The 115,343-nt window shown below is 63.9% G+C and carries 97 protein-coding genes, 5 tRNA genes, 1 pseudogene and 2 riboswitches (2 of these 105 running past the window's edge); of the genes and pseudogenes, 50 read left to right on the top strand and 53 right to left on the bottom strand.

Annotated features, from left to right (window positions below):
* A protein-coding gene (locus LRQ04_RS10555; protein WP_308194915.1) for an alpha-1,4-glucan--maltose-1-phosphate maltosyltransferase crosses the window boundary here: on the bottom strand, positions 1-1,695 show its 5' portion. The gene continues 390 nt to the left of window position 1, outside the view; only the first 1,695 of its 2,085 coding nucleotides appear in the window; the start codon lies at positions 1,693-1,695; its stop codon lies beyond the left edge, outside the window.
* A gap of 125 nt (positions 1,696-1,820) precedes the next feature.
* On the opposite strand from LRQ04_RS10555, the gene glgP reads away from it, so the two are divergent.
* Positions 1,821-4,445: an alpha-glucan family phosphorylase gene (gene glgP, locus LRQ04_RS10550; RefSeq protein ID WP_235520101.1), complete on the top strand. Its 2,625-nt coding sequence runs from the start codon at positions 1,821-1,823 to the stop codon at positions 4,443-4,445.
* A 124-nt stretch (positions 4,446-4,569) separates the two neighbouring features.
* Here the strand turns inward: glgP and LRQ04_RS10545 are convergent, their stop codons facing one another.
* Genes LRQ04_RS10545 through glgX form a run of 3 tightly spaced genes read right to left on the bottom strand, consistent with a single transcriptional unit; the run spans position 4,570 to position 7,554 of the window.
* Entirely contained in the window at positions 4,570-4,929 is a 360-nt protein-coding gene (locus LRQ04_RS10545) for a barstar family protein (RefSeq protein WP_235520100.1), read from the bottom strand.
* A 6-nt stretch (positions 4,930-4,935) separates the two neighbouring features.
* The gene (locus LRQ04_RS10540) at positions 4,936-5,415 is read right to left on the bottom strand and encodes a ribonuclease domain-containing protein (protein WP_235520099.1); all 480 of its coding nucleotides are present in this window, start codon (positions 5,413-5,415) and stop codon (positions 4,936-4,938) included.
* Between the two features lie 24 nt (positions 5,416-5,439).
* Positions 5,440-7,554, bottom strand: coding sequence for a glycogen debranching protein GlgX (gene glgX / locus LRQ04_RS10535; RefSeq protein WP_235520098.1), 2,115 nt, complete (start codon positions 7,552-7,554; stop codon positions 5,440-5,442).
* 118 nt (positions 7,555-7,672) lie between these two features.
* On the opposite strand from glgX, the gene LRQ04_RS10530 reads away from it, so the two are divergent.
* On the top strand, positions 7,673-8,482 hold the full coding sequence (locus LRQ04_RS10530) for a carbon-nitrogen hydrolase family protein (protein WP_235520119.1): 810 nt from the start codon (positions 7,673-7,675) through the stop codon (positions 8,480-8,482).
* 263 nt (positions 8,483-8,745) lie between these two features.
* Here the strand turns inward: LRQ04_RS10530 and rlmB are convergent, their stop codons facing one another.
* The 6 genes from rlmB to LRQ04_RS10500 all read right to left on the bottom strand — a co-directional run bounded on the left by rlmB (position 8,746) and on the right by LRQ04_RS10500 (position 13,580).
* Positions 8,746-9,732 (bottom strand): 23S rRNA (guanosine(2251)-2'-O)-methyltransferase RlmB, encoded by a 987-nt coding sequence (rlmB, locus tag LRQ04_RS10525; RefSeq protein WP_235520097.1) that lies wholly within the window; start codon positions 9,730-9,732, stop codon positions 8,746-8,748.
* Positions 9,733-9,812: 80 nt separating this feature from the next.
* Positions 9,813-11,267 (bottom strand): cysteine--tRNA ligase, encoded by a 1,455-nt coding sequence (cysS, locus tag LRQ04_RS10520; protein ID WP_235520096.1) that lies wholly within the window; start codon positions 11,265-11,267, stop codon positions 9,813-9,815.
* A 35-nt stretch (positions 11,268-11,302) separates the two neighbouring features.
* On the bottom strand, positions 11,303-11,659 hold the full coding sequence (locus LRQ04_RS10515; RefSeq protein WP_235520095.1) for a hypothetical protein: 357 nt from the start codon (positions 11,657-11,659) through the stop codon (positions 11,303-11,305).
* Positions 11,652-12,176 (bottom strand): 2-C-methyl-D-erythritol 2,4-cyclodiphosphate synthase, encoded by a 525-nt coding sequence (ispF, locus tag LRQ04_RS10510; protein WP_235520118.1) that lies wholly within the window; start codon positions 12,174-12,176, stop codon positions 11,652-11,654. Before ispF ends, LRQ04_RS10515 begins: the two co-directional genes overlap by 8 nt.
* Before the next feature lie 14 nt (positions 12,177-12,190).
* Entirely contained in the window at positions 12,191-12,973 is a 783-nt protein-coding gene (gene ispD, locus LRQ04_RS10505) for a 2-C-methyl-D-erythritol 4-phosphate cytidylyltransferase (RefSeq protein WP_235520094.1), read from the bottom strand.
* Between the two features lie 124 nt (positions 12,974-13,097).
* Positions 13,098-13,580, bottom strand: a complete 483-nt coding sequence (locus tag LRQ04_RS10500) for a CarD family transcriptional regulator (protein ID WP_011690592.1) — start codon at positions 13,578-13,580, stop codon at positions 13,098-13,100.
* 293 nt (positions 13,581-13,873) lie between these two features.
* On the opposite strand from LRQ04_RS10500, the gene LRQ04_RS10495 reads away from it, so the two are divergent.
* The gene (locus tag LRQ04_RS10495; protein WP_235520117.1) at positions 13,874-14,425 is read left to right on the top strand and encodes a hypothetical protein; all 552 of its coding nucleotides are present in this window, start codon (positions 13,874-13,876) and stop codon (positions 14,423-14,425) included.
* A gap of 93 nt (positions 14,426-14,518) precedes the next feature.
* Here LRQ04_RS10495 and LRQ04_RS10490 read toward each other — a convergent pair whose 3' ends face one another.
* Both LRQ04_RS10490 and LRQ04_RS10485 read right to left on the bottom strand, forming a co-directional pair.
* On the bottom strand, positions 14,519-15,199 hold the full coding sequence (locus LRQ04_RS10490) for a response regulator transcription factor (protein ID WP_211711390.1): 681 nt from the start codon (positions 15,197-15,199) through the stop codon (positions 14,519-14,521).
* The gene (locus LRQ04_RS10485) at positions 15,196-16,452 is read right to left on the bottom strand and encodes a cell wall metabolism sensor histidine kinase WalK (protein ID WP_235520116.1); all 1,257 of its coding nucleotides are present in this window, start codon (positions 16,450-16,452) and stop codon (positions 15,196-15,198) included. Before LRQ04_RS10485 ends, LRQ04_RS10490 begins: the two co-directional genes overlap by 4 nt.
* Positions 16,453-16,651: 199 nt before the next feature.
* On the opposite strand from LRQ04_RS10485, the gene phoU reads away from it, so the two are divergent.
* The gene (gene phoU / locus LRQ04_RS10480; protein ID WP_235520093.1) at positions 16,652-17,305 is read left to right on the top strand and encodes a phosphate signaling complex protein PhoU; all 654 of its coding nucleotides are present in this window, start codon (positions 16,652-16,654) and stop codon (positions 17,303-17,305) included.
* Positions 17,306-17,397: 92 nt separating this feature from the next.
* Here the strand turns inward: phoU and LRQ04_RS10475 are convergent, their stop codons facing one another.
* Complete coding sequence (locus tag LRQ04_RS10475) at positions 17,398-18,144, bottom strand: phosphoglyceromutase (protein WP_235520092.1); 747 nt, start codon at positions 18,142-18,144, stop codon at positions 17,398-17,400.
* 102 nt (positions 18,145-18,246) lie between these two features.
* Here LRQ04_RS10475 and LRQ04_RS10470 point away from each other — a divergent pair, with 102 nt between their 5' ends.
* Entirely contained in the window at positions 18,247-19,068 is an 822-nt protein-coding gene (locus LRQ04_RS10470) for a class I SAM-dependent methyltransferase (RefSeq protein WP_235520091.1), read from the top strand.
* A 6-nt stretch (positions 19,069-19,074) separates the two neighbouring features.
* On the opposite strand, the gene LRQ04_RS10465 is transcribed toward LRQ04_RS10470, so the two are convergent.
* Entirely contained in the window at positions 19,075-19,416 is a 342-nt protein-coding gene (locus LRQ04_RS10465; RefSeq protein ID WP_235520090.1) for a DUF2516 family protein, read from the bottom strand.
* A gap of 10 nt (positions 19,417-19,426) precedes the next feature.
* Positions 19,427-20,611, bottom strand: coding sequence for a PLP-dependent aspartate aminotransferase family protein (locus LRQ04_RS10460; RefSeq protein WP_235520089.1), 1,185 nt, complete (start codon positions 20,609-20,611; stop codon positions 19,427-19,429).
* Positions 20,612-20,693: 82 nt separating this feature from the next.
* Between LRQ04_RS10460 and tmk the strand changes: the two genes are divergently transcribed.
* From tmk to LRQ04_RS10445, 3 genes are read left to right on the top strand one after another with little or no spacing between them, the layout of a single operon-like run.
* A complete protein-coding gene (gene tmk / locus LRQ04_RS10455; RefSeq protein WP_235520088.1) occupies positions 20,694-21,383 on the top strand; it encodes a dTMP kinase in 690 nt (229 codons plus the stop codon).
* A complete protein-coding gene (locus LRQ04_RS10450; RefSeq protein ID WP_235520087.1) occupies positions 21,380-22,531 on the top strand; it encodes a DNA polymerase III subunit delta' in 1,152 nt (383 codons plus the stop codon). The genes tmk and LRQ04_RS10450 overlap by 4 nt, the downstream gene beginning before the upstream one ends.
* A gap of 8 nt (positions 22,532-22,539) precedes the next feature.
* Positions 22,540-24,081 carry an alpha/beta hydrolase gene (locus LRQ04_RS10445; RefSeq protein WP_235520086.1) on the top strand — a complete coding sequence of 514 codons (1,542 nt, stop codon included), beginning with the start codon at positions 22,540-22,542 and terminating at the stop codon, positions 24,079-24,081.
* Here the strand turns inward: LRQ04_RS10445 and LRQ04_RS10440 are convergent.
* Positions 24,078-24,809 carry an HAD family hydrolase gene (locus LRQ04_RS10440; protein WP_235520085.1) on the bottom strand — a complete coding sequence of 244 codons (732 nt, stop codon included), beginning with the start codon at positions 24,807-24,809 and terminating at the stop codon, positions 24,078-24,080. The two genes, LRQ04_RS10445 and LRQ04_RS10440, sit on opposite strands and share 4 nt — an antisense overlap.
* 202 nt (positions 24,810-25,011) lie before the next feature.
* On the opposite strand from LRQ04_RS10440, the gene LRQ04_RS10435 reads away from it, so the two are divergent.
* From LRQ04_RS10435 to LRQ04_RS10425, 3 genes are all read left to right on the top strand, one after another.
* Positions 25,012-25,084 (top strand) — tRNA-Thr (locus tag LRQ04_RS10435).
* 191 nt (positions 25,085-25,275) lie between these two features.
* Positions 25,276-25,536: a helix-turn-helix transcriptional regulator gene (locus LRQ04_RS10430; protein WP_235520084.1), complete on the top strand. Its 261-nt coding sequence runs from the start codon at positions 25,276-25,278 to the stop codon at positions 25,534-25,536.
* Positions 25,533-26,792 carry a type II toxin-antitoxin system HipA family toxin gene (locus tag LRQ04_RS10425; RefSeq protein ID WP_235520083.1) on the top strand — a complete coding sequence of 420 codons (1,260 nt, stop codon included), beginning with the start codon at positions 25,533-25,535 and terminating at the stop codon, positions 26,790-26,792. Before LRQ04_RS10430 ends, LRQ04_RS10425 begins: the two co-directional genes overlap by 4 nt.
* Before the next feature lie 60 nt (positions 26,793-26,852).
* Here LRQ04_RS10425 and LRQ04_RS10420 read toward each other — a convergent pair whose 3' ends face one another.
* From LRQ04_RS10420 to LRQ04_RS10410, 3 genes are all read right to left on the bottom strand, one after another.
* Entirely contained in the window at positions 26,853-28,076 is a 1,224-nt protein-coding gene (locus tag LRQ04_RS10420; protein WP_235520082.1) for an amidohydrolase, read from the bottom strand.
* Positions 28,077-28,124: 48 nt separating this feature from the next.
* Positions 28,125-28,862 (bottom strand): hypothetical protein, encoded by a 738-nt coding sequence (locus tag LRQ04_RS10415; protein WP_235520081.1) that lies wholly within the window; start codon positions 28,860-28,862, stop codon positions 28,125-28,127.
* A 61-nt stretch (positions 28,863-28,923) separates the two neighbouring features.
* Positions 28,924-29,673, bottom strand: coding sequence for a DUF5058 family protein (locus tag LRQ04_RS10410; protein WP_235520080.1), 750 nt, complete (start codon positions 29,671-29,673; stop codon positions 28,924-28,926).
* A 273-nt stretch (positions 29,674-29,946) separates the two neighbouring features.
* Between LRQ04_RS10410 and LRQ04_RS10405 the strand changes: the two genes are divergently transcribed.
* On the top strand, positions 29,947-31,389 hold the full coding sequence (locus LRQ04_RS10405; protein WP_235520079.1) for an amidase family protein: 1,443 nt from the start codon (positions 29,947-29,949) through the stop codon (positions 31,387-31,389).
* On the opposite strand, the gene LRQ04_RS10400 is transcribed toward LRQ04_RS10405, so the two are convergent.
* Positions 31,370-32,326 carry an Lrp/AsnC family transcriptional regulator gene (locus tag LRQ04_RS10400; RefSeq protein ID WP_235520078.1) on the bottom strand — a complete coding sequence of 319 codons (957 nt, stop codon included), beginning with the start codon at positions 32,324-32,326 and terminating at the stop codon, positions 31,370-31,372. The two genes, LRQ04_RS10405 and LRQ04_RS10400, sit on opposite strands and share 20 nt — an antisense overlap.
* A 247-nt stretch (positions 32,327-32,573) precedes the next feature.
* On the opposite strand from LRQ04_RS10400, the gene LRQ04_RS10395 reads away from it, so the two are divergent.
* Complete coding sequence (locus tag LRQ04_RS10395) at positions 32,574-33,143, top strand: hypothetical protein (RefSeq protein ID WP_235520077.1); 570 nt, start codon at positions 32,574-32,576, stop codon at positions 33,141-33,143.
* Positions 33,144-33,165: 22 nt separating this feature from the next.
* Here the strand turns inward: LRQ04_RS10395 and LRQ04_RS10390 are convergent, their stop codons facing one another.
* Entirely contained in the window at positions 33,166-34,104 is a 939-nt protein-coding gene (locus LRQ04_RS10390) for a LysR family transcriptional regulator (protein ID WP_235520076.1), read from the bottom strand.
* A gap of 241 nt (positions 34,105-34,345) precedes the next feature.
* Between LRQ04_RS10390 and LRQ04_RS10385 the strand changes: the two genes are divergently transcribed.
* Together LRQ04_RS10385 and LRQ04_RS10380 are read left to right on the top strand one after the other, a co-directional pair.
* Entirely contained in the window at positions 34,346-35,464 is a 1,119-nt protein-coding gene (locus tag LRQ04_RS10385) for a PrpF domain-containing protein (RefSeq protein WP_235520072.1), read from the top strand.
* A 33-nt stretch (positions 35,465-35,497) separates the two neighbouring features.
* On the top strand, positions 35,498-36,928 hold the full coding sequence (locus LRQ04_RS10380; protein WP_308194912.1) for an SLC13 family permease: 1,431 nt from the start codon (positions 35,498-35,500) through the stop codon (positions 36,926-36,928).
* A 155-nt stretch (positions 36,929-37,083) separates the two neighbouring features.
* On the opposite strand, the gene LRQ04_RS10375 is transcribed toward LRQ04_RS10380, so the two are convergent.
* The 7 genes from LRQ04_RS10375 to LRQ04_RS10345 all read right to left on the bottom strand — a co-directional run bounded on the left by LRQ04_RS10375 (position 37,084) and on the right by LRQ04_RS10345 (position 43,476).
* On the bottom strand, positions 37,084-37,923 hold the full coding sequence (locus tag LRQ04_RS10375; protein ID WP_235520070.1) for an aldo/keto reductase: 840 nt from the start codon (positions 37,921-37,923) through the stop codon (positions 37,084-37,086).
* 121 nt (positions 37,924-38,044) lie between these two features.
* The gene (locus LRQ04_RS10370) at positions 38,045-38,491 is read right to left on the bottom strand and encodes a hypothetical protein (RefSeq protein ID WP_235520068.1); all 447 of its coding nucleotides are present in this window, start codon (positions 38,489-38,491) and stop codon (positions 38,045-38,047) included.
* Between the two features lie 8 nt (positions 38,492-38,499).
* Positions 38,500-39,141: a bacterial proteasome activator family protein gene (locus LRQ04_RS10365; protein ID WP_235520067.1), complete on the bottom strand. Its 642-nt coding sequence runs from the start codon at positions 39,139-39,141 to the stop codon at positions 38,500-38,502.
* A 96-nt stretch (positions 39,142-39,237) separates the two neighbouring features.
* Positions 39,238-39,429 (bottom strand): YbdD/YjiX family protein, encoded by a 192-nt coding sequence (locus tag LRQ04_RS10360; protein ID WP_235520060.1) that lies wholly within the window; start codon positions 39,427-39,429, stop codon positions 39,238-39,240.
* Positions 39,429-41,699, bottom strand: a complete 2,271-nt coding sequence (locus LRQ04_RS10355; RefSeq protein WP_235520059.1) for a carbon starvation CstA family protein — start codon at positions 41,697-41,699, stop codon at positions 39,429-39,431. Before LRQ04_RS10355 ends, LRQ04_RS10360 begins: the two co-directional genes overlap by 1 nt.
* A 222-nt stretch (positions 41,700-41,921) precedes the next feature.
* Positions 41,922-42,464: a PadR family transcriptional regulator gene (locus LRQ04_RS10350; protein ID WP_235520052.1), complete on the bottom strand. Its 543-nt coding sequence runs from the start codon at positions 42,462-42,464 to the stop codon at positions 41,922-41,924.
* A 28-nt stretch (positions 42,465-42,492) separates the two neighbouring features.
* Positions 42,493-43,476 (bottom strand): NAD(P)H-quinone oxidoreductase, encoded by a 984-nt coding sequence (locus LRQ04_RS10345; RefSeq protein WP_235520050.1) that lies wholly within the window; start codon positions 43,474-43,476, stop codon positions 42,493-42,495.
* A gap of 102 nt (positions 43,477-43,578) precedes the next feature.
* Here LRQ04_RS10345 and LRQ04_RS10340 point away from each other — a divergent pair.
* The 4 genes from LRQ04_RS10340 to LRQ04_RS10325 all read left to right on the top strand — a co-directional run bounded on the left by LRQ04_RS10340 (position 43,579) and on the right by LRQ04_RS10325 (position 50,028).
* Positions 43,579-43,669, top strand: a tRNA-Ser gene (locus LRQ04_RS10340).
* Positions 43,670-43,855: 186 nt separating this feature from the next.
* Positions 43,856-44,641 carry a VOC family protein gene (locus tag LRQ04_RS10335; RefSeq protein WP_235520048.1) on the top strand — a complete coding sequence of 262 codons (786 nt, stop codon included), beginning with the start codon at positions 43,856-43,858 and terminating at the stop codon, positions 44,639-44,641.
* Positions 44,642-44,819: 178 nt separating this feature from the next.
* Positions 44,820-45,311 (top strand): septum formation family protein, encoded by a 492-nt coding sequence (locus LRQ04_RS10330; protein ID WP_235520046.1) that lies wholly within the window; start codon positions 44,820-44,822, stop codon positions 45,309-45,311.
* A gap of 181 nt (positions 45,312-45,492) precedes the next feature.
* Entirely contained in the window at positions 45,493-50,028 is a 4,536-nt protein-coding gene (locus LRQ04_RS10325) for an ExeM/NucH family extracellular endonuclease (RefSeq protein ID WP_235520044.1), read from the top strand.
* 65 nt (positions 50,029-50,093) lie between these two features.
* Here the strand turns inward: LRQ04_RS10325 and cycA are convergent, their stop codons facing one another.
* Positions 50,094-51,560: a D-serine/D-alanine/glycine transporter gene (gene cycA, locus LRQ04_RS10320; protein ID WP_235520042.1), complete on the bottom strand. Its 1,467-nt coding sequence runs from the start codon at positions 51,558-51,560 to the stop codon at positions 50,094-50,096.
* 144 nt (positions 51,561-51,704) lie between these two features.
* Positions 51,705-51,803: riboswitch (glycine riboswitch) on the bottom strand.
* 74 nt (positions 51,804-51,877) lie between these two features.
* Positions 51,878-53,839 (bottom strand): FAD/NAD(P)-binding domain-containing protein, encoded by a 1,962-nt coding sequence (locus LRQ04_RS10315; protein WP_235520040.1) that lies wholly within the window; start codon positions 53,837-53,839, stop codon positions 51,878-51,880.
* A 60-nt stretch (positions 53,840-53,899) separates the two neighbouring features.
* Between LRQ04_RS10315 and LRQ04_RS10310 the strand changes: the two genes are divergently transcribed.
* A complete protein-coding gene (locus tag LRQ04_RS10310) occupies positions 53,900-56,131 on the top strand; it encodes a prolyl oligopeptidase family protein (RefSeq protein WP_235520038.1) in 2,232 nt (743 codons plus the stop codon).
* A gap of 65 nt (positions 56,132-56,196) precedes the next feature.
* A tRNA-Ser gene (locus tag LRQ04_RS10305) sits at positions 56,197-56,284 on the top strand.
* 38 nt (positions 56,285-56,322) lie between these two features.
* On the opposite strand, the gene LRQ04_RS10300 is transcribed toward LRQ04_RS10305, so the two are convergent.
* Both LRQ04_RS10300 and LRQ04_RS10295 read right to left on the bottom strand, forming a co-directional pair.
* Entirely contained in the window at positions 56,323-57,756 is a 1,434-nt protein-coding gene (locus tag LRQ04_RS10300; protein WP_235520036.1) for an MFS transporter, read from the bottom strand.
* A gap of 112 nt (positions 57,757-57,868) precedes the next feature.
* On the bottom strand, positions 57,869-60,034 hold the full coding sequence (locus LRQ04_RS10295; RefSeq protein ID WP_235520035.1) for an ATP-dependent DNA helicase RecQ: 2,166 nt from the start codon (positions 60,032-60,034) through the stop codon (positions 57,869-57,871).
* Positions 60,035-60,159: 125 nt separating this feature from the next.
* On the opposite strand from LRQ04_RS10295, the gene LRQ04_RS10290 reads away from it, so the two are divergent.
* From LRQ04_RS10290 to LRQ04_RS10280, 3 genes are read left to right on the top strand one after another with little or no spacing between them, the layout of a single operon-like run.
* Complete coding sequence (locus LRQ04_RS10290; protein ID WP_235520034.1) at positions 60,160-61,578, top strand: phosphomannomutase/phosphoglucomutase; 1,419 nt, start codon at positions 60,160-60,162, stop codon at positions 61,576-61,578.
* Between the two features lie 9 nt (positions 61,579-61,587).
* Positions 61,588-62,043 (top strand): hypothetical protein, encoded by a 456-nt coding sequence (locus LRQ04_RS10285; RefSeq protein ID WP_235520033.1) that lies wholly within the window; start codon positions 61,588-61,590, stop codon positions 62,041-62,043.
* Between the two features lie 24 nt (positions 62,044-62,067).
* On the top strand, positions 62,068-62,538 hold the full coding sequence (locus tag LRQ04_RS10280; RefSeq protein ID WP_235520032.1) for an Rrf2 family transcriptional regulator: 471 nt from the start codon (positions 62,068-62,070) through the stop codon (positions 62,536-62,538).
* A gap of 121 nt (positions 62,539-62,659) precedes the next feature.
* Here LRQ04_RS10280 and LRQ04_RS10275 read toward each other — a convergent pair whose 3' ends face one another.
* Complete coding sequence (locus LRQ04_RS10275; protein ID WP_235520030.1) at positions 62,660-64,486, bottom strand: phosphoenolpyruvate carboxykinase (GTP); 1,827 nt, start codon at positions 64,484-64,486, stop codon at positions 62,660-62,662.
* 284 nt (positions 64,487-64,770) lie between these two features.
* Between LRQ04_RS10275 and LRQ04_RS10270 the strand changes: the two genes are divergently transcribed.
* Positions 64,771-64,844, top strand: a tRNA-Arg gene (locus tag LRQ04_RS10270).
* Positions 64,845-65,009: 165 nt separating this feature from the next.
* Here the strand turns inward: LRQ04_RS10270 and LRQ04_RS10265 are convergent.
* A complete protein-coding gene (locus LRQ04_RS10265) occupies positions 65,010-65,738 on the bottom strand; it encodes a FadR/GntR family transcriptional regulator (protein ID WP_235520029.1) in 729 nt (242 codons plus the stop codon).
* A 320-nt stretch (positions 65,739-66,058) separates the two neighbouring features.
* Here LRQ04_RS10265 and LRQ04_RS10260 point away from each other — a divergent pair, with 320 nt between their 5' ends.
* The 12 genes from LRQ04_RS10260 (at position 66,059) to LRQ04_RS10205 (ending at position 80,204) form a co-directional block, all read left to right on the top strand.
* On the top strand, positions 66,059-67,681 hold the full coding sequence (locus LRQ04_RS10260; protein ID WP_235520027.1) for an ABC transporter substrate-binding protein: 1,623 nt from the start codon (positions 66,059-66,061) through the stop codon (positions 67,679-67,681).
* Positions 67,682-67,774: 93 nt separating this feature from the next.
* Complete coding sequence (locus LRQ04_RS10255) at positions 67,775-68,731, top strand: ABC transporter permease (RefSeq protein ID WP_255774092.1); 957 nt, start codon at positions 67,775-67,777, stop codon at positions 68,729-68,731.
* 3 nt (positions 68,732-68,734) lie between these two features.
* A complete protein-coding gene (locus tag LRQ04_RS10250) occupies positions 68,735-70,849 on the top strand; it encodes a dipeptide/oligopeptide/nickel ABC transporter permease/ATP-binding protein (RefSeq protein WP_235520026.1) in 2,115 nt (704 codons plus the stop codon).
* Positions 70,846-71,652 carry an ATP-binding cassette domain-containing protein gene (locus tag LRQ04_RS10245; RefSeq protein WP_235520021.1) on the top strand — a complete coding sequence of 269 codons (807 nt, stop codon included), beginning with the start codon at positions 70,846-70,848 and terminating at the stop codon, positions 71,650-71,652. Before LRQ04_RS10250 ends, LRQ04_RS10245 begins: the two co-directional genes overlap by 4 nt.
* Positions 71,653-71,688: 36 nt before the next feature.
* Positions 71,689-72,606, top strand: coding sequence for a dihydrodipicolinate synthase family protein (locus LRQ04_RS10240; protein ID WP_235520019.1), 918 nt, complete (start codon positions 71,689-71,691; stop codon positions 72,604-72,606).
* A gap of 5 nt (positions 72,607-72,611) precedes the next feature.
* Positions 72,612-73,577: an ROK family protein gene (locus LRQ04_RS10235; protein WP_235520017.1), complete on the top strand. Its 966-nt coding sequence runs from the start codon at positions 72,612-72,614 to the stop codon at positions 73,575-73,577.
* A gap of 11 nt (positions 73,578-73,588) precedes the next feature.
* Positions 73,589-74,275 carry an N-acetylmannosamine-6-phosphate 2-epimerase gene (locus LRQ04_RS10230; protein WP_235520015.1) on the top strand — a complete coding sequence of 229 codons (687 nt, stop codon included), beginning with the start codon at positions 73,589-73,591 and terminating at the stop codon, positions 74,273-74,275.
* A 232-nt stretch (positions 74,276-74,507) separates the two neighbouring features.
* Entirely contained in the window at positions 74,508-75,965 is a 1,458-nt protein-coding gene (locus LRQ04_RS10225; protein WP_235520010.1) for an NAD(P)/FAD-dependent oxidoreductase, read from the top strand.
* Positions 75,966-76,035: 70 nt separating this feature from the next.
* Positions 76,036-76,827 carry an ABC transporter ATP-binding protein gene (locus LRQ04_RS10220; RefSeq protein ID WP_235520009.1) on the top strand — a complete coding sequence of 264 codons (792 nt, stop codon included), beginning with the start codon at positions 76,036-76,038 and terminating at the stop codon, positions 76,825-76,827.
* Positions 76,824-78,860 carry a YhgE/Pip domain-containing protein gene (locus tag LRQ04_RS10215; RefSeq protein WP_235520008.1) on the top strand — a complete coding sequence of 679 codons (2,037 nt, stop codon included), beginning with the start codon at positions 76,824-76,826 and terminating at the stop codon, positions 78,858-78,860. Before LRQ04_RS10220 ends, LRQ04_RS10215 begins: the two co-directional genes overlap by 4 nt.
* Positions 78,857-79,498, top strand: a complete 642-nt coding sequence (locus LRQ04_RS10210) for a TetR/AcrR family transcriptional regulator (protein ID WP_235520003.1) — start codon at positions 78,857-78,859, stop codon at positions 79,496-79,498. The genes LRQ04_RS10215 and LRQ04_RS10210 overlap by 4 nt, the downstream gene beginning before the upstream one ends.
* A gap of 73 nt (positions 79,499-79,571) precedes the next feature.
* Positions 79,572-80,204 carry a hypothetical protein gene (locus LRQ04_RS10205; protein ID WP_235520001.1) on the top strand — a complete coding sequence of 211 codons (633 nt, stop codon included), beginning with the start codon at positions 79,572-79,574 and terminating at the stop codon, positions 80,202-80,204.
* 151 nt (positions 80,205-80,355) lie between these two features.
* Here LRQ04_RS10205 and LRQ04_RS10200 read toward each other — a convergent pair.
* A pseudogene (locus LRQ04_RS10200) lies at positions 80,356-80,709 on the bottom strand (FAD-dependent oxidoreductase); the annotation flags it as partial.
* On the opposite strand from LRQ04_RS10200, the gene LRQ04_RS20610 reads away from it, so the two are divergent.
* Positions 80,666-80,791, top strand: a complete 126-nt coding sequence (locus LRQ04_RS20610; protein WP_255774124.1) for a hypothetical protein — start codon at positions 80,666-80,668, stop codon at positions 80,789-80,791. The pseudogene LRQ04_RS10200 and the gene LRQ04_RS20610 overlap by 44 nt on opposite strands.
* A 43-nt stretch (positions 80,792-80,834) precedes the next feature.
* Here the strand turns inward: LRQ04_RS20610 and LRQ04_RS10195 are convergent, their stop codons facing one another.
* On the bottom strand, positions 80,835-81,746 hold the full coding sequence (locus LRQ04_RS10195; protein WP_235519996.1) for an EamA family transporter: 912 nt from the start codon (positions 81,744-81,746) through the stop codon (positions 80,835-80,837).
* Between the two features lie 72 nt (positions 81,747-81,818).
* Here LRQ04_RS10195 and LRQ04_RS10190 point away from each other — a divergent pair, with 72 nt between their 5' ends.
* Positions 81,819-82,742, top strand: coding sequence for a LysR family transcriptional regulator (locus LRQ04_RS10190; RefSeq protein ID WP_235519995.1), 924 nt, complete (start codon positions 81,819-81,821; stop codon positions 82,740-82,742).
* Here the strand turns inward: LRQ04_RS10190 and LRQ04_RS10185 are convergent.
* From LRQ04_RS10185 to LRQ04_RS10175, 3 genes are all read right to left on the bottom strand, one after another.
* Positions 82,723-83,247 carry a histidine phosphatase family protein gene (locus tag LRQ04_RS10185; RefSeq protein WP_235519994.1) on the bottom strand — a complete coding sequence of 175 codons (525 nt, stop codon included), beginning with the start codon at positions 83,245-83,247 and terminating at the stop codon, positions 82,723-82,725. The genes LRQ04_RS10190 and LRQ04_RS10185 overlap by 20 nt on opposite strands.
* 66 nt (positions 83,248-83,313) lie before the next feature.
* Positions 83,314-84,180 carry a winged helix-turn-helix domain-containing protein gene (locus tag LRQ04_RS10180; RefSeq protein WP_235519993.1) on the bottom strand — a complete coding sequence of 289 codons (867 nt, stop codon included), beginning with the start codon at positions 84,178-84,180 and terminating at the stop codon, positions 83,314-83,316.
* A 564-nt stretch (positions 84,181-84,744) separates the two neighbouring features.
* Positions 84,745-85,662: a hypothetical protein gene (locus tag LRQ04_RS10175; RefSeq protein ID WP_235519988.1), complete on the bottom strand. Its 918-nt coding sequence runs from the start codon at positions 85,660-85,662 to the stop codon at positions 84,745-84,747.
* Between the two features lie 201 nt (positions 85,663-85,863).
* Here LRQ04_RS10175 and LRQ04_RS10170 point away from each other — a divergent pair, with 201 nt between their 5' ends.
* The 6 genes from LRQ04_RS10170 to LRQ04_RS10145 all read left to right on the top strand — a co-directional run bounded on the left by LRQ04_RS10170 (position 85,864) and on the right by LRQ04_RS10145 (position 94,804).
* A complete protein-coding gene (locus LRQ04_RS10170) occupies positions 85,864-86,604 on the top strand; it encodes a response regulator transcription factor (protein WP_235519987.1) in 741 nt (246 codons plus the stop codon).
* 3 nt (positions 86,605-86,607) lie between these two features.
* Positions 86,608-88,107 (top strand): HAMP domain-containing sensor histidine kinase, encoded by a 1,500-nt coding sequence (locus tag LRQ04_RS10165; protein ID WP_235519986.1) that lies wholly within the window; start codon positions 86,608-86,610, stop codon positions 88,105-88,107.
* Positions 88,108-88,216: 109 nt separating this feature from the next.
* Positions 88,217-88,402, top strand: a riboswitch (cyclic di-AMP (ydaO/yuaA leader).
* A gap of 3 nt (positions 88,403-88,405) precedes the next feature.
* Positions 88,406-89,260: a hypothetical protein gene (locus LRQ04_RS10160; RefSeq protein WP_235519984.1), complete on the top strand. Its 855-nt coding sequence runs from the start codon at positions 88,406-88,408 to the stop codon at positions 89,258-89,260.
* A gap of 131 nt (positions 89,261-89,391) precedes the next feature.
* Positions 89,392-90,747 carry a glycosyltransferase gene (locus LRQ04_RS10155; protein ID WP_235519983.1) on the top strand — a complete coding sequence of 452 codons (1,356 nt, stop codon included), beginning with the start codon at positions 89,392-89,394 and terminating at the stop codon, positions 90,745-90,747.
* Positions 90,744-92,774, top strand: coding sequence for a glycosyltransferase family 39 protein (locus LRQ04_RS10150; protein WP_235519978.1), 2,031 nt, complete (start codon positions 90,744-90,746; stop codon positions 92,772-92,774). The genes LRQ04_RS10155 and LRQ04_RS10150 overlap by 4 nt, the downstream gene beginning before the upstream one ends.
* Before the next feature lie 2 nt (positions 92,775-92,776).
* Positions 92,777-94,804, top strand: a complete 2,028-nt coding sequence (locus tag LRQ04_RS10145) for a glycosyltransferase family 39 protein (protein ID WP_235519977.1) — start codon at positions 92,777-92,779, stop codon at positions 94,802-94,804.
* Positions 94,805-94,868: 64 nt separating this feature from the next.
* Here LRQ04_RS10145 and LRQ04_RS10140 read toward each other — a convergent pair whose 3' ends face one another.
* From LRQ04_RS10140 to upp, 4 genes are read right to left on the bottom strand one after another with little or no spacing between them, the layout of a single operon-like run.
* A complete protein-coding gene (locus LRQ04_RS10140) occupies positions 94,869-96,260 on the bottom strand; it encodes an aminotransferase class V-fold PLP-dependent enzyme (protein WP_235519971.1) in 1,392 nt (463 codons plus the stop codon).
* Positions 96,261-96,298: 38 nt separating this feature from the next.
* The gene (locus LRQ04_RS10135; RefSeq protein ID WP_235519969.1) at positions 96,299-96,994 is read right to left on the bottom strand and encodes an HAD-IA family hydrolase; all 696 of its coding nucleotides are present in this window, start codon (positions 96,992-96,994) and stop codon (positions 96,299-96,301) included.
* 30 nt (positions 96,995-97,024) lie between these two features.
* On the bottom strand, positions 97,025-97,402 hold the full coding sequence (locus tag LRQ04_RS10130) for a VOC family protein (RefSeq protein WP_235519968.1): 378 nt from the start codon (positions 97,400-97,402) through the stop codon (positions 97,025-97,027).
* A gap of 60 nt (positions 97,403-97,462) precedes the next feature.
* The gene (upp, locus tag LRQ04_RS10125) at positions 97,463-98,098 is read right to left on the bottom strand and encodes a uracil phosphoribosyltransferase (protein ID WP_144661546.1); all 636 of its coding nucleotides are present in this window, start codon (positions 98,096-98,098) and stop codon (positions 97,463-97,465) included.
* A 22-nt stretch (positions 98,099-98,120) separates the two neighbouring features.
* Between upp and LRQ04_RS10120 the strand changes: the two genes are divergently transcribed.
* Together LRQ04_RS10120 and LRQ04_RS10115 are read left to right on the top strand one after the other, a co-directional pair.
* The gene (locus tag LRQ04_RS10120) at positions 98,121-98,654 is read left to right on the top strand and encodes a nucleoside deaminase (protein WP_235519967.1); all 534 of its coding nucleotides are present in this window, start codon (positions 98,121-98,123) and stop codon (positions 98,652-98,654) included.
* Between the two features lie 23 nt (positions 98,655-98,677).
* The gene (locus LRQ04_RS10115) at positions 98,678-99,058 is read left to right on the top strand and encodes a VOC family protein (RefSeq protein ID WP_235519966.1); all 381 of its coding nucleotides are present in this window, start codon (positions 98,678-98,680) and stop codon (positions 99,056-99,058) included.
* 18 nt (positions 99,059-99,076) lie between these two features.
* Here the strand turns inward: LRQ04_RS10115 and LRQ04_RS10110 are convergent, their stop codons facing one another.
* The 4 genes from LRQ04_RS10110 to LRQ04_RS10095 are packed head-to-tail and all read right to left on the bottom strand — an operon-like array spanning position 99,077 to position 102,723.
* A complete protein-coding gene (locus LRQ04_RS10110; protein ID WP_235519965.1) occupies positions 99,077-100,291 on the bottom strand; it encodes a DNA glycosylase AlkZ-like family protein in 1,215 nt (404 codons plus the stop codon).
* 26 nt (positions 100,292-100,317) lie between these two features.
* Positions 100,318-101,307, bottom strand: a complete 990-nt coding sequence (locus LRQ04_RS10105) for a glycosyltransferase family 4 protein (protein ID WP_235519964.1) — start codon at positions 101,305-101,307, stop codon at positions 100,318-100,320.
* On the bottom strand, positions 101,308-101,706 hold the full coding sequence (locus LRQ04_RS10100) for a 6-carboxytetrahydropterin synthase (RefSeq protein ID WP_235519963.1): 399 nt from the start codon (positions 101,704-101,706) through the stop codon (positions 101,308-101,310).
* A gap of 3 nt (positions 101,707-101,709) precedes the next feature.
* Positions 101,710-102,723 (bottom strand): zinc-binding alcohol dehydrogenase, encoded by a 1,014-nt coding sequence (locus LRQ04_RS10095; RefSeq protein ID WP_235519962.1) that lies wholly within the window; start codon positions 102,721-102,723, stop codon positions 101,710-101,712.
* 114 nt (positions 102,724-102,837) lie between these two features.
* Here LRQ04_RS10095 and LRQ04_RS10090 point away from each other — a divergent pair.
* Positions 102,838-102,927 (top strand) — tRNA-Ser (locus tag LRQ04_RS10090).
* A gap of 1,342 nt (positions 102,928-104,269) precedes the next feature.
* Here the strand turns inward: LRQ04_RS10090 and LRQ04_RS10085 are convergent.
* From LRQ04_RS10085 to LRQ04_RS10065, 5 genes are all read right to left on the bottom strand, one after another.
* Positions 104,270-104,830, bottom strand: a complete 561-nt coding sequence (locus tag LRQ04_RS10085; RefSeq protein ID WP_235519961.1) for a DUF805 domain-containing protein — start codon at positions 104,828-104,830, stop codon at positions 104,270-104,272.
* A 273-nt stretch (positions 104,831-105,103) separates the two neighbouring features.
* Entirely contained in the window at positions 105,104-105,454 is a 351-nt protein-coding gene (locus LRQ04_RS10080) for a hypothetical protein (protein WP_235519960.1), read from the bottom strand.
* A 79-nt stretch (positions 105,455-105,533) separates the two neighbouring features.
* Entirely contained in the window at positions 105,534-105,911 is a 378-nt protein-coding gene (locus LRQ04_RS10075; protein ID WP_235519959.1) for a hypothetical protein, read from the bottom strand.
* Between the two features lie 889 nt (positions 105,912-106,800).
* Positions 106,801-107,535, bottom strand: a complete 735-nt coding sequence (locus LRQ04_RS10070) for a hypothetical protein (protein WP_235519958.1) — start codon at positions 107,533-107,535, stop codon at positions 106,801-106,803.
* A 76-nt stretch (positions 107,536-107,611) separates the two neighbouring features.
* Positions 107,612-112,360 carry a DUF6531 domain-containing protein gene (locus LRQ04_RS10065; protein ID WP_235519956.1) on the bottom strand — a complete coding sequence of 1,583 codons (4,749 nt, stop codon included), beginning with the start codon at positions 112,358-112,360 and terminating at the stop codon, positions 107,612-107,614.
* Between LRQ04_RS10065 and LRQ04_RS10060 the strand changes: the two genes are divergently transcribed.
* Entirely contained in the window at positions 112,347-113,201 is an 855-nt protein-coding gene (locus tag LRQ04_RS10060) for a hypothetical protein (RefSeq protein WP_235519955.1), read from the top strand. The two genes, LRQ04_RS10065 and LRQ04_RS10060, sit on opposite strands and share 14 nt — an antisense overlap.
* A gap of 197 nt (positions 113,202-113,398) precedes the next feature.
* Here the strand turns inward: LRQ04_RS10060 and LRQ04_RS10055 are convergent, their stop codons facing one another.
* Entirely contained in the window at positions 113,399-113,680 is a 282-nt protein-coding gene (locus tag LRQ04_RS10055; protein ID WP_026547649.1) for a hypothetical protein, read from the bottom strand.
* 232 nt (positions 113,681-113,912) lie between these two features.
* Between LRQ04_RS10055 and LRQ04_RS10050 the strand changes: the two genes are divergently transcribed.
* Positions 113,913-115,343, top strand: partial view of a hypothetical protein gene (locus tag LRQ04_RS10050; protein WP_235519954.1) — the 5' portion only. 1,431 nt of this gene lie beyond the right edge of the window; only the first 1,431 of its 2,862 coding nucleotides appear in the window; it begins with the start codon at positions 113,913-113,915; its stop codon lies off the right edge, out of view.

Raw genomic sequence — 115,343 nt, 5'->3', positions numbered from 1 at the left:
GGCGGCACCCTCCCAGTCCCGGGCCTTGATCTCGAACTTTTCGTTGTCGATGTACTCCTCAGCACCAGGGCGGGCAACGTGCTCATACAGCTCGTAGCCGGCGTACACGCCCCACAACGGGCTGGCTGTGGAAGCCAGGGCCGCGCGGATCTTGAAGGCCGCCGGACCGCCGTACTGCAAGTACTCGGTCAGGATGTCAGGGGTGTTGACGAAGAAGTTGGGCCGGAAGTAGGCCGGGGTAACGTGGCTGACCTCGTAGAAGTACTCTTCCAGTTCCGTCTTGGTGTTGCGCCACGTGAAATACGTGTAGGACTGCTGGAAACCGGCGCGGCCCAAGGCATGCATCATGGGTGGCCGGGTAAAAGCTTCGGCGAGGAAAACGACGTCGGGGTGCTTCTTGTTGACCTTCCCGATCAGCCACTCCCAGAACCAGACCGGTTTGGTGTGCGGGTTGTCCACGCGGAAGACCTTCACACCGTGGCTGATCCACAAGAGCACGATCCGCAGGATTTCCTTCGACAGGCCCGCGGGATCATTATCAAAGTTCAGCGGGTAGATGTCCTGGTACTTTTTGGGCGGGTTCTCCGCATATGCAATGGACCCGTCCACCCGCGTCGTGAACCATTCGGGGTTCGACGTCACCCAGGGGTGGTCCGGGGCGGCCTGCAACGCGAGGTCCAGCGCTACCTCAAGCCCCAGCTCGTTGGCGCGGGCAACAAAAGCGTCAAAATCCTCAAACGTTCCCAGCTCCGGGTGGATGGCATCGTGGCCACCGTCCTTGGAACCAATTGCCCACGGCGAACCCGGATCGTTGGGCCCCGGAGTCAGGGTGTTGTTGCGTCCCTTCCGGTGCTGGAAGCCGATCGGATGGATGGGCGGCATGTAGATGACATCGAATCCCATCTCCGCCACGGCGTCGAGCCGCTTCGCCGCCGTACGGAAGTTGCCGGACGTCCACACCCCGGTGTTGTGGTCGAAAACCGCGCCCTCGGAACGGGGGAAGAACTCGTACCAGGCGGCCCGGCCGGCGAGGTCGCGCTCCACCTGCAGGGGAAAGCGTTCGGAAACGGTCACCAATTCGCGGATCGGAAGGCGCTCGACGGCGGCCAGCACCTGGGCGCTGAACCCGGCAGCAAGGCGCTCCTCGGCAGACTTGGAGGTGTCGGCCAGCACGACGGAAGCGGCACGCAAGGTGCGCTTGTCTGCCCCGCTGCGCCCGGCGTCGTCGGCTGCTTCAGCCAGGAGGGCTGCGCCCTCGGCGAGCATCAACTCGACGTCGATGCCGGCGGCGATCTTGACCTCTGCGTTGTGGTGCCAGGTTCCGTAGCGGTCGTGCCACGCCTCGATGACGAATGACCAAGCGCCAGTGCCACCGGGGGTGATGAGGCCCTCCCACCGGTCAAGGCCCTTCCACTGTTCGCCCTGGGCGGGATTCAGGCGCACACGCTGGCGCTCCCGGCCCCTCGGGTCGAGCAGCACAGCGGACACACCAAGCTGGTCGTGGCCTTCACGGAAGACCGTGGCACCCACCACGAGGTCCTCCCCCGGCAGGGCCTTCGCCGGGAAACGGCCACCCTCCACCACCGGCTGAACAGCCGTGATGGGGAACCGGCCGAAACGAAGTCCGTCGGTGATGTCCGTTTTCGTCTTGGTTTTCAGGGCGGTGATGTTTCGCACGGTATTCGTCACAAGCACGACGTTAGCGACAAAAATCCGGAAATGCTAAGCAAACGACCTTTCTCCTCTGCGCAAGATGACTTTTACCTAAAAGAAACCCAATCCGGTTCCGACTGCCATGCCAGTCCGTTAGTGTGGCGCTCGTGAAGGCAATTCGAAGGTTTACAGTCCGCACCGTCCTCCCTGAGCCCATCAGGCCCCTGGCCCGCTTGGCGACCAACTTGCGCTGGTCCTGGCACAGGCCCACCAGGGAACTTTTTGCGAGCCTTAACCCGGCTCTCTGGGAGGCCTCGCAACACGACCCCATAGCCCTTCTGGGGTCGATCAGCCGTGAACAGCTTCAGGACCTCGCCAACAACGGCGACGTAGTGTCCCGTGTGCAGGACGCGGCAGCGGACCTGGACCGGTACCTCAGCGAACCGCGCTGGTACCAGGGTCTCGGAGAGGACGCTCCCGCCTGCATCGCCTACTTCTCCCCGGAGTTCGGCATCACCGAGGTCCTGCCGCAGTACTCCGGTGGCCTCGGCATCCTGGCAGGCGACCACCTCAAAGCCGCGTCCGACCTCGGCGTGCCGCTGATCGGCGTCGGCCTCCTCTACCAGGCCGGCTACTTCAAGCAGTCCCTGTCGCGCGACGCCTGGCAGCAGGAAACGTACCCCGTCCTGGACCCGGACGGCCTGCCGCTGACCCTGCTCCGCCACCCCGGCAAGGACGGCGTCCCCGGCAAGCCAGTCCACATTTCCCTGCCGCTGCCCAACGGCCGTGAACTCCATGCGCACGTGTGGCGTGCCGACGTCGGCCGCGTTCCACTGCTGTTGCTGGACTCAAACGTTCCGTCCAACGACGAAGCTGCTCGTGGCATCACCGACCGCCTCTACGGCGGCGGAGGCGATCACCGCCTCCAGCAGGAACTGCTGCTGGGCATGGGCGGCGTCAAGGCCCTCCGCGTCTACCAGGAGCTCACCGGCACGCCGGCGCCCGAGGTTTTCCACACCAATGAAGGCCACGCAGGTTTCCTGGGCATCGAACGCATTCAGGAAGCCATGTCCAACGCCACCGATCCCCTCAGCTGGGACGAAGCCCTGGCCGCGGGACGCGCCTCCACCGTTTTCACCACGCACACCCCCGTGCCCGCAGGCATCGACCGCTTCGAGACCGTGCAGATCAAGCACTTCTTCGACGCCGGACTGGCGCCTGCCGTTCCCACCGACCGGATCCTGGAACTCGGCCGGGAAAACTACGAAGGCGGCAACCCCTCCGTCTTCAACATGGCCGTCATGGGCCTGCGCCTCGCGCAGCGGGCCAACGGCGTCGCCAAACTGCACGGCGTGGTTTCGCGCGAAATGTTCGCCGGGCTGTGGCCGGGATTCGACCACTCGGAAATTCCCATCACATCCGTCACCAACGGCGTCCACGTCCCCACCTGGGTGGACCCGCGCATCTCTTCCCTGGCCCGGCACCAGTTCGGCGCCGAAGCTGAAGCGCTGGGACGCTGGGACCTGGCCTACAACGTCAGCGACGAGGACGTGTGGGCGCTCCGCCGCGACCTGCGCGCCCAGCTCATCGACGACGTTCGACGCCGTCTCCGGGCGTCGTGGAAGAAGCGCGGGGCCGCGGACGCCGAACTCGGGTGGACCGACTCGGTGCTGGACCCCGACGTCCTCACCATCGGCTTCGCCCGGCGCGTCCCCACTTACAAGCGGCTCACCCTGATGCTCCGCGACCCAGCGCGCCTGAAGGCCCTGCTCCTGGACCCCAAGCACCCCATCCAGTTGGTCATCGCCGGAAAATCCCACCCCGCGGATGACGCCGGTAAGAAGATGATCCAGGATCTGGTCCGCTTCACCGACGACCCCGCAGTCCGGCACAGGATCGTGTTCCTGCCCAACTACGACATCGCCATGGCGCGGACCCTCTTCCCTGGCTGCGACGTCTGGCTCAACAACCCGCTCCGCCCGCTCGAAGCCTGCGGTACCTCCGGCATGAAGGCCGCCATCAACGGCTCGCTCAACCTGTCCGTCCTCGACGGCTGGTGGGACGAAATGTACGACGGCGAAAACGGCTGGGCCATCCCCACGGCCAACAACAACGCCTCCGCCGACGAGCGCGACGACATCGAAGCATCCGCACTGTACGAGCTGCTGGAAACCCAGGTGGCGCCGCGCTTCTACGGCACCACCGTGGCCCAGGGTGCCGGTGCGGCAGGTCCGTCCGAGTCCAGCACCGAGACGGTGCCCACCCACTGGGTATCCATGATCAAGCACACCCTGGCCAACCTCGGCCCGGCGGTTTCGGCAGAACGCATGCTGCACGACTACGTGAACAACCTCTACTGCCCGGCCGCTGTTTCGGGGCGCCGCGCTGTAGCTGAATCGTTCAAGGAAGCGAAGGAACTCGCTGCCTGGATATCCAAGGTGCGGAGCGCGTGGCCCGAGGTCGTGGTGGAGCATGTGGACTCCGTCGGCGTGTCCGAGGAACCCCAGGTGGGCGACACCCTGCAGGTCAACGCCTACGTGGCCCTCAACAACCTGACACCTGACGATGTCTCCGTGGAGGTCGCCTTCGGTCGCGCCGAAGAGACCGATGAGCTGGAGGACGTGGTGGTGGCGGAACTGGCTTCCGTGGAAGACCTCGGGAACGGACGCCACCTCTTCAACGGCTCCCTGGTCATCAACCGCTCCGGCTCCTTCGGCTACACCGTCCGCGTGTTCCCGAAGCACTCGGCGTTGGCTTCCAAGGCTGAACTGGGGTTGATCGCGAACGCGTAAGCCTGTGTCCGCCCGCTGGGCAACACTGATCCTCCGCGTGCTGGCTCGTTCCTTGCCTTTGACGCACGCTTCCGGACCACTGTTGCCCAGTAGGGCGTGAGGCAGTTAGGCCGGTTCGGCGATTTTAGTTCTCGAAAACCGCGATGACTGCCAGGTCGCGGCCGGCGTAGCGCTCTGCGTCCTGCAGGATCTCGCAGACCACGCCGAAGGAGCGGTCCGTTCGGTAGGCCGCCGGGACCTGCCAGATCATGGTGACCGGGCCGCCGTCGTCCTCTGACAAGGCGTCCGCGTAGTCGTGCAGGGAGTCGTTCAAGGCGTCCAGGTTCACGCCGTAGAACTCGGGGAAGTCCAGGACCTGGCCGAAAACTTCCAGCACCGCCTGCTTAGTGTTGGCGGGAGGGACCAGAAGGGTGCGGCGACCGGCGTCGGAAACCTGTTCCTGGAGTTCTTCAAGGGTCCAGGTATCTGCTGAATAGATTTTCATGGGCTCCTACTTGCCTTCGACAATGAACTTGAACGACACGTAATGGTCGGCGGTGTAGTACTTGGCGGTGTCCTTGCCCACGATGATCCGGCGTGCGCCGCGGTCCGATTCTCCCGGCGTAACAACGGTGTACTCCTTATAGAAGCCGCTGGTCTTCTTGGGGAGCAATCCTTCAAAGTTGCCGAAGTTCACGCCGTCACGGTCGTACGGGTATGGACCACCCTTCGCGATCAGGGCCAGTGTCTGCCGGGCTTCCTTGGGGAGCTGCGACGCGTTGATCGTGGGCAGGCTGGAAGGGTTCGCCACGCCGGCGGCCGCCGTGGAAACGGCGCCAGGTACCGGCGTCCCGGTTTGCGCGCTGGAAGGTGTCAGCGGCGCGGTGAAGGGGGCGGTCAGGGCGCCGCCGCCCACCATGGCGACGACAAGCACGACGACGGCGATCACCAGCCCCGCGAAAGCCACCAGTTTGCTGCGGCTGCGGTTCATGTGGGATTTCCTGTTCGGTTGGGGCTACGTGCGGTAGATGTTGATGGTGTTGGCTTGCAGGATATCCCGCTCGCCCGACGCCACCAACGCCCCCTTGCGACGCTCGTGCAGCACCGACGTGGTGAAGCGGAGTTCAAACATCCGCTTGCCGATGCCCGACTCGCTCAGGATCTCCGGCAAGATCATCTTCACGTCGTGGTTGCTGCCGTTTACGACGATCAGGCCCCTGATCTCGCTGTCTTCATGGCCCATCAGCAGTTGGACCGAGCGGACGTTGGGGTCGTTCCAGCGGGCCGGAGTCATCCGTTTGCCCTTGTCATCGAACCACTGCAGGCTCGTCTCATTCGCCTGGCCAGGGAAGCTGTCCGGCTGGTGCCGCAGGAACCACCTGCGAAGCCTGACCAGCTCCCGTGTGGTCCGGAACATGGCGTTGGCTTCCTGCGTGCGGCTCCAGTCCAGCCAGGCCGTGGGGTTGTCCTGGCAGTAAGCATTGTTGTTGCCCTGCTGTGTTCGGCCAAGCTCGTCACCGGCCGTGATCATGGGGACACCGAAGGACAGCAGCAACGTGGCCATCAGGTTGCGGATGGACAAGGAACGGGCGGCAACAATCGCCTCATTCTCGCTGCGGCCCTCCACGCCGTGGTTGTAGCTCCGGTTGTCGCCGTGCCCGTCGCGGTTCTGCTCACCGTTGGCCTCATTGTGCTTACGGTCGTAGCTGACCAGGTCCTTCAACGTGAAGCCATCGTGGGCCGTGATGAAGTTGACTGAGGCCAGGCGCGTCCGCCCGGACGAGGCAAAGAGATTGGCTGAACCGGCCATGAGCTCGGCTAACGACGCCACGGAACCACCCTGGCCACCGGCCTCAATGGCTGCGCGGTCGGACAGCCAGAAGCTGCGTACGCCGTCGCGGAAGTGGTCATTCCAGTCCGACCAGCCCTGCGGGAAGCGGCCTGTCTGCCAGCCGCCATAGCCTACATCCCACGGCTCGGCGATGAGCTTTACCTCAGACAACACCGGGTCCTCGGCAATGGCTTGCAGGAATGGGTGCTGCGGGTCGAATGTGTTCCCCGCGTCACGGCACAGGGTCACCGCAAGGTCGAAGCGGAAACCGTCCACGTGGAAGTCGTTCACCCAGTAACGCAAGGAATCCAGGGCAAGGTCCACTACCACCGGATCGCTGAAGTCCAACGTGTTTCCGCAGCCGGTGGTGTCCAGGTAGCGTCCGTGGGCGTCGTGCCGGTAGTAGCGCTTCTCAGCCAACCCCCGGAAGCTGATGGCGGGCCCGTCAGGTCCTGCCTCGGCTGTGTGGTTGTACACAACATCGAGGATCACCTCGATGCCGGCCGCATGCAGCAACTTGATCATGCCCTTGAGCTCATCCTGCACTGCGTGCGGGCCGGCGCTCCGGGCAGCCTCGGTGGCGTAGTCGGCATGCGGGGCAAAGAATGCCGCCGTGTTGTAGCCCCAGTAGTTGGTCATGCCAAGGTCCTGCAGGTGCGCCTCATCCAAGTGGAAGTGGATGGGCAACAACTGAACCGCGGTAATCCCCAGCTCCGTGAGGTGCTGGATCATGACAGGATGCGCCATTCCCGCGTACGTGCCGCGGAGGTGCTCCGGGATGTCCGGGTGAAGCATCGTCTGCCCGCGGACGTGGGCTTCATAAATCACGGACGTCCGCATGGGTGTCTTTGGCGGCTGGTCGTCGCCCCAATCAAAGCTGTTGTCCATGTAGACGCTCGTGAGGAACTCGCCCCGCTGGTCCACAGCGCGACCGTAGGGGTCGAGCAGCAGCCCGGTCCCGCCGTCGTCGTCCAGGTCCAAAGCAGGAACCGGCATGGGGAGGCCAGCCTCTGCGGGTGCCTCGCGGAAACCATAACGGGTGCCGGGCGGCATTCCGGCGATCAGCCCGAAATGCACGCCATCTTCCACGTTGGGAAGAACCTGCGCGCGCCATGGGGCACCCGGGGACTGGAAGGCAACCTCCACCCGCTCCAAGTCAGGCGCGAAGACGGCCACATTCACTTCATGGTCCTGCGCATCCGTCGCACCGGAAAGGCCGGGCTGGGGCGTGCTCAGTCCGAGGGGCCGGGGCCGCGACGCATCGACGGCAGCTTCTGTGTCAAAGATAGGCATAACCATTGATTGCAAGTTTAGTTCCACGCCCACTATGTGCCGCGTCCGGCGCTCATGTGACGACGTTCGGCCCAGTGAATTCATTACTTGGCATACTGGAACGGAGACAACTGGAGGTTCAATGGTGCGCGTTGCACTCGCCCAAGTCATCACCGGCCGGGATCTGACCGAAAATCTGCGGCTCCTGGAGGAGTACGCCCGCCGCGCCAAGGAGGGCGGAGCCGGGCTTGTGGTTTTCCCGGAGGCCATGATGCGCGCGTTCGGGAACTCGCTGTTGGACATCGCCGAACCCCTCGACGGACCGTGGGCCAGCCACGTGCGCGCCCTCGCTGAGGAGCTTGATGTGGTGATCGTCGCGGGTATGTTCACACCCGGCGCTCCCTCCGAGGCGGGTAATCCGCGGGTGCGGAACACGCTTCTGGTCACCGGGCCCGGCGTCGAGGCCAGTTACGACAAGATCCACCTCTTCGACGCGTTCGGCTTTGCGGAATCGGACACCGTTGAGGCCGGTACAGACCCGGTGACGTTCGACGCCGGCGGCGTCACCTTCGGTTTGGCCACCTGCTACGACATCCGGTTTCCTGCACTCTTCACGGCCAACGCCCAACGCGGCGCCGTGGTGAACATCGTGTCCGCGTCATGGGGATCAGGACCCGGCAAGGCCGAGCAATGGCAGCTTCTGGCCAGGGCCCGCGCCGTGGACACCACCACGTTCGTGCTCGCTTGTGGCCAGGGGGACCCCGCCACCCAAGGCATCGAAGCCAAAGGCACCGCGCCCACGGGAGTCGGGTACTCCGCCGTCGTATCCCCCTTTGGCCAGGTCCTGGAGGCGCTCGAAAGCGAGCCCGGCCTCATCTTCGCCGACCTCGACCCCGCCGACGTCGAAGAAGCCCGCCAAAAACTTCCCGTCCTGGCCAACCGCCGCGACTTCTAGCCCTCCCTCACATCCCTACCCCTCCCGGCCGTCCCTCTCTCACATCCCTACCCCTTGAGCCCAACGCTCCTCCACATCGCGGCGAGAACTGAGCGAGCGTCCACACCAAACAGGCGGAACGTGAGAGAGCGTCCACCCCAAACTGGCGGGACGTGAGAGAGCGTCCACCCCAAACAGGCGGGACGTGCGAGAGCGTCGGGTCGAGGCGCACGAAAGGCGCCACGAGAGCCATCACGAGGATGGCGCTTGCGGCGCCTTGGGGCCTACTTGGCGGAACGCTGCCTCGATACTTCGTACAGCGAGATTCCCACGGCCATGGATGCGTTGAGCGACTCCATGGACGAGTCAATCGGGATGGACACGATCTGGTCGCAGTTTTCGCGGACCAAACGGCTCAGGCCCTTGCCTTCGGAGCCAACCACGATGCACACCGGTTCGGTGGCTACGGTGAGGTCGGGCAACGAAACATCGCCGTCGCCGTCCAGGCCCAGGACGTAGATGCCCATGTTCTTGAACTGCTTGAGCGCGTTGTTGAGGTTCGACGCGCGGGCCACGGGCACGCGGACAGCGGCACCGGCGCTGGTCTTCCAAGCGGACGCTGTGACGCCGACGGAGCGACGCTCGGGGACGATCACGCCGTGGCCGCTGAACGCGGAGACGGAGCGGATGATCGCGCCGAGGTTGCGGGGGTCGGTGATGCCGTCGAGGGCCACGAAGATGGGGGCGTTGGAGATGTGCCCCTTCTTCCATTTGGCGATGGTTTCGTCGGCGAGGTCGTACGCGTCCTGGTATTCGTAGGGCGGGATCTGCAGTACGAGCCCCTGGTGGACGGCGTCCTCGGTCAGGCGGTCGAGCTCGGGCTTGCCGGTTTCGAGCAGCGGGATACCGCGCTCGGCTGCGAGCTTCAGGGATTCCTTGACGCGGTCGTCCATCTCAATGCGGATGGCTACGTGCAGCGCCTTGGCCGGGATACCCGCGCGGAGGGCTTCGACCACGGAGTTGCGTCCAGTAACCAGTTCTTCCGTCGCGCGGCCCTTGGGACCTGAGCGTGCGCCTGAGCCCGGACGTGCCGGCCCGCGCTTGGCGGCCGAGCGCTCCGCGAGCTGCTTGTTCTTGAATGCCTTGTGGTAGGTGCGGTCCTCCGCCTTGGGCGTAGGACCCTTGCCTTCCAGGGCCTTGCGGCCGTGGCCACCGGTTCCGGTGGTGGGGCCCTTCTTCTGCTTGACCGACCGGCGACCATTATTGGCCATGAGATTCCATCCTTGATTTCGTGAGTAAGTCTGGAATCAAGTCTACTGACCCAATGCAATTCGGCCGTCGAGGCCCCTTGTCAGTCGCGCTTCAGGCTCCAGGTAGCGCCGTCCGCACCATCTTCGACGACGACGCCGGCGGCAGCGAGCGTGTCACGGATGGCATCGGATGCTGCCCAGTCCTTGCTGGCCCTCGCTGCTGCGCGCGCCTGGAGTTGGGCTTCCACCAGGACTTCCAGCGCGGCGTGCTCCCGGCCCCGGGTAGCTTCGGGCTGGGTGACGGAATCCAGGCCAAGGACCTCTGTCATGGACATCACGGAATCAAGCGCAGCCTTGGTCGCCTCGAGGTCACCGGAGGCCAGCGCAGTGTTCCCAGCGCGGACGGTTTCGTGCAGCACACCGAGCGCCTGGGGCACGTTGAGGTCGTCGTCCATGGCGGCAATGAAGGCAGCGGGCATGGCACTTTGGGGTGCGATCTCGACGGCGTCCCGGCCCACCTTTGCCGTGGCCTTGGAGATGAACCCGTCAATGCGTTCCACGGCCGCGGCGGCTTCCTGGAGCGACGTGGGCCGGTAGTCCAGGACGGAGCGGTAGTGTGCTTGGCCGAGGTAGTAGCGGACCACGCGTGGTGAGGCGAGCTCCAGCATTTCGGCGGGGCTTACGGTGTTGCCAATGGACTTGGACATCTTTTCGCCTTCGAAAGTGACCATGCCGTTGTGCATCCAGAAGTTGGCGAACTCGTCCCCTGCAGCTTGGGACTGCGCCATCTCGTTCTCGTGGTGCGGGAAGCGGAGGTCCAGTCCTCCACCGTGGATATCGAAACGCGTGCCCAGGTACTTGGTCACCATGGCGGAGCACTCGAGGTGCCAGCCAGGACGGCCCGCACCCCACGGCGAATCCCACTTCGCGGTGACAGGCTCGCCTTCCTTGTAACCCTTCCACAGCGCGAAGTCGCGGGCGTCGCGCTTGCCCCGAGGGTCGGCGTCGGCGGCGCCTTGCATGTCATCAATGTTTTGCCGCGTCAGCGAGCCGTACTTGCTCCACGAGCGGACATCGAAGTAGACGTCCCCGGAGTCGTCCAGCGCAGGATAGGCGTGTCCCCGGTCGATGAGCCGCTGGATGAGTGCGTGCATCTCCGGGATATGTCCGGTTGCACGGGGCTCGTAGGTGGGCCGCTGGACGCCCAGGGATTCGTAGGCTTTCTCGAATTCCTGCTCGTACCGGTAGGCCAAAGCCCACCATTCCTCGGCATGCTTGGCCGTGGGTTCAGCGTCCCAGTCCGGGCCAAACGACTGCTGGGACTTGGCCAGGATCTTGTCGTCAATGTCGGTGACGTTGCGCACCACGGTGACGCGGAGGCCGCGGAATTCCAGCCAACGGGTCAGCTGGTCGAAAGCGATGGCGGACCGGACGTGACCCACGTGTGGCATTCCCTGGACGGTGGCTCCGCAGTAGTAGACGCTGGCCTTGCCGTCTTCGAGGGGAACGAAGTCGCGGACTTCGGCGGAGGCGGTGTCATAAAAGCGCAGGGTCACCGCTCCAGATTAGCCGATGACGCGGCATGACCTGCCTACTTGCAGTATTCGCCGATCTTGTTGAACTGCACCTTGAGCTTTTCCTGTTGCTCCTGGGTGGCCGCCCCCAGCGACGAGGCAGCAGCCTTGTCCATGATCGCGGCCATTTCCTTGATGGGATCGGCAATCTCCGGGGCCAGCTTGTCCCCCAGCTCGTGGTAGTGCTCAGCGAGCTGCTTCGACTGCTGTTGTTGGTTGCCGTCCGGTTTGAAGGCGTCACCGTTCAGGAAGTCGCAACTGGCCTTCACGTCCATCTTTGGCGCCCCTGCACAGCCGCCCAGCAGGAGCACGGCGGCAAGCCCTGCGGACAGCAGCACGGCGGGACGTACGACGCCGGTAGGTGACTTAGGCATGCGGCGCACCTTTCGCGGGTCCCGGGTGGGGGCTGGCAGCCGGGTAGACGAGGGCAGTGGCGACGGCGGAGATACCTTCGCCGCGTCCGGTGAAACCCAGACCGTCGCTGGTGGTAGCGGTGACACTGACCGGAGCGTTGGCGGCCTGGCTCAGGACCCGTTGGGATTCCTCGCGCCGGGGGCCGAACTTTGGTCGGTTGGCGACGAACTGGACGGCTACGTTGCCGATTTCGAAGCCTGCCTCGCGCACGATCCGGGCGGCTTCTCCGAGAAGCTTGACCCCCGACGCCCCGGCGTACTCGGGGCGGTCCGTGCCGAAGTGCGTTCCGAGGTCGCCGATGCCACAGGCGGAGAAAAGCGCGTCCGCAGCTGCGTGGGCGACGCAATCGCCGTCGGAATGGCCTGACAGCCCTTGCTCACCCTCCCAAAGAAGCCCGCCCAACCAGAGCGGCTGGGGGTCGTCGTCAGGGGCAAAGGCGTGGACATCGATGCCGATGCCGGTCCGGGGCAGCAGCATGTTCTCGGCAGCCACTATCCCTCCACCCACCGGATGCCGAGGGGACCCTCGAGCAGGCCTTCAGCGATGATGAGGTCCAACGGCGTCGTGATTTTCAGTGATTGGCTGGCCCCGCGAACGGCGTGAACGGGGACGCCCAGGAGTTCGACGAGCATAGCGTCGTCGGTGACGGCCGCGGCCTGCTTCCCGTCGAAGAGCCCGGCAGCCTCGTGGGCGCGGAGCAACGTAGCCAGTTCAAAGCCCTGCGGGGTCTGTACGGCGCGGAGCTCTTCGCGGGGAGCCGTGCCGGTGACCAATTCAGGGGCGATCAAGGCATCCGCACCGTCGGTCCCGGCGACCGTCTTGATCGTGTCGACCACGGGCATTGTGGGGATGACGGCTTTAGCGCCTGCGGCCAAGGCCTCGGCCACCCGCTCGAAGACGCGCTCCGGGGCCAGGGCGCGGGCAGCATCGTGCACGAGGACGAACTCGGTCCCGTCTTCCAAGGCAGCCAAAGCGGCGCGGACGGAATCGGCGCGGGTCGATCCGCCGTCGACGACTGAAATTTCAGGGCCACCGTCAACGAGGTCAACGGTGAATTCGGCGATCAGCGCGCGGAGGGCAGTATCGCCCTGGGGCACGGCGACGCAGACCTGGCGTGCGACGTCGGATGCCACCACGCCACGCAGTGCGTGCATCAGGATGGTTTCCCCGCCCAGCGGAACCTGGGCTTTGGGCATGCCGTATCCGAGGCGTTCGCCGGAACCGGCTGCCACCACGATCACGGCCGTAACGGCGCGCTTGGAAGGATGAGTCATGCGCCCAAGGTTATGCGCATTCTGCATGGAATACCCACATGGCGGGCGGGTTCCGTGGAACGGCGCCCACGTTTTTGGGCAAAAAGAAACCCGGCGGCGCTTTCGCACCACCGGGGCTCAATTCTTAGGAAGCCAAGACCTCGTCAAGAACGCTTGCAGCCTTCTCTTCATCCGTCTTCTCAGCCAGGGCCAGTTCTGAAATCAGAATCTGCCGCGCCTTGGCCAGCATGCGCTTCTCGCCTGCGGAAAGGCCGCGATCGTGATCACGACGCCAAAGATCGCGAACGACCTCTGCCACCTTGATGACATCGCCCGAAGCAAGCTTCTCCAGGTTCGCCTTGTAACGACGTGACCAGTTGGTAGGCTCTTCAGTGAACTCGGCGCGGAGAACGTCAAAAACGTGCTCCAAGCCTTCTTTGCCCACTACGTCCCGGACCCCAACAAGGTCAACGTTCTCTGCTGGAACTTCAATGGTCAGATCACCCTGAGCCACCTTGAGCTTGAGATACATCTTCTCTTCGCCCTTGATGGTGCGCATCTTGATTTCCTCAATTTTTGCTGCACCGTGGTGAGGGTAAACTACTGTCTCGCCGACCTCAAAAACCATGTGGACTTTCCCCTTTCCCGCAGATTAGTCTATCACGATTAAGGCATACGACTGGCATCGAATGGGCTCTTCAGCCGCGCCAATACTGGGAAAGAGGCCCAAAAGGGATTCGTCCAACCTCTTGACGTAATCAAGGAAAGATGCTTCGAACAGGGAAGCTGTCGGACAAATCGTTCCCGTTGACTGCGCCACATACGCTCCCCGAATCCTTATTTCGACGGGTTTGCCGATAGGCTATGGCTGAAAAGTGTTCCAATGACTCTTGAGGAGTAGGTGTCGTGCGCAATACTGCGATGAACCCTGTCCAGCGCGGCAAGCTGGCAATTGCGGCGGCTGCAATCGGCGTCGGTCTTCTGTCCGTCACCGGCTGCGGATTCGTCAACGCCCAGCAGACTACCCACCAGTACTCGGCATCGGACGGGATCAAAGCTGATCTCGGCAAGCTGCAGCTGCGCAACATGCTGATTGTTGCTTCGGGCGAGAAGGAATCCGGCCGCGTCATCGGTGCCGTATTCAACCAGTCCGACTCGGACGCAACGCTGACCATCAGCGGAGCGGACGGCGCCCAGACGGAAATCCCCGTCAAGGCAAAGTCGGAGACCTACCTGAACGAGCAAAGCGACGCTGCCGTACTCAGCACGGCCGGCGCTGCACCCGGCGGCCTGGCGAAGGTAACGGTCCGCAGCGGTTCCGATTCCGCCCAGATCAACATTCCTGTTGTCAACGGAACGCTGCCCGAATACAAGAAGTACCTTCCGTCCAGCTCGGCAACGCCTTCGCCGTCCGGATCGGCCACGCCGTCCACCACTGCTACCTCCACGGAGTCGGCAGCAGCCGGCCACTAGCAGGCGGCACACGAAAGCCATACAACAAAGGAAGGGTTCCGCCGCGGCGGAACCCTTCCTTTTGTTTTCTACCCGCCCGTGGGGAGCGAAGGCTTATGGCTCGAACTTGTAGCCCAGGCCCCGTACAGTCACCAGGTAGCGCGGCAGCGAGGGATCGGGCTCGATCTTGCTGCGGAGCCGCTTGACGTGGACGTCCAGGGTCTTGGTGTCCCCCACGTAGTCCGAACCCCAAACGCGGTCGATCAGTTGGCCACGCGTCAGGACCCTGCCGGAGTTCCGGAGCAGCATTTCCAGCAGCTCAAACTCCTTCAGCGGCAGGGACACCTGCTCGCCGTTCACGCTCACCACGTGGCGCTCGATGTCCATGCGGACAGGACCGGCCTGCACGGTGGACGTGATCAGCTCCTCCGGTTCCCCTTGACGGCGAAGGACGGCGCGGACCCTGGCTACAAGCTCACGGGAGGAATAGGGCTTGGTGACGTAATCGTCGGCGCCGAGTTCCAGGCCCACTACCTTGTCGATCTCCGAGTCCTTGGCGGTCAGCATGATCACAGGAACGCTGGAGCGCTGACGCAGTTGGCGGCAGACTTCGGTGCCCGGAGTGCCCGGCAGCTGGAGGTCAAGGAGCACCAGGTCGGCGCCATTCCGATCGAACTCCACCAAAGCGTCGCTGCCGTTGTCCACGACCTCAACGTCGAAACCCTCCTTGCCCAGCAAATAGGAAAGGGGATCGCTAAAGGACTCCTCGTCCTCAACTATCAAAATCCGGCTCAAGCGCTGGCTCCTTGCTCTTGGGCACCGCTGGCGCCCGTTTTTTCACTCGCGTTTTGGCTCGCGTGATGGGGTTCGACGGCGGCCGCGGCCGCCGGAAGTTCGTGCGCCGTTGGCGGCAGGCCGGCGTCGTCGTCCTGGCCTTCCATCTCCGGCAGGCGGACAGTGAACGTGGAACCCTGGCCGGGCTGGGACCAAACGGTCACCTCGCCGCCATGGTTGGAGACCACGTGCTTGACGATGCTCAGGCCAAGGCCCGTACCGCCGGTGTGCCTGGAACGTGCGGCGTCCACGCGGTAGAAGCGCTCGAAGACGCGCTCCTGGTCCTCGGGAGTCAGGCCCTCGCCCTGGTCCGTGACGGAAATGGCCACGACGCCTTCGCGGGTCCTGACGCCGACGCCGACCCGCGTGTTCTCGGGCGAATAGCGGATCGCGTTGTCGATCAGGTTCCGCAGGGCCGTCACCAGGAGGTCGCGGTCACCGAAAACCAGGGACTCGGAATGGCCGCCCACCACGATCTGGATGTTCTTGCTTTCGGCTGGGAGCTGCGAGCGGTCCACGGCTTCGTTGATGACTGTGTTGATGTCCACGGCGTGCCCTTGCTGGGCCACATTGGCGCCCTGCAGGCGGGATAGTTCAATGATGTCCTGGACCAGGGCCGCGAGCCTGCCGGATTCCTTGTGCATGCGCTTGGCAAAGCGCCGCACCGCTTCTTCGTCGTCGGGCGAGGCTTCAAGCGCCTCGGCAAGCAACGAAATGGCGCCCACGGGCGTCTTGAGTTCGTGGGAGACGTTGGCCACGAAGTCGTTCCGGATCTCCTCCGTGCGGGTGATCTCGGTGCGGTCGTCGGCCAGGAGCACGATGTATTCCCAGCCGAGCATGGCAGCGCGGACCTGGACCACGATGGTGCCCTTGCCCAACGGTCCACGCGGAAGCTCGTACTGTTCCTCCAGAATCACGCCATCACGGCGGACCTTCGCGGTCATGTCCAGAAGTTGCTTGTGCACCACGGTGTGACCGCGGACCAGGCCGTAGGCGTAGGCGGCGGGGCTTGCGCGGACCACGCCATCAATGGCGTCCACCACCACGAAGGCACGCCCGACGACGGCAAGGACTTCCGCTGCGCCTTCAGGAAGCAGGGGTTCAGTGACGTCGAGATCGACAATGCTCCGCTGGCGTTCGCTGAGCTTGAATGCGAGCATGCCAAAGACGCCCAATGACAGGCCAACGAGGCCTGCGACGACACCTATGAGCAATGGATCCACGGGTCCAGCTTATGCTGTTGAAACACGGCCGAGCATGGATCCGGGGCCAAACGCGGACGGTTCAACTAACGTTCATCTAAAGGTGCCGAACAGTTCACTGACCCCTGACACAGTTACTGGTTGGACTGTCAATGGTTTTGAGATCCGACCCCCATCATGGGAACGGGATTTCCAAGGAAAGGACGCCTTAGTGCGCAAGGTTTTTCAGGCGGAACTTACCCAGGTAGGTGACGACCTCATCGAGATCTCCAAGCTGGTTCACGAAGCAATCACGAAGGCCACAACATCCTTCGAAGGCGCCGACGTGGATCTGGCCCAGGACGTCATCGCAGCGGACGCCCGCATCGACTTCCTGCAGAACAGCCTCGACGAGCGCGCCATCGACATCCTGGCGTTGCAGGGTCCCGTGGCCAGCGACCTCCGCATGATCGTCGGTTCGCTTCGCATGAGCGCTTCGCTGGAGCGCATGGGCGACCTCGCCCGCCACGTAGCCCAGCTGGCACGCCTCCGTTACCCGGCAACGGTCATCCCCGCGTCAATGACCCAGACCTTCAAGGCCATGGCGCAGCACGACATTGAGATCACCGCGAAGGTCATCGAGCTTCTCGAAACCCGCGATCTTGAGGTTGCCCGCGACATCCTCAAGATCAACATCGCCGTGGACGACCTCCACCTCAGCGTCTTCAAGGCGATCGCTTCCCCGGACTGGACTGAAAGCCCGTCCACCACCGTGGACGTTGCCTTGGCCAGCCGCTACTTCGAGCGCTTCGCTGATCACGGCGTCTCCGTCGCCCGGAAGGTCACCTACCTGGTGACGGGCGAATGGCAGCCCGAGGGCTTCTAGCCTTACAACTGCAGATACGACGGCGGCCGGTCACCTTTCATGAAAGGTGACCGGCCGCCGTCGTTTTGCGGCGCGGCGAAGAACCGCGAAGCTTACTTTTTGCCTTGGTTGGCCACCGCGAGGATGGCCTGGGCTGCTGCTTCGGGGTCGAGGTAGGTTCCGCCCGGGGTGATGGGCTGGAAGTCCTCGTCCAGTTCGTACACCAGCGGGATGCCCGTGGGGATGTTCAGCCCGGCAATGGCTTCGTCGCTGATGCCGTCCAGGTGCTTGACCAGTGCGCGCAGGGAGTTGCCGTGGGCGGTGACCAGGACGGTCTTGCCGGCCTTGAGGTCCTCCTTGATGTCCGATTCCCAGTACGGGAGGAGGCGCACAAGGACGTCCTTGAGGCACTCGGTGCGCGGCAGGGCGTCGCCGAGGTCCGCGTAGCGGGGGTCGTGGGCCTGGGAGAATTCGCTGTCGTCGGACAGGGGCGGCGGCGGAGTGTCGTAGCTGCGGCGCCATTCCATGAACTGCTCTTCACCGAACTCGGCCAGCGTCTGGGCCTTGTCCTTGCCCTGGAGGGCACCGTAGTGGCGTTCGTTGAGGCGCCAGTCGCGCTTGACGGGGATCCAACCGCGGTCGGCCTTGTCCAGTGCCATGTTGGCGGTGTTGATGGCGCGCTTCAGGAGCGAGGTGTAGAGGATATCCGGGAGGATGTTGTTCTCAACCAGGAGTTCCCCACCGCGTACTGCTTCTTTGCGGCCTTGGTCGTTCAGGTCAACGTCCACCCAACCGGTGAACAGGTTCTTGGCGTTCCAGTCGCTGTGGCCGTGGCGCAGCAGAATCAGCTTGTAAGTCATGGTTTTTATCCTAGCCGAGGGGTCCGGTGCCGTGCCGGGCGTTACGGCGTGCGCACCCGTTACACGCTTGGGGCGCGCATCGGACCCGATAAAGTGTTGGCCGTGGTGCAAAAAGCGGAACGGGTGGGCTCTCCCCGGAGTCGGGGCGGGAAACCCGTTGGCAACATCACCCGTGGCACCACCAACCCCAACCGGATGCGCCGCCTGGATCGTTGGCTGGCCGGGCCGCAGGCGTGGCGGCTCCGCGCCGCCGTCGAGCCCTTGGTGGTGGACCTGGGCTACGGCGCTTCGCCAACCACCGCCGTCGAGCTTTTTGAACGGCTCCAGGCCGTCCGCCCGGATTTGCGGGTCTGCGGGATCGAGATCGAACCGGAGCGGGTGCGGACCGCGAAGGCCCTCGAACGGCCAGGGCTGAGCTTCCACGTGGGCGGCTTCGAGCTCCCCGTGCCCGGCAATCCAGTGTTGGTCCGGGCCTTCAACGTGCTGCGGCAATACGAGGAGGCCGACGTCAAAGACATCTGGGCCTTGGTGCAGTCCCGGTTGGCCCCCGGGGGCCTGTTCATTGATGGAACGTGCGATGAAATCGGCAGGCGCGTCACGTGGGTGGCGCTGGATCCGGAGCGACCGTTGAGCTTGAGCTTTTCGGTGCGGTTCGGGAGTTTCGAACTGCCCTCGGAGGTAGCCGAACGGCTGCCCAAGGCGCTCATTCACCGCAACGTTCCCGGCGAACCGGTCCATGCTTTCCTGCAGGCCATGGACAAGGCGTGGCTGGAGGCGGCTCCCCTGGCGTCGTTCGGGAACCGGCAGCGCTGGACGGCTATGTGCCGTTCACTGCACGACGCCGGGTGGCCGCTTCAGGACGGGCCAGCCCGGTGGCGCCTTGGCGAACTTACCGTCGCTTGGGAGGCGGTGGCGCCGAAATAACGCTGTTTACCAGGGGCCGTATGGTCCGACGTTGCGGTTGCCGCCGCTGCCGGCTTCCTTGAGCGCAGGACGGACGTCGGCGAGGTAGACGCACGCTGCCGTGACAGCTGCGATGCCGAACAGGCCAAGCCCGTTGCCTCCAGTGAAGACCGTCAACGCGCCGATGGCGAAAGCGACACCTGTAAGGGCCAGCCAGAACGTCTTGGTGCGCTTGGACGCGGCCACGAACAGCGTGGGCCGGTGCCGCAGGCAGTCCGCGAAAGCCCACACTTCAAGGGCGAGGGCCACCAATCCCAAAATGAAGTAGACCGCGTTGGTGACAATGGCGATCAAGAATTTTCCGTCCACGCCCTTTAGCCTAGCTGTCCAAAGACTTCAGCGCTTGGTCCAGGTCCGACCAGAGGTCCTCGACATTTTCGATCCCGACACTCAACCGGACCAGGTTCTCCGGAACGCTGACCGGCTCAGCCGCGTGCCGGCGTCGACGTTCTATAAGGGACTCCACCCCACCCAACGAAGTGGCGGGGAGCCAAAGCTGCAGGGCACGGACCAGTTCGTCCGCGGCCTCAGCGCCGCTTCGGTGGTGGTCACCGGCGATCTGGATACACAGAATGGAACCGAAGCCCTTCATCTGATCCTTGGCACGCTGGTGGCCTGGATCGGTGGCCAGGCCGGGGAAACGGATGGTTTCCACGCGCGGGTGGGTGCTGAGGCGTTCGGCGAGCGTGGCCGCCGAGGCTTGCGAACGCTCGATCCGCAGCGCCAGCGTGCGCAGGCCGCGCAGGGCCAGCCATGCTTCAAAGGGCCCGGCGATGCCGCCGTGGATGATCCGGTGGTGCAGGAGCGTGGCCCGCAGTTCCGGGTTGGACGTCACCAACGCACCGAGGACAACGTCGGAATGCCCGGCGAGGTACTTGGTTACCGAGTGGAGGACGACGTCGGAGCCAAGGCTCAGTGGCTGCTGCACCAAGGGCGTCGAAAAAGTATTGTCCGTGACGACGAGGGCGCCCACGGCGTGTGCAGCGTCAGTGAGGGCGCGGACGTCGGCGATGCCGAGCATGGGGTTGGTGGGGCTCTCAAGCCAGAGGAGGTTGGCCTTCTTGCCCTCCTCGGGGCTGATCAGGGCCTTGACCGCGTCCGTGTCCGTGATGTCAACGGTCCGCAGCTCCAGGAAGCCTTTCTCCGCCAACTCGGTGGCCATCACCAGTGAGCCCGAGTAGCTGTGTGAAGGCATGACAACTACGCCGCCCGCCGGAACCAGCGAAAGCGCCGAACTGACCGCTGCCAGGCCGGACGCGTAGAGCAGGCCGGGAAGGGACGCACCCTCGAGCTTGGCCAAGGCATCCTCGAAGGGGTCCCACGTGGGGTTGGCGTAGCGTCCGTAGCCGCGGTCACCGTCGTTGAGCGGGCCGGTACCGAAGTATGTGGAGGAAAGGACGATGGGCGGATTCACGGGCTCATCATGGGCGCGCTCCGGGCGGCCGGCAGCCACCACAACGGTTTCCGGAGACAATTCGGCGGCGCGCTGATCGGAGAGGCTCATGGTTTTAGCGTAGCCGCGGCCAAGGCTGTGGATGAAAGGCGTTACGCGCCTTGATGTCGGTGAAGCTCGGTAGGCTAGACGCGTGAGTATTCCGAGAGCAGGTCTTTTTATCGCCTTCGAAGGCGGGGACGGAGCGGGCAAGTCCACGCAGGCCGCCCGGCTCTCTGACGCCCTTGAGTCACGCGGACTTTCCGTGCTTCGCACCCGCGAACCCGGCGGCACTCCCATTGGCGAGAAACTTCGCTCCCTTGTCCTGGACCACGGGCACGGCACTATCGATGCGCGCACCGAAGCCCTCATGTTTGCCGCAGCCCGCGCCGCACACGCCAGCCAGGTCATCCGGCCGGCCCTTGCCGAGGGGACGGTGGTCATCACGGACCGCTACGTCGATTCGTCGGTTGCTTATCAGGGCGCTGGCCGCGGCTTGGGCGCCGAAGGCATTTTGACCCTTAATGAATGGGCCACCGAAGGGCTGCATCCGGACCTGACAGTACTGCTCGACGTCGATCCCGCCGACGGCCGCCAGCGCCGTACCGCAGGGGACGCCGCCGAGGACCGGCTTGAATCGGAACCTGACCAGTTCCACTCCACTATCCGCCACGCCTTCCTGGACCGGGCAGCGGCGGACCCGTCAAGCTACCTGGTACTGCCGGCGAACGCGGACATCGAGTCGCTGGCCGCCAGGATCCTGGACCGGGTGGAGTCGCTGTTGACTGGCCACGTTCCGGATGTGCCTGTTTCGGACGTGCCTGTTTCGGACGTGCTTCCGTGAGTGTCTGGGACGACCTCCAGGGGCAGGCCCCCGTCGTGGCGCAGCTGAAGCAGGCGGCGCAGGGCGAAACCGGCCTCACCCATGCCTGGCTGTTCACCGGTCCCCCGGGGTCCGGCCGTTCCAATGCAGCCAAAGCGTTCGCTGCTGCCCTGAACTGCGAGCAGGACGACGTCACCCGTCGCGGCTGCGGCGAATGCGCAGCCTGCCACACGATCCTGGGCGAGACACACTCGGATGTGACGTTCGTGCGGACCGAAAAAGTCACCATCACCATCGACGAAGCCCGCGAACTCGTGTCCAAGGCCGGAGACCGGCCAGCCACGGGCCGTTGGCGGATCATTGTGGTGGAGGATGCGGACCGCATGGCGGAGCGCACCACCAACGTGTTGCTCAAGGCCATCGAGGAACCCACGCCACGCACCATCTGGATGCTGTGTGCCCCTTCGCCGGCCGATGTCCTGGTCACTATCCGGTCGCGATGCCGTCCGGTGAGCCTGCGGCTCCCCCCGGCCTCCGATGTCGCGGACCTCTTGGTAAGGCGCGACGGCGTCGATCGCCAACTCGCCGACCGTGCAGCGCGTGCTGCGCAAAGCCACATCGGTATCGCCAGGCGTCTGGCCCGTGACGCCGACGCCAGGGAGCGTCGTTTGGAAACCGTCCGGATTCCCTTGGGGCTCCGGGGCGTCACAGCTGCCGTGATGATGGCCGAGAAACTTGTGAAGATCGCCACCGACGAAGCGAACAGCTCCAATGACGAACGCGACGCGGCAGAGAAGATTGCCCTGCTCGCGAGCCTTGGTGCCCCGGAATCCGGAACGCTGCCGCCCTCCATGCGCAGCCAGGTCAAACAGCTTGAGGATGACCAAAAGCGCCGCGCCAAGCGCTCCATCACGGACTCGCTGGACCGCACTTTGACGGATTTGCTGTCTTTCTACCGGGACGTGCTGATCATCCAGTTGGGGAACGCCGTGGAGCTGGTCAACGTTGAGCTCAAGGGCGAGTTGGAAGAGTACGCCGGTCGTTCAAGCCCGGAAACCACCCTTGCCCGGATGGACGCCATCAACAAAGCACGTGTCCGCATCACCACCACCAACGTGGCCCCGCTGTTGGCCGTCGAGTCCATGGCTACCAGCCTCATCCAGCAATAGGAGAATCCATGAAGTCCGCACCACGCCGGTTCGCAGCGCTGTGCGTCGCTCTCGCTTCCTTGCTGGTACTGAGCGCCTGCACCCTTCCGTTCATGCCCACCCCCACAGCGAAACCGTCCACCAGCACGGTTGACCCGTCCATCGCCGCTTCGGCTCCCAAGGGTTTGGAGAAGTTCTACTCCCAGTCCGTGGAGTGGAGTTCATGTGAGGACGGATTCCACTGCGGCAAAGTCCAGGTGCCCTTGGACTACGCAAACCCCGACGCCGGCGATATCTCGCTGTCCATCATCAAGCTGCCCAGCACCAGCAACAAGCAAGGCACCGTCCTAGTCAATCCTGGTGGACCGGGCGGCTCCGGTGTGGACTTCGTGAAGGACGCGGGCAAGACCCTCCTGACGGAGAAGCTCCGCGCCAACTTTGACGTGGTGGGCTTCGATCCGAGGGGTGTGGGCCGTTCAGCCCCCGTGACCTGCATGACCGATGCCGAACGGGATGCTGCCCGCGCGAAGGTCTTCAGGAAAGACACCGACCAAGGACTTGAAGCCGCTTTTGCCTTCAACAAGACGTTGGCACAGCAGTGTTCCCAGCAAACCGGAGCGGTCCTGGGCCACATAGACACCGTGAGCGCTGCCAAGGACCTGGACGTCCTGCGCGCTGTCATGAACGATGCCAAGCTGAACTACCTGGGCTTCTCCTACGGAACGTTCCTTGGGTCCACCTACGCGTCGCTCTTCCCGGACAACGTGGGTCGCCTGGTCCTGGACGGGGCCGTGGATCCCTCCATCAGCAATGAAGCCTTGACTGCGGGACAGGCAAAGGCCTTCGAACGGGCCATCCACACCTACGTGGCCAACTGCCAGCAGCAAAATTCGTGCCCGCTCAGCGGATCCGTGGACAACGGCGTCCAGGAGATCAGGGACCTCATCAACGCCGTGGACCAAAACCCACAAACGGCGAAGGACGGCCGCCTGGTGACCAGCAACGACTTCGTCAACGGCCTGATCCTGCCGTTGTACAACGACCAAAGCTGGCCGGCCCTCACCCAGGCACTTGACGCTGCGTTTTCCGGCGACGCTTCCCCCATGATGCGGCTCGCAGATCTGGGGGCGGACCGCGAAGCCAACGGCACCTACAGTTCCAACTCCGCCCTCGCGTTCCAAGCCATCAACTGCCTGGACTACCCCATGGTCAGTGATCCCGCCGCGATGCGGGCGGAGGAAGCCCAGCTCAAGCTGGACTCCCCTACGTTCGGTTCCTTCTTCGCCTATGGCGGTGTGAACTGCAGGGACTGGCCGTACCCGCACACACGGACACCGGCACCTGTGGAGTACAAGGGATCCGCACCAATCGTGGTGGTAGGCACAACCGGCGACCCCGCCACTCCCCTGGAATGGTCCGAGTCGTTGCGCAAACAGCTGGGGACCGCATCCCTGGTCACATGGGATGGTGAGGGGCACACCGCCTACGGCCGCAGCAACACCTGCGTCAGCAACGCCGTCGACGACTACTTCGTCGACGGGAAGCTGCCGCAGGATGGCCTGAAATGCTAGAGGTGCCTGGCTTCGCGCTTTTCCACCAGGAGCGGGAGCTGCTTGATGGAGTCCACCACGGCGGTAGCGCCGGCAGCGCGCAGGGTGGCCTCCGAATGCGAGCCGGTCAGAACGCCGGCGATGAGCGACGCCCCTGAACGTACTCCCGACACCATGTCAGAGCTGGTGTCGCCAACTACGGCCACCTCCCGGACATCGTCAAGATCCAACGCGAGCACGGCCGTCAGGATCATGTCCGGGTAGGGCCGGCCCCGTCCGGCGTCCGCGGGGCACAGGCTAAGGTCCGCGAGCCCCATCCAGCCGAGTGATTCGAGCACAGTATTCTGCGTGTGGCGGCCAAAGCCGGTGGCAAGGCAGATCTGCATGCCGGATTCCCGCATCCACAGGATGGCGTCCTCTGCCCCTGGAATGGCGCGGACGCCGCCGTCGTCGATCATCTCGTCGTAGGCCTTCTCGAAGACCTTGTTGGCGCTCTCTGCGGTGGCTGCATCCTCGAAAAGGTGGCTGAATACGGTCATTTTCGAGAATCCCATAGTGTCGCGGGCGTAACCAAGCATGCTCTCGTACCGGCTGCTGCCGGGTTCTATGCCATGTTCCACCAGTGCCCGGGACATGGCCCGCTCCGTACGGCCGTCGTCGGTGATGGTGGTGCCCACCATGTCCACCACCGCGAGCCGCAGCCTGTTGGGTGTGTGGCTGGCGTCCGTGATCAATGCGTCCCCGGTCATTGGGCGGCTCCTTCGGCTTGTGTGCGTGGCACGGTTGGTTCCCCAGCTTCCGACCGCCGGGAGACCGCAGCCTGAACCCGGCCCGACATGCGGGTGAACATCCCCGCAACGGCCGCCGCCGCCCTCGTTTTGACCCGGGCGCGCTGCCTCTATTACAGTTATGTCTTGCGTGATCGCCCGGGAAACCGGTGATGAACGCGGTGCTTCCTTAGCTCAGTCGGTAGAGCGTTTCACTCGTAATGAAAAGGTCATCAGTTCGATTCTGATAGGAAGCTCTGAGCAAGCCCCGGCGGCCCTTGTCACAGGGCTGCCGGGGTTTTCGCTTTTTAAGTCCTGTGTTCCAAAGAAAAGTGGGATGGCGCGAACCCACGCAACTGCGGCATGATCGAAATATCGAACTTCTGGCAAGACATCTGAAATGTTCAAAATAAAAGACATTTTGAGGTTTTGATCGTATGATCGATATATGGAACACTCTGACGAGCTGACCCCGTTTTACCGGGCTGTCGATGCTGCTTCTCTTGGGCGGTCCATCGCCCAAGCACGCAAGGAGGCAGCACTCACCCAACACGACCTTGCCGTGAAACTGGGCGTCACCCGCGGCACCATCGTTCGCCTTGAAGCCGGCGATGCTGTCTCCATGGTCGTGGCCATGCGGGCCATCAGGGCGGTGGGCCGCGATGTGGCCCTTGTGCCGCGCTTTTCGAAACTGCACGTGCAACCATGAGCCCCCGCCGCAGCCTGGACGTGTACCTGCGTGGAGACCGCATCGGTGAACTGCGCGGTAACGGCCTCAAGCTGTCCTTCCAGTACGACCCGCAGGCGCTGGCCGCCTACGGTGCCGGTTCAATCCTGTTGTCCTTATCCCTACCGTTGGCCAGAAAGCGTTTGGACGGAGCGGAGGTCTACAACTTCTTTGACGGCCTGCTCCCCGAAGGGCAGGTCCGTTCCAATCTGGCCAAAGAGCACGGCGTCACAGTCCCGGACGCCTTCGGACTACTCCGCGTCTTGGGAGCTGACTGCGCCGGAGCTGTCCAGGTCCTGCCGCCGGGGGAAGCCCCCGCGCGGGAGGGTGCCGCAACGCCCATGACCACGGCGGAGGTCACCAGCGTGGTCGAATCGCTGCCCACGTGGGACCTGCCCGATGACTTCCTGGTCACTGCTTCCTTGGGCGGCGTCCAGTCCAAGGTGTTGCTGTCCCGCCACGACGGCGGCTGGGCATGGCCCGGACGGGGGGCGGTATCGACCCACATCATCAAACCCGAACCGCTTGAATCCACAATTCCGGAACTGCTCCCCGCTGAGGACTGGGCTTTGCGGACCGCAGCCACTGCAGGGCTTCCTGCGGCTAATGCCCATCTGGAAAACTTCGGATCCCGTCGGGCCATCGTCGTGGAGCGCTTCGACCGCACTGCGGAGGGTAGTCGGCTGCACCAGGAAGACTTCACCCAGGCGCTGGCCCTCGCCAGTGCAGCGAAGTACGAAGGCACCACCGCGCCGCCCTCGCGCCTGACCCGGCTTGTCGACGCCGCGGCCCCGCACACCCGTGATGAGGCGGAATTTCGCCGCGATCTGTTGCGCGCCGTGACCTTTAACCTGCTGATTGGAAACGGCGATGCCCATTCCAAGAATTACTCCCTCACCCTGCGCGATGGTGGAGAAGTGCTCTTGGCACCGCTTTACGACGTGGCACCGACACTGCTGTTGTACCAGCCCAGTGGCCTTGCCGGCCACACGGTCAACGGCCAAATCCGCTTGAGCTACATCACCGTGGAGCATCTCGTGGCCGAAGGGGTCGCATGGGGCATGGACGACGACGACGCCCGGCGGACCGCGGTTTCAACACTGGAGAGGGTAGCGACCGCAGCACTCCAAACAAGCCCGCCAGAATCCCTCGGCTTTTTGCCGGAGCTCATCGCTGTCCGTGCGCAGGACCTGCTGAACGGCGGCACAGCCAGGCGGGCCCTGGCGCGGGAAGACTGACACCCTCCCGGGTCGCCAGTGCCGGGCCGCCTCACACTGACAACCCGGCGCCCGCGCCCCTCAGTTCCCGAGCCGGGACAACAAAACCGCGACGGCGGCAGAGACTCCCCCGGCCAGCGAACCTTCCAGCTCAGGAGCGAAGAACGGCGAGTGGTTGACCGGAACAGGCCTTTCCAGCCCGGCAACCGGCGTCCCACCGAACATCCAAAACACCGACGGAACACCGATCGCAGTGCCGAGGTGCCCGAAGTCTTCGCTGCCCATCATCGGCGGGGTGATTTCGACTGACTCGGCCCCCAACGCCAGCCGCAGCGCCTCCATCACGGGAGGAACGGCGTCGGGGTCGTTGAAGCACTGCGGGAAACGGTACATTTCCTCGACGTCCGGCCCGGGGGCACCCGACGCGGCGGCCTCGGCCGTAACGATGCGACGGACCGCGGCAAGGACCTGGCGACGGACGTCCTCATCGAACGTGCGGATGTTAAGCGTGAACTCGGCCGAGGCCGGAATGATGTTCTCTTTGAGGCCGGCATGGAAGGTCCCAACGGTGACGACGGCGGACTTCCGTGGGTCCAGCTCGCGGGACACGATCCCCTGCAACCGGGTGACCATGTGCGCGGCCATGACGATCGGATCAATGGAATCCTGCGGCTGCGAACCATGCGATTGCTGTCCGTGAACGGTGACCCTTAGCGAGTCCGCCATGGCCGCGACCGGCCCGCTGGAGATCGCGACAGTGCCCACCGGCCGGGGCATGACATGCTGCCCGAACACCACTTCCGGCCTCGGCGCCTTGTCCCACAGTCCGTCGTCGAGCATGGCAAGCGCGCCAGCTGCAGTCTCCTCGCCGGGTTGGAAGATCAGCACCAGCGTTCCTGACCAGGCGTCCAGGTTGCCCGAAAGCACTTCGGCCGCACCCAACAGGCTGGCTACGTGCGTGTCGTGGCCGCAACCGTGCATGACGGGAACCACCGTGCCATCCGGGAGCGTGCCAGTGTCCGTGCTTGCATAGTCCAGGCCGGTTGCTTCTTCGATGGGAAGGCCATCGGAGTCGGCGCGGAAGGCCACCACCGGTCCGTCGCCGTTCCGCAGGACGCCCACAACACCGGTTCCTCCGCAGCGGAAGTGCTCGATGCTGAGCCCGTCCAGCTGCTCCTCGATCAGGGTGGCGGTGGCGAACTCCTGCATGGACAGCTCCGGGTGTGCGTGGAGGTGCCGGTACAACTCGTGGAGCTTGGCGGTCTGGCTGGCATCGAGGGCGGGGGCGATAGCTGTGGTTGTCATTGGTCCTGTCTTCCTTCGCGGGTGATGGTTCTGTTCCGGGCGCTGCTGCTACTCGATGTGGATGGGCTTCGCCTCAGCGATGGGGGCCTTGCTGCGGAAGAACCAGGCCAGGAGGATGGTCCCCAGCACGGCGATGGCGGTGGAAACCATGGCGAGTGACGGCACCAGCGGCAACACCACGAACACGACGACGGCCGAGACAAGCAGGGCGAACACAGTGGTGCGGGGCTGCTTCATGGACACGACGGCCTGGACCAGCACGGCTCCGAGGACGGTGGGCAGCACATACAAACGGGTGACCACCAGGACGGAAGGCGGGATGACGCTGATCAACCACGTGCCCAGGAGCCCAACAAAGATCGCCAGCGAGGTCAGGTGGACTACCGCGGCGCCACAGATGGCGACGACGGCGGCCAGCTCGGCCCGCTTGGTGCCCGGCTTTGCGCCGATGTTGGTTTGGGCGATCAGCGCGGCCGGCAGGAGCTTGTTGGAGATGTTGCCGATCATGAAGGCCTGGTACATCGCGGCCGGCCCCAGGATCGGATAGTACGTGAGCGGCTCGACGATCCAGATGATGCCAAAGGTTGCAGCGACGGCCACAAATGCTATCCAAAGCTGCCCCGGTCCAATATCGAGACCGGTGGCGAAGACAAGGTACAGCGGACCGGCAACGGAAATTAGCAGGCCGGCGATCATGGTGATTTGGCCCCAGCGGGACGTGGTGCGGTTGAAGTCCGCCATGGAGGCTGTGCTGGTGGTGGTGGGATCAGAGGTGATGGAAGACATGGGGTGTTCCTTTCGTGCCCGGGTCAGGTGCCGGTGTTGAGGACGACGGCGGCGGGCCGGCTCAGGCGCCGGCGGCCAGATAAGCGGCGGCCAGGCCGATGACGATGGAAATCCCGAGCCCCCATTCCCGCAGCCAGCTCTTGCCCAGCTTCTTGGCCAGCAGGAGGCATGTCCCCATAACGGCCGCGGAGACGATGAAGGACAGCACATGGATGCCGGACTTGGGCAGCTCGGTGAGCCCCAGGCAGGAGAAAGCTCCGATCAGTGCCGCCGCCGGGACGATGGCCATGGCCGCGGGGTTGATGGAGCGGATCTTGGCGTCGCCTTTGCGCAGCACCGGCGTCAGGATCAAGGTGGCGAGCATCCACATGGCGCCGCCGATGCTCATGGCGAAGAACGCGACGGCGAACACACTTTGCGTATAAGTGGCGTCCCCGAGCTTGGCGCCCATGGACCCTGCTGCGATGCCGGCGGCCGAAACGTCGTAGGCCGCGGAGCCGATCAGGCCGATACGGGACAGGACCGCCGGGGCTCCGAAAAGGCCCAGGAGAGCAATGGCTACAAGGGAGACAGCCAGGGAAGGGCCAATCGCCGATACTGCGCCTGAACGGAATGAGGTTTTGATGTCCTGCGTACTCATTTCCACCGAAGGGGCAGCGCGTCGGGCCGCTTTCATGAAGATCACGGATTGGATGATGATGACGCCGAAGACACCGGCCACGCAGATCCACAGCACGGGGTTGTTGGCGATGGCCATGATGTCGGTTGGTCCAATGGGGGCGAGCGGTTGAAGTGCCAGGGGTTGGAACAAAGGAACCTCCGGGTGTTGGCCCCGCGGCAACTCCGCAACCGGACCACGCTGTGCGGAATGCGGCGCCGTAGGGCTAATCCTTACCCTCCGACCAGATCGGCCAGCGGGTTACCAACACCTTCTGCTATGAGCCGGATCACACACAATAGCTGACGGAATCAGCCAAATGAATGGCCGAATCGGTCAAAGCTTGCCATCACTGGGGTCGCCACTTCCCCGATTCGATGTGACCCGGCACACTTTCAGGCAGTAGACATCCAGCAAAGGAGCACCATGTCCGACACCATTGGCGAGCTGTCCGCCGTCGAACTTTCCGCAGCAATCCGGGGAAAGAAGATCTCGGCGCGGGAAGCGTTGGCCGATCACCTGGACCGCATTGCCGAAGTGAACCCCGTGATCAACGCCGTGGTGACCCTGGACGCCGACGGCGCCCAGACGCTGGCCCATCGCGCCGACCAGCTGACGGCGTCGGGGGCGGACCTGCCGCCCCTCCACGGCCTGCCCATGACGCACAAGGACACGAACAACACCGCCGGGATGCGCACCACCCAGGGCTCCCTCGCCTTGCGCGACTTCGTACCCGACGCCGACGACCTCATCATCGCGCGGCTCAAGGCAGCCGGCGTGGTCAGCACGGGAAAGACGAATGTTCCCGAGTTTGGCGCGGGCTCGCACACGTTCAACGACCTCTTTGGCACCACTACCAATCCGTACGCACCCACCCTTAGTGCCGGTGGCAGCAGCGGCGGGGTGGCCGCCGTCGTCGCTTCCCGCGTCCAAAGCATCGGCGACGGCAGCGACATGGGCGGTTCGCTCCGCATCCCGGCATCCTTCTGCAACGTGGTGGGTTTAAGGCCGTCGACGGCGGTCATCCCCATGCCGTCCGACGTCAACGCCTTCGCATGGCTGGGAAGGACCGGACCGATGGCCCGGAGCGTGGAGGACATTGCATTGTTCATGTCCGTAACCGCCGGCAAGGACCCACGGGTTCCGCACCCTGAGGGCCTGGATCCTGAAGTTTTCCGGGCATCGCTGCAGGCCGACATGCGCGGCGTGCGGATCGGCTGGTCCCGCGACTTTGGCATCGGCGTGCCTGTGGAGGCCGAAATCGTGGAACATCTGGAACGGCAGCTTTCCGTTTTCGAGGAGCTCGGGGCGATCGTGGAAGAAGCGACTCCAGATTTCAGCGAAGCGGACCTGGTGTTCGGCAACACGCGCGCCATGGACTTCGCTGCTGGCCTGGGGCCCCTCCTGGCGCGCGCGGGGGACGTGGTCAAGCCTGAAGTGCACTGGAATGTGGAAAAGGGGTTCGCGTTGACGGCCCGGGACCTCATCGAAACCGCCGCAGCCCGGACCCGGTTGGAACGTGGCATCCAGGACTTCTTTGGCCGATACGATCTGTTCGCCAGCCCGTGCGCCCAGGTGCTCCCCTTCGACGCCGCCCTCCGCTATCCCCTGGACATTGCCGGCGTACCCTCCGAGACCTATCTGGACTGGATGCGGTCGGCCTGCCTCCTCTCGGCCACCGGCCTTCCTGTGCTCAGTGTGCCGGCGGGATTCAGTTCCTCCGGGCTGCCCATCGGCCTCCAGCTGGCCAGCAACCACTACACGGATATGCAGCTGCTCCGCTACGGCCACGCCTTCGAGCAGCGGACCGGGTACGCCGCCGTCGCGCCTGTTGTGAAAGCCGAGCCTGTCACCACGGCGAGCGCATGACCCGTCCCCCGCGCTTTCGCGCGTCGAGCAGGATCGACACGTCCACGCCGTTGGCCTCCTGGGCCCACTCCGAGTCCGTGATGAAACGGTAAAGGGAGGACATGTCCTCCACAGTGACGTCGGCCATGATCTGGTAATTGCCGGCGATCGCGGCGGCATACCGGACCGTGGGAAGTTCAGCGAGGCTCTTTCCTACGCGCTCGACGTGCTGCGGCGAAGCCCTGATCCAGAGCAGCGCCTCAACAGCCAGGCCAAAGGACGCAGGCTCAACAATCGCCCGCACATGGACCTGGTTGTTGGTCAGCAGCCATTCGCTTCGCCGCCGCGCGGTGGCCTCTGACACCCCTACCCGACGCCCCAGCGCTTCGAAGCTCATCCTGCCATCAGCGCACAGTGCGTCGATGAGTTCGTTATCCTGGCGGCTCATGTGCTGCTGCCTGACCAGAATGCCGGAGTCCTGCGCGAGGTTCGAACGCAACGCCTCGGCCTTATCTGCCGGAAGGACTTCCGGCCGCCAGCCGCGAATCGTGCGGAAGTACCGGAGCACCGGATAGCTGGTCGAGTCCCTGAGCCCAATGGTGGATGGAAGTTCATCTGACAGGACGTCCCCCATACGGCCCGTTTCGGTGAGGACTTCGGCCACGCAGTCACCGGTGCCCGTCGTCGTGTAAACGAACGTCGTATCAGCGCGCTGGGAGAGCGCATTGGCGGCGGCACGCACCGTTCCGGGCATGCACCGCATCTCCACCAACACCACCGCGGGCCTCGGCCTGATCCCCACTACGGCTACGGCGCCGGACTCCAGCAGCTGCGATCCGCGGCGGGCCACAGTCCGCTCGGCCTCACCCAGGACGGCGGCCATCTTGCGCCAGGGACACCGGGGATCCAGCTGCAGGGCAGCCACGATCTGCCGCTCCAATGCGTCAAACACCGCCATGCAGGCTCCGTCCGGTCTGTGCTGGTGACTTTGGGCGTATGTGCCCGGGGGCTCCTCCGGGCAACCGCCGAGTGGGGTTCCTGCCACAGTTTAGGGACAACTGCGGGCAGAAACACGTCGAGACCGACGGCGGGAGACATGACAGCGCGCATGAACCCTTACGCTGTCTTGGAGGACGGGCAAGGCGCCATTGTCATCAGCCTCGACAACTACTGTCCTTGACGACGACCCAGGAGACATTCACTGCATGGAACCGTACGGACATCCGCCACCTCAACCGTTTCCCGGCCAGCATCACCAGCAGCGCCCGCAGTACGACCCGCCACAGCAGTACGGCCCACCACAGCAGTACGGCCCGCTACAGCCCAAAAAGGAGAGCAAACTCGGGTGGATTCTCGGTGGCATCGGCATTTTCGTGCTGATCCTCCTGTTCGCGGGGTGCTCCGCCCTGGTCAACTCCATCAACGGCGGTGGGAGCCACGCCGAGAAGGCCAAAGCTGTCATGGCCGCGGCCGACAATGCACCGGAGGGCGACTGGGTTCTCACGCACCGGAGCGATCCGAAGGTAGAGGCCGGCTGTCTCTCCATCGACACCGCCTGCATTAAACTCCGGGCCGAGTGGAGGGTTGATCATCCCGTCAGCCTCAACGACGTTGCCACCCGCATAGGGATGGACGTCAGCAAATCGAAGCTGTCAGAGGACGGCTGCATCAAAGAAAACGACCCCGACGGAGGCGGCACGGACGAAGTATGCATAGTGGAAGAAGAATGGCCCGCGGACGGCTATCGGGTCATCCTTAACATGTCCCGGCGGTAGGCCGACGCAGCAAGCCCCTCGGCTACAGGTAATCCCCCGCGCGCTCACGCGCTATCTCCAGCAGGGTGGAGTGGAAGGCCACTTCCGCCGGTGCGTAAACCTTGTCCTGGCGTTGGGCCAGCAGTACCCGACGCAAAGGTGCGGCGGAACCCAAGCTGATAACCCTTACGTCAGGGTGTTGGAGTGCGACGGCGGTTTTGGGCACCATGGCCACGCCCATCCCCACGCTCACCATGGCCTGGGCTTCCTGGTAGTCGTTGGCCAGGAAGCCGATGGTTGGTTCGAACCCGGCTTCGTGGGCTGAACGTTGCAGCACTTCCACCACGGGGTGGGCCTCCGCCCGAACGATCCAGGATTCCTTGCGTAGCTCCTCCATCCGGATCTCTTCGCGCCCCGCCAAGGGGTGTCCCCGGGACACCAGGATCACCGTGCTCTCCTGGAAGACTTCAGTGACCCGAATCGAGTCATCCTGGAATCTGTTCCACGGGTAGTCCCAGAGGAGGCACAGGCCAGTGACGCCGGACTGCAGGTCCGATACCAGGTCATCGAAACGCGCACTGCGCACGGACAGGCCAATTGCCGGGTAGCGCTTTTTGAACGCCCTGATGACTACCGGGAGGAAGGATCCGGCAAGGGTAGGAAAGGTTCCAACTGTCAGCGACCCGCGCTTGAGTCCAGCGATTTGGTCCAGGTCCGATTGGGCCGCACGCATCTGGCCAACGATCTTGCGGGCGTGGCCAGCCAGCACTTGGCCCGCTTCTGTAGGCACCACCCCACGTGAGCGGCGGTTGAGGAGCGGTTGCCCCACTTCCTGTTCCAGTTTCCTCAGCTGCTGGGAAACCGCCGAGGGAGAGTAAAGCATGAGATCCGCGGCCGCGGTGATGGAACCTTGCTCAACAACCTCGACCAGCAGCGCGAGCCGTCGAATATCAAAAAGATCCTGGCCCTCATCGTTAAGCAACAGTTCACCCTTCCTAGGAATTTGTTCATTCTATACAGGCTGCCGTCGATACCACAGGATAAACGGGTTTCCAGCGGGCGTAAACGCCTCCTCCACCGCCCATTCAGGACTGATCCGCTGGTGAATGAAGCATTGCTTCATCCCACCCAAGATATCCAACATTGTCTTCAAATGTGATGTGCCTCAATCTCGAAGTATGCCCTTGAACGAGCCTGGGCGACAGAGAAGCAAGGAACTGACCATGAACATCGAAGCGGAATGGATGCGCGGAGGCACCAGCAAATGCTGGGTCTTCGAAAGCGGGCAATTCGGTGAGACTGAAACCAGTCCGGATGCGCTGCTCCCGCGGCTGTTCGGCAGCCCCGACCACCGACAAATCGACGGTGTGGGCGGCGCGACGTCGACAACCAGCAAAGCGATGATCGTTCGCCGCCCAGCGGACGACGACGTGGATGTCGAGTTCACCTTCGCCCAGGTGGGAATTGAGGAAGCCACCGTGGACTGGGGCAGCAACTGCGGCAACTGCTCGGCAGTGGTGGGCTTGTATGCCATCGAGAAGGGCTGGGTCACACCCACCGGGGAGATCACCCGGATCGTCACGCGGAATACCAACACAGGCCAGATCATCATCCAGCGGATATCCACCCCGGCCGGGGCCCTCCCGATCGTCCCGCAGGCGGAGATGCCCGGCGTTCCGTTCCCCGGGTACCGGGTGGGCCTTGGTTTCCAGGACCCTGCCGGTAAAACCACGGGCCAGCTTCTTCCCACCGGCTCCCCGACGGAGACGATCACTGCAGGCGGGACACGCTGGACTGCTTCGCTTGTCGACGCCGGAGCGCCGGTAGTAATCGTCCGGGCCGAAGAGCTCGGCCTGGACCCTGAGCGCTACGACAGCTGGTTGGCCGGCGTCGAACTGCAATTGGAGACACTCGAGACGATTCGACGCCAAGCAGCAGTACGCATGGGGCTCGCCGCGTCCACCAGCGAAGCGGCACGGGCCATCCCGAAAGTCGCCATCGTCGCCCCGCCCGCCCAGTCCGACGCCGGCAGCGACGTCAGCGTCATGATGCTCTCCATGGGCAAGCCGCACCCCGCCCTCGCCATCACGGGAAGCATCGCACTGACGCTCGCAGCCGGCACACCAGGCACCGTTTTGTACGACATCACCGAACATGACCTTCGGCCAACCCTGAAGCTGCGGACGCCGGCCGGCGTGATCGAGACATGGAGCGAGGAAAAGGACGGTTCCCTGATCATTGGCGTGGATCGGACAGCCCGCACCATCGCAACCACCACCATCCACCTCCCCGAGACGCTCGACAACACCGTCGACGCCTCACTTGCCGGCGCTACCCGCTGAACAGCCAGCGCTACTCGATGAAGAGAGAGCACCATGACTAACACCGCAGAAAAGACTGCACCAAGCCCCACAGTTGAAGCGCGGCCCAAGCGCCGCCGTCGTATCCTGCTGGTGACGGCTGTCGCCATCACCGTCTTGGGTCTTGCCGCCCTCCTGTTCGGAGGTGTCCTTGGCAGCCCTGCGGCGGCCTCGGGATCGGAGCCGACCTTGACCGCAACGCAGATCATCCCGCTCATCATCCTGGTGGTGATGTTCGTGGTGGCAACCAAGTGGCCGCTCAACATCGGTGTGATGGGGCTGGTTGCTTCCTTCGGCGTCGGCTATTTCGTCCTTGGCATGTCCGACAAGGAGATCCTGGAAGAGTTCCCGGCCAGCATCGTGCTGACGATCATCGGCGTCACGTACTTCTTCAGCATGGCGCAGCGGAATGGCTCCATCGACATCATTGTGCAGACATGCGTCCGCCTGGTCCGCGGCAAGACCATGCTGCTGCCTTGGGTCTTCTTCCTCATGGCCGCAGCCCTGACTTCATTGGGCACGTTCTCCCCCGCAGCTGTGGCACTTCTGGCTCCGGCGGCGCTGGGGCTGGCCTATGAGTCGCGCATCCATCCCGTCCTCATGGGGGCCTTCGTCATCAATGGCGCCCATGCCGGAGGTTTCTCGCCCCTGTCCGTGGCTGGCGTATTGGTTCACGACATCGCCATGAAGAACGGCTTCCCGATCGACCAGGGGTCACTGTTCCTGGCAAGCTTCGCCCTGAACTTCATTCTTTCGGCGCTGACGATCGTTCTGTTTGGGCTGCTGGGCAAACTCCGGGACAAGCACGCCAACGAGTACTCCGCGCTGGACACCCCGCGGATGGGACGCCCCAATGGACAGCAGTTCCTGACCCTGGCCCTGATCCTGGCAATCCTCGTGTGCACTTTGGGGTTCCACATGCCCATCGGCTTCGTTGCCCTGTCCGCCGGCCTTCTCCTGGCACTGGTAAACATCAAGGAGCACCAGACGTTCATCGGTGGCATTTCCTGGTCCACCGTCCTGCTGGTGGCCGGCATGATCACCTACGTCTCCCTGCTCCAGCACGTCGGCGTCATCGACACCCTCGCCGAGCAGGCACTCGCCCTGGGCGCACCCCTGCTGATCGCCTTGGTCCTCTGCTACGTCATTGGCGTCGGATCGGCCTTCGCCTCGTCCACCGCCCTGCTGACCGCCTTCATCCCGCTGGCGGGGCCCCTGCTGGCCACCAGCTCACTCAGCGCTTCCGGAACGGTCGCGGCCCTGGCGATTGCAGCCACGGTGGTAGACGTTTCGCCGTTCTCCACTGACGGCGCACTGGTGGTGGCCAACGCACGGGAGCACGACCGCCAGCGCGTATACAAGCAGCTGATGATGTACGCCGGTGGAGTCGTCCTGGTTGCCCCGGCACTGGCTTGGGCCCTGCTGGTACCCACCGGCATCATGTAGGCCTGCCGGAGCAATATCCGGCAAGCGCGGGAAGGCCCTGCACTCCATCGCAACAGGAAACCCGACGGACGGGCGCAGGGACTTCATGCGCTAAGGACAAAGGCAGGACGCTCACAGAGCGTCCTGCCTTTGGCTTACCCGGGAACGGGCGGATGTCAGGCGAAGTCGGAGACTGCCGGGTCCGGACCGATGCGGCCCTCAGCGCCGCGGTCCAGGCCGTTGATGGCCTCGACGTCGGTAGCGTCCAGCGTGACGTTCAGGGCGGCGAAGTTCTCCCGGATACGTGACTCGGTGACCGACTTGGGGATGACGACGTTGCCGATGGCCAGGTGCCATGCGATGACCACCTGTGCCGGCGTGGCGTCGTGCTTGGCAGCGATCTCAGCAATGGTGGCGCTCTCCAACAGCTCGCCACCCTGGCCCAGCGGGGACCAGGCCTGGGTCAGGATGCCCTTGGACGCGTTGAACTCGCGCAGCTCGGACTGGTTGAAGAACGGGTGCAGCTCCACTTGGTTGATGGCCGGCACTACGCCGGTCTCATCAATGATGTGCTGCAGGCCTTCCTTGGTGAAGTTGGAAACACCGATGGACTTGACCCGGCCGCGCTTCTGGAGCTCGATGAGGGCCTTCCAGGTGTCAACGTACTTTTCCTGCTTGGGCTGCTGCCAGTGGATGAGGTAGAGGTCCAGGGTCTCCAGGCCGAGGCGATCCATGGATTCCTCGAAAGCCTGCAGCGTGGACTCGTAGCCCTGGTCGGCATTCCACAGCTTGGTGGTGATGAAGATTTCTTCGGCGGAAAGGCCGGAGGAGGCAATGGCACGGCCGACGCCAGCCTCGTTGCCGTAGATCTTGGCGGTATCGATGTGGCGGAACCCGGCCTCGAAAGCCTGGCGCACCACCTTTTCGGCTACATCGTCTTCAACTTGCCACACCCCGTAGCCGAGCTGGGGGATGGTGTTGCCGTCGTTGAAAGTAAGTGTTGGTGACGAAGTCATGTTTGCCATACTGCCAGCACGGCGTATCGAAAAGCGCCAATTATTACGCAGATCAGCTATGCGCTTAACTTATTGCGTCCGAGGAATAAAGGCGCACGCCTGTAGTTGCGCACGCTGCACACTATGCGTCTTGGGAGAGTTCCCGCTCAGCGTCAGCGACCTGCTCGAAGACGGCCTCCGCGCGACGACGGACCGAAAGCGCGCCCACCGGCACCGGGCCGACCGCCAGCCTCAACATTGCCGCAGCTTCCGCTGTGGTCGCAAGGGAGTTCCCAGCCTTGGACAGCGCACGGTGCACGCCCGCCAGCGCGCCGGGAACATCCAGTCCGTCACTGGGCGAACGTCGTTGCGCCTCAACGCAAATAGCCCTGACACGCGGCGACAAACCGGCCAGTTCATTGGCGATCACCACCAGTTCGTTGTACAACTGCTCGTCATCTACGCCCTCAAGTACCTGGTGGTACCGGTCCAATCCCCGATGGAAGCGGTCGTGGGCGCGGCGCCAAAGCCCCTTGCCGAGCTCCACATCGTCCTTCCGCCCTTGCCGGACGGCCCCAAAGAAACCCACCCCCAGGCTCAGAGGTACTGGCCCGGGCCGTGGTCGGGATCTTCGGGGCGTCCCTGCGCAGCACCGGGCGCGGCGGCCCGCTGCGGTTGCCCATTTTCCCCGATGACAATTCCCGGAGCGATGACAGTTCCGGGTGGGAGCTGCCGAAGCTGCATCTGGGCGGCGGCGTGGTCCTTGGCGGCTTGTTGGGCCGCGATGGCGGCCTGGATCCCGTGGAACAGTCCCTCAAGCCAACCCACCAGCTGGGCCTGGGCAATGCGGAGTTCGGCGTCGGAGGGCGCCTTATCCTCCGGGAACGGAAGGCTGATGCGCTCCAGTTCCTCAATGAGCTCCGGCGCGAGCCCATCTTCGAGTTCCTTGATGGAGCGTTCGTGGATTTCTGCCAGGCGACCGCGGGCAGCGTCGTCCAACGGCGCTGCCTTCACTTCTTCCAGGAGCTGACGGATCATGGTGCCGATCCGCATCACCTTGGCAGGCTCATCCACCAGTTCGTGGAGCCCACCGCTCCTGGGCTTGGCGTCGTCCGGGGATTGCCCCTGGGACTGTGGCTGGGCAGGCGCCTGCGCGCCGCCGTCGTCCAGCATGGTCCCCTCCACAGGGGTGTCGTCCGAAGCCTCATCCTTGGGCTGAATGTCGTTCAGATCGCTCATTGGTTCATACTCTCATGGGGTTCGGGCGAACCCTGGCCCGAGTCGGCTTTTTTGGACTTCGTTCGTAGCGAAACAGGTAAACACTAGCGCAGGGTGTCAGCAGCATCTGCCTTGGGGGTTGCTGTCCTGCCGGTCCATCCGGTCCCGCCAGAACTCGCGTTCTGTCATGGCGGGACCGGCATGACCGGTAGCGGAGAAGTGCTCAAGGTACTTCGCGTAGGCATCAGCACCCATGAGCGAACCCATGTAGGCGGCGAAGCCCCGGAAGCCCTTGGCGATGGCGTTCATCAGTGGTGTCCGGCCTTCTCAGTGCGTTTCTCCACGGGTAGTGCGTTCCATTCACCGAGCAAAGCCTTCTCCGCGGGAGTGGGGATCAGCCCTGCAGGGGCGAAGACCTTGGAAGGCACTGCCGGATCCTCGTGCCCCTGTCCCCCACCGGCACGGATGGCCTTGAAGCTGGCCAGGAGGGCGGTGAGGATGACGATGATGCTCAGCACCACGAAGATCACGGACAGCCACCCCTGGATAGCGGTATTCCGGATCACTGCTTCCATGGCTGCGACAGACTTGGCTGTTCCGAATTCCGTCTTGCCGTCAGCCAGGGCCTTGGAGAAGGCCTGGTTGTTGGCAAAGTATCCGACGGCCGGGACGGGCGAGAAGATCTTGTGGAAGCTTGCCGTGATGGTGACGACGGCGGCAAACGCCAACGGGACGGCGACGATCCACAGCCACTTGAAGGTGCCCCGCTTGGCCACAATGGCCAGGCATACCGCCAACGCGATCGCTGCGAGAAGCTGGTTGGCGATACCGAACAGCGGGAAGAGGGTGTTGATGCCACCCAATGGATCTGTGACACCCATGATCAGCACCGCTCCCCAGGCTGCAACCATGATGGCCGTGCACAACCAGGCACCGGGCCGCCACGAGGCTTCCTTGAACTTGGGAACAAAGTTTCCGATGGAGTCCTGCAGCATGAACCGGGCCACCCGCGTGCCCGCGTCCACTGCGGTCAGGATGAAGAGGGCCTCGAACATGATGGCGAAGTGGTACCAGAAGGCCATCAGGCCGGGTCCGCCGATGAACTGCTGCATGATGTGCGCCAAGCCAACAGCAAGCGTCGGAGCACCACCGGAGCGCGAGATGATGCTTTCCTCGCCCACGTCCTTCGCTGTCTGGGCAAGGACGTCCGGGGTGATGTTCACGTTGGCCAGGCCCAGGCTGTTCACCCAGGTCGCCGCGGTCTCCACAGTCCCGCCGGTCAGGGCCAAAGGAGCGTTCATGGCGAAGTAGATGCCGCGGTCGATCGAGATCGCTGCCACGAGGGCCATGATGGCCACGAAGGACTCCATCAGCATGCCGCCGTAAGCGATGAAGCGGGTCTGCCGCTCCTTCTCGATCAGTTTGGGAGTGGTGCCCGAAGAAATGAGCGCGTGGAACCCTGAAAGCGCACCACAGGCGATGGTCACGAACAGGAACGGGAACAGTGCGCCGGAGAAGACCGGCCCATTCTCGCGGCTGGCGAACTCGCTGAACGCCGGGACCGTGATTTCCGGACGGACCACAATGATGGCAAGCGCGAGCATCACGATCACGCCGATCTTCATGAACGTCGAGAGATAGTCACGAGGCGCCAGGAGCAGCCAAACGGGCAGGATCGCGGCGATGAACCCGTAGATGATGAGGCCCCAGGCGATGGTTACCTTGTCCAGGTGGAAGAAGGCCGCACCCCACTCGGTGCCGGCCACCGCACCGCCGCCAATAATGGCGGCCATGAGGAGCACGAAGCCGATGATGGACACTTCCATGACCTTGCCGGGCCTGATAAAGCGCAGGTAAACGCCCATGAACAACGCGATGGGGATGGTCATGCCTACGGAGAACACGCCCCACGGGCTCTCGCCGAGGGCGTTGACCACCACGAGCGCGAGGATGGCCACAATGATGATCATGATCAGGAGCGTGGCGATCAGCGCAGCGGTCCCGCCAACGAGGCCAAGTTCCTCGCGGGCCATCTGGCCCAGCGAACGGCCACCGCGGCGCATCGAGAAGAACATCACCAGGTAGTCCTGCACAGCACCGGCAAGGACGACGCCGACGATGATCCAGATGGTGCCCGGCAGGTATCCCATCTGGGCCGCGATGACAGGTCCCACCAACGGGCCAGCGCCTGCAATGGCGGCGAAGTGATGGCCGAACAGCACGTTGCGGTCAGTCCGGACATAGTCCTTGCCATCCGCCTTGTATTCAGCGGGCGTGGCCCGGCGATCGTCCGGTTTGAGCAAGTACCGCTCGATGACCTTCGAGTAAAACCGGTAGCCGATCAGGTACGTGCACACCGCGGCGAAAACGAACCAGATGGCGTTCACTGTTTCGCCACGGACCAGCGCAACCATGAACCATGCCACTGCTCCAAGGAGCGAAATTGCCACCCAGAGCCCGATCTTGGCCGGCGTCCAGCGTCGTTCTTCAGCCTCACGAACGGAATCATCCACGGCCGGCGATGGCAGTGTTGGATCCAGTCCTTCCTCGAGTCCGGCCTGGTCAGGAATCTTGCCCATATCTCCTCCTTGAGAACTGATGCGGTGATGGGAAATGCTGTGTGGCGAATCCCGCGGTGGGGACCGCTTCGCCACGTGTCTTCCAGCACAGTAACAACTGCTACCGACAAGGGAAGGCCATACACGCCTTCGGCAGCCCACCCAGCGGTGAGCGGTCACACCCGTGCGACGGACGCCTGTACATGGACACCCTGAAGAGACACCCATGCACGCCCGGAACCGCTAGATAGCTCCCCCGTTGCCCTGCGCCTGGACCATCCGTGCTTCACAAAGATCCAGCCAGCGCACCTCCGCTTCGGCCTGGAAAATCAAGGAGTCCAGGACCAACAGCCAGGCTGTGTCGGACAGTCGCTGGTTGGCGGAGACTGCCTTGCGGGCCTGCGTGTGTTCCTGCAGGGCACGGAGTGAGACTTCGCGCTGTGACTGGATCACTTCAGAGGCGTCAACGCCGGGCAGGGTTACGGCGAGCGCCAGTTTGATGGCGATCTCGTTCCGCGGCGGACTGCCCCGGTCAACCGCCCCCGCGAACCAGGCCGCGACTTCCCCGACCCCGGCGGCAGTGATGCTGTAGACGACGTGGCCACCGCCGTCGTCGCCGTCTTTGCTGACCAGTCCGTCACGTTCCAGCCGGTCCAGGGTGGTGTAGACCTGCCCGATGTTAAGCGGCCAGGCGGCACCGGTCCGGTCCTCGAATTCGACCCGCAGCTCATAGCCGTACCGTGGCCGGTCCTGGAGCAGGGCCAGCAGACTGTGCCGGATGGACATTGGACTCCTCGCTGCGGTGGATGACTGGTCAGAGCAGAAGCAGGACCTTGCCCACGTGGTCGCCAGAGTCAAAGTACCGGTGCGCCTCCTGCACCTGGTCCAGCGGGAAGGACTTGGCCACCAGGGGACGGATCCTGCCGTCGGTGATCATGGGCCATACGGACTCGCGCACGGCGGTCATGATGATGCCTTTTTCGGCCACGGACCGGGGCCGGAGGGCCGTTCCGATGACGGCCGCCCGTTTGCTGAGGAGCTGGCCAAGGTTGATGTCCGCCGTGGTGCCGCCCTGCAGCCCGATGACGATGAGCCTGCCGTAGTCGGCAAGGGCGTCAATGTTTTGCTGCAGGTATTTGGCACCGACGACGTCGAGGATCACGTCAGCGCCTTTGCCGCCGGTTTGTGCCCGCAGGCTTTCAGCGAAGTCCTCTTCGGTGTAGTTGATGGCGATGTCGGCACCCAGGAAGGCCTTGGCGGTGCCAACCTTCTCGTCCGTGCCGGCTGTGGCCGCAACTTTTGCGCCGTAGGCCTTGGCCAACTGGATGGCCATGGTGCCGATGCCGCCCGTTGCCCCGTGGATGAGGACCGTTTCGCCGGGTTGCATTTGGGCGGTCATGATCAGGTTGGAGTACACAGTGGCAGCAACCTCGGGCAGCGCAGCTGCGGTGATGAGGTCCACGCCGTCGGGAACCCGGAGCACCTGCTCGGCGGACACCGCGACCTGCTGGGCGTAGCCGCCGCCTGAAAGAAGGGCAACAACTTTGTCTCCCACGGAGAATGCCTTGGTGACGCCCGGGCCGAAGGCTGCGATGCGGCCGGACACTTCAAGCCCGGGGATCTCTGAAGCCCCAGGGGGTGGCGGGTAGAAACCGCGTCGCTGCTGGACATCCGCCCTGTTCAGGCCCGCGGCCACGACGTCGATCAGGACTTCGCCCTCGCCCGGCACCGGAGCAGGGACCTCCCGGACCTCGAGGACTTCGGGCCCGCCCGGCTCTGAGATGTAGACGGCTTTCATGACGAACTCCCGGTTTCTTGCTTGTCCGCCGGCCCCGGGGCGGGGACCGGACAGGCGTGATGTTTTGGAACAGCCAACTCCCTATGAAACACTACTAGGCGAGGAAGGTTGTCCGAGCGGCCTAAGGAGCTGGTCTTGAAAACCAGTGTGCGGTAACCCCGTACCAAGGGTTCAAATCCCTTACCTTCCGCCAACGAATGCCCCGGGTTCCAAACCCGGGGCATTTTTGTGCCCGCGATCTGGTGCATAGCGGCTAAGTGATAAGCGGCAACCGGAACATCATTGAAACTGTCAGACCCCCCGCATAGTGTTCTACCTGTCTCCACACCTCTGACCTAAACCGCAGCTTTACCGCGGAACTACAACAGGAGCCTGACCTATGCCTACGCCTGACATCACCCCCGGCGCACCGTGCTGGATCGATCTGATGACGTCCGATACAGAGAAAGCCAAGGACTTCTATAACGCCCTGTTCGGCTGGACGTACGAAACCGGTGATGAGGAGACGTACGGCGGTTACATCACCGCATCCAAGGACGGAAAGCTTGTGGCCGGCATCATGCAGAAGCAGGCCGACATGGGTGCCATGCCGGACCTGTGGTCCACCTACCTGCGCACGGATGACATCAAGGCCACCACGGAAGCCGCAGCGGCCCACGGCGGCCAGGTCTACATGGAGCCAATGGATGTTCCGGAGCAGGGCAGCATGGCCATGTACGGCGATTCCGCGGGCGCATCCATCGGCGCCTGGCAGTTCGGTCAGATGAAGGGTTTCGAAGTAGCTGCAGAACCGGGCTCACCGGCGTGGCACGAACTCCTTGCCAAGGACTACGACTCAGCCGTGTCTTTCTACCAGAAAGTCTTCGGCTGGGACACGAATGTCATGAGTGATACCCCGGAGTTCCGCTACACCACCCTGGGCGCAGGAGACAACGCGAAAGCGGGCATCATGGATGCCGCCGGCGTACTCTCTGACGAAGTACCGTCCATGTGGAGCGTCTACTTCGCGGTTGAGAACACCGACGCCACAGTAGAGCAAGCCCTCGCCCTGGGAGCAGCGGTCATGCATGCCGCGGAAGAAACACCGTTCGGCCGCCTGGCGACGCTCATTGATCCCACCGGCGCAGTATTCAAGGTCATCCAGGACCTGGGCCAGTCCGCTTAGACTTTTGATTTCCGGGTGGTGCCCGGCGCCTCCTACCCAGGGGCGCCCGGCTCCACCCGCCCACCGCCGATCCTGGGGGATCGTTCGGCGTTGGTGCCCTGACCGGTCCCTCATTGTTTGGCCGCAGAGTGGGCATCCACGATCTCCTCCTGCGGTCCTTGGGGAACGAGGACCTGAGTTGCAGCACCTTTCGCAAACCATCAAAGCCACCGCCGTGTTGGGCCTGGCGACCCTGGCCCTGACGGGTTGTTCGCTGATCAGCAGCGGGGACGCCAAGCGGGACGAGTCCGGAAAACCCACCGAAACATCTGTTGCGGATGCCTTCAAAGTCAAGGTGGGTGACTGCATCGCCCAGCCGTCCGGCACCGAGGTCAAGGACGTGTCCATCATCCCCTGCGAGCAGGAACACGATCTCGAGGCCTACGCGGCGAAGAACATTGTGGCCGATACATACCCCGGCCAGTCCGAGGTGGAGAAGCAATCCGAAGAGTTTTGCGGTTCCGAGTTCGCAGGCTTCGTGGGCGTGCCGTTTGATTCATCAACGCTTGAGCTGACCTACTTCTACCCCACTACCGATACCTGGAAGGCCAATGACCGGGAGATTGTCTGCCTGATCGGAGGCGCATCCGGCGCAGCAACCGCCGGGACCCTGAAGGGCGCCGCCAAGTAATGCGGACCGGTGGCGGGCACTCTCCAGCCACCACTGGTCCACTTCCCATTCATCCGTTCGTGTTCTGCTACGTCTGAGGCAGCTTTACCCCGGAGTAACTTCCGGGCACAGCGCCCACTTCACAAGAAAGTGGGCGTCGTCCACGGGGCCATACAGGGCTCCCTAATGAAAGTTAGAGCGGATGCACCAACAACATTGGAAATTGCTGGCGGGAACGGTCCTGTCAGCGGGGCTCCTTGCAGCCCCGCTGACGGCCGTCCCGGCCATGGCGGCGGACGATCCCGCCACACCGGCGGGCACCTCGCCGGTGGTCATCAACGAGGCCTATCTCAGCGGCGGAAGCAGCGGCGCCGCCTTCAAGAACAAATTCGTGGAGCTCTACAACTCCTCGGACGCGCCTATCAGCCTTGCGGGTTGGTCCTTGCAGTACCGGTCTGCCACCGCCACAACAGCACCAACGGGGATCACTCCGCTGGCCGGGAGCATCCCGGCCAAGGGCTACTTCCTGGTCCAGGGCGCCAGCAACAGCGCCTCCTCTACGGCTCCTGCCCTCCCCACACCCGATGTTCAGGCTTCCGGGACCCTGAACCCGGGCGGAACCACAGGAACTCTGATCCTGGCGAAACAGAGCACCGCCGTTTCGCCTCTGCCCGTGGGCTCCGTGACGGCCAACGCGGCCATCGCCGACCTCCTGGGTTACGGAACGTCCAACACTTTTGAGACTGCACCGGCAAAGGCACCCACCAGTAACACCGACGTCAAGAGCCTCAACCGCACCAATGGCGTTGACACCGACTCCAACGCGGCAGATTTCACCCTGGCTGCGGGCATTACTCCGACGGCTTCCGGCGGAGGCGTCACCCCGCCCACGGATCCCGGACCTGAACCGGGTATCAAGACCATCGCGGAAATACAAGGCACCGGCACGGCCAGCCCGTTGGTCGGCAGCACGGTAACCACCCGCGGCAAGGTCACCGCCGTTTACGCCACCGGCGGGTTCAACGGCTATTACGTCCAGACCCCCGGCACCGGCGGCGACGCCGCAGGGGCGGCCAGGACGGCGTCGGACGCTTTGTTCGTCTATTCACCCACGACGGCGGCCACGGTCCAGCCGGGCGACTACCTGGAACTCACCGGCGCGGTCAGCGAATTTGCCAACCAAACACAGATCTCAGTGGAAGCCGCGGGGCTGAAGAAGCTCACCGAGGCCGCCCCCGAGGTCAAGTCCACGCCGTTCGCCTTGCCGGCGAACGAGGCCGCCCGCGAGAGCCTCGAAGGCATGCTTGTCTCGCCCCAGGGTGACTTCACGGTTACGGACAACTACTCCTTGAACCAGTACGGCGAGATCGGCCTTGCCGCCGGTAAGTCGCCGTTGGTCCAGCCGACGGCGGTGGCTGCTTATGGTTCCCCCGAGTATGCCGCCGTGGTGGCAGACAACGCCCTGCGCGGCATCAAGCTCGACGACGGCGCGTCCACCAACTTCCTCAAGGACGCCGCCACCAAGGCCCAGCAATTGCCCTACCTGACCCCTTCGGATCCCGTACGTGTCGGTTCGCCCGCCACGTTCAAGACCGATGTCATCCTGGGGTACGGGAACAATTCGTGGAAGTTCCAGCCGCTAACAGCGCTGAGCCCCGCAAACGCCGCGTCCTTCCAGCCTGCAACCTTCTCTTCCACCCGTCCGGAAGGGCCCGCTGACGTTGGGGGCAGCCTGAAGCTGGCGTCCTTCAATGTGCTCAACTACTTCCCCACCACAGGTGACCAGCTCACGGGCTGCGTCTTCTACAACGACCGCGACGGCAAACCGATCACCGTCAAGGAGGGCTGCAACGCCCGCGGTGCTGCCAACGCAGAGAACTTCGAGCGCCAGCAGGCCAAGATCGTTGCCGCGATCACCAAATCGGGCGCAGACGTCGTGTCCCTCGAGGAGATCGAGAACTCGGCCCAGTTCGGCAAGAACCGCGACGACGCCCTGTCCAAGCTCGTGGAGTCCCTTAACGTCAAGACTCCCGGCGTGTGGGATTACGTGCGCACACCAGCGAACGCTCCCCCGCTCAGCGATGAAGACATGATCCGCACCGCTTTCATCTACAAAAAAGCCACGGCCGAACCTGTCGGCGAGTCAATCATCCACAACGACACCGTGGCTTTCGCCAGCGCCCGTAAGCCACTGGCGCAGGTGTTCAAGCCGGTTGGCGGCAGCGATGACAAGAAATTCATCGCGATCGTGAACCACTTCAAGTCCAAGGGCTCCGCAGCGACCCCGGACGACACCGACAAGGGCCAGGGCGCCTCCAACGTTGCCCGCACCAAGCAGGCCGAATCCCTGCTCGCTTTTTCCAAGGACCTCCAAGCTTCCAAGGGCACTGACAAGGTCTTCCTGATCGGTGACTTCAACGCCTACTCCAAGGAGGACCCCATCAACGTCCTCACCGGCGCGGGGTACACCGACCTTGAGGTCGGCACCGGCAAGCACTCCTACCTGTTCGGCGGCATGGTGGGCTCCCTCGACCACATCCTGGCGTCCCCGGCAGCCCACAAGGTGGTCACGGGAACCGACATCTGGAACATCAACTCCGTGGAGTCCGTGGCGCTGGAATACAGCCGGTATAACAACAACGTGACCAACTACTATGCCCCGGACGAGTTCCGGGCCAGCGACCACGACCCCGTGGTGGTGGGCCTGAACCTGACTCCGGACGCACAGGCCACCGTTGACCTGCAATTCCTCGGCATCAACGACTTCCACGGCCGGATCGACACCAACACGGTGCTCTTTGCCGGAACGGTTGAGAAGCTCCGTGCAGCAGCAGCGCCCGGCGCGACTGCCTTCATTTCCGCGGGCGACAACATCGGCGCCTCCCTCTTCGCATCCTCGGTTGCGAAGGACCAGCCCACCATCGACGTCCTGAACGCACTTGAACTGCAGGCCTCCGCTGTGGGCAACCACGAGTTCGACGGCGGCTGGTCAGACCTGCGCGACCGCGTCATCGCCGGAGGCAACAACGCAAAGTTCGCCTACCTGGGCGCCAACGTTTACCAGAAGGGCACCACCACCCCGGTCCTGCCGGAGTACAAGGTCCTGGACATGAACGGCATGAAGGTAGCGGTCATCGGCACGGTCACCCAGGAAGTTCCTTCCCTGGTAACCCCTGCGGGGATCACCGATCTTGAGTTCGGCGACCCGGTAGACGCCATCAACCGGGTGGCTGCGAAGATCAAGGCCGAAAAACTGGCGGACCTGATCATCGTCGAAAACCATGACGGCGCCGCTTCCGGTACCCCCGAGGGCGCCACCTTGGAGCAGGAAGTTGCCGCAGGCGGCCCGTTCGCCAAGCTCGTCAACGAAACCACCCCTGACGTGGCTGCCATCTACACCGGGCACACCCACAAGGAGTACGCCTGGGATGCGCCGGTACTGGACGCCAATGGCCAGCCCACCGGCAAGACCCGCCCGGTCGTGCAGACCGGCAACTACGGAGAGAACGTGGGCAGTGTAACGCTCACCGTGGATACGGCAACCAAGTCCGTGACGGCGTACAAGGCCGCAGTCGTAGACCGTACCACCGAAACCGCGGAAAGCCTCGTTGCCGCCTACCCGCGGGTGGCTGCAGTGAAGACCATCGTGGATAAGGCGCTGGCCCAGGCTGCTGAAATCGGCAACCAGGCGGTGGGTGCCGTGACCGCCGATATCACCACAGCATTCACCCCGGACCCTGCCGGAGGCGCCCCCAAGCGGGACGACCGCGCCAGCGAATCCACGCTGGGCAACCTGGTAGCGGACTCCCTGGTGGACACGCTCAAGGCGCCCGAACTCGGCGCGGCGGAAATCGGCGTCGTCAACCCCGGCGGCCTGCGCAACGAGCTGTACTACGCGCCGGATGGCACCATCACCTACGCCGAGGCCAACGCGGTCCTGCCGTTCGTGAACAACCTGTGGACCACGTCCCTGACGGGTGCACAGTTCAAAACGCTCCTGGAGCAGCAGTGGCAGACCAACCCGGACGGTACCGTACCAAGCCGCCCGTACCAGCAGCTGGGGGTGTCCAAGAACGTCAACTACACCTACGACGCCGCCCGTGCAGCGGGCGATCGGATTACCGGCATCTGGGTTAATGGCGCTGTGATCGACCCCGCAAAGCAGTACAGGATCGGTACCTTCAGCTTCCTGGCAACAGGCGGTGACAACTTCCGGGTCTTCAAGGAGGGCAGCAACACGAAGGACACGGGCCTGGTGGACCGTGACGCCTGGATCAAGTACCTCCAGACGCACAACCCGGTCTCGCCGGACTTCGCACGCCGCTCAGTTGCTGTGGCAAACTCCACCGCTGCCGAGGTCAAGGGCGGCGAGTCCGTGACGTTGACGGTTTCCAAGCTGAACCTGACCTCCATTGGCAGCCCGGCGAACACCTCATTGAAGGCTGTCTTCGTTGATGCCAAGGGCGCCTCCGTGGCTCTTGGAGATGTTCCGGTGACCGCCGGTGCGGCGTCCGTCAACGTGAAGGTTCCCGCCACGGCGGCCGCAGGTACCGGTACCTTGGTGCTCACCGCCGTCGAGTCCGGAACGGTAGTGAAGGCCCTGGTTAAGGTGGCCGCAAGCGGCCCCAACCCGCCGCAGTGCACCCCGCCCACCAAGCCGTCCAAGTGGTACGACATTGTTGGCTGGCTGCGGTACGGCATCGAATGGTTGCAGTACCAGAAGTGCCTGAGGGGCTAAGCACCTCTTAGCATGACCCCAAGAAACGGGCCCCCACGAGTTCTTCGTGGGGGCCCGTCTTGTGGTTACTTGTTTGCCGGCTCCGGATCCTGGACCTTGGCAGCATCGCTGCGCAGCTCAGCCTGGAAAGCCGCGTACCGCGCCAGGTGCGTTGGGCGGCGCCGGAGTACCGCCCACGCAATCCCAAGGATCACGAACCACAGCGGCGTTGCGAGCAGGGCTGCGAGCGTGTCCGGCTGGGTGGTCAGCGTCCACAGCACGAAGGCAAAGAATGCGAACACCACCCACACCATGGCCACTCCGCCGGGCATTTTGAACGCCGAAGACTCGTGAAGGTGTGGGCGGCGCTTCCGGAAAGCCAAGTAGCTGGCCAGGATGATCGACCAAACGAAGACGAAGCAGACAGCTGACACGGTGGTCACCATGTCGAACGCCTTGCCGACATCCTGGCCGGCGTACATGAGCACGACGCCGGACAGCAACAGGACGCAGGACAGGAACAGTGCGTTGCGGGGTACTTTGCGTCCGGAGAGCGCGCCAAAGACCTTGGGGGCATCGCCTTCCTGGGCCAGGCCGAACACCATGCGGGACGTGGAGTAGATCCCGGAGTTGGCTGAGGACATGGCTGACGTGAGGACCACCAGGTTGACGATGGTGGCTGCTGCACCCAGGCCGGCCAGCGAAAACATGGCAATGAAGGGGCTGTGACCGGCAGCGAACTGGGTCCATGGCGTGACGGACATGAGGATGATCAGCGCGCCCACGTAGAAGAGGAGCACACGGATGGGAATCGAGTTGATGGCCTTGGGCAGGTTCTTTTCCGGGTCCTTGGCCTCGGCCGCAGTAGTGCCCACCAGTTCGATGCCCACGAAAGCGAAGACCGCGATCTGGAATCCGGCGACGAAGCCCATGAATTCGTTCGGGAAGAATCCTCCGTGGCTCCAAAGGTTGGTGAAGCTGGCGGGTCCGGCGTCGGACTGGAAGCCACTGAAGATCATGAAGAGGCCAACAATAATCAGGGCCGCGATGGCGACGATCTTGATGAGGGCGAACCAGAACTCGGTTTCGCCGAACGCCTTCACCGTTGCCAGGTTCAGCAGCAGGAGGATGCCGATGGTAATGAGCCCCGGCACCCAGAGGGGCAGGGAAGGCCACAGCTCCTGCGAATAGCCTGCGATTGCGATGACGTCCGCGATCCCCGTGATGACCCAGCAGAACCAGTAGGTCCAGCCGGTGAAGAAGCCGGCCCAGGGGCCCAGGAGGTCAGCAGCGAAGTCACTGAAGGATTTGTAGTTGAGGTTGCTCAGCAGCAGTTCGCCCATGGCACGCATGACGAAGAACAGCATGAAGCCGATGATCATGTAGACGAAGATGACGGAGGGGCCGGCGGCTGAGATGGTTTTGCCGGAGCCCATGAAAAGGCCTGTTCCAATGGCTCCGCCGATGGCGATGAGCTGGATGTGGCGGTTGCTGAGTTGCCGCTCAAGATGCGGGGAATCGGTACCGGTTGAAGGTGGGCGCTGAATCGTCAAAGGAACTCCATCGTTCAGGCGGCACTGGGTGCCACAAGATTCGGGTTCCTCCCCGCTCTGTAGATGGACCTGAGAGTTTCCGCGGGCATGGGCCTGCTTGCACCTTCGGTGAGCCCGACTTTCCGGGCTGCTTTCCAGAGTTGCCTCGCCGCGGCGGTACATGGGCCTGAGAGATTCCTGGGGAGGGTTTGCTCCTACGGCGCCTGTGGTGATGTACCGGCAGGGCTCTCCCGCCGCGGATCAAAAGCGCGCACCACCGCTGGGGTGATGCAGCTCACACACTAACGAAGGCCGGGCGGCACTGCAACCCCGGTGCGTCATAACGCCAGAATGCTACGGGCAATCTCATCGGCATCCCGGAGGGTCCTTTGTCCACTGGCATAGGCCGGACCGGTTCGGGGCGTGGCTTCCGCAGCGATGGCAGTGCCCCATTGCGAGGCGGACAACTGCAGGCCCAGCACGTACAGGTTTTCGTTGGCAGACCCGTTCGCCGCCAAGGGCCGGTACGGATGTGGCACGACGTCCAAACCAGTGGTCTGCATCGGGGTACCTTCGACGCTCATCATGATCTTGGTTCGGACCAACCCGTCAGCCATGAGCTGCTCCAGCAGCGGTGACATATTGATGCCCACCCTGTTGGCAGGCGACATCGCCTCGATCAGGGTTCGCGCTTCCACCGGCGCGTCGCGCACCCACGGCGAAACCGCACGGAACAGTTTTGCACTCCGGTCCACACTGAACTTCGGGTCCGGTCCAACAAAACTTACGACGCCGGCCCGGGCAAGGGCGGCCAGCTGCTCCGAACGCAGCGCGGGCGCTCCACTGGCCAGCCCCTCTACGAAGGACTCGAACCAGCCGCGAAGCCCTGCCAACCAGGATTCGTCGGTGATGCCGCCATCAGCCACCACCGATTTCAGGATTGCCCGGCCGGTGTGGAGTGCACCGATGGCCATCTTCACAGGGTCCGATTCGCCCAAAGCCGATCGGCGCGCATCATCATCGAGGTATGCCGTGATGACCGCGTCCAGCTCCCGCCTGGACGCAAAAGTACGTCCTGCCAGCGGCGCGGCAAGCCCGCGAAGATTCAGCCGACGGGACGCGACGACGTGCTTTTCCACGAGATCGCCCACATCGTTCTCCCACTTCGCCGTGGTGTGCGCGTGCGGCTGGAGTGCGTCCTCGAGGTCCGCCAGGAACTGCGCGGGGTCCTTAATGGCAGTGGGTTGCGAGCGGGCCAGGGTTGAGTAATACGCCCACAGCGCATCACGGTGCAGCAGCGGCCAAAGATCGTGGTCGAAACCGGGCTGGATTCCGGCCGCACGAAACCGGTCCACGGCGTCTTCGGTCAGGTAGCGCATGGTGATGCTGCTGGGGTAGTAACCCGCCAGCCCCGCCTTGGCCCGGTAAGGAGTGCCACGCCGGGAGGCAGCAATAATCCTGGGTTCCCGGCCCGATGCCCGATACCCCAGCACCCCCGACCCCGGAGAACCGGCCTCGACGAACTTCCCGCCGCGGCCCTCCGTCAGCTGTCCCATGACGTCGAAGAAGTTCAATCCCATTCCGCGGATCAGCACCGGCTCGTTATCCGGCACCGCCTCCCAGTCAACGTCGGCGGGTGGCGCCGGCGGGAAATAGAGCAGCCCTTGCTCCTCCGCGGCGCTCTTGAAAGACCTCTGCTCGGGATTCAGCCGGGACTCGATATGACCCAACGCGAGGACCACAGAGCCGACGGTGAGGGTGGCACCGTTGGCGAGTTCGACGTCGAACGCGTTTTTTGTTCCGTCCTTCACCGGTCGCGCCGCGACGGCGGAGGTCTCATGGAACGTGACCTCGACGCCGTCGGGCAGCCGTTCGAGCAAGCCATCCAGGGTCTGGCGCAAGTACCGCCCATACAGGGCACGGCTGGGGAAGTCGTGTGATTCGAGCGTGGCAAGCTCCGCCTTTTCGGCGTCGTCCAGTCCCAGGCCATCACGACGCCGGGCCTCGCGCCACTTGTCGAACGAACCACCTGCCAGCGGCGGAGCGAGCATGGGATCTTCAGGGATGAGCGTCGGATAAAACGACTGGGTGTTCATCAGGTAGAGCCGGGACTGCCCCGGCTGCCACACGTGGCCCGAACCCGCGGGGAAAGGATCCACCACGTCGATGTGCAGGGTGGCCCCCGACGCGCGCACAGCCTGACCCCCGGCAGCCCAATTCGCGAGCAACCGCTCAAGGACGCTGGTGCCCCGGGGGCCAGCCCCCAGCAGGGCAACACGGTTGGTTTCGGATTTAGCCACGCTCAAGCCTAACTTCTGCGTGACTTGCTTACTGTTGAAAAGTGTTGCTTGGATGGGGCAATGACCACCACAGAAGCTGATCAGACGCCACTTCCCGGGAATGAGGCCGCGCCCGGCCGTCCCCGCCACGCCGCTGAGGTTGCGCCTGAACCCACGGATGAAAACATCTGGCTCGAAGACATCCATGGCGAAGAGCAGCTTGCATGGGTCCGGGAACAGAACGCGCGAACCGAAGAATTGCTTGAGGACGCTGAATACTCCGCCGTCGAAGCCGGAATCCTTGAGGTCCTGGACTCAACGGACCGCATTGCCATGGTCTCCAAGCGCGGCGGGTTCTACTACAACTTCTGGAAAGACCAGGAACACCCCAAGGGACTCTGGCGCCGCACCACATGGGAAAGCTACCTCACCGAGGCTCCTGAATGGGACGTCCTCCTGGACGTTGATGCGCTGGCTGCAGCGGAGGGCGTCGAATGGGTCTTCCATGGGGCCGGTTTCCTCCGCCCTGCGGACGGAAACGAGTACCGGCTGGCCATGGTGTCGCTGTCCCCCGACGGCGGTGACGCGGACCGCCACCGCGAGTTCGACGTCGAATCGCGCACCTTCGTTGAGGGTGGCTTCGACCTCCCCACTGCCAAGGGCAACGTCAGCTGGCTCGATGCCGACACCCTGCTGGTCTCCAGCACCGCGGACGGGCTCCCGGCCACCACGTCCTCGTACGCCCGGACCGGCGTCAAACTCCGCCGCGGGGAGGCCTTGGCCGATGCTGAACGGCTTTTCGAAATCCCGGAAGACCACATGCTGGCCATGGTGGCCCACGATTCCACCCCCGGCTTTGAGCGGACTTTTGCCGTTGACTACATCGACTTCTACAACCGCAGTACGTGGGTGCTGCGGGACGGATCCTGGGTGGCCATCGATGTACCAACCGACGTCAACATCAGCGCCCACCACGACTGGCTGCTTTTCCGCCCCCAGAAGGACTGGGACGTTGATGGCACTGTTTACCCGGCAGGGTCCTTGCTCGGGGCTGCCTTCGAGGACTACCTGGCGGGTACACGTTCCTTGACGGTGCTGTTTTCGCCGGACGAGCACACATCCCTGCAATCCTGGAGCTGGACGCAGGACTACCTCCTGCTGAACCTCCTCCGCGATGTCTCCTCAGAGATCCGGGTGTTGAATCCGTCAGTCCTCGACTCCCATGGAGCGTGGGCTTCAACGCCGCTGGACGCCTGCCCTCCACTGCACGACGTGAACGCCTACGCCGTGGACGACGAAGACCCAGGCTCCGCCGGCAACGACTTCTGGCTCGTGGCCACCGGTTTCACCACGCCCACCACCCTGACCCGTGGAACGCTCTCCCCTGCCTCGTCCCAAGGCGAGGACGGCGGCGTGGGGAGCGAGCACTCGGTAGTGAAGCGGTCGCCGTCGTTCTTCAACGAAGCGGACTATGAGGTCCAGCAACGCTTCGCCGTCTCGGCGGACGGAACCAAGGTCCCCTACTTCCAGGTCGCCTCCAAGGACCTGGTCCTGGACGGCCAGAACCCCACCCAGCTCTCCGGCTACGGCGGGTTCGAGATTTCCCGTACACCCGCATACAGCGGCACGGTTGGCCGCGCCTGGCTGGAACGGCGGACGCTGGGAGCCCCCTCCGACAACGGCACGGAATCCCACTCCCGTGGCGGCGTCTACGTAGTGGCCAACATCCGTGGTGGCGGCGAATACGGACCCTCCTGGCACCGCGCCGCGCTCCAGGAGAACCGGCACCGCGCCTATGAGGACTTCGCCGCCGTCGCGAAAGACCTCATCTCCCGCGGCGTCACCAGTCGACGCCGGCTGGGCTGCGTAGGCGGTTCCAACGGCGGGCTGCTGGTGGGAAACATGCTCACCCAGTATCCGGAACTGTTCGGCGCTGTTTCCTGCGGGGTGCCGCTCCTGGACATGCGCCGCTACACCAAGCTGTCCGCCGGGTACTCCTGGATCGCCGAGTACGGCGACCCCGACGTGCCTGAACAGTGGGAGTTCATCCGCACGTTCTCGCCGTACCACCTCCTGCACGACGGCGTGGAATACCCGGAAACCTTCATTTGGACTGCCACTTCCGACGATCGGGTGGGCCCGGTCCAAGCCCGGAAGATGGCCGCCCGCATGCAGGCCATGGGGATCCCAAACGTCTGGTTCCACGAGGCCTTGGAAGGCGGCCACGCGGGAGCATCGGACAACCGGCAGGCTGCCGCGCTGCAGGCACGGAGCAACCATTTCCTGTGGCGTTCGCTGGCCGGGAGCAACTGACCGACAGCTGGTTTTGCGCTGGAGTGCAGGTTCTGCGTATCCTTGGTGGGCTAGCAATAGCAAAGGGAGACGTGCCAGAGCGGCCGAATGGGCTTCACTGCTAATGAAGTGTGGGGCACAACTCCACCGGGGGTTCAAATCCCCCCGTCTCCGCGAATTGGTCCCGGTTTTCGAACCGGGACCTTTTGCGTTTAACCCCGCTTCGCTCCGCCGCTTACTTCGGCTCCCGCGTGCCGGTGCAAGGCCAGGCTGTCCATCGTGCTGATCAGCATCAGGACGGCCATCGCAATGAACGCCCCCTTATATGCCGCTACCTGGTCACCGCCCAGGAGGTGCGTCGCTTCGAATAGCCGCAGGAACAAAGCTCCCACCGCGATCCCGGCCGCGGCAGCCAACTGAACCAGCGTCGCGGAGATCGCGTTGGCCGAGGGCAGCTGTTCCGGGACGATGTCCGCGTACTGCACCGAGGCGTACGCCGAGAATCCGATGGAGCGGAAAGCTCCGCTGAAGAGCAGCAAAGCGAAGATCACGGGCTCGGGAGTTTGGGCATCCAGGAACGCGCACAACGCAAACGTTACGGCGGAAGCGAACGAAGCGAAGACGAGCACCGGCTTGAACCCGAAGCGCCTGATCAAGGGCGTGGTGGCCGGCTTGATTCCGATGTTGCCAACGAAAACTGCGGCGACCATCACACCGGCTTTGAGGGGGTCCCAGCCAAAGCCATCCTGGAACATCAGCGGCAGCAGAAACGGCACCGAACTGATGGTCAGCCGGTAAATGAAACCGCCCGTGGAGGTCGCCCTGAACGTCCTGGTCCGGAACACTCCGAGGTTGAACAGGGGAACGTCGGCTTTCCGCATCCACCAGACAGCACCCGCGAGTGACAGCAGCCCTGCGGCGACCACGATGACGGCGATCGCGTTGGATGCGTGGCCGCCCAATGTTTCCAAACCCACCACCAAGGCACCCACACCCAGGGTGGTCAGCAGGAGCCCAAACCAGTCAAGGCGGCGCTTGGAGTCGAACTGGGTCCGGGGCACCAGCCTGAGCGCAGCAATGAACGCGGCCAGGCCAAGGGGCACATTGATGATGAAGATCCAGTGCCAGGACAGGAAGGTAGTGAGCGCGCCACCGACCATCGGAGCCAGTACAGGGGCGAGCAGTCCGGGCCACACCAAATAGGCGGTGGCCCGGAGGAGCTCGGATTTGGGAGTCCCGCGCAACACCACCAGGGTGCCAACGGGCACCATCATGGCCCCGCCCATGCCCTGGGCCACCCTGCTGAGGGTAAGCATGGACAGGTCTGTGCTCACGGCGCACAGCAGGGAGGCGACGGTGAACACCGAGATGGCGAGGCAGAAGATCCGGCGGGCACCGAACCGTTCAGCCAGCCAACTGCTGAGCGGAATTCCCATTGCAACCGTCACCAGGTATGCGGTCATGGTGATGTTGATATCTGCTGGCGCTACGCGGAAATCCGCGGCAATGCTGGGAATCGCGGTGGTGAGGATGGTGCCGTCGAGGAACTCCATGAAGAACGTTGCCGCCACCAACAGGGCCAGGCGCGGCCGCCAGCTGGTTCCGTTGGAGGTCTCGACGTCTGTGTTGCTGGGATTTGTGCTCATGGCTCCGGTCCAGGATGTGGCTAGTGGCCCACGACAGGCCGCAAAGCGTGTTGGCTCGATCCTATAGACGCACAGTGGGAGCGATCACAACATGACGTTCCCGCGCCCTCGCCTATCCCGCTTGCGCCAAGGCCAGCGGCAACACGGCTCCCACGCCGGCTTGGCGCAACGCCAAGGCCGAAACCGTCATGGTCCAGCGGCTGTCGATAAGGTCGTCCACCAGCAGCACTGGCTGGCCTCCGGTACCCGCGAGGGCCTGGGCAAGGTCCGGGCCCACGACTAGCCGGTCCCAGACGCCGGCAAGCCGGTAGGCGCTGTTGCCCCCTCGGGCTCCGGTGGGCCCACCGTGCTGGGGCTGCAGCTGGCCCAGATATGGCATCCGCCCGATGCCGGCTATTCCCTGTGCCAGGGACTCCACCAGCTGCGGCTTACTCCTGGACGGGATGCTGACCACGGCTGCGGGTCGGCCCACTCCGCTCCACGGAGTTCCGCCTTCAGCACCTGACCACTCACGAAGCACCTGGACACAGGCTTGCAGCATGGCCGGATCCACGGCGCGGTCCGCGGAACCAGCGGCGAACAATTCACGCAGCGCCCCACCCCAGCCCAAATCCGTCAGCCTGGCCAGGACCCGGCCTTCCGAGATGCTTTGATCAGGCTTGATCTTGCCCTTGACGGCCACCCCCAGCCGATCCATGCCACTGGGCCATTGGAGTCGCGGCTCCACAGCGATACCGGCGCGCCGCAGGGTCTGGCCGGCGGCATCGGCAGCCGAGGCGGCCACGTCTACGGGGAACCATCGGCCGGCGCAGTTGTCGCATCGACCACACGCTGCTGCGGTCTCGTCGTCGAGGACGGAAGTGATGTACTCCATGCGGCAGCCAGCCGTGTCCTGGTAGATCACCATGGAGTCCTGCTCGTCCACCCGTGCCTCGGCGATGCGTGCGTACCGCTCGGCGTCGTAGTGCCAAGGGTTCCCGGTTGCCCTCCAGCCGCCGCCTACGCGTTCTACAGCCCCGTCCACGGCCAGGACCTTCAGCAGGAGCTCCAAGGGCGTGCGTCGGAGGTCCACACGGGCTTCCAGTGCCACGGTGGACAAAGCCGAGCCCGCCTCCCCAAGGGCACGCAGCACGGCGTCGGCCTTTTCAGCGGAGGGCATGGAAGCTGTCGCAAAATACTGCCAGATCTCGCGGTCCTCTGAGCCTGGAAGCAGCAGGACGTCGGCGTTGGCCGCTCCACGGCCTGCGCGGCCAACCTGCTGGTAGTAGGCAACGGGCGATGACGGCGCACCAAGGTGGATGACAAAACCCAGGTCCGGCTTGTCGAAGCCCATGCCCAGGGCTGATGTGGCTACGAGCGCTTTCACCTGGTTGTCCTTGAGCAGTTGTTCTGCGCGCTCCCGGTCTGCGGGGTCCGTCCGGCCTGTATAGGACAGGACGTTGTGCCCGGCCTCAGCGAGAAGCCTGGCTGTGTCCTCCGCAGCTGAAACGGTGAGCGTGTAAATGATGCCGCTGCCGGGCATGTCTTTTAGATGCGTCAGCAGCCATCCCAGGCGGTCCCGGGAATCAGGCAAGGACAGGACGCCCAGGCGCAGGGACTCCCGCCCCAGGGCCCCACGGATGGTCAGTACACCGGCACCGAGCTGTTCCTCGATGTCGTGGACCACCCGGGAGTTGGCCGTAGCCGTGGTGGCCAGCACCGGAACCGACTCCGGCAATTGGGCAATGAGGTCGGCGATGCGCCGGTAGTCGGGCCGGAAGTCGTGGCCCCAGTCCGAAATACAGTGGGCCTCGTCAATCACCAGGAGACCGGTACGGCGAATGAGCTCCGGAAGCTGGTTTTCCCGGAAAGATGGGTTGGTGAGGCGCTCCGGTGAAACCAGAAGGACATCAACTTCGTCGGCGGCCAGCTGTGCCAGGACGGTATCCCATTCGAGGGCATTTGCAGAGTTGATGGCCACGGCACGTACTCCTGCCCTGGCGGCTGCAGCCACTTGGTCCCGCATGAGTGCCAGCAGCGGGGAGACAATCAGCGTGGGGCCCGCGCCCCGGCGGCGTAAAAGCAGGGATGCCACGAAGTAGACGGCAGACTTCCCCCAACCTGTCCTCTGGACCACCAGTGCCCTGCGGCCGGCATCGACCAATGCTTCAATCGCTTCGTACTGACCTTCGTGGAACCGGGCTTCAGGGTGTCCCACCAACTCCCGCAGGCACGCCAGGGCTTGCTGTTCGGTAGGTGATTGCACGGAAACGGCAGCATTCGGGGAGTTATTGGCCATAAACCCAGTATTCCAGCCACCCCCGACGCCCATCACCCGCGGACCTGGCTATGTGGATAGTGATTATCCACATAGCCCTCCGCCCGGTTCATGCCCCATTGCGTAGCCACAGTAGGATTGAGCGCGTGACTAGCGAGCAGAACAAGACATTCGACCTCTCGGCATCCTTCAAGGCGTACGACGTCCGGGGAATCGTGGGTGAATCCATCACGGCTGAAATTGTCGAGGCCGTAGGCGCTGCGTTCATCGACGTCCTGGGCCTTGAAGGCGGCACCGTTCTGGTGGGCGGCGACATGCGCCCTTCGTCCCCTGAGTTCAGCCAGGCTTTTGCCAACGGGGCAGCCACCCGGGGCGCCAACGTCCGGTTGCTGGACCTGATCTCCACCGACGAGCTCTACTACGCCTGCGGGGCCCTGAACGCAGCCGGAGCCACGTTCACAGCCAGTCACAACCCAGCCGAATACAACGGCATCAAGATGGCCAAGGCCGGCGCGCAGCCCATCTCATCGGAATCGGGCCTGAAGGAAATCCAGGCCCTGGCCGAGGAATACCTCAACACCGGCATCATCCCCGCAGCCGAAACCCGCGGAGAGATCAGTGTCCATGACGTGCTGAAGGACTACTCCGAGTACCTGCGGCAGCTCGTGGACCTCTCCGGCTCGCGTCCCCTGAAGATCGTGGTGGACGCAGGCAATGGCATGGCCGGCCTGACCACCCCCGCAGTTCTCGGCGATAAATTGCTCCCTGCCCTGCCTTTCGAGATCGTGCCGCTCTATTTCGAACTCGACGGCTCCTTCCCGAACCACCCCGCCAACCCGCTCGAACCGGAAAACCTCCGCGACCTGCAGGCCGCCGTGGTCAAGCACGGTGCCGACATCGGCTTGGCCTTCGATGGTGACGCTGACCGCTGCTTCGTGATCGACGAGAAGGGCGAGCCCGTCTCTCCGTCCGCCATCACCGGCATGGTTGCCCGGCGTGAAATCGCCCGTGCCCGGGCAGCAGGCGAGGAAACCCCCGTGATCATCCACAACCTCCTTACCTCCAAGGCCGTACCGGAACTGGTGGCCAAGGACGGTGGCCGGGCGGTACGCACCCGTGTTGGGCACTCCTTCATCAAGGCTGTCATGGCCGAGGAAGGCGCTGTCTTCGGCGGCGAGCACTCCGCGCACTTCTACTTCCGGGACTTCTGGAACGCTGACACAGGCATGCTCGCAGCCATGCACGTTCTGGCTGCCCTCGGCGAGCAGGAAGGCCCGCTCTCCGAGCTCGGCCGCCAATACGAGCCCTACGTTTCATCCGGAGAAATCAACTCCGAGATCGAAGACAAGGCCGGGGCCGTCGAGCGGGTCCGCGTGGACTTCGAAAGCGAAGACGTCGACATCGACCACATGGACGGCTCCACGTTCACTGCAAAGGACGGCAGCTGGTGGTTCAACCTGCGGCCTTCCAACACTGAACCGTTCCTGCGCCTGAATGCAGAAGCCAAGGACCAGCCCACCATGGAGAAGATCCGTGACCGCGTCCTGGCTCTGGTCCGGGCCTAAGGCCAAGCCATGACCGACCAGTCCACTGGCGAGACGTTGCCGAAAGAATCCGACCAGGACCGCGAGCTCCGGGAGACACTGGGCACTGCGCTGGGGACCGCGCAGGAGCACATCCAGCAGAACGGTGGTTTCTTTCCGTTCGGCGTGACGCTCTCGAACGATGGTGAGTTCCGGATCGTCATGATCGCACCTGGCGAGCCGGACGAAGATGGTGACGTCGATGCGGGGCAGATGCTGACCGACATCCACCAGCTCCTGCGCCAAGGCCGCGACGACTTCAAGGCTGTGGCCCTTGTCAGTGACGTCACGTTGCCGGACCATGGGTCGGACGGCATCCATGGCGCCGCCGAACACAGGAACGGTGAAGTCCGGGCAGCCATCATCCCGTACTCCCCCACTGCGGAGGGTTTTGTCTTCCGTCCCATGGAGCCCGATACCCACGAGCCATCCATCTGGGTGGACTAGACCCTACTCACATGAGCTGATCCCATGAAAATCAACGCGTTCGCAGACGTTAGCCTCCGCGCCATCATGGTGTTGGCCGCGGCCCCCGAAGGCATGTTGTTGACCACGCAGGCGGTGGCAGACGCCGTGGGGACGCCGTACAACCACGTCAGCAAAGCCATGGTCCGGCTCCGTGCTTTAGGTTACATTGACGTCGAGCGTGGCCGGCTTGGTGGTTCACGGCTCAGCGAACACGGCCGGCGAGCCACAGTCGGCGAGGTCCTGCGCCACTTGGACAGCCGGCAGGATCCAGCCGAGTGCCAATCCCCCACCAAGAATTGCCCGCTCATCAACGAGTGCGAACTGCGCCGGGCCATGACCCGGGCCAGGGAGGCCTTTTACCGCGAACTCGACTCCGTGGTCATTTCCACCCTTCCGCATGCGCGCCAAATGAACCCGGTGTTCCAATCCATCGGGCTCCGTCCGGATTTCAGGGCACCCGCCCCACTGACATAACCGTCGCGCGGAACGGTACCGTTCCTGACCTGCGCGAAGAACGACGGCGGCCCGCCACCTTCCCAACGAAAGGTGACGGGCCGTCGTCGTTCACTTAAGAACGCCGTTGTTCCTAAGAGGTCTAGCCCAGACGGGACTTGAGCCCATCCAGCTCGGACTGGAGTGCCGCCGGGAGGGACTCGCCGAAGTTGGCGAACCATTCCTCGATGGACGCCAGCTCGGTTGCCCACTCTTCAGGATCGACGCGCACGGCTGCCTCGACCTCGGCCGGGGTCATGTCCAGCCCGTCGAGGTCGATGGATTCGCCGGTCGGTACGAAACCGATCGGAGTCTCCACAGCGTCAGCCTTGCCTTCGAGGCGCTCGATGGCCCACTTCAGGACGCGGGCGTTGTCACCAAAGCCCGGCCAGGCGAAGCCGCCCTCAGCCGTGCGACGGAACCAGTTGACCAGGAAGATCTTGGGCAGTCGCTCCGGGTTGGCCTTTGCGGACAGGTTGACCCAGTGGTTCAGGTAGTCACCCGCGTCGTATCCGATGAACGGCAGCATGGCCATGGGGTCGCGGCGGACAACACCGACGGCACCGGCGGCAGCAGCCGTGGTTTCCGAGGACAGCGTGGATCCCATGAAAATACCGTTGGACCAGTTGCGGGCCTCGGTAACCAGCGGAATGGTGGTCTTACGGCGGCCACCGAACAGGATGGCGGAGAGCTCAACGCCTTCCGGGCTGAAGTACTCTTCGGCCAGCATGTCGATCTGGTCGATCGGCGTGCAGAAGCGGGAGTTCGGGTGCGCGGCGGGGGCGTCGGAGTCCGGTGTCCAGGACTCGCCGCGCCAGTCGGTCAGGTGCGCCGGAGTCTCCTCCGTCATGCCTTCCCACCAGACGCCACCGTCATCAGTCAGTGCGACGTTGGTGAAGATGCTGTTGCCCTTGGCGATGGCACGCATGGCGTTGGGGTTGGTGCCCCAACCGGTGCCGGGAGCGACGCCGAACAGGCCGGCCTCGGGGTTGACGGCACGGAGCTCGCCTTCCTTGCCGAAGCGCATCCAGGTGATGTCGTCGCCCAGGGTCTCCACCTTCCAGCCCTTGATGGTGGGGTCGAGCAACGCGAGGTTGGTCTTGCCGCACGCGGACGGGAAGGCAGCAGAGATGTAGTAGGTCTTCTGCTCCGGGGAGGTCAGCTTGAGGATCAGCATGTGTTCGGCCAGCCAGCCCTCGTCGCGGGCCATCACCGAGGCGATGCGCAGGGCGTAGCACTTCTTGCCGAGGAGGGCGTTTCCGCCGTAACCGGATCCGAAGGACCAGATGGAGCGCTCTTCGGGGAAGTGGACAATCCACTTGTCCGGGTTGCAGGGCCAGGCGACGTCGGCCTGGCCGGCTTCCAGCGGGGCACCAAGCGAGTGCAGGGCCGGGACGAAGAAGGCATCGGTTTCGGTGATTCGGTCAAGGACGTCAGTGCCGATGCGGGCCATGATGCGCATGGAGGCAACAACGTAGGCGGAGTCGGTGATCTCGACGCCAAACTTCGGGTCTTCAGCATCCAGGTGGCCCATGACGAACGGAATGACGTACATGGTGCGGCCGCGCATGGAGCCGGCGAACAGACCGCGCAGCTTCTGCTTCATTTCGGCCGGGGCCATCCAGTTGTTGGTGAAGCCTGCGTCGCGTTCGTTTTCGGAGCAGATGAAGGTCTGCTCTTCCACACGGGCAACGTCGGCCGGGTCAGAGAATGCCGCGAAGGAATTCGGGAACGTCTCCGGGTTCAGCCGCTTGAGCGTGCCGGCCTCGACAAGCTCGTCGGTGAGTTTCTTGTTTTCTGCTTCGCTGCCATCGACCCAGTGGATGCGGTCCGGCTGGGTCAGCTCGGCAACTTCCTCAACCCAAGCCAGCAGGCGTGCATGCGTAGTAGGTGCCTTCTCAAGCAGCGGCAGTCGCGCCAGATCGCCCATTGTGGTTCCCTTCCTCGGGTTCAGTGGTGTGTCCTAAACGATAGGGGCCCCGGACCAGACCAATGGGCTGTCAGACATCGGACAACCGTGAGGCCGAAAAGTAAAAACGCCTAGAAATCAGGGGCAACGGCTCGCCAGAGGCAGATTTAAGTGACTAAGGTCACGTAGACCGGTCTAGTTGTGTAGATTACAGCTTTTCGATTTGGAACTTCACATGAACTTCTGTAAAGTTTATTGAGGTTCGAGGGGGTCAGAGAAACAGACCGCCGAGAATCACACGAAATGCGCCCATAGCTCAGCTGGATAGAGCGTCTGTCTACGGAACAGAAGGTCAGGGGTTCGAATCCCTTTGGGCGCACAAATGAAGACCCGCACCGGTTCGCCGGTGCGGGTCTTTTGTTTTGCCCGGGACCAATTCCAGGGCCACACAAGCGCGAGGTGAGCCGCACGCACAAGCGGAACGGGCCGCCGTCGTACTTCAGGTGAAAGTACGACGGCGGCCCGTCACGTAGCGAGTGGAGGGTCAGTCGCCCACGGCCTCGCCGATACGGCGGCGGATTCCGTCGAAGTGCCGGTTGAGCAGCTCGGAGGCTGAGGCCTTGTCCCCGGCGGCAACGGCGGCGTAGATGTTGCGGTGCATGGCGGCGGTCTTCATGAGGTCCTCGTTGCCCGGACCGATTTCGACGTGGATCTTCCGGTAGACCTTCCAGAAAACACCCATCAGGTTGATCAGGAGCTCGTTGTTGAGCGGCTCGAAGAGCCTGCGGTGGAATTCAGCATCGGCGGCCACGAAGTTTTCGCCGGCAGCGGCGAGATCCTCCATCTGCTTCACCGCTTCCTCAATGGAGGCAAGCTGTTCGGGTGTCATGACGTCCATCGAAGAGCCGATCAAGCCCGACTCCAACGCCTGGCGCACATCGACGAGCTGCAACGCCTCAAGCCCCTGGTGCCGCAGCGACAACCGGCCCCTGAAGGTGAGGCCGTCGGCGAGGGCGTCAAAATTGCTCGGGGCCACGAACATGCCGAAGCCATGCCGGATCTCGATGACACCCAGGGCTTGCAGGACCTTGAGGGATTCGCGCAGCGTATTGCGCCCGACGCCGAGAGCCACCGACAACTCGCTCTCTGTCGGCAGTGGATCGCCCGCCTCCAGCTCGCGCTCGAGGATCAATTCCATAATGTCCGACTGCAAGGCACGAAGCCGGGCCTGTGCACTGAACCGCGCCTGCGGAACTACACCGGAAGTTGTCATGGCTTTCTCCTTGCCGCTGCATCACCCGGGAAGCCTGGGCGATGCGGTGTTAATATTGAGGCGAGCTTAGCGCCCACCGCAGAATGAGTGACTCGCAACATACAATATCGGATGTCCCACCTCCTTGATAAGTATGTTCAGGGATTTCGCTGGGATTTCCCCTTAGGACCGGCCGCAGCCGGAAAACCGCCGGGCGCGCGGACGAGGCCAGGCCGCCCACTCTCACTTGACGTTCTCTTGTGACCGCCCTTACAGTTTCCATACGAGCATCGGACGTCCTACATCCGATAACCCACGAAACGCGATTGGTGAGGCACCCTATGAGCAAGACGATCAACAGCCTGCCGCTGGTCAATGACGCCAGCCGCCGGAACTTCCTGAAGCTAAGCGGCGCAGTTGGTGCAGCAGCCGCCTTCACGGCAACACTTTCTGCGTGCGGCGGCGCTGCCAGCACGACCACCGGCACCAGCACCAACACGGCCGCCGTCAACAAGGACCTCACTATCGAGGCAGGCATTTCCTACGCGCTCTCCACGGGTTTCGACCCCCTGAGCTCTTCGGGTGCGACGCCGATGGCTGCCAACCTGCATATCTTCGAAGGCCTCATCGAGCTGCACCCGGCCACCCGCGAGCCCTACAACGCCCTGGCCGCAGCGGACCCCAAGAAGATCAACGACACCACCTACCAGGTGACCATCCGCGATGGCGCGAAGTTCCACGACGGCTCCCCCGTCACCACCGAGGACGTCGCTTTCTCCTTCACCCGCGTCATGGACCCGGCCAACAAGTCGCTGTTCTCCCAGTTCATCCCCTTCATCCAGGACGTCAAGCCTGTTGATGCCAAGACGGTGGAGTTCACCCTTAAGTACGCCTTCCCCGGCTTTGGCCCCCGCATCTCCGTGGTCAAGATCGTCCCCAAGGCACTCGCTACCGATCTGAAAGCCTTCGACGCCAAGCCCGTCGGTTCCGGACCGTACAAACTCGTTTCCGCGGTCAAGGACGACAAGATCGTCTTCGAGGCATTCGCCGACTACAACGGCCCGAAGCCGGCACTGGCCAAGGGCATGACCTGGCTGCTGCTCTCCGATGCCGCTGCCCGCGTCACCGCCGTCCAGTCCGGTCGCGTCCAGGCCATCGAAGACGTTCCCTACCTGGACGTCGATGGGCTGAAATCCAAGGTGAAGGTCGAATCCGTCCAGTCCTTCGGCCTGCTGTTCCTCATGTTCAACTGTGCCAAGGCACCGTTCGACAACAAGCTGGTCCGCCAGGCACTGCACTACGGCCTGGACAAGGAAGCCATCATCAAGAAGGCCCTGTTCGGAAACGCCAAAGCCGCTACCTCCTACTTCCAGGAAGGCCACCCCGACTACGTCAAGGCCAAGAACGTTTATGGCTTCGACACGTCCAAGGCCGAGGAACTCCTGAAGCAGGCCGGCGTCACCACTCTCGAATTCGAACTCCTCACCACAGACACCGCCTGGGTGAAGGACGTTGCGCCACTGATCCTCGAGTCCTGGAACAAGATTCCCGGTGTGAAGGTCACGGTCAAGAGCCTCCAGTCCGGCGCCTTATACAGCGACCGCGTTGGCAAGGGCGACTACAGCGTGGTCGCTGCCCCCGGCGATCCCTCCGTCTTCGGCAACGATGCAGACCTCCTGCTGAGCTGGTTCTACTCGGGTGCCACCTGGATGGACAAACGCGCTTTCTGGACCACCCCGGAGCGCACCAAACTGCAGGGCCTCATGGACAAGGGCTCGCAGGCCTCGGGCGATGACGCCAAGAAGATCGTCGGCGAAATCGTGGACATGGTCTCTGATGAAGTGCCGCTCTACCCGGTCTTCCACCGCCAGCTTCCCAGCGCCTGGGACGAAAAGAAGCTCAACGGCTTCCAGCCCCTTCCCACCACCGGCCTGTCGTTCGTCGGCGTCGGACGCACTGCCTAAGCAATCCTTCGCGTTGTGAGGCCCGCTCTGCAGGGTTAAACCCCCAAAAACCCTGCAGAGCGGGCCCCACAACCAGATCAACCGGAGAACAAATTGGTCACGATATTGCGTCTGCTTGGCCGCAGGCTTGCAGCATTGCCATTGATGATCCTGGGCATCACGTTGCTCGTCTTCCTCGTCCTTCAGGCCGCTCCCGGCGACCAAGCCAGTTCAGCACTTGGCGACGGCGCCAGCGAAGAAGCGAAGCAGCAATACCGCCAGGACAATGGCCTGAACGACCCCTTGGTCCTGCAGTACTTCCGTTTCCTCGGCAAGCTTCTGCAGTTCGACCTGGGCGTCACCACCCCACCGGCAAAGTCGGTGGCATCCATGATTGGGTCGGCCTTCCCGCTGACTCTGCAACTGACTTTCCTGGGCGTCCTCATCGCGATCGTCCTCTCCCTGGCCTTTGGCATCATGGGCGCCCTGTACCGCGACAAGTGGCAGGACCAGTTGGTCCGCGTCTTCTCAATCGCCGCAATTGCCACGCCGTCGTTTTGGCTGGGCATCCTGCTGATCCAGTGGTTCGCCCTCGGTGAGAACCCCATGTTCCCCTCGGGCGGAATTGCGACGCCGGAATCCGGCTTTGGCGGTTGGCTCAACTCGATGGCCCTACCGGCACTCGCCCTCGGCATTCCCGTGTCCGCATCCCTGATCCGTGTGGTCCGTACCTCCATGGTGGAAGAACTGGACCGCGACTACGTCCGGACCGCCATCGGCAACGGTGTCCCCTACCGCGAGGTCGTCTCCAAGAACGTCCTCCGCAACGCCCTCGTCACACCGGTGACCGTGCTGGGACTGCGCGTTGGCTACTTGCTGGGTGGCGCCGTCGTGATTGAAATGATCTTCGCGCTGCCCGGCATGGGCCAGCTGATCCTCAACGGAATCACCAACCTGGACGTCAACCTGGTCCAGGGCGTGGTGCTCACCATCTCGGTCACCTTCGTTCTGGTGAACATCGTGGTGGACCTTCTCTACCTGCTCATCAACCCCCGAATCAGGACGGTATAGCTCATGCGCAGCAAGCTCGCAGAACGGCTAAGTGCCCCGGGCATTCGTTTCAAGGCCCTGCCCTGGGGCTCCCGCATCGCCCTGCTTTTCCTCGTACTGATTGTGCTGGCGGCCATCTTCGCGCCTGTCATCGCCCCGCATGATCCGCTGGAAACGTTCATTCCCGCCACGCCTCCGGGCGCCGAGCACTTCTTCGGCACCGACCGCCTGGGTCGGGACATTTTCTCCCGCCTGCTTTTCGGCGCACAGTCGTCGCTGATGATCGGCCTCGGCGCCGTGGGCCTGGCCATCCTGGCCGGCGCGCTCCTTGGCTCCTTTGCCGCCACGTCCAGCAAGTCCGTCAATGAAATCATCATGCGGCTCATGGACATCCTCATGGCGTTCCCGGGCATCGCCCTGGCGGCTGTGCTGCTGGCAGCGTTCGGCAACTCGGTGCCCACCATCATCATCGCGATCGCCATCATCTACACCCCGCAACTTGCCCGGGTGGTGCGCGCCAACGTGCTCGCACAATACGGCGAAGACTACGTCCGTGCCGAGCGGGTCATCGGAGCCGGCCGCTTCTACATTCTGGTCAAGCACATTGTCCGCAACACTGCCGCTCCCGTGCTGGTGTTCGCCACGGTCATGGTTGCCGACGCCATCATCCTCGAAGCCTCGCTGTCCTTCCTGGGCGCAGGCGTCCAGGATCCCGCACCGTCATGGGGCAACGTGATCTCCTACGGCCGCAACCTGGTCCTGTCCGGCGGCTGGTGGGCCACTACGTTCGCCGGCCTCACCATCCTTTTGACCGTTCTTTCCTTGAACATCCTGGCCGAGGGCCTCACCGATGCCATGGTGAACCCGAAGCTTCGCCGCGCCCCCGTGGTGAAGGACGACGACGGTTCGGCTGCAGTTATTGCCGTGGACACCGAAGTTGGTACATCCGTTGCCCAGCCTTCAGTGGTTGAGGAACACGAGCTCGACGGCGTCCTTGCGGCTTCCAGCGCAGGCGTCGCTTCCGAGGCGGGCGCCTCAGCCATCCTCACCGATGTGAAGCTCGCCGCCGCCAACCCGCACCTCCTCCTGGACCGCGAACTGGAACTCCTGGCAGCAATCGAAGCGAAGCGCACCGACCGCCTCCCGCAGGTACCGGCAGGTGCACGCAACGTGCTGGAAGTGAAGAACCTGTCCATCCGGTTCCCGGGCCGCTTCGGCGATATCGCGATCGTGGACAACGTGTCCTTCACTGTCCGCGAGGGCGAAACGATGGGCCTTGTGGGCGAGTCCGGTTGCGGCAAGTCCATCACCTCGCTGGCCGTCATGGGCCTGTTGCCCAAAACAGCGCAGGTCACCGGGTCAATCACCTTTGACGGCAAGGAACTCCTGGATCCGAGCACCAAGCACAGCGATCCCAAGGCCTACCTTGGCCTGCGCGGTGAACAGATCGCCATGGTGTACCAGGACGCCCTCAGTTCGCTGAACCCGTCCATGAAGATCAAGGACCAGATGGAGCAGCTCACCAAGCGTGGTGGCCGCAAGACACCCGCGGAACTGCTGGAGATGGTGAAGCTTGACCCGGTCCGGACACTTGCCAGCTATCCGCATGAGCTCTCCGGCGGCCAGCGTCAACGGGTGCTGATTGCCATGGCGTTGTCCCGTTCCCCCAAGATCGTGGTGGCCGACGAGCCCACTACCGCCCTGGACGTCACTGTCCAGAAACAAGTTGTGGATCTGCTGAACGAGCTGCGGGAACAACTCGGGTTTGCCATGGTGTTCGTCAGCCACGACCTCGCGTTGGTGGCCTCCCTGGCCCACCGCATCACGGTGATGTACGCCGGCCAGGTGGTGGAATCCGCACAGGCTTCCGAGCTTCTGCGGAATCCCAAGCACGAGTACACCCGTGGCCTGCTGGGTGCCGTCCTGTCCATTGAAGCCGACGCCGCCAGGCTCCACCAGATCCCCGGCACCGTGCCATCCCCGCGGGACTTTGCCACGGGAGACCGCTTTGCCGCCCGGTCCCTGCGCCCCGACGCCGATCCCCACCAGAAGCTGGTGCTCACTTCGGTGGCCTCGGCCAATGGCGATGATGACGCCGACCACTACTGGGCAAGCCACCTGAAGGAGGACGCACGATGAGTGAATCAACCGGCAAACCGGTCATCGAGCTCAAGGACGTCAAGGTCTACCACCATGCACGGACCGGGGGCCTGTTCCGTCCGAACATCGTCAAAGCCGTGGACGGCGTCGACTTCACCATCAGCCGCGGCGAAACCGTCGGCATCGTCGGTGAGTCCGGCTGCGGCAAGTCCACGCTTGCTTCGGTGCTCGTGGGACTGCAGCCGCCGACGTCGGGCAAGGTTTTGTTCCACGGAAAGCCGGCCATCAAGCGGAACGCAGCCATGCGCAAGGCGTTTGGCCGCTCCGTTTCCGTGGTCTTCCAGGACCCGGCCACGGCGCTGAACCCGCGCATGACCATCCAGGACATCCTCACCGACCCACTGCAGATCCATGGCATCGGCAACGCTTCCTCCCGTGCCGCCAAGGTCAAAGAACTGTTGGCGCTGGTCGGCTTGCCGCAATCGGCAGCCGAAGTAACGCCGTCGCAGGTTTCCGGCGGACAGCGCCAGCGCGTGGCGATCGCCCGTGCACTGGCGTTGGAGCCGGACATCATCGTCGCGGACGAGCCGACGTCCGCCTTGGACGTTTCGGTGCGCGCGCAGGTGCTGAACCTTCTGTCCGATCTGAAGACGCAGCTGGACCTGGGAATGGTGTTTATTTCCCACGACATCCAGACTGTCCGCTACGTTTCGGACCGGATCTGCGTCATGTATTTCGGCAAGATCGTCGAGCAAGGCTCCGCTGCGCAAGTCTTCGACAACCCGAGCAACGACTACACCAAGAAGCTGCTGGGCGCCGCGCCGAGCCTCCTTCACATCTAGTTTTCCTTTCACACGCAACAAACAACGGAGATTTCTGTGTCCACTCAATTCCAGGGCGTCATTCACCCGGTCATCACCCCCCGCCACGCTGACGGCAGCATCGACACCGCGTCGCTGAAGAACGTCACCAAGCACCTGATCGACGGCGGCGTCTCCGGACTTTTCGTCCTGGGCTCCTCCGGCGAAGTTCCGTACCTGACCAACGACGAGCGCGAGCTGGTGGTCTCCACCATCGCTGACGCCAACGCCGGTGCGGTCCCGCTGATCGTGGGCGCCAACGAGCAGACCACCACCCGCGTGATCGAGGAAGCCCGCAAGGTGGTTGACCTTGGTGCCGACGCGATCGTGGTGACCTCCATGTACTACGCCATTGGCAACGCAGCAGAGACGGAGACCCACTTCCGCGACATCCACGCCGCCATCGAGAAGCCGATCTTTGCCTACGACGTTCCCGTCCGCACCCACTTCAAGCTGCCCACGGATCTTTTGGTCCGCCTCGGACGGGACGGCGTGATCGCAGGCGTCAAGGACTCCTCCGGCGACGACGTCTCCTTCCGCCAGCTGCTCCTGGCTGCCAAGGACATCCCCAACTTCGACATCTTCACCGGTCACGAAGTAGTGGTGGACGGCGCCCTCCTGGGCGGCGCGCAGGGTGTTGTCCCGGGGCTCGGCAACGTTGATCCCGCGGGTTACCGCCGTCTCTTCGATGCCGCACAGTCCGGTGACTGGGCCCGCGCCGCACGCGAGCAGGACCGTCTGGCCGACGTCTTCGAGATCGTCTACACCCCCAACGGACGCGTCTCCGGAGGCGCAGCCGGCCTGGGTGCGTTCAAGACCGCGCTGCAGGTGATGGGCGTCATTGAGTCCAACACCATGAGCTCGCCCATGCTCAGCCTGAACGATTCCGAGACTGCTGCGATCCGGGAAATCCTGGAACGCAACGGGCTGGTCTAACCTTCATGACCCACGTGATCGGCGTTGACCTCGGCGGCACCAAGACCGCTGCCGGGGTTGTCTCCCCGTCTGGCGAAGTTTTAATGACGGAGACCATTCCGACGTTGAACCGGGACGGTGGCGAAGCGATCCTGGACGCCACCGCTGCGCTGATCGCGGGCTTGGCAGAGCGCGCTGCCGACGCCGGACATCAAGTGTCCGGTGTCGGCGTCGGCTCCGCCGGGGTCATTGACGCTACGTCCGGGATGGTGGTGTCCGCGACCGACGCAATTTCGGGCTGGGCGGGCACTGCGCTGGTTTCCGGACTTTCTTCACGCCTCGGCCTTGCTGTTCGGGCCGTCAACGATGTCCACGCACACGCCCTGGGCGAGGCATGGCTGGGAGCCTCGGCAGGTTCGGCCAGCTCACTGATGGTGGCGTTCGGTACCGGGGTTGGCGGCAGTTTTGTGCTGGGTGGCTCTCCGGTCCTGGGGCACCGTTTTGTTGGCGGGCATGTGGGTCATTTCGCTTCACCTTTCGCGGTTTCCGACGGCGTTCCGTTGCCTTGTGTTTGCGGTTCGGCCGGTCACGTTGAGGCAATAGCTTCCGGGCCTGCGATCCATGAGGCTTATCTGCGCTGTGGCGGCTCTACTGCGTCAGCGACCGACACGCGCGGCGTGTTCGCGCTGGCCGCTGCTGAAGCCCACGACGGCGGCGCCTCCTTTGGGGCCAGCCGCGACGCCGCTGTGCGCGCCATCCACGTCGGTGCCACCGCAGCCGGCCAGGCCGTGGGCGGCCTCATCAACATCCTGGATCCCGAAACCGTGGTGATCTCCGGAGGACTGGCCGACGCCGGAGACCTCTGGTGGAAACCCATGGAAGCTGCCCTCCGCCAAGAACTCTTGGCACCCTTGGCTGCAGTCCCCGTGCTCAGGGCGTCCCTGGGCAACTCCGCTGCCATTATTGGCGCCGCAAAACTCGTCCTTCTTTAAAGGGAGACATCATGATCCTCACCCCCGAAAACCTTGAAGCCCTCCGCTCCCAGCTGATCGTCTCCTGCCAGGCCTACCCGGGTGAGCCCATGCGTGATCCCCGGACAACGGGTCAGGTGGCGGCATCCGCTGTGATCGGCGGGGCTGCGGCAATCCGCCTCCAAGGGTTGGCCGACGTGCAGTTCACGCGTGCCGCCGTCGAGGTCCCTGTCATCGGACTGTGGAAGGACGGGCACGACGGCGTATTCATTACCCCTACACTCCGGCATGCCCTTGCAGTGGCGAACGCAGGGGCACATGTGGTGGCGATCGATGGAACACGCCGGACCCGCCCGGATAAGCTGTCCCTTTCCGCCACGATCAGCGGTATCCACGCTGAGTCGCATGCACTGGTCATGGCTGACTGTGGCTCGTTCGATGACGCCGTTGCTGCCGTGGAGGCCGGGGCGGACCTTATCGGAACCACACTTGCCGGCTACACCGGCGAGCGCGCCAAGACGGATGGCCCGGACTTGGAGTTGCTCTCCTCGATAGCAGCCGCTGACCTCGGAAAGCCCCTGATCGCCGAGGGCCGCATCCACACCCCGGCCCATGCCCGCCAGGCCCTCGACGCCGGCGCGTTCGCCGTGGTTGTGGGCACGGCAATCACCCACCCGGCCAGCATCACGGGCTGGTTCAAGGGCGCGATGCACGCCTAGCCCCCGTTGCGGGGCCCGCTCCGCGACCCAAAACCTCCCAACACACCAGGCCCCACAACACACCACCCCCACTTGCGGGGCCCACTCTGCGCCCCAAAACCCACACCAACCCAGCACACCAGGCCCCACAACACACCACCCACACTTGCGAGGCCCGCTCTGCGCCCCAAAACCCCCACACACCCCGCAGAACGGGCCTCACAACGCAGGGCTCCCGGCGTAGGCTTTCCCCATGACTGCCGAGAGCTCCCGCGAGTACGACGTAATAGTGATCGGCGCAGGCGCCGTTGGGGAAAACGTGGCGGACCGGGTGGTCCGGGGCGGCCTGTCGGTGGTGATCGTGGAGAACGAGTTGGTGGGCGGCGAGTGTTCCTACTGGGCGTGCATTCCTTCGAAGGCGCTCCTTCGCCCAGGGAGTGTGCTGCACGCGGCCCAGGTCATCCCGGGCGCGTCCGAGGCCGTAACCGGGGTGGTGGACGCGAAGGCCGCATTGAAGCACCGGGACTGGTTCACCAACAACTGGGAAGACGGCAGCCAGGTCGAATGGCTGGAGAGCGCCGGCATCGACCTCATCCGTGGCCGCGGCCGGATCACGGGACCCCGCGAGGTCCAAGTGGACGGCCTGGACGGAAACAGTTACGCCTTGAAGGCGCATCATGCCGTGGTGGTGGCAACGGGTTCCAAACCCACCATCCCGGGGATCGCGGGCTTGGAAGACGTACCCTTTTGGACGACGCGCGGCGCCACGGCAGCCAAGGAGATCCCCAAACGCCTCGTCGTCCTGGGCGGTGGAGTGGCTGGCGTTGAAATGGCGCAGGCGTTCGCGCGGCTTGGATGCGATGTGGCGGTTGTCGCCCGCGGACGCCTCCTGAGCAGCTATCCGGAGGAAGCGGCCAATCTTGTCCTGGCGGGCCTCCGCGCCGACGGGATCGATGTCCGCCTCCACACTGACGTGGACAAGGTGGAAAAGAAGGACGACGGCTCGGTAACAGTCACGCTCGACGGCGCAACGCTCCAAGCCGATCAACTCCTGGTCGCTTCCGGGAGGCACCCTTCTTTGGCCAACCTTGGCCTGGACAGTGTGGGCATTGAAGCGCCTGACGGCAAACCCCTCAAGCTCACCACGGACGCCAGCGGGCTCGTCGACGGTCCCGCCAGCGATGGCACCAGTGGGCTGTGGCTCTACGCTGCCGGGGATGCCGCAGGCAAGGTGCTGCTGACCCACCAGGGCAAGTACGAGGCCCGCGCTACGGGGGATGCAATCGTCGCCCGGGCCAACGGCAAACTCAAGGGCAGCCCGCAGCCGTGGAGTCCATGGGCCCACACTGCCAACGACCACGCTGTACCAAGTGTCGTGTTCACTGATCCCGAAGTTGCTTCCGTGGGACTGAGCCTGGAGCAGGCCCTCCTGCAGGGAAAGAATGTCACGGGCGTCGAGTTGCCCATCAACGTATCGGGTTCCCAGCTGCACTCCCCCGACTACAAGGGGTGGGCGCAGATGGTGGTGGACGAGGACCGGAAGGTGATCCTCGGGGCAACGTTCGCCGGCCCGGGCGTGGCTGAGCTGCTCCACTCCGCCACCATCGCGATCGTGGGAGAAGTTCCCTTGGACAGGCTGTGGCATGCGGTTCCGTCTTACCCGACCATCAGCGAGATCTGGTTGCGCCTGCTGGAAAAGTACGGACTCTAGGATCTATTTGAACTGACCGGTCAGTTCAGTTAGACTTTTCGCAGACACCATTTCTGCGAAAGGCTTCATTGTGCTGTCCGTACAGCAACTCCAGATCAACGGCCGCCGGGGCGATCTCCTTCCGGCAACGTCCCTCACCGTGAGCCGCGGGGAACTCCTGCTGGTGGCCGGCGAAGGCCAAGACCAGCGGACGGCTTTGGCATTGGCCCTTAGCGGCCGCATGAAGCCCAGCAATGGCGTCCTCAGCTGGGACAACAACACCAAGACCAAGAAGATCCGCCTCGCGAGCGCCCTGGTTGACTCCCCCGGCGTCAACGAGCCGGAGCAGCACCTCAGCGTCCGGGACCTCGTCACCGAGGACCTCTCGCTCATCCCGCGCCGCTACCGTGGAGCGCTGCTGAGCAAGCCCTGGCTGAAGGTCAACAGCTTTGAAGACATCGCCGACCTGTGGATCGAACAGCTGCCTGCGGGACGGCGCCTGGAACTCCTGTCCGCGCTCGCCCTGGCTGACCCTGCCACCGACCTCCTGGTGGTGGACTCCCCCGACCGCCACAGCGCCGATCCGTCAACGTGGTTGCCCCGCCTGCAGGCCTTGGCGTCCGACGCCGGGCGGCCGCTTGCGGTGGTAGCCGTGGTCGGTGCCCTGCCGGACATCTGGACCGGTGCGGCCGCGGTGATCGGCAACTCAGTTTCGCACCCGCCCGAACCGGAATCGGAACCCACCCCCTCGGCGCCCGAGCCGGCTGCCGCCGTCGAGCCCCAGCCCAGCGCGGAGCCCCAGCCGCACGCAAAGCATGCCGCCGAAGCGGCCGAACCCCTCGACGAACCCGAAACCCAAAACCTCCAAAGGACTGCAAAGTGACTGTTCTGCGGCTCGCCCGCTCCGAACTCAAGCGCATGACCGGCGGGCTCCTGCCCAAGCTGACCATCCTCGCCCTGACCATGGTTCCGTTGTTGTACGGTGCCGTGTACCTTTACGCGAACTGGGATCCGTACGGCAACCTGAACCAGATCGACGCCGCCCTGGTGGTCGAGGACACCGGTGCCACCACCAAGGACGGCAGCGAACTGCAGGCGGGCAAGAAGGTGGCGGACAGCCTGGTGGAAGGCCATGTCTTCAACTGGAAGCAGGTCGCCAGCGCCGAGGATGCGGACGCCGGCGTCAAGACCGGCGAATACGCCTTCGCGCTGCGGATCCCCAAGGACTTCTCCGCAAACCTGGCATCCCCGGGCAGCTTCGACGCCGCCAACCAGGCCATGCTGCACGTCACCACCAATGACGCCAACAACTACCTGTTGAGCACTATCGTGGACAAACTCACCACCGCTGTGCACTCCACGGTCGCCAAAGAGGTGGGCGAAGAGACAGCCAACCAGCTCCTCACCGGTTTCGGCACCATCCACGCATCAATCGTCAAAGCAGCGGACGGAGCAGGACAACTCGCCGATGGTGTCGGTAAGCTCAGTGACGGCGCCGCGACCCTCCATGACGGCACCACGCAACTGGTTGCCGGCGCCGACCAGCTGGTCGCCGGCCAAACGAAACTGCGCGACGGCGCGGTACAGCTCAACGGCGGCGCCAGCCAGCTGAGTTCCGGCCTGACAGAGCTCAAGAACAAGACCTCCACGCTGCCCGCAGACTCCCAGAAGCTGGCAGACGGCGCAGCAAAGGTCGCCGCCGGAAACGCCCAGTTGAACGCGAAAGTCCAGGACGTCGTGGGTCAGCTCGAAGCAGCGGACAAGGGTCTGCGCACCAGGGTTGTGGAGTCCAACGCCCGGCTGGTGACGTCCGGTGTGCTCACACAGGAGCAGGCTGACAAGGTCCTGGCCGACTTCGATGCCGCCGCTGCATCCAACCCGGTCCAGGACGCCAAGGCGAAGATCTCCGGCGACGCCGCAAAGATACAGCAGCTCTCTGACGGCTCGGCCGCGGTGAGCGCCGGGGCCTCAAAGCTTGCAGCCGCCACACCCACGCTCACGGACGCCATCTCCAAGGCAGCCGCCGGCGCAGGCCAGCTCCAAACCGGCGCGTCCACCCTCGCCGCCGGCCAACAGTCGGCGCTCGATGGGGCGGTAAAGCTCGACGACGGCGCCCACCAACTGGACGACGGCGCCGGCCAACTCGCGAGCGGCGCAGTGACCGCCTCCGATGGTTCACACACCCTGGCCTCCGAACTCGCGAAGGGCGCAGGAGACATCCCCAACCCGAACGACGAGCAAAAGAGCAGCGTCTCCAAGGTGATCGCTGATCCCGTCGCAGTGGAGAACGTCTCGCAGGCCAAAGCCAACTCCTATGGCGCCGGCCTTGCACCGTTCTTCCTGACTCTTGCCCTGTGGATCGGCGTGTTCATGCTGGTCCAGGCCATGCGGCCCATCACCCAGCGCGCCCTTGCCTCGAACGCACCTTCGTGGAAGATTGCCGTGGGCGGCTGGTTGCCGTTCTTCGTGGTCTCCGTTTTCCAGGCCACGATCCTCACGCTCGTGGTGAACCTGGGCCTGGGTCTCAACGCCTCGCACCCGATCGGCATGTGGCTGTTCATGCTGGCAGCCGTCATGGCGTTCACCGCGATCATCCAAGGCATCGTGGCCCTCCTCGGAACGCCCGGCAAGTTCGTGGTGTTGATCCTCCTGGTCCTCCAGCTCGTTTCCTCCGGCGGCACCTTCCCTTGGCAGACCACGCCGATGCCGTTGCATGTGGTCCACGAGATCATGCCCATGGGCTACGTTGTCACGGGTATGCGGCACCTGATCTACGGCGGTGAGCTCAGCATGATCTGGCCTACCGTACTGGGCCTGCTTGGGTACACTTTGCTGGGAGCGGCGCTGTCCACTCTCGCCGTCCGCAAGCACAAGATGTGGACTTTGAAGACCCTGAAGCCGGAGATCGCAGTTTGAGCACCACCGAGCCGCACTCTTCGGATTCCGCGGTGGGCGGGAGCAAGAAGCTTCGCCCCGAACGAACCAACGCCACCAAGCAACGGTTGTTCGAGGCCTCCATGGAGCTGATCGGCGAACGCGGCGCTGCCGGAGTGACAGTTGACGAAATCGCCGCCGCGGCCGGGGTTTCCAAGGGATCCGTCTACTACAACTTCGGCAGCAAGTCCGACCTCATCGCCCAGCTGCTGCGGCATGGCGTGGACATCATGCTGGTCCGGCTCCAGGATGTCCAAGGCCAGAGCAGCGACCCACTCGAATCCATGAAGAACATGGTGGGGCAGGCGATGGACTTCATGGACGACTACCCGTCGTTCGCCCGCCTGTGGGTCAGTGAAAACTGGCGCACGCCGGGCGAATGGAGCGCGGTGTTCACGGAACTCCGCGCCGAACTCCTCGCAGTCATCGGCTCCGCGGTGGAACGGGTTGCAGAGGGCTACAGAGTGGACGAGTCGATCGCCCGTGGGAGCCTGGAAGCAGCCATCTTCGGTGCGATCTTCGTCGTAGGACTCGACCAGCAGACCTACAACCCGGAACGAACCCGCGACCAGAGCGTCGCGGCTGTGATGACCATCATGCACGGATACGTCATCAAGTAAGACGGTATCCAACTGCAATCTACGACGGCGTGGCGTGGCCACTTGGTCGGCGATGATTAACCTCATGCGTCACATGGGGAACAGCGGAAAACTAGCGGTCATTGCCGCCTTCGTATCCCTGGGGCTGTTGGTGCTCGCCGCCGTCGTCCTTGAGGAACTGGTGCTGTACCTCTTCCTGGGCGCCGTGCTGCTCTGCTACCTGTCCTGCATCGTCCAGCTCTTCAACCGTCGCAGGTACCTGGTGGTTCTCCTCGGCGCAGCCGGCACCAGCCTGTTCATCGGATTCAGCATCGCCTTCCTGCGTATGTGGGGCCTGGCGTTCAACCAGGACACCAACGCCATGGGAAGCGCCGTCAGCACCGAAGACTCGGACATCTACTTCTACCTCGCAGCGGTGGCCGGTGTTGGCACCTTGGCGGTGATGTTCCTCGGAGCCGTGATGCCGTCCTTCGGATCGCGGGCACCTGCTCCCGCCAAGCGGCCGGCATCCGGAGCCAAGCGAATTCCGGCTGCACGCAAGCCAACCCCGCGGCCTGCTTCCCCACGCCCAACCACTCCGGCCAAGCGTCCCACGGCTCCCCGCCCTTCTTCCGGCGCCTCCAAGACCACCGCGGTGAAGCGCCCCGCTCCACGAACGCCGGCGGTGCCAGCCAAGCGGCCGCCGTCGAGCTCTTCTTCCCAACGCAAGCCTGCCCCCAAACGCTGAAACCTCCACGTTGCGGGGCCCGCTCTGCGCGCCTACGCGCGAGCGAAACACGCAAAGCAGGCCCCACAACGAAACCCCGCCACGTTGCGGGGCCCGCTCTGCGCGCTTACGCGGGAGCGAAACACGCAAAGCGGGCCCCACAACGGGCGGGTCAGGAGTCGAAACCCAACCCCACGGCGTCGAGCGCTTTGAGGATGAGGTTCCGTTTGCCCTGGTTGTGGTCCGCCCTGTCCATGGACCAGCGAGTCAGGTTGATGCCCAAGGACGCCAGCGGTTCCGGCGGGAAGGGCAAGGGCCGTTTCCTGACCATTTCCACACGCGTGCGTTCAGTGTCCAGGCCAGCCAACAGGTCCAGGAGCACATCGCCCGCGAACGCCGTGGCACCAACTCCGAGTCCCGTGAAGCCAGCAGCGTAAGCCACCCTGTTCCTGCGCGCGGTGCCGAAGAAGGCACAGAACTGCGTGCTCGAATCGATGGGCCCTGCCCACTTGTGCGTGAACTTCAGCACCCAGGTGAAGCACGTGATGTTCGAGCTGGAGGGCCTGGCTGAGAAGGACTGGCACCGAACCATCTTTACTTTGCGCTGATCCCCTCCCGTTGCGGGGCCTGCTCTGCGCGCTAAGGCGAGAGCTAAACGCGCAAAGCAGGCCCCGCAACGGGGATGTCCGGGCGTTTCCGCGAGGCACCCAGTACTGCGGTGGCAACGCCCAGGAGCAGGATCAGCCCGCCCAGGATTTCGGCTGGTGTGGGAACCTCGTTCAGGACCAGCCAAGCCGCCGTCATGCCCACCACCGGGACGAGCAGCGTGAAGGGCACGACGTCGGAACTTGGGTAGAGCGACAACAGACGGTTCCAGATGCCGTAGCCCACAAGCGAGGCGAACACTGCGGTGTAGATCGCACTCAGGATCGTGGCCGCCTGGAGGTCCAAAAGCGTCGCCCACACCGTGTCCGGACCGTCCACAACGAGCGACAATCCTGCCAACGGGACAGGCACCACCGCACCGGACCACACCACCAGGCCAAGCCCGGACTTGGCCTTCGAGTGCCGCGCCACCACGTTCCCCACCGCCCATGACAACGCCGCTGCCAGCACGATCATGAGCGGGAGCACCGGGGCTACTGCGCTGCGCCCCAACGCCACCACCGCCAAGCCTGCGATGCCAAGCACTACCCCGGCCAGTTGGCGGCGGCTGGGCCTCTCACCGAGGAACCTGGAGGCCAGCAGAATGGTGAACAATACCTGCGCCTGAAGGACCAGGGACGCCAGGCCAGCCGGCATCCCCAGTGCCATGCCGAGATAGAGGAGCCCGAACTGGCCGGCACTCATGAAGAGTCCGACGCCGACAATCGCCTTCCAGCCGACGTCGGGTTTGCGGATGAACAAGATGAAGGGGAACACGACCAGGAGGAAGCGCATGGCGACGAAGAGCAACGGCGGCACATCCCGGCCGTTCGCGTGCAGGCCGAGGTCGATGGCAACGAAGTTGATGCCCCAGAGGACGGCTACCAGGACGGCGAGGGCAGAGTGGCGAAGGTTCACAAGTCCACTCTGGACCCCTTGACCTTGAAGCACCAGCATCGATTTCCGCATGGAACCACGTAGATTTGCTTCATGATCGACATCTCGGCTCTAAGGGCGCTGGTCGCCGTGGAACGGCATGGATCGGTGGTGGCCGCCTCCGATGTGATGGGCTATAGCCCCTCGGCAGTCTCGCAGCAGATCAAGAAGCTGGAAAAACAGACAGGCGTTGCTGTACTGGAGCGCAATGGCCGCGGCGTGCTGCTGACGGAGCGGGGGCTGGCGCTGGCTGGCTATGGCCGTCGCATCATGGGCGAGCTCGAGGAACTGCAGGCCACCTTGCTCTCCGACCCTGCACAGCCGACGGGACTGCTGCGGATGGTCGCCTTCTCCACCGCGTGCCGTGGACTGGTGGGCCCCATGCTCGGACGGCTCGCCGCGTCCCACCCCGCCCTGGAGATCACTGTGCTGGCAGAGGATCCCCGCGAAGCCGTGCAAAGGGTGGCCTCCGGGGAAGCGGAACTCGCCGTGGTCCACAATTGGAACTCGGTGCCGCTGGTCATCCCCGGAAACCTGGTGCACCAGGACCTTTGCGTGGACCAGGCCGATGTGCTCGTCAACAGCACCCACCCACTCGCGGCGAGGGCCGCCGTCGAGCGTGAAGACCTGCTGGACGAGACCTGGATCAGCACCCCGGCGGGCGCCATCTGCAACGAGGCGCTCCTGCAGATTTTCGCAGGACTGGGGCGGGTGCCTGACATCCGCGTGTACGACCCCGACTTTTCCACGCACATCGCCATGGTGGAGCAGGGGGTGGCCGTGGCACTTGTTCCGCGGCTCGGCAGGCCTCCGCTCCCATCCGGCGTGGTCGCCATTCCGGTGATGAACCCCACCCAGCAGCGCTCCGTTGGAGTGGTGTACCGCAAGACCATGACAGCCAGCCCCAACATCCGCCTGGCCGTGCGCATGCTGCGCGAAGTCGCGGCGGAACAGCTTCCTAGTGGCGGGGCACCTTAAACTGCGTCAGCCGGGCATCCTGGCCATCCAGCTCCGCCCACGGTTTTTCCGTCTCCAACACCGTCAACGCACTGGTTGGGTAGCGAGTGGCGGCGTCCATGTAGGCATCGTGATCGGAATCGCGGGACGCCAAGTGCATGGCGAGGTCCTGCACTCCGGGCATATGCGAAATGACCATCAGCGTGGTTACGGTGTCCGGAACGTGATTGATCACCGTCAGCATGCGGTTCGCTGAGGCAGCATACAGGCCGTCCTCCAGCTTCGGAGTGGGAGCCTTCTCCCCCAACTCGTTGCACACCCAGGTGCACGTCTGGCGCGTCCTGAGCGCGGACGAGCACAGGATGAAATCCGGAACCACCCCGTGCTTGAGCAACCACTGTCCGGCCAACGGGGCTTCCCGGTGGCCGCGTTCCTCCAAGGGACGCTCATGATCGGGCACGCCCACCGGCCAGTCCGCCTTGGCATGCCGCATGATCACAAGGCGCTTTAGGTGATGGTCGCTCATGCAACAACCCTATCGAAAGCAAAAGCGCCCGCCCCAAAGGTACGGACGCTTTCGGCAGTCAAAAGATCAGATCGAGTATTCCGGAGCGGCCCAGACAATGACTTCGGGGTGCTCGTAGAAGCGGTAGCCCTGGCCGCGGACCGTGCGGACAGTGTTGGCGAGGCGGCCCAGCTTGGAGCGCAGTCGGCGGATGTGAACGTCGATGGTGCGTTCGTTGGGCACTTCCTCGGCGTTACGCCACAGGCCTTCGAGCAGTTCGTCGCGACCCACGGTACGGGTGCCGTTCTCAACGAGGTAGTTGAGGAGCTCGAATTCCTTGAACGTCAGGTTCAGCGATTCGCCGTCCAGGTGAACTTCACGCCGGGCGAGGTCGATCAGCACGCCGGACGGGCGGGACTCCTGCTGCGGCGCCGGACGGGCAGCTTCGGTGCGCTGCCGTGAGGCAACCGTGGGGTCACCGAAGGTGGAACGCACGACGTCGAGGGCGGACCCGGGCGCGCCGGCGGGGGCCACTGCGACGGCAGCGTAGCTCTCCGCGCCGGTCACCAAAGACTGCGCGTAGGCGCGGATTTCCTGGGCAAGCTTGGCGATGGACGTTCCTGCGGCGGCTGCGGTTTCTTCGTCAATACCCATGTAGAGCACGAAGCCGCGGGCTACGTTGTCGTTGGCAACGGGACGCAGCCGGTCGGACTGGGCAATGACCGGCGTGGGAGCGGTCATGGGTGCCGGCTCTGCGGCGGGCACGGCGCGCAACTGGCCGTAGGAGTTGGGGTTGTAACCCTGCGGGACGTAGCCCGGAGCCTGCTGGCCGGCGCCTTGCGGGGCCGCAGAGTAGCCGGGACGGTTACCGAACCCGGGGCGGAGTCCTGCGTTTGACGCGGCCTTGTTGGCGTTACGGACGGAGATGTGGACGTATCCAGATGCAACTGACATGGAGTGCTTACCTCAAAAGTGAATAGCCGTCATCGCGGCTTCGAATGCTGGTTGTCCCCGCAATGAGTTTGGGGAGGGGCGCCCAACGCTGGGCTAGGGGGCGAATGCCTGAAACTTCTTGGGGTGGAAAGTTAGGCTTGCATTCGACAACAGCGGTCATCGTGGCCAGCGGGTGTGCTGGGCCAGGTTGCTGCGGCTGCAGGTGCTGTTGAGTTCTTGTTCACATTGGAAGTGTGCAACGTAACAATGGCAACACGCAAGTAACAAAGCGCCGAACCGTCCACATTTTGAGACGTCCGGGTCTATTGTGCCGCAAATCACAATTCACAATGGCCCGGAAATGAACGGCATTTCATTCGGTAAGGGCAGGAAGTAGCGGCCATTTGCTGAATTATCTTCGGAGGATGCGGCAGAATGTGGGCCCCGCTTCCCATCAACCACGTCCACGCGGAATCTCACGATCTGAAACAGTTGTTGTCCAATCGGAGCCATTTCCGATCTCGAATTTTTTTGCCTTCAGTCTGCTGGAAGTGGTGAAAACGGGCGCGGCAAGCGCCCGTTTTCTCAGGAGGTCGTCCCTGAACCCGACGTGGAGCCCTGCCCCGTGGAAGACGTCGCGGCGGTCAGCCTTACCGACGACGCGTTGTATGCATCCCCGCTCTTGGTAGCCGTGACCCGGACCGTCGCACCTGACGTGATGTCAGCTATGGTCAGGCTGCTGGAGGTGCCGCCACGCTGCCGGGTTCCTTGGGCAACGGCAGTGTCCGGGCCGAGGACATAGGTTCGCGTAAACCCGTCAGTGCTCTTGACGGTCAGCGAGTTGGAAGAAACCTCGCTGACAACTCCCACCTGATCGGCCATGGACACGTACTCGTTGTCGCGGAGGATGACGTACTCCGAATGGATGGCGGCACTCAGGCCCCCTCCGAATCCATCGGGTGCCAACCCGCCCATCTGGCCTGGCATTCCCTGGCCGGTTCCGTTTTGACCGCTTCCGTTTTGCCCCGTTCCGCCCGGACCCAGCCCCTGTCCCGGTACTGCCTGGCCCTGTTGCCCGCCCAGGCCGCCGGCCTGGCCCGGGGAAACGTTGGCAGCATCCGCAGAGCCTGCATTGCCCAGGGAGTAGAAGCCGACGGCGGTACCTGCCGCTACCGCCACGGCAACACCAGCCACTATCAGCGTCTTCTTGACGGTCCACCGGTTCTGCACTCCTGCCTTGTCGTTCGCCCCGTCGTTCGCATTGTCGTTGCCCACGAGCGGCAAGCCCCAGCCGGAACCGTTGCTGCCGGGTTGGCTGCTTGGGGGCTGAGCAGGCGGGGCCTCGCCCCACGCCCAGGATGACCCGGGATTGCGGTCCATGGGTTGTGCAGGCGGCGTCCGGACGGCTTCAGGCTCCTGGCCTACGGGGGTCGACTGCTGGGGTAGCCGCGGCGCTGGGTCTTGGGGGAATTGCTGGTTCTCGGGGAATTTCTGCTCGCTCATGATGCTCTTTCTTGTCTGTTGTTGTCCGATTACGCCCCAGCGTCAGTCCGCCGGCTGTGCGGAAGCTGTGTTGAGGAGTAGTTGATCCTGTGACCTGTGGATTCCCGTGCTCCGGGGCTCCCACCTCGCTAGTGTTGACTTCACAGGGTCCTCACAGGAGCGGCTCAGCCCGGGCAAACCAGCAGAATGGAGAGTTGTCACATGGCATCCCCGCACTCCATGACCAACAACCTCCCCCAGCTCACCCACCCCGACGGCTCACCCATCCGCGCCCTGGTGGTGGATGACGAGCCAAGCCTTGCTGAGCTCATGAGCATGGGCCTTCGCATGGCCGGCTGGTCGGTGGGCGTGGCCGCTGATGGACCCCAAGCCGTAAAGCTCGCCAAGGAATTCCGCCCCGACGTCCTGGTGCTTGACGTGATGCTCCCCGGTTTTGACGGCGTGGAAGTCCTTAACCGGATACGGGCTTTCGCCCCGGAGGTTCCTGCCCTGTTCCTGACAGCGAAGGATGCCGTGCAGGATCGCATCGTGGGCCTGGCGGCCGGAGGAGACGACTACGTCACCAAACCCTTCAGCATGGAAGAAGTGCTGCTTCGCCTGCACCGGCTGGTCCAGCGCTCAGGTGTCGCTGCGATGGACACCGCTGAGCTCGTTGTGGGTGATCTGATCCTGAACGTGGACACCCGGGAGGTCACCCGTGCCGGGGAGGACATTGCCCTGACGGCAACCCAGTTCGAACTCCTGCGCTATCTCATGGAGAACCCGAAACGGGTGGTCAGCAAGGCCCAAATCCTGGACCGGGTGTGGGACTACGACTTCGGCGGCCAAGCCAACATCGTGGAGCTGTACATTTCCTATCTCCGCAAGAAGATCGAGGCGAAACACCCGCCAATGATCCATACCGTTCGCGGAGCCGGCTACGTCATCAAACCTGCGGACTAAGCCTTGAGCGCACTCTCCGGGGTTGCCAGAAGCCAGCAGCGCAATTGGCTCAATCCCTCCACCTGGCATTTGCGCACCCGCCTGGTCCTGGTGGCGATGGCTTTGCTGGTGGCCATTTGCGGCGCGGTCGGGGTGGTCAGCTACGCCTCGATGGATATGGTCTTCAACAAGCAGCTCGACAGGCAGCTGGAGCAGGCCTCGCTCCGCGCAGACGTATTCGGCAGACCGCCGTCGAGCTTTCCAAACTCCCCGACAGGACGTCCGGACCCGCTGGAGGCCCGCGGCCAGGCGGCCGGCACGCTGAGCGCCCGTATCGACGGCTCAACGGTGCGCAGCTCCGGGTTGATCGACGCGCGGGGCAATCGCGTCTCCTTGTCCGCAGACGATGAGCAGGTCCTGCTCGCGCTGCCGACAGGTGACGGCCCGGTTGACCGTTCGCTGTCCAACGGCGACTACCGGCTCATGGCCGTGAAGACCAATTACGGCGACGTGATCGTCACTGGCCTGCCGCTCGCGGACAAGCAGACCGCTGAGGCCTCGCTGGTCTGGACCATGGTTCTGGTGTCACTGGGCGGCCTGGTGGTGATCGGCCTTGTGGGGACCGTGATCATCCGTCGCACCATGCGGCCCCTGGAGCAGCTTTCCGATGTCGCCACCAAGGTTTCGCGGCTGCCTCTGGACGCCGGTGAAGTGGCGCTTGCCGTGCGTGTCCCGCCGTCGGCCTCCCATCCCGGGACCGAAGTAGGGAGCGTGGGCCACGCCCTGAACCAGATGCTGAACAACGTCTCCAGCGCGTTGGAGGCCCGTCAGGAGAGCGAGACCAAAGTAAGGCAGTTCGTTGCCGATGCCTCGCACGAACTGCGGACGCCGCTGACCGCCATCCGTGGCTACACCGAGCTGCTTCGGATGACCGAGACCTTTACGGACGACGGCAGGAAGTCCTTGGCACGGGTGCAAAGCCAGTCCGAACGCATGACTACGCTCGTGGAGGACCTGCTGTTGCTGGCGAGGTTGGACGAGGGCCAGCCGGTGAAGGTCACGGACGTGGACCTGACCCAGTTGGTGGTCGAGACCGTGAGTGACGAAAAAGTCATGGCGCCGGACCACATCTGGCAACTGCAGCTCCCCGGGGAGCCCGTCACCGTACGCGGCGATGCCACGCAATTGCACCAAGTGCTGGCGAACCTTCTCTCGAATGCCCGCAAACACACCGACCCGGGAACAACCGTGGTCACTGGAGTCATGCTCTCCGCGGATGGCAGCGCAGTGGTGACCGTGACAGACAACGGTCCTGGTATCCCGCAGGAATTCCAGAGCCGCATCTTCTCCCGCTTTGCCCGTGCCGACGCGGCGAGATCGGGCTCGGAAGGGACCTCGGGGTTGGGCTTGTCGATAGTGGAATCCATCGTTGCAGCGCACGGCGGAAGCGTCGAAGTGACGTCCAAGCCGGGGCGCACCGAGTTCGCCCTGCGGCTGCCTACCGCCACCACCGAACGCCTGTAAAGAATCCGGCAAGACGACTCACCGACTTCGTGATCTCTGTTACCTAAATGTGACTTCTGCGGAAACCTCCTGTACCGTCGAAAGGGTGGGTTGCCCCTAACCGGCCCACATCCGGGATGCGCCGAGCTCTGCCACTTCCCGGAGTCCGATCTTTCACCGAGGCAGAGACGGGGGACCCAGAGTCTCCGGGCCCAGGCATTTTGCCGGCCCTTGGGGTGAAGCCGCAGCGTGATGCGCGGCCGGATGACCTCATCCGAACCCGACAGCTAACTCCGCAGGCGCTGAGAGGTAATCACAAATGTCTGAATTTAACGATCAGACGCGCCCTTCCGCGCGTCACCGCGACCAGAACGACACCCAGTTGACCAAGTCGCAGACCGTCCTCAAAAAGGCCGCCCGTGAGGGCAAGTCCGGCAAGCGCATGCCTGTTGTAGCGGGCGTCATCGCCGCTGCACTGGGCGTTGCATCGCTCGGTACCGCCGCCAACGCAGCCTTGAACCTCCCCGAGGCAAGCCGTGTAGCCGGCACCCAGGCCGCTGCACAGGTCAGCACCAACAAGTCCGCTGAAGTTTCTGCTTCGATGGACGCCGCAGCTGCCAAGGGTGCAGCCGACCGGGCTGCTGCAGACAAGGCCGCCGCCGACAAGGCCGCAGCCGACAAGCTCGCCGCTGATCAGGCCGCTGCCGCGCAGGCTGCCGCCGACAAGGCAGCTGCCGATCAAGCCGCTGCCGAGAAGGCTGCTGCCGACAAGGCCGCTGCTGACGCTGCCGCCAAGCAGGCCGCCGACGCTGCTGCTGCCGCCGCTGCCCAGGCTGCAGCCGCTGCTGCCGCCCCGAAGGCAGTGGACGATCCCGCCGGTGCGAAGGCCTACGCCGCCAGCATCCTTGGCAGCTACGGCTGGGGCGCGGGCGAAATGACCGCCCTGAACACGCTGTGGGAGAAGGAATCAGGATGGCGGACCACTGCCACCAACGCTTCCAGCGGTGCGTACGGTATTGTCCAGTCGCTTCCGGCCGGCAAGATGGCTTCTGCCGGTGCAGACTGGCAGACCAACTACCAGACCCAGATCAAGTGGGGCCTGAACTACATCAAGGAACGCTACGGATCCCCGTCGGCTGCCCTGGCCTTCCACTTGGCCAACAACTGGTACTAAGCCAAGAGCTTTCACGAAAAGCCGCTCCCGGTCCGGGGGCGGCTTTTCGCGTTCCCGGAACGGGAGACTTACACAGTCGCGTCACAGCTTCCGCCTAAAGCACTCACAATCGGCGGCCCCACTGTGAATGCATGACGCTCATAGATCCCGCCACCAGTGCGCTGCAGAACCCCGCCCATGCGGGGACCTTCGCCGCTCCTGCCTTGCCCCACCGGCAGCCGCGGCGCTTTCCCGTGGACACACGGACCACGGTCCCTGTCCTGGACGTCACCATTCCCGTCCACAACGAAGAGACCGACCTCGAGGAATGCCTGCGCCGCTTGCACGGGCACTTGGTGGAGACGTTCCCGCATACGTTCCGCATCACGGTCGCGGACAATGCGAGCACGGACAACACCTTGAAGATCGCCGAGCGCCTGGCCCGCGAGCTCCCCGAAATCGGCGTCATGCGCTTCGAGGAGAAGGGCCGGGGCAACGCCCTCCGGCAGGTCTGGCTCGCCTCCCCGTCCCCGGTGCTCGCCTACATGGACGTGGACCTCTCCACTGATCTTGCCGCCCTGGCACCCCTGCTGGCTCCCCTGATTTCCGGCCATTCGGACCTTGCCATCGGGACGCGGCTCTCCCGCAACTCCCGTGTTGTCCGCGGGCCCAAACGCGAGTTCGTCTCCCGCAGCTACAACGTCCTCCTGCATACGCTCATGGGAGCCCGGTTCTCTGATGCCCAATGCGGTTTCAAGGCCATCCGGGCAGACGTCGCCCATAGGATCCTCCCCCACACCCTGGACAACGCCTGGTTCTTCGACACCGAACTCCTGGTCCTGGCCGAGCGCTGCGGCCTCCGCGTCCATGAAGTCCCCGTCGACTGGACGGACGATCCCAACTCAAGTGTCGACGTCGTACGAACCGCCCTGGCCGACCTCCGCGGAATGGCGCGACTGACGCGCGACCTCGTCACCGGGCGCATCCCTGTCCCCGAACTGCGCGCGGCCTTGGCGCGCGGCCCATTGCCGGCGTCGTCGCGAACTTCGGAATCGACCCCACGCGCCAGCCTGTTCGGGCAACTGGTGCGCTTTGCGGTGATCGGCGCGGCGTCCACAGTGGCCTACCTGCTGATCTTCCTGCTGTGCCGGGGATTCATGGACCCGCAGCTCGCCAACTTCCTGGCCCTCATCGTGACGGCCGTTGCCAACACCGCCGCCAACCGGCGCTTCACGTTCGGCATCCAGGGCGGCAGACACGCCCGCCACCACTTTGAAGGCTTGATTGTTTTCAGCATCGGCCTGGCACTCACCTCGGGCGCGCTGGCCCTGGTGCACGGAACCACGACGCCGGACCGCTGGCTTGAGGTGGTGACGGTCGTTGGCGCGAACCTCGCCGCGACGGTGGCCCGCTTCCTGTTGTTCCGCCTGTGGGTGTTCCGCCGGCCCGCCACACCAGCCCCTCAAACCGAGGGTTCCGACAAGACCACAGAGGTGCCAGCGAAATGATCACCGCCCTTCAGCCAAGCCATCCCGTTGACGAACCTGTGAAGTCCCCGGAAACACCAACCCGCCTGCAACGCCTCGTTTTCGGACAGCAACCACGCTGGGTACGTCCGTCCGCCGCCGGGCTTCTGGTGGGGACCGTGCTCCTCTATCTCTGGAACCTTGCCGCCACCGGATACGCCAACTCCTTCTACGCCGCAGCTATCCAAGCAGGCACCAAGGACTGGACGGCACTCTTTTTCGGCTCCCTCGATTCCGGCAACGCGATCACGGTGGACAAGCCGCCGGCATCCCTCTGGATTCCGGCCTTGGTTGGCAGGATCTTCGGGTTCTCCCCTACCAGCATGCTGGTTCCGGAGGCTCTCATGGGGGTCGCCGCCGTCGGGCTTCTGTACCTGACGGTCAAGCGCGTGTCCGGTCCCGCGGCAGGGCTCCTCGCCGGTGGCGCTTTGGCGCTGACCCCCGTTGCTGCCCTGATGTTCCGCTTCAACAACCCCGACGCCATGCTGACGTTGTGCCTGGTGTTGGCCGCATACCTGACAACCCGCGCCATTGAGAAGGCCGGCTGGAAATGGCTGGCCGCGGCAGGCGCAGTAGTGGGGCTGGCTTTCCTGAGCAAGATGCTCCAAGGGTTCCTGATCGTGCCGGGTTTGGCACTGGCCTATCTGTGGGCCGCTCCCACAACTCTGCGCAAGCGGATCCTGCACCTCCTTGCTGCGGGCGCGGGCATCGTCGCCGTGGCGGGTACCTACATTGCGATCTTCCAGCTGACTCCGGCGTCGGCCAGGCCCTATATGGCCGGCTCGGCGGGGAACAGCTTCCTGGAACTCACCTTCGGCTACAACGGGCTGGGGCGCATCACCGGTTCGGGTGAGGGCGGCGCCGGCGGCGGCATGCCCGGGGGTTCCGGTGCGGACGGCGGTCTGCCGGGCGGCGGGGGCTTCGGTGGCGGCGGCTTCGGTGGCGCCGGTGGCGGTGGCTTTGGTGGCGCTGCGGGACTGGGACGTATGTTCGGGACCAGCTTTGGCGGTGAAGTCTCATGGCTTCTGCCCGCGGCGTTGATCCTGCTGGTGGCCGGGCTGTGGTTTACCCGCCGCGAAGCCCGCACGTCGCGAAGCCGCGCTGCCCTGCTCATGTGGGGCGGCTGGCTGGTAGTCACGGCCGGCATCTTCAGCTTCATGAGCGGCATCGTCCACCCGTACTATGCCGTTGCCCTGGCTCCGGCTATTGCCGCCATCATCGGCATCGGATGCGTCGAACTCTGGCGTGGCCGAGCGTCGTGGACGCCAAGGATCGTGCTGGCAGTGGTGGTGCTGGGCAGTGCGCTGTGGTCCGCGGTACTCCTCGGCCGGGATGCCTCGTGGCTGCCGTGGCTGCGTATCGTGGTGGTGGTTCTTGGTGTCCTTGCTGCAGCCGCACTCCTGCTTCGTGTGGATCAACTGGGTGCCGCCAGGCTCAAGGGTGGCCTCCGGCGGCTGCCTGCTGCCGCCGTCGTCGTGATGTCGTTGCTCGCCGGCGGTCTCGGAACCGGGGCTTGGACAGTGGCTACTGCGGCGACTCCGCACTCGGGCTCCATTCCGACGTCGGGACCCGCCGGTGCGGCCAGCGGCGGCTTTGGCGCCCGGGCAGGACTGGACATCCGGGCAGGACTGGACACTGGAAGCCGCGACTTTGGTGGTGCAGGAGGCGGTCCGGGCGGGAGCACCGCGAACGCCGAACTGACGGCACTGCTGAAATCCACCACCACCAAGTGGTCTGCCATTGTCTCCGGAGCCACCCAGGCCGCCGACCTGGAACTCGCCACAAACACCAGCGTCATCGCCCTTGGTGGCTGGAACGGCGGCGACCCCTACCCCACACTGGCCCAGTTCCAGGACATGGTGGACAAAGGCCAGATCAGCTACTTCATCTCCGGCGGCGGCATGGGTGGCGGCGGCCGCGGTGGGAACTCCGAGGTCGCGGCCTGGGTAGCTGCAAACTACCAGGCCCAAACCGTTGGCAGCACTACCGTCTACAAGCTGGTGGGCTGACCATGACCACGTACTTCAAACCGCTGACTGAAACCGCAGGCCAGGCGAGCACGGCACAAAGCAGCCGCCTGGCGCCAGGAAGCCGGGCCGGACAACGCAGCAACCGGGGCCCCGTCCGGCAGCGCCTCGAACTCACGGCAGTCCTTCTGGGAACCGCAGTCCTTTACATCTGGGGCCTTGGAGCCTCGGGCTGGGCCAACGCGTTCTACTCCGCTGCAGCCCAGGCAGGCTCGCAGGACTGGACAGCGTGGTTCTTCGGCTCCTCCGACGCCGCCAACTCCATCACCGTGGACAAGCCTCCGGCGGCACTCTGGATCACTGGGCTGTCCGTCCGGATGTTCGGCCTGAGCTCCTGGAGCATCCTGGTTCCGCAGGCGTTGATGGGGGTGGCGACCGCGTGGATCATGTACCTGGCCGTCCGCCGGGCAGCGTTCCCTGCCACGGACAACCTCCGCTTGGCGCACCGCGCTGGCCTCCTGGCCGCCGCGGTCCTGGCCCTGACGCCGGTAGCCACGCTCATGTTCCGCTTCAACAACCCGGATGCGTTGTTGGTCCTGCTCATGACAGCCGCCGGCTATGCCGTGCTCCGCTCCATCCAGGACCGGAAACTGCGGTGGCTCATCCTTGCCGGGGTATTCCTGGGCTTTGGATTCCTGGCCAAGCAGCTTCAGGTCCTTCTGGTGGTTCCGGGCTTCGGGCTCGCCTACCTTGTCTGCGCCTACCCCAAGCCGGGCCGGCGGGTGCTCCATCTCCTGGCCGCAGTGGGCGCGATGGTGGCGTCGGCTGGTTGGTGGATTGCCGCCGTCGAGCTTGTCCCCGCGAACCTGCGCCCCTACATCGGCGGCTCGCAGAACAACTCGATCCTGGAATTGACGTTTGGCTATAACGGCTTGGGCCGCCTCAACGGCGACGAGACCGGCAGTGTGGGCGGTGGCGGCAACGGGTGGGGCACTCCGGGCTTGCTGCGCATGTTCGGCACGGAGTTCGGCGGCCAGATCGCGTGGCTCATTCCGAGCGCGCTCATTCTTGGCGGCGCACTCCTGTGGCTGGGCCGCCGAGCGCCGCGAACAGATGTGGTCCGTGCGTCGGTCATTGTGTGGGGTTCATGGCTGCTGGTGACCGGCCTGGTGTTCAGCTACATGCAGGGCATCATCCACCCCTACTACTCCGTGGCGCTGGCTCCGGGAATTGCCGGGCTGGTGGGCCTGGGCGGCGTGCTGTTGTGGCAGCGGCGCTCGCGGCTCCCTGTCGCCCTGCTGCTTGGGGCGTCACTGGTGGCCGCGGGGTTCACGGCCTTCGCCCTCCTGGGCCAGGCTCCGGCGTTCCTTCCGTGGCTGCGGTGGGTGGTGGTTCTTGGCGCCGTGGTCCTGGCCGCCGCCGTCGTCGTGACCGGCCGCTGGCGCCAGGTTTGGGTGACGCGTACGACGGCGGGCCTCGCCGTCGCTGTTGCACTCGCCGCGCCGCTGGCCTACTCAGTGGCAACCGCCGCCACGCCCCACACGGGTGCGATCGTGAGCGCAGGGCCGGCCACGGCTGTATTCGGACCCGGTTTCGGCCGCAACGCATCAGCGCAAGGGATCAGGAGGCCCGGCACGCAGCAGGGCACGGGCCAGACGCTCGGCGGGCAGGGCTTTGGTGGCGGTTTTGCCGGTGGCGGGCAAGGCGGCGCCATGGGTGGGCTGCTCGGGGCCAGCACGCCGTCCTCCGAATTGGTGAGCGCGCTCAAGGCCGACGCCGACAACTACACCTGGGCGGCCGCCGTCGTGGGTTCCAACAACGCAGCCGGCTACCAACTGGCTGCCGGACTGCCGGTCATGGCGGTTGGCGGGTTCAACGGAACGGACCCTTCGCCGACGTTGGCGCAGTTCCAGCAGCTCGTGGCCGACGGGAAGATCCACTACTTCATCGGAGGCCGCCTCATGCAGGGCAACGGCGGTTCGGACGCTTCCAGCGAGATCGCTGCCTGGGTGGCCGCGAACTACCAAGCCACCACCATCGGCGGAACCACCGTGTACGACCTGGGCGGCTGAGCGCTCCTCGTCCGCCGCGCGGCAAAAGGTGCGAAAATCCCGCCGGACAACACCTGGAGTAGGGCTATGCTTCCGGTTCTGCCTCCAGTGCCCCGCGGACTGCGGCGATCGAGGCTGCGACGTCCCCGGCATCCGTGGTCCAGTTGCTCACCGAGATCCTGAGGATTTCCCGGCCCCGCCACGACGATCCGGACATCCACACTGCGCCCTCGGCCATGAGCCGTTGCGTAACACGGTGGGTGCGGTCATCGCTGCCGAAGCTCACGGAGACCTGCGTGAAGACAACATCGTTGAGCACCTCCACGCCAGGAATGGCCGCGAGTCCCTCTGCCAGCGCCCGGGCATTTGCCGCCAAGCGCTCCACCATGGAGATCACGCCATCCCTGCCCAACTGCCTGAGCGCCGCCCACACCGGGATGCCACGGGCGCGTCGGGACATCTCTGGTACCTTCTCCAGAGGGTCCCCGAGCCCCGCTTCGGTGGCGATCAGGTAACTGGTGTGGACGCTGAAAGCCCTCCTCAAGGACTCGGGCCGGGAAACTATGGCAAGCCCGCAGTCGTACGGGACGTTCAACGTCTTGTGGGCGTCCGTGGCCCAGGAGTCGGCCTCCTCCACACCGGCAAGCCGTTCCCGCAAGGTCGGGCTGATGGCCGCCCATAAGCCGAACGCGCCGTCCACATGGACCCACGCTCCACGGTCGTGTGCCACGGCGATGGCTTCCGTCATGGGGTCAAAGGCGCCGGAATGCAGATTGCCCGCTTGCAGGCACACCAGTGTTGGCCCCGGTTGCTCATCCATGGCTTCGGCCAATGCGTCCGGGATAATCCGCCCTTCCCGGTCAGCGTCCACCGGGACACAGGCTCCCAATCCCAGGTACCGCAATGCAAGATCCACAGCGGCGTGGTGTTCCCGTCCCGCGAACGTGGTGATCCGGGGGCCGCCGTTGAGTCCCAGCGACTCGAGGTCCCAGCCGGCCTCGTCCATCAGATACTGACGACCAGCCGCCAGCCCAACAAAGTTCGCGGTGGTGGCACCCGTGGTGAATCCGACGTCGGCGGTTGCGGGAAGGTGCAAAAGGTCCAAAAGCCAAGCCGCAGCCGATTCCTCTATTGCCGCGGCAGCGGGGGTGGCGAAACGGAGACCTGTGTTTTGATCCCAGGCCGAGACAAGCCAATCAGCGGCCATCGCAGCCGGCAGGGTTCCGCCCATGACCCATCCAAAAAAGCGGCCTGACTGGATTGCCATGAGGCCCGGCTCAGCCAGCGCGGCGAGCTCATCCACCACTTCCGCTGCATCAGTGGGCCCATCCGGGAGTCGCGGCAAGATGCTTCCGGCAACCTGATCGGCGTCGGATGAAGGGCGGACGGGACGGGTAGGCACCGACGCGAGCCAATCACCGGCGTGGACCATGGCCCGCCCCAATGCAGCACCGTACGCCTCCGGCATCGCAGACATGGGCACAGCCTACTCCCGGCAAGCCGGGCCGAACAGGGCTAGAGAGTGAGCGTCAGGAGGTGACCGCCGTCGTCGTCCTTTACAGCGGTGACCGTCACCGCGGAGTAGTCCGGGATCCGCCACATGCCTGGTTCCAATTCCGCATTGTGCCTGGCAGCGGCCTTGCCCACCACCACAGTGCGCATCCCTGCGGCACGCGCAGCTGCGATCCCGGCAGGTGCGTCTTCGAAGACCACGACGTCGGCCGGGTCGGCTCCCAGCAGCGCGGCGGCTTTGAGGTAACCCTCCGGATGGGGCTTGCCGCGGGTGACAGACTCGGCAGTCACGGCGGTGGAAGGCATGGTCAGGCCGGCTGCCCGCATACGGATTTCGGCCAGGATGCTGTCAGCTGAGGTAACCAACGCGATTGCGTCGTCCGGTAGTGATTTCAGAAGGGCTTCAGCACCGGGAAGGGCAATCACGCCATCTGTCCGGGACCGTTCCATCTCGCCTAGTTCTGCCGTCAACGCTGCGAAATCGGACCCGGCCGGTGCGTACCGCCGCACCGTGTCGCCGGCCTGGACGCCGTGCGAGGTGCGCAGGATCTCGTCAAAGTCCAGGCCGTAGCGCTCGGCGAACTCCAGCCACACCTGTTCGACGATCGCTGTCGAGTCAACCAACGTCCCGTCCATGTCGAAGAGGACGGCGCGGACAGTCAGGACGGGTGGCTGGGCGGCTTCGGCAGGATGGCTCATGGTTCCATCCTGCCGCACGCTGAGCGGATGTCAGCCGTTGGGCCGCTGCGGGAGGTACTGAAGTGCCCACTTATTGCCGTCCGGATCCGCGAAGTACACGAAGTGGCCCCAGGCCTGGATGTCGATGTCGCTGACGTCCACTCCGTTGTCCCTGAGCTGCTGGTGGGCCTTGTTGATGTCGCTGACCACGATCTGCAGGCTTGGAGCTGTTCCTGGAGGGGCATCGTTCAGGCCCTCTCCAATGCAGATGGAGCATGCCGAGCCCGGCGGCGTCAGTTGCACGAAACGGATGTCCTCCGAGGGACGCTCGTCGTAGTCGGCGTTGAAACCAACCTTGTTGACGTAGAAATCCTTCGCGCGATCGACGTCGGAGACAGGGACAAATACCAGTTCGAGTTTCCAGTCCATGCGCCACAGGCTAGCGGCGTGGACGGGAAACCGGTAGGGGTCAATCGTTCCCTGTGGAGATCAGCCGGCCACGCCGTAGAGGCGGTCGCCGGCGTCGCCCAGGCCTGGCACGATGTACGACTTCTCATTGAGCTTCTCGTCGATGGACGCCAGGACAATGTTGACGTTGGCGTCGGAAAGCTCTTCTTCCAGCTTCGCCAGTCCCTCAGGAGCAGCAAGCAGGCAGATGCAGGTGACGTCCGACGCTCCACGCTTGAAGAGGAACTTGATGGCCTCGCGCAGGGTGCCGCCGGTAGCAAGCATGGGGTCCAGGACGAAGATCTGGCGGCCGGTGAGGTCCTCGGGAAGGCGCTCGGCGTAGGTGATGATGTCCAGGGTTTCTTCGTCACGGGCCATGCCCAGGAAGCCAACCTCGGCGGTGGGGACCAGCTTGGTCATACCCTCCAGCATGCCGAGGCCTGCGCGCAGGATGGGGACCACCAGCGGCGTCGGCTTGGTGAAAGCGGTACCGATGGTCTTGGTGACGGGGGTCTCGATCTCGACCGGCTGCGTCTTGACCTCGCGGGTGGCTTCATAGGCCAGGAGGGTGACGAGTTCTTCAGTGAGTTGCCGGAAGACCGGTGAAGGGGTGTTCTTATCCCGCAGTACGGTGAGCTTGTGAGCGACCAGCGGGTGGTCCACGACGAATGTGCGCATCCCCCAAAACTATCATTGAGACATGAGCGCCACCGAGCCATATCACGCAGACCACATGGCCTGGATGGGCCTTGCCCTGGACGAAGCCCGGCTGGCGCTGACAACAGATGATGTACCGATCGGCGCCGTCGTCTTGGGGCCCGACGGCGGCGTGCTCGGTTCCGGACGCAACGAACGGGAGGCGCATGGGGACCCGACCGCGCACGCGGAGGTGGTCGCCATCCGCGAGGCGGCTGCTTCTTTGCGTCGCCGGGCAGCCGAGACCGGTGCCTCAGGTGATGGTTGGCGACTTGAGGACTGCACCTTGGTAGTCACCCTTGAACCGTGTGCAATGTGTGCCGGGGCTATCGTCTTGGCACGGATTCCGCGCGTGGTTTTTGGCGCGTGGGACGAGAAGGCGGGAGCGGTGGGATCCGTGTTCGATATTCTCCGCGAGCGTCGTCTCAATCATTGGGTGGAGGTCTACGCCGGTGTGCGGGAGGAAGAATGCGCGGCCCTGCTGAAGGAGTTCTTCGCCTCTCATCGCGTGCCCGGCGGGAATAACTACCCGGCCTGATCCTCTTCTTTGCGGGAGTAGCAATGCCAGTCTCTTTCAACCACACCATCGTCTACGCAACGGACAAGCACGCCTCAGCCGAATTTCTGGCGCGCATCTTCGGCCTTCCGAAGCCGCAACCCATGTGGTCCTTCGTCACGGTGTTGTTGGACAACGGTGTCACGTTGGACTTCCTGGAGGCCTCCGGGGAGATAGCGCCCCAGCACTACGCCTTCCTGGTCAGCGAAGAGGAGTTCGACCAGATCTTCCTGCGAATCACGGCGGAGCACATCCCCTATTGGGCCGACCCCGCCCGATCCCGTGCGAACCAGATCAACCACAACGACGGCGGCCGCGGAATCTACTTTTCCGATCCGGACGGCCATTTCCTCGAGGCGATCACCCGCCCGTACGGTTCGGGCTGAGCTGGTTCCTTGAAGGCGTCAGCGTCCGGCGGCCTCATCCAGGGCGTCGATCCGCACTTGCCGTGATGCCGGCGAGTCAAGGCTGAACGAGCGGAAATCGCCGAGTTCTTCCCGGATCCACGTTTCCACCTGCGTGATCCTCCCGCGGACCGCCTCCGTCGGCTGATCGAAGGTCCAGGCGGCGATCCGTTCCTTGCCGGGATCGTACTGCCACAGCCCCATGATCCTCCCCCGGTCCAGGATGGGGTGATCCGGGAGGTCGGCCTGAAGCGCAAGCGTGGTGTCCAGGACTTTCTTGCCCTTGTCCTCGTCGGCGAACATGTCCACGGAGTTCCTTCTGTGGAGGACCAGTGAGTCTGTGCCTGCCAGCAGCTGGATTTGTTCGTCGCCCGGCACTTCGAAGTCCGCCAAACGATCGACGTCGGCGGGCAGCATCCACAGTACGTCCCCGTTCGCTGTTGGCACCTCCACAGCCCCCATGCCAGCGAGCGCCGCTTTGCTCTGCGCCACGGTAAACGCGGTGAACCACTGGGTCTGCTTGAAGGTCGCTCCGCCAGTCCAGCGCAAGTACCGTTCGAGCAGGAGGCGGCGGGCGCCGTCGTCGTCCATCCCGCTGGGCTGCAGGCCCCAACCGGTGTAGGCGTAGCGCTGCTGATCGAGGCGGCCGTTGACGGGGACGCGGCGGATACGGCCGTCCGCCTGCAGCAGCCCGAGAGCAGTTGGCAGTGTGGTGGAGGCACCCTTCTTCTTGCCTTCCTCTCCCAGGCTGCGGACCGAATCGCCCAGTACGTCCCTGAGCTGTTTGGGGTCCATGGGGCTGCTGGATTCCTTGAGGGCATGCTCCACTTCGTCCTCAAGGAGGGTGATTTCGCCGCGCTCTACGCCCAGCCTCGCCAACACTTTGAACGGGGCAATCGCGGCGTCGCGGCCGATCTGGAGGGCCCACGCGTAGTCGGCCTGCCCCAGGACGTAGGTGCATCCGCGGGCTGTAGGGAGTTCATGGATTTTCAGGGCTTTGACGTCCTGGTCTGCCTGATCGCGGCTGATCCCCGCCCGCGCGAAGAGCGTGAGGTACGGGTTGGCGCCACCCACCGAACGCGCCCATCCGGCGTGGTCAAGAACTTCCTCGGAAGTCCTGCCGATCAGTGAGCCGTCGAGGCCTTGTTTGTGCCAGGCCCACGCCCGAAGGCGCTCGGGAGTGAGGGTGGCTGCGGCGGGAGCGGTGGCGGTCATGGCCCCATTCTGCCCCTAAGCCGCTGCTACGTGATGGCTTTTAGGACCGTCGCGGCAGTGGCGTCCCAGCTCTGCAGGCTGTCACGGGCTGAGATGGCTGCTCCGCGCCAGCGCTGCTGAAGGGCGGGGTCGGTCAGCCAGTTCCGGAGAGTCATTGTCAGGTTGTTGGGGTCGCTGAGGTCCAGCGCCGCGCCCGCTCCTGTGTCACCGAGCGCTTCAACTGCCCCGGTCCCCCGCCGGACAATCACCGGGACGCCATGGGCCATCGATTCTGTCACCACCATGCCGAACGACTCGGACTGCGACAGGAGGACGCTGAGGTCGGCTGTGTGCCACTGGTCCTCGAGTTCCTGTCCCGTCAGCTCGCCGGTCAAGGTAACGCGGTGCTGCAGCCCGTGATGTTCGACGGCGTCCCTCACCTTTGCCGCGTACGCCGGGTCGGCGTCGTGGGAGCCGATCAGGGACGCGGTCCATTCCAGGTCTTGTAACTGGCTGAGGGCCTCGACCAAGAGCGTTTGGCTCTTGTTGGGAAGCAATGCGGCCACCGAGACGATGTGCTTCGGTACGGATCCAGCACTGGCACCGGCCGATGCTGCTCCCGGCGTCGCCACCACCGCATCCAGTGCCCCGTGCTTGGCCACCAATTCCGCGACTGAATGGGCGCTCGGGCAGATGATCCCCGTGGCGGCAGCCAGCGCCTTGGCCTCAAGGTAATCGTGGTCCGCCAACGCCATGTGGGACAGGATCCAGACCCTGGTTCCATCACCCACTGCGCGTGCAACCTCATCCGGGGCCCCACTCGCCAGCAGGCCGTCGGCAATCACTGTTGTACCGCCGTCGAGCGCTTCCGCGAACCGCTGCCTGTCCGCTGGGCTGCCAACCGGCCAATCGCCGTCGACCGTTACAGTCTCAACGTCCGCGCCCAAGGCGGTCAGGTGCTCCGCCAGTTTGGCGTTGTAATTGTTGCCACCGGAGCCGTGGCGGACGTTCCCCGGGACCAGGAAGCGGACGTGCATCTACTTGGCCGGGAGCTCCAGCGAATAGCCGGCCCAAGCGTCCGGGTTTTCGCGGAGGACGACGTCGATACCGCTGAGCGCGGGGCCGTCTTCAGTGTTCTGGATCCGGGCGGCCATGGCGTCGGCGATGTGCTTCGCGAGTGCCTCGGTGGTGGAGAGCTTGCCCTTGAAAGCCGGGTGTTCGTCGAGGTTCTTGTAGTTCAGGTCCGCCAGGATTTCTTCCAGGATGCCGCCGGCCGCACCGATGTCCAGAACGATCGCGTCGTCGTTGAGGTCCGGGCGGCGGAAGCTGACTTCGGCAACGAACGTGGCTCCGTGAAGACCTTGCGCCGGGCCGAAGGCTTCGCGGGGAAGGCTGTGGGCGACCATGAAGTGGCGTCGGACGGTCAGGCTGAACATGTATTAATCCTCCGGGTTTGGGTATGCGACCACATGGCAGAAGCCGCCGGGCTGTTCGAATAATTTAGCGAGAGTGGCGGGCAGGTTCCGGAACTGGCATTCGCTGGTCAGGAACGTGTCGAACAGCGGATCTTTCAACTGGTTCGCCGCTTCCTGCAGGCGCTGTGCGTTGGTTCGCCGGTGTCTTCTTGGGAGGGCGACGGCGCCGACCTGGCTGGAGCGGATGTTGAGCCTGCGGGCGTGGAAGTCCTCACCGAGCGGGAGGGTGACTTCCTTGTCCGCGAACCAGGAGAGTTCGATGACGTCCGAGTCGTCGCCGGCCAGTTGGAGGCTCAGTTTGAGGCCTTCGTTGGACGCGGAGCAGTGGAAGACGATGTCGTTGTCGTCTTTCGCGTTGGCGGGGAGGGCAAAATCGATGCCGAGTGTTTGCGCGAGTTTTTGCTTCTCCGGGTCCGCGTCAACCATTTGCAGGCGACCGAGCGGGTACTTCCGCAGGAGTGTCGCCAGGACGCCGCCCACCAAACCACCACCGACGACGGCGACCCGGTCACCCAGGCGCGGCCCCGCTTCCCAGAGGGCGTTAATGGCGACTTCGACGATGCCTGTGAGAACGGCGCGCTTGGCCGGGACATCCTCAGGAATGACGGTGAGGTTGCTGGTGGGAACAACGTAGAGGTCTTGGTGTGGGTGGAGGCTGAAGACTGTTTTGCCGATCCATTCCTCCGGGCCTTGCTCTACTGTGCCGACGCTCAGGTAGCCGTACTTCACGGGGCCAGGGAAGTCGCCTTCCTGGTGCGGTGCCTGCATCAGGTCAGCCACCCGTTCCGGGACGCGGCCTTCGTGGACCACACGCTCGGTGCCCCGGCTTACGCCTGTGTAGAGGGTCCTGACCAGGGCTTCGCCTTCTTTCGGCGCCGCGATCGTTTCGGTGCGCATTTCGCCGTCGCCTGTCTTGGTGACCCAATAGGCGTGGGCTTGGAGTCCTGGTTCGTGTTCCTGTTCACGCGAGATAGTCATGATGCTTACGAATCTATCGGTGTGGGGCTGCGGACGGAAGTTGGCGCGTGTTCCCGGGCCCGCATCCAGGCCGTTTTGGGGAACCGGGCCCAACTCCGGTACCCTATTTCAGTTGGTGACGTGTCCGAGCGGCCGAAGGTGCAACACTCGAAATGTTGTTTGGTGTAAAAGCCAACGTGGGTTCAAATCCCACCGTCACCGCCAATGAGAAAGGCCCTGCTTCCCTTTGATTACAAGGGAGGCGGGGCCTTTTGCTCTATCGCAGAGAACAGGGCTTCGACCATCCGAAGGCGCTCATGCGTGCGACTTGAGCAAACGAGAGGACCGGTGCTGGAGCGGGACACCGGACGGCAAGGCCGCCAGGGGCGAATCCAGACGGACCACGTCCCGGACAAGTACCTCCCGCGAGAGACCCCCGCTCGCCTGATCACCAGTCAAGGACCCAGAAGGACCCCGCGACTCATGGCCACGGGGTCCTTCTGTTGGCTGCCGCACGCGGTTTGCGCTTGCCATCGCCAGGTGTGATCACCTCCGGACAAGTCGGGCAGGCATTACCGTACTAATCTGTACTCCCGTGCAGTAGGGATACCCTTTCTGAGGTCTTTGGTCACAACCCGCGAAAACCAGCCGAGATCGAAGTCGTATTCACTACCCACGCTGAACGATGACGCGACCGCGTCCTGTGAATCGAAAGTCACGCCACGGGATATATAAATCTTTCCGCAGTTTGATGTCTCGATGAGAACGCCCGCTGCGGAGGCCGATCCTCGGGTCCCTCCTGAACTGGATTTAGCGTCTGCGGAGACTATCTTGCATCGCAGACTCTCCACAGCAATGGAATCAAGTGCCGGCATCATCAAGTAAAGTGCGGTAATTGCCAGAAGTGCGATACCGGGCCACTTCCAAAACCACTTCAATTTTGGTCGGCCGGAGGGATGATTCCGACCGCTGCCCCTCACCATCGCTTCTTTTCCTGTTCTGTGCCGCACCAGTGAACACGAAGTTATCCCGCCAAGCGGTAGCCTCGCGCTGACGGGATCCCGCTCCCCAGATCCTTCATCACGACGCGCGAGAACCAACCCAGATCAAATTCGAACACGCTGCCTTTTATGAAAAACGACGCAATCTTCTCTTTGTTTTCGAAAGTTACTCCTTGGGACACCGAGATGCTTCCGCAATCAGAAGTCTGCACTAAAACACCGGCAGTAGATGCCGACCCCCTCGAACCGCCTGAACTCGTACGCGGCTCAGCAGAAACCACCTCGCATCGAATACTTTCTACGGCAATGGAGTCCCATACTGGAATGAGGAGAACGAAGATACCCGCGAGGAGTATGAGGACTCCTGCTACCTGCCATAGCCTCTGAAACTTCCGCCTGGGAGCCTTGCCTTCAGAAGGTCTATTTCTCTTGGACATCGTCTTCCTGTCACACCGGCGCCTGTAACTGGATGGTGCTGGATTAAGTGCATCTGGCTGTTCCGCAATTGCACCGGGAACGCATCGGTCTGGCGCCGTTCACGCAGTGAGGAGTATTGCCGTCGCCCGTCAGCGGGGGTCGAAGCGCCGGCCTTCCGCCTTGGACGGCATAAGCGCGAGAATCAAAACAGCCAGTCCGCCGACCATCGGAACAAGCCCAACGAACGCAAGCGGACCCGCAAGATTTGCATCATGCAAACGCCGCCAAAGCAACGACAGCTGAGGCACCACAATGGCCAGCCCCAGAACGACGACGAGAATGAAACCTGCCACCATGAGGCCTCCAGTCGGGGCGTTCACAATACCAGGAGCGGCCTCATAGAACACTTCTTTCCCGGTGGCCGGATCGAAACCCATGGATTGCACCTTAGGGTTCTGCTGAGCCCAGGCAGTACTGGCCACGAACCCGATGGTCATCATGAGGTATGGGACAACCATCACCAGGAAAACGAAAAGCTGACTCCACCAGAACTCACTCCGCGAGGCGCGACCAGCGAACTTCGCATACTTGGCAAAGAACCGCTTCACCGACTTACCAAACGATGCGCCATATAGAGGACCAACCAGCTCGCCCGAACCTGCAACCTCCGCTACGCCTCCGCCTGCAGAATCAGCAGTCTTAATATCCATCTGTCTTCATGTCCTTCCCAGAAACTATCTATAGAAACCAACAAACAACTATCTTCCACATGCAATCGTTCTGCGCCGCAATAATCACATCCGTAGAAGATAATTTGAATGAGCAGAACGAATAACCACGGGTCGGAAGTGGAAACCTCACGCATCTTTAGAACTGCCCGGGTGCACCGGTTAGGCACGCCTTGACTCGAGCTATCCCAGCATCGCGTCAGTCGTCAAGGCAAGCCTCCCGACCCTCAAAACTGATGAGCAGCAGCGTGCTACTCACCTAAAATATCCACTCTCATCCAGCACTATCACGGCTAGAAATGCCTGGAAGGAAATACACACCAGAATGGTAGCCGGGCCCGAAATAGAAACCAGCGCACGCGCCTGGCCACGAGTAGGATGGGTCGTCAATAGCCGTTCAGAAATCCAAAACATTAGTATACCCAGTGCGCACAATAGTAGAAGTAGGACTGCGGGAATCGATCCGCCATGATAGGCCACTTCAGCACTCAACGGAGCATTCATGAAAACAAATGTAGTAATACCAGCGCTCACCAAGAAACCAAATAGACACATGATGTCCAGGTAGTTACTTGTCTTTTTCTCCAATCGAATGCTTCCTTCCATTAGACCTCCCCGCCGACCCTCCTTTTGGCAACTCAAGCCATTTGGAGCCCGGAACACAAGTACGGTCACCAGCTGAGCGCTAACGCTCTTCTCCGGCGGTCAGTGTCAGTCCAACCAATAGGCCAAGAGGACAGCCCGTCCACAGCGCACCCCCCGTCAAGCCAATCACCGGGATAACATTAGAAAGAGCTGCGAAGGCTAAGCTGCCTAAGATGATGGTGGCAGCAAACGACAGCGTGGCGGCGAAGTTGGATTTCCAATACGTTACACATCCAATGCCAAGGGCGCTAGCGATAAGGACAATATTGTTAGCAATCCACACGGATATTCCAAACTCTTCAGTCCTTTTCACGCACAGAACCAGCATGAGAATTCCCGGTATAATGGCGCCGGTCCAGTAATACCATTCAGGAGCGACTCGCTTGCTGGGCACATACACCCTCAACTTCGGGATCATTTAGTTCGCTTCCACAACTTATCAACAACGACATTTGTGCTCAACCCCTCGCTCCCTTCAATACTTCAGTATTCACACCCGCAGCTGCTCCGACCAGGGCCATTCCAATTGGCCCCCACCTCCTGTGAACATCAGAACCACACCCACAGCGATGGCGGCCCCGCGGCGACGTATCCAAACCCGGAAAGCGACCTCAACGAGATGCCGTCTCCACCCAAGGCCGGAAATTCACGCCACCACAAACGAAAAGAAATACTAACTCCCTAAGTAACCACCAGCAGTGAGGATGGACTGACCCATAACCCACTGGCCAGCAAGACATGCCATGATCATCGCTGTTCCTAGAATGTAGGTCCCGATGCGAGATCCTTTTCTCATCCGGTGCGCATCGGGCTTTCTACCGGACCGCCAAAAGAGGAAGAGCACAAGAAACACAATGAGCATGGCCATCTGCATTGGAATCCCATTGCCGGAGCGATCAAACCTGCCATTGTAGGGCATTCGCGTATCCCAAGAGACGTGAGTGAATACAAACACTGCAATACCTACACAAAGCAATGCGACAATCACGCAGAGAATGTCTATATATCTACAAGCTTTCCTTCCCAATCGCAGATCTTCCTCCGTCAAATCATCCTTTGCCTCCGAATTCCCCTTTGCACCATTCTCATCATCTACCACAGTGGCGCCCCTGTTCCTTGCTTTACGACTTCATTGCACGACAAGACCTGCGCCCCGTTCCCGGTTCCGGTCCCGGTTCCGGCGGACTATCGGTTGAGGAGGCCGCGGCGGCACGTAGAATGAAGTGAGCCGTCCGCGTAATCCTTGAGGATGCATCCCACGCAGCTCGCAAGACGCGGCGCGGACTCCGAGTTCGTTTTCCGCCTTTCTAAAGAAAGCGCAGCTCCTGAGCTTGAGGGCCCCCTTCCCACTCCCATCCGGCTAGAGCTTTTGCCCCTTGGGTCTCGAAGAATCCATCGAGAGCTTGTTCTGCCACCGACGTGGGGACGTTGACGCTCCGGGGCACCCATCCAACCAAGCCCTGCTTGTCCAAGGCCACAGGGATTTCTCCGTTCTGGTGGGGCACACGGGTCAGTACACGCATGGTTGATACATCACGTTCGTCGTCAATTACGTGGACAACATATCCTTCGCTGGCGTCACCCCAGGCCTCGAAGCGCCGGTGGCCCAGAATAACGAGGAATCGACCATCACTAAGACTCTTCCATTCTCCCAGGCGTGCAAGCGCGCTCCTCTTGGCAGCGTTCACATCGGAGATGGACTCGCCCGCAACAATCCACGTGGTCGGCGAAAATTTTTCCCTCATGCCTGCACGCAGGAACGCGATCTCCCTGCCCATCGAGTACCCGATAGCCATCACAGGACCACTTACCAGAGCAAGACCCCGCCACGGATCAGGCATCGCGAGCAGAAGTCCCATAGCCAGCGCAATGAGTACATATATAGCCCACCCCGGACCTCTGGCCCCAGTGAAGATCCCAACCCCGCCACTCAACAACAAGCCCAGTGCCACTACCAAAGCCGACGCTGTCACGTTCTGGCCGGGCCAGTATCCGAACAACAAAACCAACAAAAGCACCAGTAGGACAGCGGGGATCGACATCCTCAACCAAAATTCACGGGGCCCACCAGCACCACGCACTTGAGCAGACTCTCCGTTGTTCATAGAACTCCGTCACCTAATTTCCCGTAACCACAAACTTGCCTATATCCAGCCCAGATCCTGTTGTAGCGCCAAATAATGATGAACGAACAAGCGCGAGGGAGTTCGGTCCGCCGCTCATCAGCCCGGTAACAGTACTGACGTTCGTCCGCGCTGCTTGTTGGAGTGTACTGGAGACCGAGGGCCCGCCTGGCAGATGAGTCAGAGCTCCGCCGGTGAGGCCGGACCAGCCGACGTCTCCCCAACTCACCGATTCCCCGGAAATGAACTTGTCGGTGACCGTACCAGCGATCGCGCCTCCGCTTCCGAGGAGTGTAGTGGCCCCGGCGGCTTGAAGAGTCGGCCTCGCGCCAGCGGCAGTCAGAGTGTAGGCGCCGTAGCCACCTGCACGCGCCAGCGTTCCACCGGCCGGCCCTGCCAAGCCTCCCACGGCACCGCTAACGGTCCCTCCGACAACAGACCCGGCTAAACCCCTCCAGCTGTCGACTCGACCACCGTGTTTGATGAGATAGGTAGCCCCGCCTCCGACAGCACCGGCGGCACCATTGACACCAGCATTCACGGCAACATAACTTCCCAGCCTGGAAACAGAGGAAGCCGTGGCAGCGGCTGCTCGTCCGGCAGCCAGTGCTCCACCGCCCAGCAAGCCGACGGCCCCCATAGCAGCCGATTGGGCCCAGTTGACCTGGCCGGTGGTTGCTTTTTGGATGACGACGTCGGCGCCAAAGCTCATCAATCCCATGCCCGCGACTTGTCCGCCGGGGACGAACATCAACACGGCCCCACCCACCACAGCGGCACCGCCGACCACGTATTCCCAGTTATCTTTCCACCAGTCTCCTGCTGCGGCGAGGGCGCCGCGGGAGGAGCCGTCGTAGGCTTTCAGGTCCGCGTCCGTGAGGGGTCGCAGGCCGGTGGGGTCGGTGGTGTTGAGGGGGTTGTTTCCGGCGTAGGCGTAGGGGTTCCCGTCCCAGCCCGCGCCGAGGACAGGGGCGAGGGGGTCGGTGGAGAGGAATCCCCGGGTGGCCGGGTCATACGCCCTGGCGCCGAGCCATTCCAGTCCCGCGATGCCGATCCCGCCACCGGCGGTCAAGGAGATCCCGGCGGGCAACACACCACCCAGCCCGGCGCCAACACCGGCACCAGCCGGCCCGGCACCGTTTGTTACCGGGCTACCTGGGGTGGGGGTGGTGGGGGTGCCGAGGACGGCCCAGGGGTCGTGTTGGTCGGTGGGGCGGGCGGCACGCCACCCGGGCGCGGTGAAAGCGTCACCGATGCCGGTGACACCGCCGGGCAGGGACAACACCTGGGTGCTGTTGGCGGCGGCGAGGGTCGGGACGGGTGCTGCGGTGTCCCACCACAACCGGGTTCCGTCCACGGCGGCGAGTTCACCGAGCGCGTCTACGTGCAACCGGTGCCGGGATACCTCGGCCCCGTCACGGTTCTTTGCGAGGGTGCCGGTGAGGTAGCCGGTGGGGCCCCAGGCGTATTCGGTCCAGGACCCGTCCGGCCCGATCACCCTGCCCCGGCGCCCCAACCCGTCATACACGTACTCGGTGACAGAACCGTCAGGTTCCGTCACCGCAAGAAGCTGGCCTGCGGCGTCGTACTCAAACGTGCGGGCCCCGGCGGGGGTGGTTTCGCTCAGCAGCCGCCCACCGGCATCGTACTCCCACCCCACCACCGCAGAAGTGGTTCCTGTTTCGGTGGTGGTGACGGTGGTGAGTTGCCCGGCGGTGTCGTACCCGTACCGGGTGGTGACCCCGCCCCGGGACAGGGCAGTGATCCTGCCGCCGTCCTCACGCCCGATCAGGGTCGCGTCCGCAGACCCCGGGTCATCGGTGGTGGTGCGGGTGTGCTCGATCAGTGCCCCGTCCCGGTACACCCACGACTGCGCGTACTTCCCGGCGGTCGCCGAAACGATGCGCCCGGAGGCATCGTGGGTGAACGTGGCATCCCCGAGCAACGGATTCGACACGGCCGTGACCCTGCCGGCGGGGTCACGGGTATAGCGGGTGGTCCCGGCACCGGTGGTGAAACCGGTCCGGTTCCCGTCCCCGTCGTACTCCCACGTCAGTGTCTGGTCACCGGTGGACTTGCGGGTGAGGTGCCCGCGGCGGTCGAAGCACAGTTCGTGTTCGACCGCGTACCCGGCCCCGCCCGTATGGTCGGTGATAACGAGCCTGCGGGCGGGAAGGTCGCGTTCGATGGCGGTGACCAGGGCACCGTCCACCGAGGTGGTCGCTTCCCGCCCGGCCGTGTCATAGGTCCAGGTGGTCGTGTGCCCGTCCGGGTCCGTTTGGGAGATCTGCCGCCCGGCCGGGTCATACCTGGCGGTCGTGACACGGCCGAGCGGGTCAGTGACCGTCTCGACCTGGTCCGTGGCCGTGTACGTCCGAGTGGTGACCCCACCGGTGGGGTCCGTGATTTTTGTGAGGCGGCCGCGGGTGTCGTACTCGAACAGGGTCCTGCCACCCACCCCGTTCGTCGTGGCCACCAGTTCCCCGGCGGTGTTGTAGGTGAAGCGGCGGGTCCCGTACCAGGGATCCTGGGAGAAGGTCAGCCGCCCGCACTTGTCGTACCCGTACCGGGCCGTGCCCTCCCCGGGGGTGTGCCTGGCGGTCAACCGGCCGCAGGCGTCGTAGACGAACGTCTCGACCTCCCCGCCCGGCAGTCTCCTCGCCGTCAGGCGCTGGTCCGGGTCGTAAGAGAGCTCGGTGAGGGCCCCGGCCGGGTCAATGCTCTTCCACGGCCGGCCGCAGGAGTCGTACTCGTACCGGGTCACGGCCCCGGTCGGGGAGGTGATCGAGGTGATCTTCCCCGCCGCGTCGCGGCCCAGGACCGTCAACCCGCCCTCACCATCAACCAACTCGACCGGGTTCCCCGCCGCGTCATAAGACACCAACTCCGCGGACCCGTCCACGGACTCAACCCGGGTGGGGCGGCCGTACTCATCAAAACTGAAGGCGGTGGTGGTGAAGGCGTCGGTCAGGGACGCGGTCCCGGCCGTCCGGTCGGTGACCGCCCCGGTCCGGACCCCGGTCGGATCCACGACGGCGGTCAGCGCACCGACCGTGTCGTACTCCCGCACCCAGTCATGCCCGGCAGGGTCCGCGACCGAGACCAGCCGGGAGAGGTTGTCGTGGGTGAACCCCCACCGACCCCCGTCCGGCAACACCGCGGCCGTGAGGTTCCCCAGCTCATCAAACACCCGCTCCACGACCCGGCCGAGCGGGTCCGTGGTGCTCACCAGTTCACCATGGGGCCCGTACCCGAACACGGTCCGGCCCCCGTCCGGGGCGATCACCGCGGTGGTCCGGCCCGCGGTGTCATGCTCGAAAGACCAAACTGCCCCGTCCGGGTCCACCCGCCGCACCAACACCCCGGCAGCGTCATAACTGAACCGTGTCTCCGCCCCCGACGGGCTCACCGCGGTGACCGGGCGCCCGGCCTGGTCCCGGATGATCCGGGCCACATCGCCGGCGGCGTTGCGGGTCGCGGTCAGGTCACCGAAGTCGTCGTACTCGAACCCGATCGTGACCCCGGCCGGGTCCGTGACCTGGGTCAGGAGCCCGTCCCGCCACCCCAGTACGGTCCGGCCACCCAACGCATCCACGACCGCGGACGGGTCCCGGGACAGCTCGTCAGCGTACTCATACGTCACGGTCGCGCCGGTAGCAGTCACCAAGGTGATCAGACGGTCCTGGTCGTCCCACCCATATGTCAGGTCAGCGCCCTCCGGGGTCACCGTGCGGGTCTTCCGGCCCCGTGCGTCATACCCGTGGACCGTGACCGCACCATCACGCTCCGTCAAGGACACCAGATTCGAGTGCCCGTCATAGGCCATGGACTGGCGCCGGTCCTCCGCGTCCAGGACCCCCACCAGGCGGCCCTTGGAATCCGCAACCCACGAGTTCGACCGGGACCCGTCCTCATCCGAGACCACCGTGACCCGGCCCGGCAAATACGCGAACCGTGTCCGCCGCCCATGCTGTGTGACCTGCATGATGACACGTCCGTGCTTGTCATACGTGTTCTCGGCCTCCACCACACCCGCAGCAGACACCACCGAGGAGATCAGCCCAGCCTCGTTCCACTCATACACCCGCGTGCCGGCCTCCGTGCCCACACTGGTCAGCCGGCCCTCGGCGTCGTACCCGTACTGCACCCGGCGCCCGTCCGAGGAACGCACCACACCAACAACACCGTCGACGTAATCAAACTCCACGAACCGGCCCCGCACATGCACCAACCGGACAACCACCCCCGCCCCACCATCGAGACCGTCACCGCGGTCCGCGGCAGAACCTGATGATGTGTGGCGGTGGGCGGAGATGGTCCGGCCGGGCCCGGCCCCGGTCCCGAGCCACACCCCGCCGGTCGTGTAAGCCCACCAGGCGCCCTGGTTATCGGCCACGACCAACACCTCACCGACGCCTTCGGGCACCGAGGTCAGCTCCCCGAGGAACGGTGTCGTGGCGGGGTGGCGGGTGAGCCAGTAATTCTCCCCGACGGCGCGGGCCCAGCCGGCCCCTTCGCGGGGGAAGTCCACCGCCCGGCCGTCAGCCAGCACCCAACGGCACCCCTCATCGGACATGACCAGGTGCTGATCCAGCACCGAGGCCCACCCCGGACCAAACACCCCAACAGTGTCCAGGCCGGAACCGAGGGAGTTATACATCCGGGTCACCGCCAGGTCAGCTCCCGCCCCGGCGAACCCCAAATCGGTTTCGGGTTCAATGAAGTTCCCCGTGGCCGTGTTCACCGGATCATTCGCATACCCGCTCGTGGGCATCGCCCCGGCCGCCGTGGGCGGATCAATGACCAACCCGGCCCGGGTCCCCGAAACCCCCGCCGCGGCCAACGCCTCGTTCACCGCAGCGTCCGACAGGGTCGAAACCGCGCCCTCGCTGCCGGCAGCAGCGAACGCGTCCGCGACCACCACCGCCCACGCCGCGTCCGCCTCATTCAACCGCAAATACTGCCGGAACGCCGCGACCACACCAGCCGCCTCGATCCGGCCCCAGGAACACTGCCCCGCGAACGAGGACAACTCCCCCTCCAAAGACCCCGGCACCGACGCCACACCCTCATCCAGGCCCCGCGAGCCAGCCGCGAACGAACGCAACGACTCCGGACGCGCCGAAGACACCCCACCCCCGAACCCGCCACCCGGACCAGGGGTGTCCCGGGACCCCGGCACCGGAGACGGAGAAGGGAACGACGGCGCACTGCCCGGCTCCATATTCGGACGGGCCTCCTCACCCCACAGACTGTCCCCGAACTGCTCAAGCCAATTCCGGTTGTTATGCCGCCGCACCCACTCGTTATTCCGCCGCCGCCGGTCATCCTCGTCCCGCGCCGCCGAAATCATCGTCCCCACATACCCCGCCACCGTCCGCAACGCCGCCGCCAAAGACTCCGCGTCCCGGGACGCCGTAGCCGCGTTCGCGGCAAACACCTCCGAAAAATGCCCCCGGAAATCCTCCCCCGCCCCCGACACCAACGGCCCCCGCGACCCCGAAAGCTCCAAAACCCGCGACGCCGCAGACTCAAAAGCACCCTTCACCGACTCAGCAACCCCATACACAAACCGGCCACCATGACCAGCCCCGGAATCAGGCAACAACGGCATCTCAACGAACTCGGTCACAACCACAGCCCCCCACAGAACAAGAACGCGAACACAACCAACAAACCCACCCAAACCAGCACAACCACACAGCGCAACGGCCAGGTGACCGTGCCGCAACCTCAGCGCAGCACGATCACCCGGCCCCTCACACTCACACCAACAAACGAATCAAGCCCCGCCACCAGCAGAGAAAATATCCTGCGAAATCTTCTGCAACTGACCCCGCAACTGCTCCAACTCCTCCTTGGCCTTATCCAACGCAGCCTTCGTCTCCGGCCACGTCGAACCACGGAACTCAGCAGCCAACGGACCATCCCACACATTCGGATCCGACAACACACGACCCTGCGCATCCAACGCCGAAATCTGATCCGTAAAACCACCAGTAATAATCGACTGCACCTGACCAATAGCAGCCTTGGCCTGCTCAGTAGACAACACACGCGACATAGAACTTTCCTCCCAATAAGAACAATCGCTTCACAACCAGACCCAAAGCCCGGCAACAGACGCCACCAAACTACCAACACCACCCAATAAATCCAACAACCAGACAAACAAACTGTGGAAAACAGCTGGGTGGCGTAACCTGCAGTGACGCTCAGGGACCCGATTAGTCCATTCGCCAGCGCAACCCCGTATGATACTCACGGCACCGTGAACGGAATGAGGGGGACGATCCATGCCCAGGCAGGCTAGTTTTGACCAGTACAACCCGGGGCGTCGCATCCCTCCGGGTCGCGCTCTTGGCATCGCATTGGTTGCCCTGGGAATGATCGCGACAACATCATGCACCCCGACTCCCAAGCCCGAGCCGGTGGAGAACCCCGTCAAGCTCCTGCAGAGCGTCCGCGTAGGCCTGTCCTCCGCCGCGGGAGTGCACACGGTAGAAGGCACCACCATCTCGGTCTCTGCGACGGGGGAATCCTCTGCGGAGAACGCCACGTACGACGCCGCCCAAGTAGTGGGCGAACTACCGGTCCGGGTGAGCCTTCAATACCGCGCCGGAGACAAGTCGGGCTCCGACCTCGCCGAGCTCAAAGGCCATACCGGTCCGGTGGAGATCAACTTGACGCTCGAGAACCTCACCGTCAAGCCACAGACCATCCAGTACGACGCCGCAGGCCAGGCCCGTTCCGACACCGCTCTGGTGGGCGCGCCACTGACCGTCGCCGCATCGACGAAACTGCCGGGTCTCCGGGCGGACGACGTCACTCCGGGCTCTGCCGATGGCGCCACCGGGACCAACGGTGTCCTGAGCAGCACCGAGGATGGCGCCACCGTCGTCCAATGGGCCACCGTGCTCGCTCCCCCACGCTCCGGTGCCAGCACCACGCTGCGTCTCGCCGCGGACGTGAAAGACTTCCAGGTTCCCGAAATCGATGTGGCCGTGCAGCCGGGCCTGAACACGGACCTCAGTGCCAACGGAGTACTTGCCAGCGCGTTTTCCTCGGGTTCGGGTTCGGAGATGGAACTTCAACGGCGCACCATCTCGGTGGTATCGGACGTCAACACGGTCCTGGCGAAGGCCGGATCCACCATCACCGAGGTCCGCCGTAACCTGCAGGCAACGTCTCAAACCCTTGGAGCCAAGACAGCGGGCGAGCTCCGCGACAACTCACAGGCCTTGGCCGGGACAATGAATGACCTGAAGCAGCAACTGAAGGTTCTGGGCTCGGACCTTGAGGCATCAACAAACGCCACCCAGTCCACCACCATGTCCCAGCTGAAGCTGACGGTCTCTGCCGTGGACGCGATGCTTGGCGACACCTCCGCCACACCCCCGGTAGCGCCCATCACCGGTGACGGTTGCACCGCTGAAGTGGCCAAAGCGGCACCCGCGGCCACGGTGTACTCCAGCGTCCTCACCATGTCTTCACAACTGGATGCCTACGCGAAAGTCAGCGCAAGTTGCCGGGACACCGTAGCCAGCGCCCTCAAAGCCACCATGGGTCCCGAAAACCCGAGCCAGGCCGAGTGCGCAGCACAGGGTTCCATGACGTGTTCACTCTACGGTTCGGCCGTGACTGTCACCGGTGCGCTTCTGGGCTTGGTGCAGAAGGGCGACGAACTGGTTTCCGGCCTTCAGCCGCAGGTCATTGAAGGCGCGATC

The sequence above is a fragment of the Paenarthrobacter sp. AR 02 genome, assembly GCF_021538675.1.
In the GTDB taxonomy this organism is placed as follows: Bacteria; Actinomycetota; Actinomycetes; order Actinomycetales; family Micrococcaceae; genus Arthrobacter.
Note: the sequence above shows the minus strand (reverse complement) of the source record. Positions and strands in the feature narration are given on the sequence as shown.

Bases quoted from the DNA above. Each gene is read 5' to 3' on its own strand.
- LRQ04_RS10245 (WP_235520021.1), top strand. From the start codon at position 70,846: ATGAGTGAATCAACCGGCAAACCGGTCATCGAGCTCAAGGACGTCAAG.
- LRQ04_RS10100 (WP_235519963.1), bottom strand. From the start codon at position 101,706: ATGTTCAGCCTGACCGTCCGACGCCACTTCATGGTCGCCCACAGCCTT.
- LRQ04_RS10250 (WP_235520026.1), top strand. From the start codon at position 68,735: ATGCGCAGCAAGCTCGCAGAACGGCTAAGTGCCCCGGGCATTCGTTTC.
- LRQ04_RS10170 (WP_235519987.1), top strand. From the start codon at position 85,864: ATGGCATCCCCGCACTCCATGACCAACAACCTCCCCCAGCTCACCCAC.
- LRQ04_RS10360 (WP_235520060.1), bottom strand. From the start codon at position 39,429: ATGAACGCCATCGCCAAGGGCTTCCGGGGCTTCGCCGCCTACATGGGT.
- LRQ04_RS10425 (WP_235520083.1), top strand. From the start codon at position 25,533: ATGAGCCCCCGCCGCAGCCTGGACGTGTACCTGCGTGGAGACCGCATC.
- LRQ04_RS10415 (WP_235520081.1), bottom strand. From the start codon at position 28,862: ATGTCTTCCATCACCTCTGATCCCACCACCACCAGCACAGCCTCCATG.
- LRQ04_RS10475 (WP_235520092.1), bottom strand. From the start codon at position 18,144: ATGACTTACAAGCTGATTCTGCTGCGCCACGGCCACAGCGACTGGAAC.
- LRQ04_RS10335 (WP_235520048.1), top strand. From the start codon at position 43,856: ATGCCTACGCCTGACATCACCCCCGGCGCACCGTGCTGGATCGATCTG.
- LRQ04_RS10385 (WP_235520072.1), top strand. From the start codon at position 34,346: ATGAACATCGAAGCGGAATGGATGCGCGGAGGCACCAGCAAATGCTGG.
- LRQ04_RS10120 (WP_235519967.1), top strand. From the start codon at position 98,121: ATGAGCGCCACCGAGCCATATCACGCAGACCACATGGCCTGGATGGGC.
- LRQ04_RS10280 (WP_235520032.1), top strand. From the start codon at position 62,068: ATGAAAATCAACGCGTTCGCAGACGTTAGCCTCCGCGCCATCATGGTG.
- LRQ04_RS10110 (WP_235519965.1), bottom strand. From the start codon at position 100,291: ATGACCGCCACCGCTCCCGCCGCAGCCACCCTCACTCCCGAGCGCCTT.
- LRQ04_RS10515 (WP_235520095.1), bottom strand. From the start codon at position 11,659: ATGCCTAAGTCACCTACCGGCGTCGTACGTCCCGCCGTGCTGCTGTCC.
- LRQ04_RS10400 (WP_235520078.1), bottom strand. From the start codon at position 32,326: ATGGCGGTGTTTGACGCATTGGAGCGGCAGATCGTGGCTGCCCTGCAG.
- LRQ04_RS10190 (WP_235519995.1), top strand. From the start codon at position 81,819: ATGATCGACATCTCGGCTCTAAGGGCGCTGGTCGCCGTGGAACGGCAT.
- LRQ04_RS10380 (WP_308194912.1), top strand. From the start codon at position 35,498: ATGACTAACACCGCAGAAAAGACTGCACCAAGCCCCACAGTTGAAGCG.
- LRQ04_RS10325 (WP_235520044.1), top strand. From the start codon at position 45,493: ATGCACCAACAACATTGGAAATTGCTGGCGGGAACGGTCCTGTCAGCG.
- LRQ04_RS10140 (WP_235519971.1), bottom strand. From the start codon at position 96,260: ATGTCTGCGATGCCGGAGGCGTACGGTGCTGCATTGGGGCGGGCCATG.
- LRQ04_RS10225 (WP_235520010.1), top strand. From the start codon at position 74,508: ATGACTGCCGAGAGCTCCCGCGAGTACGACGTAATAGTGATCGGCGCA.
- LRQ04_RS10085 (WP_235519961.1), bottom strand. From the start codon at position 104,830: ATGGATATTAAGACTGCTGATTCTGCAGGCGGAGGCGTAGCGGAGGTT.
- LRQ04_RS10365 (WP_235520067.1), bottom strand. From the start codon at position 39,141: ATGAGCGATCTGAACGACATTCAGCCCAAGGATGAGGCTTCGGACGAC.
- LRQ04_RS10405 (WP_235520079.1), top strand. From the start codon at position 29,947: ATGTCCGACACCATTGGCGAGCTGTCCGCCGTCGAACTTTCCGCAGCA.
- LRQ04_RS10445 (WP_235520086.1), top strand. From the start codon at position 22,540: ATGAAGTCCGCACCACGCCGGTTCGCAGCGCTGTGCGTCGCTCTCGCT.
- rlmB (WP_235520097.1), bottom strand. From the start codon at position 9,732: ATGGCCAATAATGGTCGCCGGTCGGTCAAGCAGAAGAAGGGCCCCACC.
- LRQ04_RS10275 (WP_235520030.1), bottom strand. From the start codon at position 64,486: ATGGGCGATCTGGCGCGACTGCCGCTGCTTGAGAAGGCACCTACTACG.
- LRQ04_RS10145 (WP_235519977.1), top strand. From the start codon at position 92,777: ATGACCACGTACTTCAAACCGCTGACTGAAACCGCAGGCCAGGCGAGC.
- LRQ04_RS10095 (WP_235519962.1), bottom strand. From the start codon at position 102,723: ATGACTATCTCGCGTGAACAGGAACACGAACCAGGACTCCAAGCCCAC.
- glgX (WP_235520098.1), bottom strand. From the start codon at position 7,554: ATGGTTATGCCTATCTTTGACACAGAAGCTGCCGTCGATGCGTCGCGG.
- LRQ04_RS10440 (WP_235520085.1), bottom strand. From the start codon at position 24,809: ATGACCGGGGACGCATTGATCACGGACGCCAGCCACACACCCAACAGG.
- LRQ04_RS10235 (WP_235520017.1), top strand. From the start codon at position 72,612: ATGACCCACGTGATCGGCGTTGACCTCGGCGGCACCAAGACCGCTGCC.
- LRQ04_RS10230 (WP_235520015.1), top strand. From the start codon at position 73,589: ATGATCCTCACCCCCGAAAACCTTGAAGCCCTCCGCTCCCAGCTGATC.
- LRQ04_RS10260 (WP_235520027.1), top strand. From the start codon at position 66,059: ATGAGCAAGACGATCAACAGCCTGCCGCTGGTCAATGACGCCAGCCGC.
- LRQ04_RS10350 (WP_235520052.1), bottom strand. From the start codon at position 42,464: ATGTCCATCCGGCACAGTCTGCTGGCCCTGCTCCAGGACCGGCCACGG.
- LRQ04_RS10205 (WP_235520001.1), top strand. From the start codon at position 79,572: ATGGGGAACAGCGGAAAACTAGCGGTCATTGCCGCCTTCGTATCCCTG.
- LRQ04_RS10265 (WP_235520029.1), bottom strand. From the start codon at position 65,738: ATGACAACTTCCGGTGTAGTTCCGCAGGCGCGGTTCAGTGCACAGGCC.
- LRQ04_RS10345 (WP_235520050.1), bottom strand. From the start codon at position 43,476: ATGAAAGCCGTCTACATCTCAGAGCCGGGCGGGCCCGAAGTCCTCGAG.
- LRQ04_RS10395 (WP_235520077.1), top strand. From the start codon at position 32,574: ATGGAACCGTACGGACATCCGCCACCTCAACCGTTTCCCGGCCAGCAT.
- LRQ04_RS10075 (WP_235519959.1), bottom strand. From the start codon at position 105,911: ATGATCCCGAAGTTGAGGGTGTATGTGCCCAGCAAGCGAGTCGCTCCT.
- LRQ04_RS10055 (WP_026547649.1), bottom strand. From the start codon at position 113,680: ATGTCGCGTGTGTTGTCTACTGAGCAGGCCAAGGCTGCTATTGGTCAG.
- ispF (WP_235520118.1), bottom strand. From the start codon at position 12,176: ATGCTGCTGCCCCGGACCGGCATCGGCATCGATGTCCACGCCTTTGCC.
- LRQ04_RS10545 (WP_235520100.1), bottom strand. From the start codon at position 4,929: ATGAAAATCTATTCAGCAGATACCTGGACCCTTGAAGAACTCCAGGAA.
- LRQ04_RS10180 (WP_235519993.1), bottom strand. From the start codon at position 84,180: ATGTCAGTTGCATCTGGATACGTCCACATCTCCGTCCGTAACGCCAAC.
- LRQ04_RS10185 (WP_235519994.1), bottom strand. From the start codon at position 83,247: ATGAGCGACCATCACCTAAAGCGCCTTGTGATCATGCGGCATGCCAAG.
- LRQ04_RS10540 (WP_235520099.1), bottom strand. From the start codon at position 5,415: ATGAACCGCAGCCGCAGCAAACTGGTGGCTTTCGCGGGGCTGGTGATC.
- LRQ04_RS10175 (WP_235519988.1), bottom strand. From the start codon at position 85,662: ATGAGCGAGCAGAAATTCCCCGAGAACCAGCAATTCCCCCAAGACCCA.
- LRQ04_RS10460 (WP_235520089.1), bottom strand. From the start codon at position 20,611: ATGAGCCTCTCCGATCAGCGCGCCGCCGAATTGTCTCCGGAAACCGTT.
- LRQ04_RS10080 (WP_235519960.1), bottom strand. From the start codon at position 105,454: ATGGAAGGAAGCATTCGATTGGAGAAAAAGACAAGTAACTACCTGGAC.
- LRQ04_RS10500 (WP_011690592.1), bottom strand. From the start codon at position 13,580: ATGGTTTTTGAGGTCGGCGAGACAGTAGTTTACCCTCACCACGGTGCA.
- ispD (WP_235520094.1), bottom strand. From the start codon at position 12,973: ATGACTCATCCTTCCAAGCGCGCCGTTACGGCCGTGATCGTGGTGGCA.
- LRQ04_RS10130 (WP_235519968.1), bottom strand. From the start codon at position 97,402: ATGGACTGGAAACTCGAACTGGTATTTGTCCCTGTCTCCGACGTCGAT.
- LRQ04_RS10155 (WP_235519983.1), top strand. From the start codon at position 89,392: ATGACGCTCATAGATCCCGCCACCAGTGCGCTGCAGAACCCCGCCCAT.
- LRQ04_RS10285 (WP_235520033.1), top strand. From the start codon at position 61,588: ATGACCGACCAGTCCACTGGCGAGACGTTGCCGAAAGAATCCGACCAG.
- LRQ04_RS10105 (WP_235519964.1), bottom strand. From the start codon at position 101,307: ATGCACGTCCGCTTCCTGGTCCCGGGGAACGTCCGCCACGGCTCCGGT.
- LRQ04_RS10375 (WP_235520070.1), bottom strand. From the start codon at position 37,923: ATGACTTCGTCACCAACACTTACTTTCAACGACGGCAACACCATCCCC.
- LRQ04_RS10160 (WP_235519984.1), top strand. From the start codon at position 88,406: ATGTCTGAATTTAACGATCAGACGCGCCCTTCCGCGCGTCACCGCGAC.
- LRQ04_RS10420 (WP_235520082.1), bottom strand. From the start codon at position 28,076: ATGACAACCACAGCTATCGCCCCCGCCCTCGATGCCAGCCAGACCGCC.
- upp (WP_144661546.1), bottom strand. From the start codon at position 98,098: ATGCGCACATTCGTCGTGGACCACCCGCTGGTCGCTCACAAGCTCACC.
- LRQ04_RS10310 (WP_235520038.1), top strand. From the start codon at position 53,900: ATGACCACCACAGAAGCTGATCAGACGCCACTTCCCGGGAATGAGGCC.
- LRQ04_RS10295 (WP_235520035.1), bottom strand. From the start codon at position 60,034: ATGGCCAATAACTCCCCGAATGCTGCCGTTTCCGTGCAATCACCTACC.
- LRQ04_RS10300 (WP_235520036.1), bottom strand. From the start codon at position 57,756: ATGAGCACAAATCCCAGCAACACAGACGTCGAGACCTCCAACGGAACC.
- LRQ04_RS10495 (WP_235520117.1), top strand. From the start codon at position 13,874: ATGAACCCTGTCCAGCGCGGCAAGCTGGCAATTGCGGCGGCTGCAATC.
- LRQ04_RS10355 (WP_235520059.1), bottom strand. From the start codon at position 41,699: ATGGGCAAGATTCCTGACCAGGCCGGACTCGAGGAAGGACTGGATCCA.
- LRQ04_RS10150 (WP_235519978.1), top strand. From the start codon at position 90,744: ATGATCACCGCCCTTCAGCCAAGCCATCCCGTTGACGAACCTGTGAAG.
- LRQ04_RS10070 (WP_235519958.1), bottom strand. From the start codon at position 107,535: ATGTCGATCCCCGCTGTCCTACTGGTGCTTTTGTTGGTTTTGTTGTTC.
- LRQ04_RS10135 (WP_235519969.1), bottom strand. From the start codon at position 96,994: ATGAGCCATCCTGCCGAAGCCGCCCAGCCACCCGTCCTGACTGTCCGC.
- LRQ04_RS10115 (WP_235519966.1), top strand. From the start codon at position 98,678: ATGCCAGTCTCTTTCAACCACACCATCGTCTACGCAACGGACAAGCAC.
- LRQ04_RS10430 (WP_235520084.1), top strand. From the start codon at position 25,276: ATGGAACACTCTGACGAGCTGACCCCGTTTTACCGGGCTGTCGATGCT.